The sequence below is a fragment of the Actinophytocola xinjiangensis genome, from assembly GCF_001921215.1.
Classification (GTDB): domain Bacteria; phylum Actinomycetota; class Actinomycetes; order Mycobacteriales; family Pseudonocardiaceae; genus Actinophytocola; species Actinophytocola xinjiangensis.
Genome location: NZ_MSIF01000009.1, coordinates 57,672 through 171,656 on the forward strand (window position 1 = coordinate 57,672; position 113,985 = coordinate 171,656).

The 113,985-nt window shown below is 71.4% G+C and carries 110 protein-coding genes and 2 riboswitches (1 of these 112 cut by a window edge); of the genes, 55 read left to right on the top strand and 55 right to left on the bottom strand.

Features of this window, described 5'->3' with window-relative positions:
* The 3 genes in view from BLA60_RS19185 to BLA60_RS19195 are tightly spaced (each overlapping or abutting the next) and all read right to left on the bottom strand, a layout consistent with a single transcriptional unit that may run on beyond the window.
* Positions 1 to 326, bottom strand: the 5' portion of a protein-coding gene (locus BLA60_RS19185; protein WP_075134301.1) for an urease subunit alpha. The gene continues 1,381 nt to the left of window position 1, outside the view; the window shows 326 of its 1,707 coding nt (coding positions 1–326); its start codon is at positions 324 to 326; the stop codon falls past the left edge of the window.
* Positions 323 to 607: an urease subunit beta gene (locus BLA60_RS19190; RefSeq protein WP_075134302.1), complete on the bottom strand. Its 285-nt coding sequence runs from the start codon at positions 605 to 607 to the stop codon at positions 323 to 325. Before BLA60_RS19190 ends, BLA60_RS19185 begins: the two co-directional genes overlap by 4 nt.
* Positions 604 to 921, bottom strand: a complete 318-nt coding sequence (locus tag BLA60_RS19195; RefSeq protein WP_075134303.1) for an urease subunit gamma — start codon at positions 919 to 921, stop codon at positions 604 to 606. The genes BLA60_RS19190 and BLA60_RS19195 overlap by 4 nt, the downstream gene beginning before the upstream one ends.
* A 189-nt stretch (positions 922 to 1,110) precedes the next feature.
* Here BLA60_RS19195 and BLA60_RS19200 point away from each other — a divergent pair, with 189 nt between their 5' ends.
* From BLA60_RS19200 to sepH, 9 genes are all read left to right on the top strand, one after another.
* A complete protein-coding gene (locus BLA60_RS19200) occupies positions 1,111 to 2,265 on the top strand; it encodes a citrate synthase 2 (RefSeq protein ID WP_075134304.1) in 1,155 nt (384 codons plus the stop codon).
* 123 nt (positions 2,266 to 2,388) lie between these two features.
* Positions 2,389 to 3,225: an ABC transporter ATP-binding protein gene (locus BLA60_RS19205; RefSeq protein ID WP_154814454.1), complete on the top strand. Its 837-nt coding sequence runs from the start codon at positions 2,389 to 2,391 to the stop codon at positions 3,223 to 3,225.
* The gene (locus BLA60_RS19210) at positions 3,222 to 4,046 is read left to right on the top strand and encodes an ABC transporter permease (RefSeq protein WP_075134305.1); all 825 of its coding nucleotides are present in this window, start codon (positions 3,222 to 3,224) and stop codon (positions 4,044 to 4,046) included. Before BLA60_RS19205 ends, BLA60_RS19210 begins: the two co-directional genes overlap by 4 nt.
* Complete coding sequence (locus BLA60_RS19215) at positions 4,043 to 5,254, top strand: sensor histidine kinase (protein WP_075134306.1); 1,212 nt, start codon at positions 4,043 to 4,045, stop codon at positions 5,252 to 5,254. Before BLA60_RS19210 ends, BLA60_RS19215 begins: the two co-directional genes overlap by 4 nt.
* Positions 5,251 to 5,877, top strand: a complete 627-nt coding sequence (locus BLA60_RS19220) for a response regulator (RefSeq protein WP_075134307.1) — start codon at positions 5,251 to 5,253, stop codon at positions 5,875 to 5,877. Before BLA60_RS19215 ends, BLA60_RS19220 begins: the two co-directional genes overlap by 4 nt.
* A 65-nt stretch (positions 5,878 to 5,942) precedes the next feature.
* Positions 5,943 to 7,313: a serine hydrolase domain-containing protein gene (locus tag BLA60_RS19225; RefSeq protein WP_075134308.1), complete on the top strand. Its 1,371-nt coding sequence runs from the start codon at positions 5,943 to 5,945 to the stop codon at positions 7,311 to 7,313.
* Between the two features lie 158 nt (positions 7,314 to 7,471).
* Complete coding sequence (gene serC / locus BLA60_RS19230; protein WP_075134309.1) at positions 7,472 to 8,614, top strand: phosphoserine transaminase; 1,143 nt, start codon at positions 7,472 to 7,474, stop codon at positions 8,612 to 8,614.
* A complete protein-coding gene (locus tag BLA60_RS19235; RefSeq protein ID WP_075134310.1) occupies positions 8,614 to 9,450 on the top strand; it encodes a phosphoribosylaminoimidazolesuccinocarboxamide synthase in 837 nt (278 codons plus the stop codon). The genes serC and BLA60_RS19235 overlap by 1 nt, the downstream gene beginning before the upstream one ends.
* Positions 9,451 to 9,574: 124 nt before the next feature.
* Entirely contained in the window at positions 9,575 to 11,767 is a 2,193-nt protein-coding gene (gene sepH / locus BLA60_RS45595; RefSeq protein ID WP_245812058.1) for a septation protein SepH, read from the top strand.
* Between the two features lie 301 nt (positions 11,768 to 12,068).
* Here the strand turns inward: sepH and BLA60_RS19245 are convergent, their stop codons facing one another.
* Positions 12,069 to 12,314 carry a hypothetical protein gene (locus BLA60_RS19245; protein ID WP_075134311.1) on the bottom strand — a complete coding sequence of 82 codons (246 nt, stop codon included), beginning with the start codon at positions 12,312 to 12,314 and terminating at the stop codon, positions 12,069 to 12,071.
* Positions 12,315 to 12,471: 157 nt separating this feature from the next.
* On the opposite strand from BLA60_RS19245, the gene BLA60_RS19250 reads away from it, so the two are divergent.
* Together BLA60_RS19250 and BLA60_RS19255 are read left to right on the top strand one after the other, a co-directional pair.
* Positions 12,472 to 14,259 carry an ABC transporter ATP-binding protein gene (locus BLA60_RS19250; RefSeq protein ID WP_075134312.1) on the top strand — a complete coding sequence of 596 codons (1,788 nt, stop codon included), beginning with the start codon at positions 12,472 to 12,474 and terminating at the stop codon, positions 14,257 to 14,259.
* A complete protein-coding gene (locus tag BLA60_RS19255) occupies positions 14,256 to 16,106 on the top strand; it encodes an ABC transporter ATP-binding protein (RefSeq protein WP_075134313.1) in 1,851 nt (616 codons plus the stop codon). Before BLA60_RS19250 ends, BLA60_RS19255 begins: the two co-directional genes overlap by 4 nt.
* Before the next feature lie 2 nt (positions 16,107 to 16,108).
* Here the strand turns inward: BLA60_RS19255 and BLA60_RS19260 are convergent, their stop codons facing one another.
* From BLA60_RS19260 to BLA60_RS19275, 4 genes are read right to left on the bottom strand one after another with little or no spacing between them, the layout of a single operon-like run.
* A complete protein-coding gene (locus BLA60_RS19260) occupies positions 16,109 to 17,290 on the bottom strand; it encodes an ABC transporter permease (protein ID WP_075134314.1) in 1,182 nt (393 codons plus the stop codon).
* A complete protein-coding gene (locus BLA60_RS19265; protein WP_075134315.1) occupies positions 17,291 to 17,953 on the bottom strand; it encodes an ABC transporter ATP-binding protein in 663 nt (220 codons plus the stop codon). It abuts the gene before it with no gap.
* Complete coding sequence (locus BLA60_RS19270) at positions 17,950 to 18,990, bottom strand: efflux RND transporter periplasmic adaptor subunit (protein ID WP_075134316.1); 1,041 nt, start codon at positions 18,988 to 18,990, stop codon at positions 17,950 to 17,952. Before BLA60_RS19270 ends, BLA60_RS19265 begins: the two co-directional genes overlap by 4 nt.
* The gene (locus BLA60_RS19275; protein ID WP_075134317.1) at positions 18,987 to 19,538 is read right to left on the bottom strand and encodes a hypothetical protein; all 552 of its coding nucleotides are present in this window, start codon (positions 19,536 to 19,538) and stop codon (positions 18,987 to 18,989) included. The genes BLA60_RS19270 and BLA60_RS19275 overlap by 4 nt, the downstream gene beginning before the upstream one ends.
* Before the next feature lie 130 nt (positions 19,539 to 19,668).
* Between BLA60_RS19275 and BLA60_RS19280 the strand changes: the two genes are divergently transcribed.
* Positions 19,669 to 20,319, top strand: coding sequence for a response regulator transcription factor (locus BLA60_RS19280; RefSeq protein ID WP_075134318.1), 651 nt, complete (start codon positions 19,669 to 19,671; stop codon positions 20,317 to 20,319).
* On the top strand, positions 20,316 to 21,404 hold the full coding sequence (locus BLA60_RS19285; protein ID WP_075134319.1) for a sensor histidine kinase: 1,089 nt from the start codon (positions 20,316 to 20,318) through the stop codon (positions 21,402 to 21,404). Before BLA60_RS19280 ends, BLA60_RS19285 begins: the two co-directional genes overlap by 4 nt.
* 3 nt (positions 21,405 to 21,407) lie before the next feature.
* Here BLA60_RS19285 and BLA60_RS19290 read toward each other — a convergent pair whose 3' ends face one another.
* Positions 21,408 to 21,989, bottom strand: coding sequence for a DUF2537 domain-containing protein (locus BLA60_RS19290; protein ID WP_075134320.1), 582 nt, complete (start codon positions 21,987 to 21,989; stop codon positions 21,408 to 21,410).
* A 22-nt stretch (positions 21,990 to 22,011) separates the two neighbouring features.
* Positions 22,012 to 22,806, bottom strand: a complete 795-nt coding sequence (locus BLA60_RS19295) for a TrmH family RNA methyltransferase (RefSeq protein WP_084735129.1) — start codon at positions 22,804 to 22,806, stop codon at positions 22,012 to 22,014.
* A gap of 129 nt (positions 22,807 to 22,935) precedes the next feature.
* On the opposite strand from BLA60_RS19295, the gene BLA60_RS19300 reads away from it, so the two are divergent.
* From BLA60_RS19300 to BLA60_RS19315, 4 genes are all read left to right on the top strand, one after another.
* Complete coding sequence (locus BLA60_RS19300; protein ID WP_075134321.1) at positions 22,936 to 24,432, top strand: glutamate-cysteine ligase family protein; 1,497 nt, start codon at positions 22,936 to 22,938, stop codon at positions 24,430 to 24,432.
* 53 nt (positions 24,433 to 24,485) lie between these two features.
* On the top strand, positions 24,486 to 25,361 hold the full coding sequence (locus BLA60_RS19305; protein ID WP_075134322.1) for a metallophosphoesterase: 876 nt from the start codon (positions 24,486 to 24,488) through the stop codon (positions 25,359 to 25,361).
* A gap of 58 nt (positions 25,362 to 25,419) precedes the next feature.
* A complete protein-coding gene (locus BLA60_RS19310; protein ID WP_075134323.1) occupies positions 25,420 to 27,069 on the top strand; it encodes an AMP-binding protein in 1,650 nt (549 codons plus the stop codon).
* Between the two features lie 164 nt (positions 27,070 to 27,233).
* Complete coding sequence (locus BLA60_RS19315) at positions 27,234 to 27,620, top strand: cold-shock protein (RefSeq protein ID WP_075134324.1); 387 nt, start codon at positions 27,234 to 27,236, stop codon at positions 27,618 to 27,620.
* Positions 27,621 to 27,624: 4 nt separating this feature from the next.
* On the opposite strand, the gene BLA60_RS19320 is transcribed toward BLA60_RS19315, so the two are convergent.
* From BLA60_RS19320 to BLA60_RS19330, 3 genes are read right to left on the bottom strand one after another with little or no spacing between them, the layout of a single operon-like run.
* A complete protein-coding gene (locus BLA60_RS19320; protein WP_075134325.1) occupies positions 27,625 to 28,110 on the bottom strand; it encodes a DUF2771 family protein in 486 nt (161 codons plus the stop codon).
* Positions 28,111 to 28,120: 10 nt separating this feature from the next.
* Positions 28,121 to 30,001, bottom strand: a complete 1,881-nt coding sequence (locus BLA60_RS19325) for an MFS transporter (protein ID WP_084735130.1) — start codon at positions 29,999 to 30,001, stop codon at positions 28,121 to 28,123.
* A gap of 52 nt (positions 30,002 to 30,053) precedes the next feature.
* Positions 30,054 to 30,836, bottom strand: a complete 783-nt coding sequence (locus tag BLA60_RS19330; RefSeq protein ID WP_075134536.1) for a glutaminyl-peptide cyclotransferase — start codon at positions 30,834 to 30,836, stop codon at positions 30,054 to 30,056.
* 39 nt (positions 30,837 to 30,875) lie between these two features.
* On the opposite strand from BLA60_RS19330, the gene BLA60_RS46435 reads away from it, so the two are divergent.
* From BLA60_RS46435 to BLA60_RS19345, 3 genes are read left to right on the top strand one after another with little or no spacing between them, the layout of a single operon-like run.
* Positions 30,876 to 33,089, top strand: a complete 2,214-nt coding sequence (locus BLA60_RS46435; protein WP_342744759.1) for a DUF3027 domain-containing protein — start codon at positions 30,876 to 30,878, stop codon at positions 33,087 to 33,089.
* A complete protein-coding gene (locus BLA60_RS19340) occupies positions 33,086 to 35,893 on the top strand; it encodes a sacsin N-terminal ATP-binding-like domain-containing protein (protein WP_075134537.1) in 2,808 nt (935 codons plus the stop codon). The genes BLA60_RS46435 and BLA60_RS19340 overlap by 4 nt, the downstream gene beginning before the upstream one ends.
* Positions 35,894 to 35,918: 25 nt before the next feature.
* Positions 35,919 to 36,410, top strand: a complete 492-nt coding sequence (locus tag BLA60_RS19345) for a permease-like cell division protein FtsX (protein ID WP_075134327.1) — start codon at positions 35,919 to 35,921, stop codon at positions 36,408 to 36,410.
* On the opposite strand, the gene BLA60_RS19350 is transcribed toward BLA60_RS19345, so the two are convergent.
* Positions 36,407 to 36,697 carry a DUF2530 domain-containing protein gene (locus BLA60_RS19350; RefSeq protein WP_425427071.1) on the bottom strand — a complete coding sequence of 97 codons (291 nt, stop codon included), beginning with the start codon at positions 36,695 to 36,697 and terminating at the stop codon, positions 36,407 to 36,409. The genes BLA60_RS19345 and BLA60_RS19350 overlap by 4 nt on opposite strands.
* Positions 36,698 to 36,717: 20 nt before the next feature.
* Here BLA60_RS19350 and BLA60_RS19355 point away from each other — a divergent pair, with 20 nt between their 5' ends.
* The 3 genes from BLA60_RS19355 to BLA60_RS19365 all read left to right on the top strand — a co-directional run bounded on the left by BLA60_RS19355 (position 36,718) and on the right by BLA60_RS19365 (position 40,044).
* Positions 36,718 to 38,184: an NCS2 family permease gene (locus BLA60_RS19355; RefSeq protein WP_075134328.1), complete on the top strand. Its 1,467-nt coding sequence runs from the start codon at positions 36,718 to 36,720 to the stop codon at positions 38,182 to 38,184.
* A gap of 31 nt (positions 38,185 to 38,215) precedes the next feature.
* Entirely contained in the window at positions 38,216 to 38,662 is a 447-nt protein-coding gene (locus BLA60_RS19360; protein WP_075134329.1) for a MarR family winged helix-turn-helix transcriptional regulator, read from the top strand.
* Positions 38,663 to 38,772: 110 nt separating this feature from the next.
* Positions 38,773 to 40,044: an MFS transporter gene (locus tag BLA60_RS19365; RefSeq protein ID WP_075134330.1), complete on the top strand. Its 1,272-nt coding sequence runs from the start codon at positions 38,773 to 38,775 to the stop codon at positions 40,042 to 40,044.
* 120 nt (positions 40,045 to 40,164) lie between these two features.
* Here BLA60_RS19365 and BLA60_RS19370 read toward each other — a convergent pair whose 3' ends face one another.
* A complete protein-coding gene (locus BLA60_RS19370) occupies positions 40,165 to 40,950 on the bottom strand; it encodes an HAD-IIA family hydrolase (RefSeq protein ID WP_075134331.1) in 786 nt (261 codons plus the stop codon).
* A 22-nt stretch (positions 40,951 to 40,972) separates the two neighbouring features.
* On the opposite strand from BLA60_RS19370, the gene BLA60_RS19375 reads away from it, so the two are divergent.
* The gene (locus BLA60_RS19375; RefSeq protein ID WP_075134332.1) at positions 40,973 to 41,245 is read left to right on the top strand and encodes a MoaD/ThiS family protein; all 273 of its coding nucleotides are present in this window, start codon (positions 40,973 to 40,975) and stop codon (positions 41,243 to 41,245) included.
* Positions 41,246 to 41,902: 657 nt separating this feature from the next.
* On the top strand, positions 41,903 to 42,601 hold the full coding sequence (locus BLA60_RS19380) for a LysM peptidoglycan-binding domain-containing protein (protein ID WP_075134333.1): 699 nt from the start codon (positions 41,903 to 41,905) through the stop codon (positions 42,599 to 42,601).
* A 91-nt stretch (positions 42,602 to 42,692) separates the two neighbouring features.
* On the opposite strand, the gene BLA60_RS19385 is transcribed toward BLA60_RS19380, so the two are convergent.
* From BLA60_RS19385 to BLA60_RS19400, 4 genes are read right to left on the bottom strand one after another with little or no spacing between them, the layout of a single operon-like run.
* Entirely contained in the window at positions 42,693 to 43,700 is a 1,008-nt protein-coding gene (locus BLA60_RS19385; protein WP_075134334.1) for a molybdenum cofactor biosynthesis protein MoaE, read from the bottom strand.
* Complete coding sequence (moaC, locus tag BLA60_RS19390; RefSeq protein ID WP_075134335.1) at positions 43,697 to 44,176, bottom strand: cyclic pyranopterin monophosphate synthase MoaC; 480 nt, start codon at positions 44,174 to 44,176, stop codon at positions 43,697 to 43,699. The genes BLA60_RS19385 and moaC overlap by 4 nt, the downstream gene beginning before the upstream one ends.
* A 13-nt stretch (positions 44,177 to 44,189) precedes the next feature.
* A complete protein-coding gene (locus BLA60_RS19395) occupies positions 44,190 to 45,578 on the bottom strand; it encodes an NAD-dependent malic enzyme (protein WP_075134336.1) in 1,389 nt (462 codons plus the stop codon).
* 2 nt (positions 45,579 to 45,580) lie between these two features.
* The gene (locus BLA60_RS19400) at positions 45,581 to 45,757 is read right to left on the bottom strand and encodes a hypothetical protein (RefSeq protein WP_211288786.1); all 177 of its coding nucleotides are present in this window, start codon (positions 45,755 to 45,757) and stop codon (positions 45,581 to 45,583) included.
* 86 nt (positions 45,758 to 45,843) lie between these two features.
* Between BLA60_RS19400 and BLA60_RS19405 the strand changes: the two genes are divergently transcribed.
* A complete protein-coding gene (locus BLA60_RS19405) occupies positions 45,844 to 48,153 on the top strand; it encodes a helicase-associated domain-containing protein (RefSeq protein WP_075134338.1) in 2,310 nt (769 codons plus the stop codon).
* 64 nt (positions 48,154 to 48,217) lie between these two features.
* Positions 48,218 to 48,493, top strand: coding sequence for a hypothetical protein (locus BLA60_RS19410; protein WP_075134339.1), 276 nt, complete (start codon positions 48,218 to 48,220; stop codon positions 48,491 to 48,493).
* A gap of 31 nt (positions 48,494 to 48,524) precedes the next feature.
* Here the strand turns inward: BLA60_RS19410 and BLA60_RS19415 are convergent, their stop codons facing one another.
* The 4 genes from BLA60_RS19415 to BLA60_RS19430 all read right to left on the bottom strand — a co-directional run bounded on the left by BLA60_RS19415 (position 48,525) and on the right by BLA60_RS19430 (position 53,277).
* Positions 48,525 to 49,136 carry a GTP-binding protein gene (locus BLA60_RS19415; protein ID WP_075134340.1) on the bottom strand — a complete coding sequence of 204 codons (612 nt, stop codon included), beginning with the start codon at positions 49,134 to 49,136 and terminating at the stop codon, positions 48,525 to 48,527.
* Positions 49,117 to 49,743: a DUF742 domain-containing protein gene (locus BLA60_RS19420; protein ID WP_075134341.1), complete on the bottom strand. Its 627-nt coding sequence runs from the start codon at positions 49,741 to 49,743 to the stop codon at positions 49,117 to 49,119. The genes BLA60_RS19415 and BLA60_RS19420 overlap by 20 nt, the downstream gene beginning before the upstream one ends.
* Positions 49,744 to 49,861: 118 nt before the next feature.
* Positions 49,862 to 50,287, bottom strand: coding sequence for a roadblock/LC7 domain-containing protein (locus tag BLA60_RS19425; RefSeq protein ID WP_075134342.1), 426 nt, complete (start codon positions 50,285 to 50,287; stop codon positions 49,862 to 49,864).
* Positions 50,284 to 53,277 carry a sensor histidine kinase gene (locus BLA60_RS19430; protein ID WP_245812061.1) on the bottom strand — a complete coding sequence of 998 codons (2,994 nt, stop codon included), beginning with the start codon at positions 53,275 to 53,277 and terminating at the stop codon, positions 50,284 to 50,286. Before BLA60_RS19430 ends, BLA60_RS19425 begins: the two co-directional genes overlap by 4 nt.
* A 644-nt stretch (positions 53,278 to 53,921) precedes the next feature.
* On the opposite strand from BLA60_RS19430, the gene BLA60_RS19435 reads away from it, so the two are divergent.
* The 5 genes from BLA60_RS19435 to BLA60_RS19455 all read left to right on the top strand — a co-directional run bounded on the left by BLA60_RS19435 (position 53,922) and on the right by BLA60_RS19455 (position 57,979).
* Positions 53,922 to 54,959, top strand: coding sequence for an ABC transporter substrate-binding protein (locus BLA60_RS19435; protein WP_075134344.1), 1,038 nt, complete (start codon positions 53,922 to 53,924; stop codon positions 54,957 to 54,959).
* A gap of 7 nt (positions 54,960 to 54,966) precedes the next feature.
* Complete coding sequence (locus BLA60_RS19440) at positions 54,967 to 55,740, top strand: ABC transporter permease (protein ID WP_075134345.1); 774 nt, start codon at positions 54,967 to 54,969, stop codon at positions 55,738 to 55,740.
* Positions 55,737 to 56,558, top strand: coding sequence for an ABC transporter permease (locus BLA60_RS19445; protein WP_075134346.1), 822 nt, complete (start codon positions 55,737 to 55,739; stop codon positions 56,556 to 56,558). The genes BLA60_RS19440 and BLA60_RS19445 overlap by 4 nt, the downstream gene beginning before the upstream one ends.
* Position 56,559: 1 nt before the next feature.
* A complete protein-coding gene (locus tag BLA60_RS19450) occupies positions 56,560 to 57,417 on the top strand; it encodes an ABC transporter ATP-binding protein (RefSeq protein ID WP_084735104.1) in 858 nt (285 codons plus the stop codon).
* A gap of 100 nt (positions 57,418 to 57,517) precedes the next feature.
* On the top strand, positions 57,518 to 57,979 hold the full coding sequence (locus BLA60_RS19455; RefSeq protein WP_075134347.1) for a hypothetical protein: 462 nt from the start codon (positions 57,518 to 57,520) through the stop codon (positions 57,977 to 57,979).
* Positions 57,980 to 58,057: 78 nt separating this feature from the next.
* Here the strand turns inward: BLA60_RS19455 and mdlC are convergent, their stop codons facing one another.
* Positions 58,058 to 59,638: a benzoylformate decarboxylase gene (mdlC, locus tag BLA60_RS19460; RefSeq protein WP_075134348.1), complete on the bottom strand. Its 1,581-nt coding sequence runs from the start codon at positions 59,636 to 59,638 to the stop codon at positions 58,058 to 58,060.
* A 66-nt stretch (positions 59,639 to 59,704) separates the two neighbouring features.
* Here mdlC and BLA60_RS19465 point away from each other — a divergent pair, with 66 nt between their 5' ends.
* Entirely contained in the window at positions 59,705 to 61,369 is a 1,665-nt protein-coding gene (locus tag BLA60_RS19465; RefSeq protein WP_075134349.1) for a DNA repair helicase XPB, read from the top strand.
* On the opposite strand, the gene BLA60_RS19470 is transcribed toward BLA60_RS19465, so the two are convergent.
* The 12 genes from BLA60_RS19470 to BLA60_RS19525 form a co-directional block, all read right to left on the bottom strand.
* The gene (locus BLA60_RS19470) at positions 61,359 to 62,675 is read right to left on the bottom strand and encodes an MFS transporter (protein ID WP_084735132.1); all 1,317 of its coding nucleotides are present in this window, start codon (positions 62,673 to 62,675) and stop codon (positions 61,359 to 61,361) included. The two genes, BLA60_RS19465 and BLA60_RS19470, sit on opposite strands and share 11 nt — an antisense overlap.
* Before the next feature lie 160 nt (positions 62,676 to 62,835).
* Positions 62,836 to 63,273: a PPOX class F420-dependent oxidoreductase gene (locus BLA60_RS19475; RefSeq protein WP_075134351.1), complete on the bottom strand. Its 438-nt coding sequence runs from the start codon at positions 63,271 to 63,273 to the stop codon at positions 62,836 to 62,838.
* A gap of 18 nt (positions 63,274 to 63,291) precedes the next feature.
* Complete coding sequence (locus BLA60_RS19480; protein ID WP_075134352.1) at positions 63,292 to 64,101, bottom strand: serine hydrolase domain-containing protein; 810 nt, start codon at positions 64,099 to 64,101, stop codon at positions 63,292 to 63,294.
* Between the two features lie 25 nt (positions 64,102 to 64,126).
* Entirely contained in the window at positions 64,127 to 65,275 is a 1,149-nt protein-coding gene (locus BLA60_RS19485) for a CapA family protein (protein WP_154814471.1), read from the bottom strand.
* Positions 65,276 to 65,322: 47 nt separating this feature from the next.
* Positions 65,323 to 66,051 carry an SRPBCC family protein gene (locus BLA60_RS19490; RefSeq protein ID WP_075134354.1) on the bottom strand — a complete coding sequence of 243 codons (729 nt, stop codon included), beginning with the start codon at positions 66,049 to 66,051 and terminating at the stop codon, positions 65,323 to 65,325.
* Between the two features lie 308 nt (positions 66,052 to 66,359).
* Entirely contained in the window at positions 66,360 to 66,734 is a 375-nt protein-coding gene (locus BLA60_RS19495) for a hypothetical protein (protein ID WP_075134355.1), read from the bottom strand.
* Between the two features lie 102 nt (positions 66,735 to 66,836).
* Positions 66,837 to 67,265 carry a hypothetical protein gene (locus BLA60_RS43395; RefSeq protein WP_154814455.1) on the bottom strand — a complete coding sequence of 143 codons (429 nt, stop codon included), beginning with the start codon at positions 67,263 to 67,265 and terminating at the stop codon, positions 66,837 to 66,839.
* A gap of 116 nt (positions 67,266 to 67,381) precedes the next feature.
* Positions 67,382 to 68,008, bottom strand: a complete 627-nt coding sequence (locus BLA60_RS19505) for a 2'-5' RNA ligase family protein (protein WP_211288787.1) — start codon at positions 68,006 to 68,008, stop codon at positions 67,382 to 67,384.
* 15 nt (positions 68,009 to 68,023) lie between these two features.
* Entirely contained in the window at positions 68,024 to 69,349 is a 1,326-nt protein-coding gene (locus BLA60_RS19510) for an NsdA family TPR-like regulatory protein (protein ID WP_075134358.1), read from the bottom strand.
* 444 nt (positions 69,350 to 69,793) lie between these two features.
* Positions 69,794 to 70,648 carry an FAD binding domain-containing protein gene (locus tag BLA60_RS19515; RefSeq protein WP_075134359.1) on the bottom strand — a complete coding sequence of 285 codons (855 nt, stop codon included), beginning with the start codon at positions 70,646 to 70,648 and terminating at the stop codon, positions 69,794 to 69,796.
* Complete coding sequence (locus BLA60_RS19520; protein WP_075134360.1) at positions 70,645 to 73,080, bottom strand: xanthine dehydrogenase family protein molybdopterin-binding subunit; 2,436 nt, start codon at positions 73,078 to 73,080, stop codon at positions 70,645 to 70,647. Before BLA60_RS19520 ends, BLA60_RS19515 begins: the two co-directional genes overlap by 4 nt.
* Positions 73,080 to 73,604 carry a (2Fe-2S)-binding protein gene (locus tag BLA60_RS19525; protein ID WP_075134361.1) on the bottom strand — a complete coding sequence of 175 codons (525 nt, stop codon included), beginning with the start codon at positions 73,602 to 73,604 and terminating at the stop codon, positions 73,080 to 73,082. The genes BLA60_RS19520 and BLA60_RS19525 overlap by 1 nt, the downstream gene beginning before the upstream one ends.
* A gap of 90 nt (positions 73,605 to 73,694) precedes the next feature.
* Between BLA60_RS19525 and BLA60_RS19530 the strand changes: the two genes are divergently transcribed.
* Both BLA60_RS19530 and rarD read left to right on the top strand, forming a co-directional pair.
* Positions 73,695 to 74,300 (top strand): dihydrofolate reductase family protein, encoded by a 606-nt coding sequence (locus BLA60_RS19530; RefSeq protein WP_245812063.1) that lies wholly within the window; start codon positions 73,695 to 73,697, stop codon positions 74,298 to 74,300.
* Positions 74,301 to 74,329: 29 nt separating this feature from the next.
* The gene (gene rarD, locus BLA60_RS19535; RefSeq protein WP_211288788.1) at positions 74,330 to 75,265 is read left to right on the top strand and encodes an EamA family transporter RarD; all 936 of its coding nucleotides are present in this window, start codon (positions 74,330 to 74,332) and stop codon (positions 75,263 to 75,265) included.
* Here rarD and BLA60_RS19540 read toward each other — a convergent pair.
* The 6 genes from BLA60_RS19540 to BLA60_RS19560 form a co-directional block, all read right to left on the bottom strand.
* Entirely contained in the window at positions 75,250 to 75,558 is a 309-nt protein-coding gene (locus BLA60_RS19540) for a hypothetical protein (protein WP_154814457.1), read from the bottom strand. The genes rarD and BLA60_RS19540 overlap by 16 nt on opposite strands.
* A 335-nt stretch (positions 75,559 to 75,893) precedes the next feature.
* Positions 75,894 to 77,012, bottom strand: a complete 1,119-nt coding sequence (locus BLA60_RS19545) for an XdhC family protein (RefSeq protein ID WP_075134364.1) — start codon at positions 77,010 to 77,012, stop codon at positions 75,894 to 75,896.
* Positions 77,005 to 78,120: a vWA domain-containing protein gene (locus BLA60_RS19550; RefSeq protein WP_075134365.1), complete on the bottom strand. Its 1,116-nt coding sequence runs from the start codon at positions 78,118 to 78,120 to the stop codon at positions 77,005 to 77,007. The genes BLA60_RS19545 and BLA60_RS19550 overlap by 8 nt, the downstream gene beginning before the upstream one ends.
* Positions 78,121 to 78,238: 118 nt before the next feature.
* A complete protein-coding gene (locus tag BLA60_RS43400; protein WP_154814458.1) occupies positions 78,239 to 78,415 on the bottom strand; it encodes a hypothetical protein in 177 nt (58 codons plus the stop codon).
* 90 nt (positions 78,416 to 78,505) lie between these two features.
* Positions 78,506 to 79,708, bottom strand: coding sequence for a hypothetical protein (locus BLA60_RS19555; protein ID WP_075134366.1), 1,203 nt, complete (start codon positions 79,706 to 79,708; stop codon positions 78,506 to 78,508).
* 233 nt (positions 79,709 to 79,941) lie between these two features.
* Positions 79,942 to 80,859, bottom strand: coding sequence for an AAA family ATPase (locus tag BLA60_RS19560; RefSeq protein ID WP_425427072.1), 918 nt, complete (start codon positions 80,857 to 80,859; stop codon positions 79,942 to 79,944).
* 103 nt (positions 80,860 to 80,962) lie between these two features.
* Here BLA60_RS19560 and BLA60_RS19565 point away from each other — a divergent pair, with 103 nt between their 5' ends.
* The 8 genes from BLA60_RS19565 (at position 80,963) to BLA60_RS19595 (ending at position 87,811) form a co-directional block, all read left to right on the top strand.
* The gene (locus BLA60_RS19565; RefSeq protein WP_075134367.1) at positions 80,963 to 81,169 is read left to right on the top strand and encodes a PspC domain-containing protein; all 207 of its coding nucleotides are present in this window, start codon (positions 80,963 to 80,965) and stop codon (positions 81,167 to 81,169) included.
* Positions 81,170 to 81,188: 19 nt separating this feature from the next.
* Positions 81,189 to 81,530, top strand: a complete 342-nt coding sequence (locus BLA60_RS19570) for a hypothetical protein (protein WP_075134368.1) — start codon at positions 81,189 to 81,191, stop codon at positions 81,528 to 81,530.
* A 202-nt stretch (positions 81,531 to 81,732) separates the two neighbouring features.
* On the top strand, positions 81,733 to 82,335 hold the full coding sequence (locus tag BLA60_RS19575; RefSeq protein ID WP_075134369.1) for an RNA polymerase sigma factor: 603 nt from the start codon (positions 81,733 to 81,735) through the stop codon (positions 82,333 to 82,335).
* Positions 82,332 to 82,793: a hypothetical protein gene (locus BLA60_RS19580; RefSeq protein WP_075134370.1), complete on the top strand. Its 462-nt coding sequence runs from the start codon at positions 82,332 to 82,334 to the stop codon at positions 82,791 to 82,793. The genes BLA60_RS19575 and BLA60_RS19580 overlap by 4 nt, the downstream gene beginning before the upstream one ends.
* Before the next feature lie 108 nt (positions 82,794 to 82,901).
* On the top strand, positions 82,902 to 83,054 hold the full coding sequence (locus tag BLA60_RS43405; protein WP_154814459.1) for a hypothetical protein: 153 nt from the start codon (positions 82,902 to 82,904) through the stop codon (positions 83,052 to 83,054).
* An 87-nt stretch (positions 83,055 to 83,141) separates the two neighbouring features.
* On the top strand, positions 83,142 to 85,820 hold the full coding sequence (locus tag BLA60_RS19585; protein ID WP_084735106.1) for a CHAT domain-containing protein: 2,679 nt from the start codon (positions 83,142 to 83,144) through the stop codon (positions 85,818 to 85,820).
* A gap of 4 nt (positions 85,821 to 85,824) precedes the next feature.
* Entirely contained in the window at positions 85,825 to 87,105 is a 1,281-nt protein-coding gene (locus BLA60_RS19590) for a DUF445 domain-containing protein (protein WP_075134371.1), read from the top strand.
* Between the two features lies 1 nt (position 87,106).
* Positions 87,107 to 87,811, top strand: coding sequence for an Abi-alpha family protein (locus tag BLA60_RS19595; RefSeq protein ID WP_084735107.1), 705 nt, complete (start codon positions 87,107 to 87,109; stop codon positions 87,809 to 87,811).
* 293 nt (positions 87,812 to 88,104) lie between these two features.
* Here the strand turns inward: BLA60_RS19595 and groL are convergent, their stop codons facing one another.
* The 3 genes from groL to BLA60_RS19610 all read right to left on the bottom strand — a co-directional run bounded on the left by groL (position 88,105) and on the right by BLA60_RS19610 (position 91,896).
* A complete protein-coding gene (gene groL / locus BLA60_RS19600; protein ID WP_075134372.1) occupies positions 88,105 to 89,730 on the bottom strand; it encodes a chaperonin GroEL in 1,626 nt (541 codons plus the stop codon).
* 171 nt (positions 89,731 to 89,901) lie between these two features.
* Positions 89,902 to 91,149 carry a serine/threonine-protein kinase gene (locus BLA60_RS19605; protein ID WP_075134373.1) on the bottom strand — a complete coding sequence of 416 codons (1,248 nt, stop codon included), beginning with the start codon at positions 91,147 to 91,149 and terminating at the stop codon, positions 89,902 to 89,904.
* Positions 91,150 to 91,251: 102 nt separating this feature from the next.
* Complete coding sequence (locus tag BLA60_RS19610) at positions 91,252 to 91,896, bottom strand: AIM24 family protein (protein ID WP_075134374.1); 645 nt, start codon at positions 91,894 to 91,896, stop codon at positions 91,252 to 91,254.
* A gap of 81 nt (positions 91,897 to 91,977) precedes the next feature.
* Between BLA60_RS19610 and moeA the strand changes: the two genes are divergently transcribed.
* The 4 genes from moeA to BLA60_RS19630 all read left to right on the top strand — a co-directional run bounded on the left by moeA (position 91,978) and on the right by BLA60_RS19630 (position 97,371).
* Positions 91,978 to 93,189 (top strand): molybdopterin molybdotransferase MoeA, encoded by a 1,212-nt coding sequence (gene moeA / locus BLA60_RS19615; protein ID WP_075134375.1) that lies wholly within the window; start codon positions 91,978 to 91,980, stop codon positions 93,187 to 93,189.
* 238 nt (positions 93,190 to 93,427) lie between these two features.
* The gene (locus BLA60_RS19620) at positions 93,428 to 94,141 is read left to right on the top strand and encodes a phosphatidylserine decarboxylase (protein WP_075134376.1); all 714 of its coding nucleotides are present in this window, start codon (positions 93,428 to 93,430) and stop codon (positions 94,139 to 94,141) included.
* Positions 94,142 to 94,198: 57 nt separating this feature from the next.
* Entirely contained in the window at positions 94,199 to 95,137 is a 939-nt protein-coding gene (pssA, locus tag BLA60_RS19625) for a CDP-diacylglycerol--serine O-phosphatidyltransferase (protein WP_425427075.1), read from the top strand.
* A gap of 11 nt (positions 95,138 to 95,148) precedes the next feature.
* On the top strand, positions 95,149 to 97,371 hold the full coding sequence (locus BLA60_RS19630; RefSeq protein WP_075134378.1) for an AAA family ATPase: 2,223 nt from the start codon (positions 95,149 to 95,151) through the stop codon (positions 97,369 to 97,371).
* Between the two features lie 39 nt (positions 97,372 to 97,410).
* Here the strand turns inward: BLA60_RS19630 and BLA60_RS19635 are convergent, their stop codons facing one another.
* Positions 97,411 to 98,040, bottom strand: a complete 630-nt coding sequence (locus tag BLA60_RS19635; RefSeq protein WP_075134379.1) for a LytR C-terminal domain-containing protein — start codon at positions 98,038 to 98,040, stop codon at positions 97,411 to 97,413.
* Positions 98,040 to 98,339, bottom strand: coding sequence for a DUF3263 domain-containing protein (locus BLA60_RS19640; protein WP_075134380.1), 300 nt, complete (start codon positions 98,337 to 98,339; stop codon positions 98,040 to 98,042). Before BLA60_RS19640 ends, BLA60_RS19635 begins: the two co-directional genes overlap by 1 nt.
* A gap of 139 nt (positions 98,340 to 98,478) precedes the next feature.
* Between BLA60_RS19640 and BLA60_RS19645 the strand changes: the two genes are divergently transcribed.
* The 6 genes from BLA60_RS19645 (at position 98,479) to BLA60_RS19670 (ending at position 104,461) form a co-directional block, all read left to right on the top strand.
* Positions 98,479 to 99,051 (top strand): peptide deformylase, encoded by a 573-nt coding sequence (locus BLA60_RS19645; protein ID WP_075134381.1) that lies wholly within the window; start codon positions 98,479 to 98,481, stop codon positions 99,049 to 99,051.
* A 78-nt stretch (positions 99,052 to 99,129) separates the two neighbouring features.
* Positions 99,130 to 100,047, top strand: a complete 918-nt coding sequence (locus BLA60_RS19650; protein WP_075134382.1) for a S1C family serine protease — start codon at positions 99,130 to 99,132, stop codon at positions 100,045 to 100,047.
* Between the two features lie 452 nt (positions 100,048 to 100,499).
* Positions 100,500 to 100,627: riboswitch (TPP riboswitch) on the top strand.
* On the top strand, positions 100,618 to 102,276 hold the full coding sequence (gene thiC, locus BLA60_RS19655) for a phosphomethylpyrimidine synthase ThiC (protein WP_075134383.1): 1,659 nt from the start codon (positions 100,618 to 100,620) through the stop codon (positions 102,274 to 102,276). Its footprint overlaps the riboswitch before it by 10 nt.
* Positions 102,273 to 103,115, top strand: a complete 843-nt coding sequence (thiD, locus tag BLA60_RS19660) for a bifunctional hydroxymethylpyrimidine kinase/phosphomethylpyrimidine kinase (RefSeq protein ID WP_075134384.1) — start codon at positions 102,273 to 102,275, stop codon at positions 103,113 to 103,115. The genes thiC and thiD overlap by 4 nt, the downstream gene beginning before the upstream one ends.
* A 91-nt stretch (positions 103,116 to 103,206) precedes the next feature.
* A complete protein-coding gene (locus BLA60_RS19665; RefSeq protein WP_075134543.1) occupies positions 103,207 to 104,034 on the top strand; it encodes an ion transporter in 828 nt (275 codons plus the stop codon).
* 49 nt (positions 104,035 to 104,083) lie between these two features.
* Positions 104,084 to 104,461, top strand: coding sequence for a hypothetical protein (locus tag BLA60_RS19670; protein WP_075134385.1), 378 nt, complete (start codon positions 104,084 to 104,086; stop codon positions 104,459 to 104,461).
* Positions 104,462 to 104,540: 79 nt separating this feature from the next.
* On the opposite strand, the gene thiG is transcribed toward BLA60_RS19670, so the two are convergent.
* The 3 genes from thiG to thiO form a co-directional block, all read right to left on the bottom strand.
* A complete protein-coding gene (thiG, locus tag BLA60_RS19675; protein WP_075134386.1) occupies positions 104,541 to 105,296 on the bottom strand; it encodes a thiazole synthase in 756 nt (251 codons plus the stop codon).
* A 1-nt stretch (position 105,297) separates the two neighbouring features.
* Complete coding sequence (gene thiS / locus BLA60_RS19680) at positions 105,298 to 105,498, bottom strand: sulfur carrier protein ThiS (RefSeq protein ID WP_075134387.1); 201 nt, start codon at positions 105,496 to 105,498, stop codon at positions 105,298 to 105,300.
* Between the two features lie 5 nt (positions 105,499 to 105,503).
* Entirely contained in the window at positions 105,504 to 106,559 is a 1,056-nt protein-coding gene (thiO, locus tag BLA60_RS19685) for a glycine oxidase ThiO (RefSeq protein ID WP_075134388.1), read from the bottom strand.
* Positions 106,550 to 106,659, bottom strand: a riboswitch (TPP riboswitch). Its footprint overlaps the gene before it by 10 nt.
* A gap of 31 nt (positions 106,660 to 106,690) precedes the next feature.
* Between thiO and thiE the strand changes: the two genes are divergently transcribed.
* Positions 106,691 to 107,356 carry a thiamine phosphate synthase gene (gene thiE / locus BLA60_RS19690; RefSeq protein ID WP_075134389.1) on the top strand — a complete coding sequence of 222 codons (666 nt, stop codon included), beginning with the start codon at positions 106,691 to 106,693 and terminating at the stop codon, positions 107,354 to 107,356.
* A gap of 100 nt (positions 107,357 to 107,456) precedes the next feature.
* Here thiE and BLA60_RS19695 read toward each other — a convergent pair whose 3' ends face one another.
* Positions 107,457 to 108,362 (bottom strand): S1 family peptidase, encoded by a 906-nt coding sequence (locus BLA60_RS19695; RefSeq protein ID WP_075134390.1) that lies wholly within the window; start codon positions 108,360 to 108,362, stop codon positions 107,457 to 107,459.
* A 133-nt stretch (positions 108,363 to 108,495) separates the two neighbouring features.
* Complete coding sequence (locus tag BLA60_RS46260; RefSeq protein ID WP_075134391.1) at positions 108,496 to 109,548, bottom strand: hypothetical protein; 1,053 nt, start codon at positions 109,546 to 109,548, stop codon at positions 108,496 to 108,498.
* Between the two features lie 133 nt (positions 109,549 to 109,681).
* On the opposite strand from BLA60_RS46260, the gene BLA60_RS19705 reads away from it, so the two are divergent.
* Positions 109,682 to 110,653 carry a threonine ammonia-lyase gene (locus BLA60_RS19705; protein WP_075134544.1) on the top strand — a complete coding sequence of 324 codons (972 nt, stop codon included), beginning with the start codon at positions 109,682 to 109,684 and terminating at the stop codon, positions 110,651 to 110,653.
* An 18-nt stretch (positions 110,654 to 110,671) separates the two neighbouring features.
* On the opposite strand, the gene BLA60_RS19710 is transcribed toward BLA60_RS19705, so the two are convergent.
* The 3 genes from BLA60_RS19710 to BLA60_RS19720 are packed head-to-tail and all read right to left on the bottom strand — an operon-like array spanning position 110,672 to position 113,816.
* On the bottom strand, positions 110,672 to 111,499 hold the full coding sequence (locus BLA60_RS19710) for a sigma-70 family RNA polymerase sigma factor (protein WP_075134545.1): 828 nt from the start codon (positions 111,497 to 111,499) through the stop codon (positions 110,672 to 110,674).
* Positions 111,500 to 111,552: 53 nt separating this feature from the next.
* A complete protein-coding gene (locus tag BLA60_RS19715; protein ID WP_075134392.1) occupies positions 111,553 to 113,064 on the bottom strand; it encodes an MFS transporter in 1,512 nt (503 codons plus the stop codon).
* Positions 113,061 to 113,816, bottom strand: a complete 756-nt coding sequence (locus tag BLA60_RS19720; protein ID WP_075134393.1) for a GntR family transcriptional regulator — start codon at positions 113,814 to 113,816, stop codon at positions 113,061 to 113,063. Before BLA60_RS19720 ends, BLA60_RS19715 begins: the two co-directional genes overlap by 4 nt.
* Between the last annotated feature and the right edge of the window lie 169 nt (positions 113,817 to 113,985).

Consider the following 113,985-nt stretch of genomic DNA (forward strand, 5'->3'; position numbering starts at 1 on the left):
CCGTCCATGGTGTCGGGGTTGCCAGCCTTGCCGATGCCCACGATCCGCCCGTCACGCACACCGACGTCGGCCTTCACCACGCCCCAGTGGTCGAGCACCACGACGCCGGTGATCACCAGGTCCGGCGCGCCCTCGGCGCGGGTGACGGTCGACTGGCCCATGGACTCGCGGATCACCTTGCCGCCACCGAAAACCACCTCGTCACCCGAACCCCGCCCCAGCGCCCGGTCCTCGGTGACCTCGATCAGCAGGTCGGTGTCGGCCAACCGGACACGGTCGCCGACCGTCGGCCCCAGCAGCGAGACGTACCGCGCGCGGTCGGTCATCGCAGCCCCGCCACCACGCCGCGCCCGGCCAGCGGCACGAGCGTCACCTCCCGCTCCACCCCCGGCTCGAACCGCACCGACGTACCGGCCGGCACGTCCAGCCGGTGCCCGGCCGCGGCCGCCCGGTCGAACGCCAGCCCCGGGTTGACGTCGGCGAAGTGGAAGTGCGAGCCGACCTGCACCGGCCGGTCGCCGGTGTTGCACACGACCAGCGCCACCCTGCGCCGTCCCGGGTTCAGCTCGACCGGGGTGTCGGCCAGCAGCAGCTCACCGGGGATCACGCGTCGCCCCGGGACACGATCGGGCTGTGCACGGTGACCAGCTTGGTGCCGTCGGGGAAGGTCGCCTCGACCTGGACGGAGTCGATCATCTCCGGAATGCCCGCCATGACCTGATCGCGACGCAGCACCGAACGACCGGAGGACATGAGGTCGGCGACCGACCGGCCGTCCCGCGCGCCCTCCACGATGTGATCGGTAATCAGCGCTACCGCCTCCGGATAGTTCAGCGCCACGCCGCGCCCGAGGCGACGCCGCGCGACCTCCGCAGCCATCGCCACCAGCAGCTTGTCCTGTTCCTGGGGTGTCAGGTGCATGGGAAGAGGTCTACCACCGGTAGGGGTGCGTTTCCGTTCCCGAAACACACGCTTAACGTCCGCCCCGGCCGAGGGGTTTCTGAATCGTTCTCCTGAATCGTGACCGAAACCACCGGCTGGAGCAATTGCCTAAGTGGGCCGAACAGGAGGAAGGTGACCTGGGTTCGGGACTGCTGAGAGGGCGAAACGATGCACGGCGCGGTGCGACAGATCGACCAGAACAACTCGTCGGCGGACGATCCCGACGACGGCTTCCGACCGGGTTTGGAGGGCGTGGTCGCCTTCCGCACGGAGATCGCCGAGCCCGACCGCGACGGCGGCGCGCTGCGCTACCGGGGCGTGGACATCGAGGACCTGGCCGGCAAGGTCACCTTCGGCGACGTGTGGGCGCTGCTCGTCGACGGCCGCTTCGGCCAGAGCCTGCCCCCCGCCGAACCGTTCCCGATCCCCGTCCACACCGGCGACGTCCGGGTCGACGTCCAGGCGGCGCTCGCGATGCTGGCCCCCATCTGGGGCTACCAGCCCCTGCTCGACATCGACGACGAGCAGACCAGGGAGCAGCTGGCCAGGGCCTCGGTCATGGCACTGTCCTATGTGGCCCAGTCGGCGCGCGGCATCGGCCGCCCGGCGGTGTCCCAACAACGCATCGACGAGTGCGACACGATCACCGAACGCTTCCTCACCCGCTGGCGCGGCGAACCCGACCCGGCGCACGTCCGGGCGATCGACGCCTACTGGGTGTCGGCGGCCGAGCACGGCCTCAACGCGTCCACCTTCACCGCGCGGGTCATCGCCTCCACCGGTGCCGACGTGGCGGCGTCGATGTCCGGTGCGATCGGCGCCATGTCCGGCCCGCTGCACGGCGGCGCCCCCGCCCGGGTCCTGCCGATGATCGCCGAGGTCGAGGACAAGGGCGACGCCCGCAAGGTCGTCGCCGGCATCCTCGACCGGGGCGAACGCCTGATGGGCTTCGGCCACCGCGTCTACCGGGCCGAGGACCCCCGCGCCCGGGTACTGCGCCGCACCTGCCAGGAACTGGGGGCGCAACGGTACGAGGTCGCCGTCGAACTGGAGCAGGCCGCGCTCGCCGAGCTGAGGGAACGCCGCCCGGACCGCGCGATCGAGACCAACGTCGAGTTCTGGGCGGCGGTGATCCTCGACTTCGCCGAGGTGCCACCACACATGATGCCGGCCATGTTCACGTGCGCGCGGACCGCCGGGTGGTGTGCGCACATCCTGGAGCAGAAGAGGACTGGACGGTTGGTTCGGCCGTCGGCCCGGTATGTGGGGCCCGGGCCCCGGCCGGCTTCCGAGGTCGAGGGTTGGGCCTCCGTCCGGTCCTGATTCGCGTGGCGAGGTCATCGCCGGGTTCACCCGGCGATGACCGCTTGTCCACCGATCGGTGGACAACCAGGTTCAACCGCCCGGAGGTCCCCCACCCCCCGCCCAGCAACCAAGCTCAACAGCATGACCGCCATACAGGTACAAGGACTCCGCAAGTCCTACAACACACTGGTAGCGGTGGACGGGATCGATCTCGACATCCACAGGGGACAGGTCTTCGCCATCCTTGGCCCGAACGGCGCCGGGAAAACCACCACTGTCGAGATCCTCGAAGGCCATCGCACCAGAACGTCCGGCAGCGTGTCGGTCCTCGGAACCGATCCGGCCAGGGCGACCAGAGCCTGGCGAGCCAGGATCGGCATCGTGCTGCAGACGGCCAACGACGCGGCCGAGTTGACCGTCGCCGAGACCGTGAGGCATTTCGCGACCTACTTCCCCGCCCCGGCCGACCCGCGCGCGGTGATCGAACAGGTGGGGCTCACCGAGAAGGCCGGCGCGCGGATCAAGCAGCTCTCCGGCGGCCAGCGACGTCGTCTCGACGTCGCGCTCGGCATCGTGGGGCGCCCGGAGCTGCTGTTCCTGGACGAGCCGACCACGGGGTTCGACCCGGAGGCCCGGCGCCACTTCTGGGACCTCATCCGCACGCTGGCCGCCGACGGGACGACGATCGTGCTCACCACCCACTACCTCGACGAGGCCGAGGCGTTGGCCGACGAGGTCGCCGTGATCGCCGGGGGGCGGATCGTCGCCAGGGGAACGCCCGCGACGCTCGGGGGGCGGTCGACGGCCAAGGCGACGGTCAGCTGGATCGACCATGACGGGCCGCGTTCGGTACTCACCGACACACCAACGGCTCTGGTCAACCAGCTCTCCGGCGGTGGGCGGGAACTCCCGGAGCTCACCGTGACCCGGCCGAGCCTGGAGGACACCTACCTGTCGCTCATCGGAGGTGCCCGATGACCACCACCCTCGACCGTGGCGCGCTGCCCGGCGTGCTGACCGTCGGTCTGGCGCGCGGCGCCGTCGAACTCAAGCAGTTCTTCCGGCACAAGGACCAGGTGATCTTCACCTTCTCCTTCCCGGCGCTCATCCTGATCCTGCTCGGCTCGGTGTTCAGCGACACCTACGAGGGCACCGGTGTGTCCTCCGGCCAGGTGTTCAGCGCGAGCATGGCCGGCGCCGGGATCATCGCCACGTCCTTCCTGAACCTGGGGATCGGCGTCGCCGAGGACCGCTCGGACGGCACGCTCAAGCGGCTGCGGGGCGCGCCCGTGCCGATGTCGGCCTACTTCATCGGCAAGATCGTTCTGGTGGTGGTGGCCAGCCTCGCCGAGCTGGTGCTGCTGCTGGCCGTGGGCATGGCCCTGTTCGACACCACCCTGCCGGCCGACGCCGGCCGCTGGTTCACGCTGGTCTGGGTGTTCCTGCTGGGCACGATCGCCTGTTCCCTGCTCGGCCTGACGATCAGCTCGTTCGCGAAGAACGCGCAGAGCGCCGGCGCGATCACGAACCTGCCCTACATCGGTCTGCTGTTCGTCTCCGGCGTCTACATCCCGCTGGTCGTGCTGCCCGGCTGGATGCTCGACATCGGCGCGCTGTTCCCGGTGAAGTGGGTGGCCCAGGGCTTCCGCGCCGCGCTGCTGCCCGACAGCATGGCCGCCCAGGAGCCGGCGGGCACCTGGGAGCTGGGAACCACCGCGTTGGTGCTCGGCGGGTGGTGCGTGGTCGGATTGGTGTTGTGCCTGGTGACGTTCCGACTGACCGCCCGCAAGGAGCGGTGAGTTCCGAACACGGGGCGTCGTCGAACACCGGCGGCGTCCCGGACGGGTGGTTCTGGCTGTGGGACCTCTACTTCTCCATCGGGTTCGTCGCGATGATCGCCTTCGCGTTGGGCACCGACGGGACCACCCCGACCGGCCGGGCCGTCATGGCCGGCGCGATGGCCACGATGGCCGTGTGGTTCTTCGCCTTCGGCCGGCGGGTCATCCTGGCCGACCAGGAGCAGGCGCGGCCGTGGCCGGGGCGGATCTTCGCGTTCGGGGTCGTCGCCCTGCTGGCGGTGGGGGTGCTGATCGAGCCGATCGCCTCGATCGCGCTGTTCGCCGTGTGCCCGTTGATCTTCATGAGCCTGCGGCTGCCGGAGGCCATCGCCGTGATCGTCGTGGCCAACCTGCTGCCCGCGATGCACGTGCTGATCACCGAGGGCCCCGGCCAGGTCCTGCCGGAGGTGGGGCCGAGCACGATGATCAGCCTGGTCCTGTCGGTGGTGCTGGGCACCTGGGTCTACCGGGTGGTGATCGAGAGTGAGGAACGAGCGGAGTTGATCAAGGAGTTGGAGGCCAGCCGGGAGGAGGTCGCCCGGCTCTCCCGCGAGGCCGGGGTCAGCGCCGAACGCACCCGCATCGCCGCCGAGATCCACGACACCCTCGCCCAGGGCTTCACCAGCCTGCTGACCCTGGTCCAGGCCGCCGAGTCGGAACTGGACCGCGACGACACCGCCGGCCAGGACAAGGTCCGCCGCCACCTGCGGCTGGCCGCGCGCACCGCCCGGGAGAACCTCGGCGAGGCCCGCGCGCTGGTCGCCGGCCTGATGCCCTCACCGCTGGGCACCGCCTCCCTGGAGGAGGCGATCCGCCGCCAGGTCGAACGGCTCACCGAGGAGACCGCCATCCGCACCGCCTTCCACGTCGACGGCGACCTCGCCGACCTGACCACCGGCCTGGAAGTGGTACTGCTGCGCGCGGTACAGGAGTCGCTGACCAACGTCCGCAAACACGCCAGCGCCTCCCAGGTCACCATCGACCTGCTGGTCGAGGCGTCGAACGCCACGCTGCTGGTCACCGACAACGGCCGAGGGTTCGACCCGTCGGCGGCCGCCGACGGGTTCGGCCTGCGCGGCATGCGCACCCGCGCCGAGCAGGTCGGCGGGTCGCTGCGCGTCGACAGCGGCCCGGACGGGACGACACTGACGGTGGAGGTGCCGCGATGATCAGGATCATGCTGGTCGACGACCACCCGGTGGTCCGCGAGGGCCTGCGCGGGATGCTGGAGTCCGAACCCGACCTGACCGTCGTCGGCGAGGCCGGCTCCGGGGAGGAGGCGGTCGCCCTGGCCAGGGCCGTCACCTCCGACGTCATCCTGATGGACCTGCGGATGCCCGGCCTGGACGGCGTCGGCGCGACCGCGCGGATCCTCGCCGAGTCCGACCGGGCCAGGGTGGTGGTGCTGACCACCTACGAGACCGACGCCGACATCCTGCGCGCGGTCGAGGCCGGCGCCGCCGGCTACCTGCTCAAGGACGCCTCCCGCGCGGAACTCGCCGGGGCGGTGCGGGCCGCCGCGCGCGGCGAGACGGTGCTCGCGCCGTCGGTGGCCGGGCGGCTGGTCCACCAGGTCCGCCGGCCAGCCCAACAGACCCTCTCGGCGCGGGAGGTGGAGGTACTGGCGCTGGTCGCGCGGGGGCTGACCAACGCCGACATCGGCCGTACGCTGCACATCAGCGAGGCCACGGTGAAGACCCACCTGCTGCGCACGTTCGGCAAGCTCGGCGTGTCCGACCGCACCGCCGCGGTGACCACGGCCATGGCCCAGGGCCTGCTGCGGAATCGTTAGCAGCGGTAATTGGTAATGGCCCGTGACCGATCCAGTCCCGGCCGCTTTCGGCCACAATGACGCCCATGCTGCACACCACCGAGTTCGCGTTGCTCCGCCGGGTGGCCGCTGAACAGGCAGAACGCCGGGCGCCATCGCTGGTCGCCGCGGTGATCCGCGGACAGGACCTGCTCTGGCACGGTGCCCGCGGCATCGTCGACGGGACCCAGGACGGGCCGGCGCCGACCATCGACACCCAGTACCGCATCGGCTCGATCACCAAGACGTTCGTCGCGGTGCTGGTGATGCGGCTGCGCGACGAGGGCCGGCTGGACCTCAACGACGTGCTCGACAAGCACCTCGGCGGCACGTCCTTCGGGCACCTGACCGTCGCCCAGCTGCTCTCCCACACCGGCGGCCTCACCTCGGAGTCCCCCGGCGAGTGGTGGGAGCGCGCCCCCGGTGACGGCTGGCCGGCGCTGGTGGAGAGCATGTCCGCCGAGCAGGGCCGCCACCGCGCCGGTGAGCGGTTCCACTACTCCAACGTCGGCTACGGCGTGCTCGGCCAGCTGGTCGCCGAGCTGCGCGGCACCGACTGGCTGACCGCGCTGCGCGAGGAGATCCTCGAGCCGCTGGGCATGACCCGCACCACCCCGCACCCGAGTGCCCCGCACGCGCTGGGCTTCGCCGTGCACCCGTTCGCCGACGTGCTGCTGCCCGAGCCGACGCCCGACGCAGGGGCGATGGCCCCCGCCGGTCAGCTGTGGTCGACGGTCACCGACCTGGCGCGCTGGGTGCGGTTCCTGGCCGGCGACACCGGCGGCGTCCTGTCGCCGGACACGGTCGCCGAGATGCGCGCGCCGGCGGCCGTCGAGGACGGCGCGGCCTGGACCACCGGCTACGGCCTGGGGCTCCAGGCCTTCCGGAACTCCGGCCGCCAGCTGTGCGGGCACGGCGGCTCGATGCCGGGCTTCCTGGCCAGCGTCGTGGTCGACCCGGCGACCACCACCGGCGCGCTGGCGCTGACCAACAGCACCGCCGGGGTCGGTGTCGCGGCGCTGACCACCGACCTGATCACGCTGGTGGACGACTACGAGCCGGCGCTGCCGGCGCCGTGGGTGCCGCAGCCGGCGGCCGACGCGGCGCTGCTGGCGATGACCGGCGAGTGGTTCTGGGGCCCGTGGCCCTACACGCTGCGGCTGCTGCCCGGCGGCTGGCTGGACCTGAGCCCGCAGTCGGGCACCGGCCGGTCCTCGCGGTTCCGTCCCGACGGGCCGGACACCTGGCGCGGCCTTGACCGCTACTACGCGGGCGAGACGCTGCGGGTGCACCGGGGTGTCGACGGGGCGGTCAGCCACCTGGACCTGGCGACGTTCGTGTTCACCCGCACGCCCTATGACGCGGCGGCCCCGGTCCCCGGCGGTCTCGACCTGGGCAGCTGGCCGACCAACCACTGACCTCCCCCGCCGTCAAGCTGGGAAGATCGACATGTGGACAAGTGGTCCGGCTGTGGACAACCCCATGGGGGGTCGAGGCGCACCGAGGCGGGATGAGGGAGACTGGGCCCCGGCAACGTCGCCGTAACCAACCCCGTACTGCCGAGAGGCGCAGTCACATGACCCAGTCACCGACCACGATCGACCCGACCTCGCTGGTGCTGCCCGCCGACCTCAAGCCGTCCGACGGCCGCTTCGGCTGTGGCCCGTCCAAGGTCCGCCCCGAGCAGCTGGCCCGACTGGTGTCCGACGGCTCCGCGCTGATGGGCACCTCGCACCGCCAGAAGCCGGTGAAATCCCTGGTCGGCCGGGTCCGCGCGGGCCTGCGCGACCTGTTCTCGCTGCCCGAGGGCTACGAGGTCGTGCTCGGCAACGGCGGCACCACCGCCTTCTGGGACGCGGCCGCCTTCGGCCTGGTCCGCGAGCGCGCCCAGCACTTCACCTACGGTGAGTTCTCCGCCAAGTTCGCGACCGTCACCAAGGGCGCCCCGTTCCTGGCCGACCCGGTGGTGGTCACCGCCGAGCCGGGCAGCGCGCCGGCCATCGAGTACGCGCCGGGCTGTGACCTGGTCGGTTGGGCGCACAACGAGACCTCCACCGGTGTCGCCGTCCCGGTGCGCCGCCCGGCCGGCTCGGACGCCGCGCTGGTCGCCATCGACGCCACCTCCGGTGCCGGCGGCCTGCCGGTCGACGCCAACGACTTCGACGTCTACTACTTCGCCCCGCAGAAGTCCTTCGCCTCCGACGGCGGGCTGTGGCTGGCGCTGATGAGCCCGGTCGCGCTGGAGCGGGTCGCCGAGATCGGCGCCAGCGGGCGCTGGGTGCCCGAGTTCCTGTCGCTGACCACCGCGCTGGACAACTCGCTCAAGGACCAGACCTACAACACCCCGGCCGTGGCGACGCTGTTCCTGCTGGCCGAGCAGATCGACTGGATGCTGTCCCACGGCGGTCTGGAGTGGACCACCGCCCGCACCAGGGACTCGTCCTCGCGGCTGTACGAGTGGGCCGAGAAGAGCGAGTTCGCCACCCCGTTCGTCGCCGACCCGGCCAACCGTTCCCAGGTCGTGGGCACGATCGACTTCGCCGAGGGCACCGACGCCTCGGCGATCGCCAAGGCGCTGCGCGCCAACGGCATCGTCGACGTCGAGCCGTACCGCAAGCTGGGCCGCAACCAGCTGCGGGTGGCGATGTTCCCGGCCATCGACCCCGACGACATCACCGCGCTGACCCGCTGCGTCGACTGGCTGGCGGAGCGCGTCTAGTGCAACACGTCTACAGCGGCAAGGTCCGCGAGATCTACGCCGACGGCGCGGACCTGCTGCTGGTGGCCTCGGATCGGGTGTCGGTGTACGACGTCGTACTGCCGACCCCGATCCCGGACAAGGGCGCGCTGTTGACGACGCTGTCGGTGTGGTGGTTCGACCGGCTCACCGACCTGGTGCCCAACCATCTGATCTCGGCCACGGACGTGCCGGCGGAGTTCGCCGGCCGGGCGATCCGCTGCCGTCGGCTGGCGATGGTGCCGTTCGAGTGCATCGTGCGCGGCTACCTCGCCGGCTCCGGCCTGGCCGAGTACCGGCGCACCGGCGCCGTGTCGGGGGTGGAGCTGCCCGACGGCCTGGTCGAGGGCAGCCGCCTCCCGGAGCCGATCTTCACGCCGACGACGAAGGTGTCCGACGGCGGCCACGACGAGCCGGCCACGTTCACCGACGTGATCGACGCCGTCGGCGTCGAGGTCGCCACCCAGTTGCGTGAACGTTCCCTGGAGATCTACGGGCGCGGCGTCGAGCGCGCGGCGGCGAAGGGCATCATCGTCGCCGACACGAAACTCGAGTTCGGCTTGACCGAGGAGGGCGTGGTCACCCTCGCCGACGAGGTCCTGACCCCCGACTCGTCCCGTTTCTGGCCGGCCGAGGAATGGCAGCCGGGGCGGCCCCAACATGCCTTCGACAAGCAGTTCGTCCGCGACTGGGCGGCCTCGACCGGCTGGAACAAACAGCCGCCGGCCCCGGAATTACCGGACGAGATCGTGATGTTGACCAGGGCCCGCTACATCGACGCCTACGAGAAGATCACGGATTCGGTCTGGCGCTCTTGACAGGAAGTCCGGCAAGATCGGATCCGGACCGATGGCACGGTACTCGGCGCGCCTAGCCCGTCAAGGCGACCCGCCGAACTAACGTGGCAACTGGCGAGGTGAAGTCTGTTCCAGGGAGGCCGCGATGCGTTCGCTGCGGGTCGTCGGGCTCGGAGAGGACGGCAAGATCGTCATCTGCGAGGACCCGGCGCGTGGCGAGCGCTTCCAGATTCCCGCGGATGAGCGGTTGCGTGCGGCAGCCCGAGGAGACATCACCCGACTCGGCCAGATCGCCATTGAGCTGGAGAGCCAGATGCGTCCTCGTGAGATCCAGTCCCGCATTCGTGCGGGAGAGTCCGTTGAGCAGGTCGCGGCAGCGGCCGGTGTACCCCCGAGCCGCGTGGAGCGGTTCGCCTACCCGGTACTGCTGGAGCGATCGCGTACGGCGGAGCTAGCCCAGCGCGCCCACCCGATCCGCGAGGACGGCCCGGACGTGCAGGAACTGGGCGAGGTGGTCGCGCAGGCCTTCACCGCACGAGGCCAGGACTACACCGCGGCCGTCTGGGACTCGTGGAAGGGCGAGGACGGCAAGTGGGTGATCCAGCTGACCTGGACCGCCGGCCGGTCGCAGAACCGTGCGCACTGGTCGTTCCACCCGGGTGCCCACGGCGGCACGGTGACGTCGCTGGACGATCACGCCGTTGACCTGCTGGACCCGAACCCGAACCGCCAGCTGCGCACCGTCCGCCCGGTGACCGAGCTGGCGGCCCAGGCCCTCCAGGTCGACCGCCCGCCGCTGGAGCCGGTCGAACGCCGCCAGGTGGTGGGCGGCGGTGAGCCGCCCCTGCGCGAGGTGGAGGACACCACCTCCCACGCCGAGGACCTCCCCGAGGACCCGCAAGCTGGTCTGACCGAGGCTCCGGAGCCGTTCAAGCCCAGCCCAACGCCCCGGCCGGCGCGCACCGCCCAGCCGACGGCCTCCCACTCCCTGGCGACCGAGCCCCCGGCGGCCCAGCCACCTGCCCAACCGGCACCGGCGACCCAGCCCCCGGCCGCGACCCAGCAGCCCTTCGCCGACCCCGTGGCTCCCCAGCCACCGGCCGCTGCCCAGCCGCCTGCTGCCCAGCCGCCGGCCGTCGCGCCGGTCGCTGCCCAGCCGCAGGCGGTCGAGTCAGCGGCGGCCATCGAGCCAACCGCCCAGCCGCCGGCCAACGCGCCGACCACAGGCCACCCGGCCCCCGACGGCTCACCCGCAGGTCAGCCCCAAGCTGACGGCACGACCGCAGGCCAACCAGCGGTCAACGGCACGACCGCAGACCAGCCCCAGGCCGACGGCACGACCACGGGCCAGCCTCAGGCCGACGGCTCGGCAGCGGGTCAGCCGGCGGTCAACGGCACGGCCACGGGCCAGCCCCAGGCCGACGGCACGACCGCAGGTCAGCCTCAGGCCGACGGCACGACCGCAGGTCAGCCTCAGGCCGACGGCTCGGCAGCGGGTCAGCCGGCGGTCAACGGCACGGCCACGGGCCAGCCCCAGGCCGACGGCACGACCGCAGGTCAGCCTCAGGCCGACGGCACGACCGCAGGTCAGCCTCAGGCCGACGGCTCGGCAGCGGGTCAGCCGGCGGTCAACGGCACGGCCACGGGCCAGCCCCAGGCCGACGGCACGACCACGGGCCAGCCTCAGGCCGACGGCTCGGCAGCAGGTCAGCCGGCGGTCAACGGTTCGGCTGCGGCGGAGTCGGCGGTCGAGGGGACAGCCGCCGACCAGCCCCAGACCAGCCAGCCGACCGCTCCCCAGCAGCCGGCCAGCGCTCCAGCGGCACCCCAGCAGCCGGCCACCGAGCCAACGTCGAACCAGGCACCGGCCGACCCACCCGCTGGCCAGCAGGCTGCCGGCCAGCCGGCCGCACAGCTGCCCACCACGGAATCGGCCACGCCCGAGCAGCCGGCCGCGGCCCAACAGCCATCCGGCGACGCCGCAGGCCAGCCGGCCGCGACCCCGCCGGCGCCAGCCGCCAGCCAGCCCCCGGCAACGGAATCCGCGCCAGCCGCGACCACCGAGCCGGCAGGCCAGCCCGCGGCGAGCACACCACCAGCAATCCCCGAACCGCCGGCCGACCAGCCCGCCGCCAGCACCAAGCCAGCGGCCCAGGAAGCCCCGGCCGAGGACGCCAAGAAGCCAGCGGCCACGACTCCCGATCCGGCCCCGGAGCCCGAGCCGGCCCCGGCCGCCGCCGAGCCCAAGCCAGCCCCCAAGCCCCGCAAGGGCAAGAAGGGCCGCCCCATCGTCCCGTCCTGGGAGGATGTCCTGTTGGGCACACGCTCCAACCGCTGACCGCAGTCACCCCACGGGGCTACCTCCCACCAGGAGGTAGCCCCGTTCTGCTGCCCGAGCCACCTTCCTCACCTGCCCAACCCACCTGGGAATCCCGCACGCGTCCTCGCCCAAGACACCCGCCAGCAGGAATCCCACACACCCTCACCTCACATCCCGCGCGCCGCCTCGCCTCACACCCGCCAACCGATCCCCCACACCCACCACGTCGTGTGCGAACGCGAATCCCTCAAGCCGACCGCATCCGCACCGGCCCAGGGGGACCCCTCACTCAACACTACAAGCTGGCACCGACAGAAAATCAGACGCGCGGGACGGTGGGGACGGTGTCGAGCAGGTGCGGGTCCCAGCCCTCCCGGTCGCACCAGTCCTCCGCGTCCTCGCGGGTCAACCAGCTGGTCCCCGGGGGTCGTTGTGCGCGCAACCGGGTCCAGCCGTCGGGGGCCAGCACGTACAGCTGTCCCTCCCGCAGGGCCAGCAGCCGTCCCTCGGGGAAGGCCATGGTCGACTCGGTTCGCAGGAAACGCACGGGCTCCGGTCGCGTCATGCGCCCATGATCCCGCGACCTTGACCTCCATCGCACTGGAGGTCGCACGCTGTGAGGCAGACACAGCGGGCAGACGCCACCACGGCGGACACCGGAAAAGCAGATGCCGGCCGAGGCACCCATCACCTACCGTCGATGGGCAACTCGTGGGGAGAACATGACCGAACCGAAGGACGAGCCTGCGCGCGGCCAGAACCTGGCCGCTCTCCGCAGGCTTTCCCCGTACCTCAAACCCGTTCGCTGGCGCATGATCGGCTCGGCCACCGCCGTGCTCGGTTCCATGGTCTGCGGGCTGCTGATTCCCCTGGTCCTCCAACGAATTCTCGACGGGCCGGTCGCCAGCGGCGACACCTCGGCCCTCACCTGGCCGATCATCCTGGCCGTCGTGCTCGGTGCGACCGAGGCGTTGCTGTTCTTCACCCGGCGGCGCCTGATCTCCGGTCCGAGCACCCGCGTCGAGGCCGAGCTGCGCGAGGACCTCTACCGCCACCTGCAGCGCCTGCCGATCAGTTTCCACGACCGCTGGCAGTCGGGGCAGTTGCTCTCGCGCGCGGTGTCGGACCTGTCGACGCTGCGCCGGTTCATCGCGTTCGCCGCCATCTTCCTGGTGGTGAACAGCCTGATCCTGGTGCTGGGGCTGGGGGTGCTGTTCGTCCTGGACCCGGTGCTCGGCGCGATCTCGACGGTGTGCGCGCTGCCGCTGATCCTCATCTCGACGCTCTACGAGTCCAAGTACTCGGTGTTGGCCCGCCGCGCGCAGGACCAGACCGGCGACCTGGCGACGACCGTCGAGGAGTCCGTGCTCGGCATCCGCGTGCTCAAGGCGTTCGGCCGGGGCCCGCACCTGGCGGCGACGTTCGCCAGGCAGGCCAGGGCGCTGCGGCACACCGAGCTGCGCAAGGTGCACGTGATGGGCCTGCTGTGGGCGGCGATCATCATCCTGCCGGAGCTGGCGATCGGCGGGCTGCTGCTCTACGGCACGTTCGGCATCACCAACGGCACGATGACGCTGGGCACCCTGGTCGCCGCGGTCGCGGTCGCCACCTATCTGCGGTGGCCGACCGACTCGATCGGCTGGCTGCTGGCCGAGTCGAACCAGGCGGCGACCGCCGCGATCCGCTACTGGGAGGTGCGTGACGCGCCGGTCACGATCACCGGGCCGACGCGGCCGCGTGAGCTGCCCGACGAGGTCACCGGGCACCTGCGGTTCGAGGACGTGCGCTTCGCCTACCCCGGCGCCGACACCGACGTCCTGCGCGGCGTCACCCTCGACGTCCGTCCGGGTGAGACGGTCGCGCTGGTCGGGGCGACCGGCTCGGGCAAGACGACGCTGACGGCGCTGGTCGGGCGGCTGGCCGACGTCACCGGCGGCCGGGTCACGATCGACGGCGTCGACGTTCGTGACGTCGACCTGACGCGGCTGCGCACGGTGGTGGCGACCGCGTTCGAGGAGCCGGTGCTGTTCTCGGCGAGCGTGCGGGAGAACATCGCGTTGGGCGGCACGGACGCGACCGAGCAGGACGTGCGGCAGGCGCTGCGCGTCGCGTCGGCCGACGAGTTCGTCGACACGTTGCCGTGGGGGTTGGACACGCGCATCGGTGAGCAGGGCCTGTCGCTGTCGGGTGGGCAGCGCCAGCGGTTGGCGTTGGCCCGTGCGGTCGTTGGCCGCCCGTCGGTGCTGGTGCTCGACGATCCGCTCTCGGCGCTGGACGTGCACACCGAGGCCGAGGTGGAGCACGCGCTGCGCAGCGTGCTGGCCGACGTCACGGCGTTGGTGGTGGCGCACCGGCCGAGCACCGTGCAGCTGGCCGACCGGGTCGCGCTGTTGGTCGACGGTCGGATCACGGCGGTGGGCACGCACTCGGACCTGTTGGCCGACAACGAGGAGTACCGCGCCCTTCTGTCCTCATTGGACGACGAACTGCGTGGCGAGGAGGTCGCGTGAGTACCACGGACACGACCGCCCCCGAGGAGCGGTGGCGCGGCGTCGCGGCCGAGGACGTCGACGACGTCGACGCGGCGGTGGGCGCGCGGCTGCACGAACGCTCCCGCGTGCTGCTGTCCTCGCTGGTGCGCCCTCGGCTCGGCGCGGGGTTGTTGGCGTTGGCGTTGGTGATCGCGGAGAACGTGCTGACCCTGGTCGGCCCGCTGGTCATCGCGATCGCCATCGACTCCGGTATCCCGAGTGCCGTCGACGGCGACACGACCGTGCTGGCCTGGTGCGTCGGCGGCTATCTGGCGTCGGGCCTCGGCTCGGCGGCGCTGCGGTTCGCGTTCCTCAAGGTGTCCGGCCGTTTCGGCCAGGACATCCTGCTTGACCTGCGGCAACGCATCTTCACCCACGCCCAGCGGCTGTCGATCTCGTTCCACGAGAAGTACACGTCCGGCAAGGTGATCTCCCGGCTGACCAGTGACGTCGACTCCCTGCACGATCTGCTGGAGGACGGCCTGGACGGTCTGCTGACCGCGTTGTTCTCGGTGGTGGGCATCGCCGTGATGCTGCTGGTCCTTGACCTGCCGATGGGTCTGATGATCCTGGCCGGTCTGATCCCGGTGCTGGCGGTGACCCGCTGGTTCTACCGGCGTTCCCGCCTGGCCTACCGCAACACGCGGGGCGCCATCGCCACCATCATCGTCCAGTTCGTCGAGACGATGAACGGAATGCGCGCGGTCCAGGCGTTCCGCCGCGAGCCGCGCAACGACACGATTCTGGCCACGCTCAACGACCGTTTCCGCGGGGCGAACAAAACCGCCCTGGACGTCATGGCCACCTACACGATGACGGTGCGTCTGGTCGGAAACCTGTCCCTGGCCCTGGTGCTGGGAATCGGCGCGGTCAGGGTCATCGGCGGCGACCTGGAACTGGGTGTGCTCACCGCGTTCACCCTGTATCTGCGCCGTTTCTACGACCCGCTGGACGAGCTGGCGATGTTCGCGAACTCGTACACGTCGGCGATCGCCGCCCTGGAGAAGATCTCCGGCCTCCTGGAGGAGAACCCGACGGTGGTCGACCCGGGTTCTCCCCAGGCGCTCCCCCCGGTCGAATCCGGCAGGGCGGTCACGTTCTCCCAGGTGGAGTTCCGCTACGCCGACGACAGCCCGGTGGTGCTGCCCACGTTCGACCTGACGATTCCCGCTGGCCAGACCGTGGCCCTGGTCGGCGCGACCGGTGCCGGAAAATCGACCATAGCCAAGCTGGTGGCCCGCTTCTACGACCCGTCGGCCGGCGAAGTGGCCCTGTCCGGCGTCGATCTGAGACAGGTCGCCGACGAGGAGCTGCGCCGCAACGTGGTGACCGTGACCCAGGAGAACTTCCTGTTCGCCGGCTCGGTCGCCGACAACATCGCCCTGGGCCGCCCCGGCGCCACCCGCCCCGAGATCGAGGCGGCCGCGGCAGCCGTGGGAGCCGACGAGTTCGTCCTGGGTCTGCCCGACGGCTTCGACACCGACGTCAGCAAACGCGGCGGTCGCCTGTCGGCTGGCCAACGGCAGTTGGTGGCGTTCGCCAGGGCTTTCCTGGCCGGCCCGTCGGTGCTTGTTCTCGACGAGGCGACCTCAAGCCTCGACGTGCCAACCGAACGAGCCGTCCAACGCGCCCTGGAATCGGTTCTGGCGCAACGCACGGCACTGATCATCGCCCACCGCCTGTCCACCGTCCTGATCGCCGACCGGGTCCTGGTGGTGGAAGGCGGCCGGATCGTCGAGGACGGTTCCCCCGCCGATCTGATCGCCCACCCGTCCGGTGGCCGCTTCGCCGCCCTGCACCAGACCTGGCTCGAGTCCCTCGCCTGAGATCACACGGCCAGGGCCTCGGTGGGCGACAACCGAGCCGCCCGGACAGCCGGATACAGGCCCGCCACCGCCCCCACGACCAAGGTCACCACGACGCCCCCGCCGCTGACCCACACCGGCACCACCACCGGCCACTCCTGGAAGCCCGCATAGCCTCCGGTGACCCCGATTCCCACGACGACGCCGCACACTCCGCCGATCAACGACAGCAGCAACGACTCCACCACGAACTGTCCCCGAACCTGCCCCCGGGTGGCCCCGAGCGAGCGCCGCAGCCCGATCTCGGCCCGCCGCTCCAGCACCGAGATCACCATGGTGTTCGCCACCCCGACCCCGCCGACCAGCAGCGCCACCGCGCCCAGGCCGAGCAGCAACCCGGTGAACGCCCGGTCCGTCGCCTGCCGGGCGGCCAACGCGTCCGACGGCCGTGACACCAACACCTCGCCGGGCGCCGACGGGTTCGCGGTCGCGGCCAACACCGCGCGGACGGGCTCGACGGCGTCGTCGGCGGTCCGGGTGTACACCGTTGTGGGGTGGCCGTCGAAGTCGAGGTGGGTCTGGGCGACGGGCCAGCCGACGAGGGTGGCCGAGTCGAGTTCGGGGGCCAGGGCGGCCGGGGCGAGGACGCCGACGACGGTGAACCACTGCCCAGCGGCCCACACGCGGGTGCCCGGGGACAGGCCGAGTTGTCTGGCGGTCGTCGCTCCCAGGACCGCCGCCGGGTAGCGGGCGGTGGCCGCGTTGAGCCACGTGCCGTCGGCCACCTGGACGCCGACGGCGGCCGGCAGGTCGAGGGTGGCGGCGCGCACGGTCAGCCCGCCGGACTCGACCGACGGCACGCGGTCGTTGCGGTACACCTTGGCGTCGGGGATCTCGCCGGCCGCCGCGACCTGACGTACCGGGCCGACGCGGGCGATCATGTCCACCGACTCCGGCGGCAGGCTCGCCGCCCCGCCACCGAGGCGGGTGCCCGGGGACACGGTGAGCAGGTTCGTGCCCAGTTCGGCCAACTGTCTGTCCAGTTCGGACCGTGAGGACGCGGACACGCCCACCACCGCGGTCATCGCCGCGATGCCGATGGCGATTCCCAGTGCGGAGAGCACCACCCGCAGCGGCCGGGCGCGCAGTCCCGCGCCGCCGACCCGCACGACATCACTCGGCCGTAGCCTCGCCGGTCGCGGCATTCAGACCACCTCCCCGTCACGCAGCGCGATCTGCCGGGGCAGGCCGGCGGCGATCTCCCGGTCGTGGGTGATCACCAGGACGGTCGTGCCGGCCGCGTACAGCTCCCACAGCAGCGCCATCACCCCGGCGCCGGAGGCCGAGTCGAGGTTGCCGGTGGGTTCGTCGGCCAGCAGCAGCGCCGGCTCCCCGGCCACCGCCCTGGCGATCGCGACCCGCTGCCGCTCCCCGCCGGAGAGCTGGTGCGGGCGGTGGTCGAGCCGTTCGGCCAGGCCGACCCGGACCAGCGCGGTCTCGGCCCGCGACCGCCGTTCGCGCCACGGCACCCCGGCGTAGAGCAGTCCGTCGGCCACGTTGTCCACAGCGGACAGTCCGGGTGCCAGGTGGAACTGCTGGAACACGAACCCGATCCGCCTGGCCCGCAGCGCCGAGAGCTGCCGGTCGGGCATCGACGCGACGTCGTGCCCGTCGACCCGCACCCGCCCCGACGACGGCCGGTCCAGCGTGCCGATCAGGTGCAGCAACGTCGACTTGCCCGACCCCGACGGCCCCACGATCCCCACCAGTTCCCCGTAGCCCACCGACAACGACACCTCCCGCAACGCCCGCACCCCCGGATAGCTCTTGGACACCCCCACCAGCTCCACGACCTGCCCGCCGGTCATGACACGGTCCCGACGGTCAGGCCCTCGGCGAGGCCCTGGCCGCTGATCTCGACCCGGCCGTCGGCGAACAGCCCGGTCTCGACCGGCACGAGACGGGTCGAGCGGGCATCGACGACCTCGACGCCGTAGCCGCCTTCGGACAGCGCCAGCAGGGCGCCGACCGGCACGGTCAGCACGTCGGGGCGTTCGGCGGCGGTGAACGCGACCCGCACGGCGCTGTCGCCGCCGAGGGCCTTCTGGTCCTTGACGCCGATCGTCACCGCCACGGTCGTGGTCGGTTCGGCCTCGCCCTGGGCGGGGGTGACGACCGTGCGGGCGGCGGTGACCGTGCCGTCGACGGTGCGGCCGTCGGGGAGGGTCACGGTGACCGGGGCGCCCACCGGCGCCAGTCGCTGCTCGGAGACGTCCAGGTCCACGGTGACCACCCGGGTGACACCGGTGTGGGTGAGAATCTCACTCCCGGCGACGTCGCCGGGGGCGGCCCGCACGGTGTCGACGCGGACCGGGCCGGGGGCGTAGTGCAGCCGCCCCGGTTCGACCCGGCCCGTGTCCGGCAGACCCACGTCCTGCTGCCAGTCGGCGACGGCGGCGGCCGTGGCCGAGGTGTACTCGTCGTCGACGGTGAAACCGGTGTAGCCCAGCGCTTCCAGGTTGCGTTCGAACTGGGTGACGTCCGCTCCCGACACACCGGCGGCCAGCGCCCGGTAGGCCGGCATCGGCCCGTACAGCAGCACCACCGGCTGGTCGTCGACCCGGTAGAGCGCCGCCCCGCGCCGGATCACCGAGCCGACCGCCGGCAGCGCGGTGACCGTGCCGGGCAGCGTCGACCGCACCGGTGTGCCGGCGCCGAAGTCCACCTCCCCGCCGGCGACGGTCCGCTCGACCAGCGTCTGCCGGGTGACCTCGGCGGTCGCCGCGGGCAGGTCCGGCGTGTCGGCGGCCGGCGCGGAACCCCAGTCGACCCCGGCGGCGGCCACCGCGCCGGCCCCGGTCACGACGACCGCCACGAGGACGAGCGCGACCCGGCGTGCGGTCACTTCGACCCCTCCTGGTGGGTGCTGCCGCCCCGGCCGCCGTCGGGCAGTTCCGTGCGGCACTTCTCCTCGGCGGCCTTGAACTCCTCGCTCATCGGGTCGAGGCCGGGGCCGCCCTCGATCTGGATTCCGCCGTCCGGGCCGGGGTCGGGGAACTTCGCGATCCCGTTGTCGCGCATGCACTTCGCGTACGCCCGGACCTTCGCCGCGACCTCGGGGTCGAGCGGCTTGGGCTCGCCGCCGTTGGGCATGAGGTGCTTGCACTCCCGGTCGGCGGCCTCGACGGCGGCGGGGTCGATGCCGTCGGGCAGGCCGAGCTGGGCCTCGCCGTTGTCGCCGAGTTCCGGGTCGGGGAAGTCGGGGACGCCGTTGTCGCGCATGCAGGCGGCGTACTCGAGGACGGCGTCGTGCTCGCCGCGCTGGTCCGGCGCCGGGGCGGTACTGCTGGCCGGGCCGCCGGCGCTGGCCACCTGGTCGCCGTCGGGTGCCGTGCCGCAGCCGGCGAGCGCCACCAGCAGCAGCGGGCCGACGACGAGGTCACGTATCCGCATCCGTGGTCTCCTCCCGTTGACCGGCCGGACGGGTCCCGGCCGTCGAGGGGAAGTAGATCCACCGGCGTGTCACCCGGCCGTCTCCACGAACGTTGACGCCCAGATGACACGCCGGCCGGACGATGGGGGCATGCGGATCCTGGTGGTGGAGGACGAGCCGCTGCTCGCGGGCGCGGTGGCGGAGGGCCTGCGCGGCGCGGCGCACGCCGTGGACGTGGTGCACGACGGCGGCGCGGCCCTGGAACGCGCCGGCGTCCACGACTACGACGTGGTGATCCTCGACCGTGACCTGCCGGTCGTGCACGGCGACGACGTGTGCCGCGCGCTCACCGGCTCCGCGCCCAGGGTGCTGATGCTCACCGCGGCGGCCGACGTCGACGACCGGGTCGCCGGCCTCACCCTGGGCGCCGACGACTACCTGCCCAAACCGTTCGCCTTCACGGAGTTGCTGGCCCGGGTGGCGGCGCTGGGCCGGCGCACCCGGCCCGCGGCGCCGCCGGTCCTGGAACGCGCCGGCATCCGCCTGGACCCCCACCGTCGCGAGGTCCACCGCGACGGGCGGTACGTTCCGTTGTCCCGCAAGGAGTTCGCGGTGCTGACCGAGTTGCTGACCGCCGAGGGCGCCGCGGTCTCGGCCGAGCGGCTGTTGGAGAAGGCGTGGGACGAGAACGCCGATCCGTTCACCCACACCGTCCGGATGATCATTCTGAAGTTGCGCCGCAAGCTCGGCGACCCGCCGATCGTCGTGACCGACCCCGGGGTTGGGTACCGCATCCCATGAGCCGCCTGACGATCCGCGCGCGGCTCACCCTGGTCCACGGCGGCCTGTTCTTCCTCGCCGGGGTGGTTCTGCTGGCCGCTACCTACGCCCTGGTCTCCCAGCGCCTCGGCGAGGGCCTGACGGTCTCCGACCAGACCGCCCCGCCCGGTGCGGAGATCCCGGGCGAGCGCATGGTCAACCACGAGGCGGGTCTGCGTCCCGACGACGCGCTGACCGCGTTGCTGACCCAGGGCGCGATCGCGCTGCTGGTGGTCGGCGCGGCGGCGACCGCGCTCGGCTGGCTGATCGCCGGGCGGATGCTCCAGCCGCTGGACCGGGTGACCGACACCGCGCGCCGGATCGCCGAATCGCCGGGTGACCTGGGGCAACGGATCGGCATGGTGGGGCCGTCGGACGAGCTCAAGCGGCTGGGTGACACGTTCGACCTGATGCTGGAGCGGCTCGACCAGTCCTTCGACGCGCAGCGGCGGTTCATCGCCAACGCGTCCCACGAACTGCGCACACCGCTGACGCTCAACCGGACGCTGTTGGAGGTCGCGGTCGGGCGTCGCGATGTCGGCGTGGAGACGCGGGTGCTCGGGGAGACCCTGCTGGAGATCAACGGCCGGCACGAGCGGCTGATCGACGGGCTGTTGCTGCTGGCCCGTTCCGAACGAACACTGGCTTCGGTGTCCTATGTGGATCTGGCGGACATCGTGGCGCACGTCGGGTCCTCGGTCGAGGTTTCCTGCGCCGAGGCTCCCGTGCTCGGCGACGCCGTGCTGTTGGAGCGGCTGGTGCAGAACCTGGTGGAGAACGGGGTTCGGCACAACGTCGATGGCGGGTGGGTCCGGGTTTCCACGTCGGTCGCCGAGGGTTTCTCGGTGCTGGAGGTGAGCAACAGCGGGGAGGTCGTCGCCGGCTACGACGTGGAGTCGTTGTTCGAGCCCTTCCGGCGGCTGGACCGGGCGGCGTCGGGCGGGGTGGGGCTGGGGTTGTCGATCGTGCGGGCGGTGGCCATCGCGCACGGCGGGTCGGTCGTCGCGCGGGCCAGGGACACCGGCGGGTTGACCGTCACCGTTCGGCTTCCCGCGCACACCCCGTGAGGTTCACCAGACGATGAACGGCAACGCAAGCCAGGAAAGGGCAATCCCGGCGCCGACCCCGTAGGACACCCACCGCCACACCAGTGCCCGCCGCACCAGCCACAGCGACGGCAGCAACCCCGCCGTGACCACGGCATTGGCCGCCACCCCCAGCAACACGTTCGTGTCGGCCAGGGTGGCCGCCAGGGTCACCACCGTGACGACCGTCAGCACCAGGCTCGTTCCCGCCACCGTCAGGCCGGTCAGCCACGGCGTCGGCTCCGCCGGTGCCGCGGGGCGCGCCCGCACCGCCGGCGGCTCGACCGTCCGCTCCTCGCCGGTCAGCGGGTCGAGGTAGCCCACCGGCACCCCCATCGACGCCGCCACCCGCCCCGCCAGTTGGAGCCCTCGGCGGGTGATCACCGCGCGGGCGGCCGGCTGGGTGTCCGGGTCGCCACGGCCGACGACACTGGCCACCCGCGCCCATTCGTGCAGGGCATCGGTCAACTCCCCGCCCAGCGGCAGGCGCCGAGGGTCGACCTCGCGCCGCGCGGTGCCGTCGTGGCCGACCAGCACCGCACGCTCGCCGTTCGCGCGCAGTTGCACGGCCCCCTCCCCTCGCCTCGCTCTACCCGAAACTACCGAGCGCGTAGAAGGCCACCGCGCCCGCGGTCGCCACGTTCAGGGAATCCACCCCGCCGGCCATCGGGATCCGCACGGCCGCGTCGGACCCGGCGATCGCCTCGGGGGTCAGGCCGGGGCCCTCTGAGCCGAGCAGGACGGCGACCTTCGGCTCGCCGGCGAAGTCCGACACCGGGCGGGCGTGCTCGGCCGGGGTCATCGCCAGGACGCGGAACCCGCTGTCGCGCAACCAGGTCAGGTCGGCGGGCCAGTCGGGCAGCTGCGCGAACGGGACGGCCAGTACGTGACCCATGGAGACCCGGACGCTGCGCCGGTAGAGCGGGTCGGCACAGCCGGGGCCGAGCAGCACGCCGTCGATCCCGAGGGCGGCGGCGTTGCGGAACAGTGATCCCAGGTTCTCGTGGTCGCCGACGCCCTCCAGGACCAGGACGCGCCGGGCGCGCGCGACGACGTCGGCGGCGGTCCAGGCCGTCGGCCGGTCGGCGACGGCCAGCACACCCCGGTTCAGGTGGAAGCCGACGACGGTGGACATGGCCTCGGCGGAGGTCGCGTACACCGGCGCGGAGTGGCCGGCCAGGTCACCGGCCAGTTCCTCGATCCGGCGGGGGACGCCGAGGACGGCTCGCAGCGGGTAGCGGGACGCGAGCAGTCGTCGGACGACCACGACGCCCTCGGCGATCACCAGGCCCCGGCCGCCGGGGCGGTCGGGGCGGCGGTCGGCCGTGGTCAGGTCGCGGAAGTCGTTCAGCCGGGGGTCTGCCGGCTCAGGAACCTCGATCACCCGTACATGGTCACCCAACGTCACGAACAGCACCTTATTGGCCCTAGCCTCAGCGTTCGTACATATGTCACGGTTGATACTCCCGCGTATACGCCGGACCCTGCCCCGTCCGGCCTGGGGAGGTTCCACATGGGACAGGACGTCTCCACCGACTCGTTCGCCCGCTCGGACCGCCAGCGGTACCGCCAGAAGGTACAACGGTGTCTCGACGCCCTGGCGAGGATGCTCGCCGAGGGCGGGTTCTCCACCTCACCCCCACAGATCGGTCTTGAGGTGGAGCTCAACCTGATCGACGACGCGCTGCGCCCGGCGATGGCCAACGACGTGGTCCTGGAGAAACTCGACGACCCGTCCTTCACCACCGAGCTGGGTCAGCACAACATCGAGCTGAACGTGCGCCCCCGCCCACTGGCCGGTGACCGGGCCACCGAGCTGGAGATGGAGTTGGCCGCCGCCCTGGCCTCGGCCAACGCCAAGGCCCAGGACGCCGGTGCCGCGCTGGTCATGATCGGCATGCTGCCGACGCTGCGCGAGGAGCACTTCAAGGCGAAGTGGCTGTCGACCAACGCCCGCTACGCCCAGCTCAACGAGACCATCTTCGCCGCGCGCGGCGAGGACATGGTGCTGCACATGGAGGGCTCGCCGATCCCCGGCCAGCGCGGCGAGCGGCTGCGCGGCAGCGCCGACTCGATCCTGCCGGAGGCGGCCTGCACCTCGGCCCAGCTGCACCTGCAGGTCCCGCCGGAGGAGTTCGCGACCCACTGGAACGCCGCGCAGTGCCTGGCCGGCGTGCAGGTCGCGATCGGCGCGAACTCGCCGTTCCTGCTGGGCAAGGCGCTGTGGCACGAGACCAGGATCCCGCTGTTTCAACAGGCGACAGATACCCGGCCGCAGGAACTGAAGAACCAGGGCGTGCGCCCACGGGTGTGGTTCGGTGAACGCTGGGTGACGTCGATCTTCGACCTGTTCGAGGAGAACGTCCGGTACTTCCCGGGCCTGCTCCCCCAGCTCGACGACGAGGACCCGATCGAGGCCCTCGACCTGGGCACCGCCCCCAAACTCGCCGAGCTGCGGATGCACAACGGCACGATCTGGCGCTGGAACCGCCCGGTCTACGACGTGGTCGGCGGCGTGCCGCACCTGCGGGTGGAGAACCGCGTACTGCCCGCCGGCCCCACGGTGATCGACCTGATCGCCAACGCCGCGTTCTTCTACGGCGCCCAACGCGCCCTGGCCGCCGCCGAACGTCCACTGTGGACGCAGATGTCGTTCCAGGCGGCCGAGGAGAACTTCTACGCCGGCGCCCGACACGCCTTCGACGCCCAGCTGTACTGGCCGGGCATCGGCTGGGTCCCGCCCGACGAACTGGTGCTGCGCCGGCTGCTGCCCCTGGCCCACGAGGGCCTGCGCGATTGCAAAGTCTCCGACGAGGCCCGCGAACGTTACCTGGGCGTGATCGAGCAGCGTTGCCTCGCCCAACGCACCGGCTCGACCTGGCAACGCGAGACCGTCGCCCGGCTGGAGGACCGGGGCATGGCCCGCGACGCCGCGCTGGTCGGCATGCTGCGCCGGTACATCGAACTCGGCGCGTCCAACCAACCGGTCCACACCTGGTCGGTTCTCTAGGAAATACCGACAGCACCGCGACGAAGATTTCCCACCTGGCATATTGTCGCGTTGTGCAGGAAGACGGGCGCTCCACCTTCGTGGTCGGCGACGTGCACGGGCACCTGGACGAGTTGCTCGCCGCGCTGGCCGACGCCGGGCTGGTGGACGAGGAGACCACCTGGTCAGGCGGCGGTACACACCTGTGGTTCCTCGGCGACTTCGTCGACCGGGGCCCGGACGGCATCGGCGTGATCGACCTGGTCATGCGCCTGTCCGAGGAGGCACGGGCCGCCGGCGGCCAGGTCCAGACCCTGCTCGGCAACCACGAGATCCTGCTGCTGGGCATGTACCACTTCGGCGACACCGAGGTCCCGTCGGACTTCGGCCCGCGCAGCTTCGCCCGCAGCTGGGAACTCAACGGCGGCCAGCCAAGCGACCAGGACGCCCTCACCGACGCCCACGTCGAATGGCTGACCTCCCGCCCGGCGATCGCCCTGGTCGAGAACCACCTGCTGATGCACTCGGACACCGTCGAGTACCTCGTCTGGGGCGGCGACATCGACGAGATCAACACCGGCATCCACGACGTCCTGCGCTCCGAGGACCTCGTCGAGTGGTGGGAGGTGTGGCGCCGGCTCACCACCCGACACGCCTTCCGCGGCCCGCACGGCGCCGAGACCGCCAGCCAACTACTCACCGTCCTGGGCGGCGAACGGGTCGTGCACGGCCACAGCGTCATCGCCGACCAGCTCGGCATCGCCCCCGCCCAGGTCGAGGGCCCCTACGAGTACGCGGACGGCTACGCCGTCGGCGTCGACGGCGGCGTCTTCGTCGGCGGCCCCTGCTTGGTCGTTCCCCTGCCCTGGAACCCCGGGCCCGCCGAACCGGACGACGCCGACGCCGACGACACCGCACCCGACGACACCGACACCGACACCCACGGGTGAGTGCCCGGCGGCCTCGACGGACTCGCCTCGCCGAGCGCGGATGAGGCAGCATTGGGGAATGACCAGCGTCCCCAGTTACGTGTCCGGTACGTCCGACCAACCGCTGCTCGACGACACCATCGGCGCCAACCTCGACCGTACGGTGGCGGCCCACGGCGAGCGGGACGCGCTGGTCGATCGGGCCAGTGGGCGACGGTGGACCTACCGGCAGTTCGCCGACGAGGTCAACGCCGTGGCGTTCGGCTTGGTGGACCTGGGGGTGGAGAAGGGGGACCGGGTCGGGATCTGGGCGCCGAACTGTGCGGAGTGGACGTTCACGCAGTACGCCACGGCCAAGATCGGGGCGATCCTGGTCAACATCAACCCGGCCTACCGGACCCACGAGCTGAAGTACGTGCTCAACCAGGCCGGCATCCGGACGCTGGTGGCGGCGCCGAGCTTCAGGACCTCCGACTACGCGGCGATGATCGACCAGGTCCGGCCGGACTGCCCGGCGCTGACCGACGTGCTGCTCATCGGCCGGGAGGAATGGAACGACCTGGTCGCCATCGGACGCGGCGGATCGGTCGCGCAACTGGAGGAGATCCAGGACGGCCTGTCGGCCGACGAACCGATCAACATCCAGTACACGTCGGGAACCACCGGATTTCCCAAGGGTGCGACGCTGTCCCACCGCAACATTCTCAACAACGGCTACTTCGTCGGCGAGCTGTGCTCCTACACCGCCGAGGACGTCATTTGCCTTCCGGTGCCCTTCTACCATTGTTTCGGCATGGTGATGGGAAATCTCGCGGCCACCTCACACGGCGCGTGCATGGTCATTCCGGCGCCCGCGTTCGACCCGGCGCTGACCCTCGAAGCGGTCGCCACCGAGCGGTGCACGTCGCTGTACGGGGTGCCGACGATGTTCATCGCGGAGCTGGCCGACCCGTCGTTCGACAGCCACGACCTGTCGTCGCTGCGGACCGGGATCATGGCCGGGTCGCCGTGCCCGGTCGAGGTGATGAAGCAGGTCATCGACCGGATGGGCATGGCGGAGGTGACGATCTGCTACGGCATGACCGAGACGTCACCGGTCTCCACCCAGACCCGCGCCGACGACACCCTCCAGCGGCGCGTCTCGACCGTGGGGCGGGTCCACCCGCACCTGGAGGTCAAGGTCGTCGACCCGGAGACCGGCGAGACCGTGCCGCGCGGCGAACCCGGCGAGTTCTGCACGCGCGGCTACTCGGTCATGCTGGGCTACTGGGAGGAGCCGGCGAAGACCGCCGAGGCCATCGACGCCGACCGGTGGATGCACACCGGTGATCTCGCGGTGATGGACGACGCCGGCTACCTGAACATCACCGGACGGATCAAGGACATGGTCATCCGGGGCGGCGAGAACGTGTATCCCCGGGAGATCGAGGAATTCCTCTACACCCACCCCGACGTGGTGGACGCACAGGTCGTCGGTGTTCCCGACGCACGGTACGGCGAGGAACTCATCGCCTGGGTGCGGCTGCGTGACGGCGCACCGGAACTGACCGCCGAGAAACTGCGCGAGTACTGCGAGGGAAAACTCGCCCGCTACAAGATTCCCCGGTACGTGCACGTCGTCGACGAGTTCCCGATGACCATCACCGGCAAGATCCGGAAGGTGGAGATGCGGGAACGGTCGGTCGAACTGCTCGGCCTCCAGGAGGTCGCCGCCACCCGGCACGCCTGAGCGACCACCCGGTCGCTGTGCGTGACACGGGTGGGCCGTCGGCTTCCGCTGGGCGCGACAACGGGCAAACCGGCTACCGCGTGGGTACCGGATTGGCATAGGCTGGACGAACGCGTCCTGGGTACGCCCCCGGGACGCGTTCGCATGTGTGGAGGTGAATCGTTGTGCCGACCGGGAAGGTCAAGTGGTACGACTCGGAGAAGGGCTTCGGGTTCGTTACCCAGGACGGCGGCGAGGACGTGTACGTCCGGTCGTCCGCCCTGCCGGCCGGGGTGCCGGGGCTGAAGGCCGGCCAACGAATCGAGTTCGGGGTCGCCGACGGACGCCGGGGGCCGCAGGCGCTGTCCGTGCGGCTGCTGGACCCGCCGCCGTCGGTCGCCGAGGCCCGGCGGCGCCCCGCCGAGGAACTGCACGGGCTGATCGAGGACATGATCAAGCTGCTGGAGGCCAAGGTCCAGCCCGACCTGCGCCGGGGCCGCTACCCCGACCGCAAGGCCACCAAGCGCGTCGCCGACGTGGTGCGCGCGGTCGCCCGGGAACTCGACCCGTAACCCCTCACGCCGCGGGCGGGGAGATCTGGGCCGACCAGACTCCCCGCGACACCGCCGCCGCCTCACCCTTGTCGTCACGGACCAGCTTGGCGCCGGCCTGCTTGACCTCGACGGTCTGCAACTGGTCGCCGTCGCCGGGAGGCAGGGCCTCGAACGTCGAGGACTTGTTGGGCGGGAAGGTCGCCACCGTCTCCGGCGGCATCTGCTCGCCGGCCGCCGTCCGGTACTGGATCACGACCGACCACGGCGTCTCGGCGACCTCCTGGGGCACCGACACCAGCACCGGCGTGCCCGGCGCGACCTCCAGCTTCACCTGCGCGGTGTTGTCCCGCTTGCAGTCCTTGACCTGCACGTCGCAGTACAGGAAGGGCTCGGCGGTCACCTTGCGGTCATCGGCCGAGAAGTCGACGCTCGGGTCCTCGGGCGGGGGCTCGGACGCCGAGCACCCGGCCGCCAACACCACCACCGCCAGCACAGCAACCACTCGCACGCAGGCGAGACTACGGGCGCTGGTCGGGCTCGCTCGGCGGCCCCTCCCGAAACGCGGTGGCCGTCGCCGAGCCCGGCGCGGTCCGGGGGCTTCTGGTCCTCGGCGGGACGATCGACCGCGCGCCGCCGAACCAGGGCAGCAGCGACGCGCCCTGCCGGGTCAGCATCGTCTGCACCAGGCCCACCACCAGCAGGACCGTGATCACCAGGAAGCCGATCCAGAACACCGGCGGCAGCAGCACCCCCAGCGCCCCGCCGAACACCCACGCCAGCTGCAGCACGGTCTCCGAGCGGCCGAACGCCGAGGCCCGCGACTCCTCCGGTAAATCGTCCTGGATCACGGCGTCGAGGCTGTTCTTGGCCAGCGCGCTGGCCGTCGCGCCGACCAGGCCGACGATCGCGGCGGTCGTCACGCCCTCCATCAGCAGCGCCAGCACCGTCGAACCGATACAGCCGCCGATGCACGCCAGCACCAGCTGCTCGGGGTGCCCCAGATGCATCCGCGCGCCGATGCCGTTGCCCACGAAGCTGCCCAGGCCGGCGCCGCCGGCGATCACGCCGAGCAGCAGCAGCTGCTTGAACGCGTCGCCCTCGGTCTGCTCGCGGACGGCGAACGCGGCGAACATCATCAGGAACCCGGTGAGCAGGCGGATCGTCGCGTTGCCCGACAGCGCGACCACGACCTGGCGGCCCATCGGCTGGCGTTTGGGCTTGTCCGGGTTGGCCGACAGCGACGCCGGGACCTCGCCCTCGGTGACCTCGACCCAGCCGGGGATCCGCATCGCCTGGACCGCGCCGACCACACAGATCGCGGCGGTGAACCACAGCGCGCCCGGCGAGTCGAAGATCTGGAGCACCAGCGTGGCGACCGCGCCGAACGCGGCACCGCCGGCCAGGCCGAACACCGTCAGCCGCGCGTTGGTCTTGGCCAGCGTGATGTCCGGCGGCACCACCCTCGGGGTGACCGCCGCCTTCAACACCGTGAACGACTTGGACAGCACCATCTTCCCCAGCGCCGCCGGGTACAGCAGCCAGGAGTCGAAGTTCGCCGCCATGATCACGCACATCAGCGCCTGACCGGCCGACGCCGCGCACATCGCCAGCCGGCGGCCGCGCTGGATACGGTCCAGCGCCGGGCCGATGACCGGGGCGAGCAGCGCGAACGGCGCGACCGTGATCAGCAGGTAGAGGGCGACCTTGCCCTTGCTGGAGTCGGTGCTGGCGGCCGAGAAGAACAGCGTGTTCGCCAGCGCGACGGCCATCGCCGCGTCGCTGGCGTAGTTGAGCATCGTCGCGTAGGTCAGCGACGTGAGGCCGGACTTGTCGGCGCCGTCGGCGTTGGCCGCGCGGCGGAACGCGTGCACCGCGCGGCTGCCCAGCTCGCGGCTGCGCAGGGCGGCGACCCGGGTGACCGTCAGCTTCTTCGGGTACTGCGGGGCGGCGGCCGGACGGTCGGGCTGGGAGTCCGGCTGCTGGTGGGGTTGCTGCTGGTGGGGAGGCGGCGGCTGGGGCGGTGGCGTCTGGGCGCGGGTCGGCGGGTACTCGCGGGCCTCGGCCGGGAAGTCCGTCGGGTAGCCGTCCGGGCCGTAGGTCTCCGGCGGCAGGTGGCGGCGCGGCGGCGGCACGTCACGCCAGTTGCGCGGCGGTGGCGGCGGTGGCGGTGGCCGACGGCGGCCGTGCCGCTGGTCCTCGTTCGGGTACGGGTTCGCCGTGGGGATCGCGCTGGTCAGCGGCTCCTCGCGGGGCTCGTCACGCGGCGGCTGACTCTTCGGCTGGTTCTGGGGCTGGATCGACGGTTGTCGCTGGTCGGTCCAGCTGCGACGGCGTTTCCGCCCGGAGCCGGAGCGGGCCTGGCCCTCCTCCGGGTCCTGGTCACCCGAACCGGAACGAATCACGTGTCCATCCTGCCGTACGTCGGTCTCGTCCGGAGCTGGTACCGGCGGCTCAGAGCGGCACGAACCGCACCCGGAACATCTTCGGCCAGTACTTCCCCGTCACCAGGAACTCGTCGGTGTCCGCGACGGCGGCGATGCCGTTGAGTACGTCGGCGTCGGCGAGCTCCGACTCGGACAGCAGTCCCTCCAGATCGACGGTAGCGGTGAGTAGTCCAGTTTCGGGGTCGATCCGCACGATCCGGTCGGTATGCCACACGTTCGCGTAGACCTGACCGTCGACACATTCCAGTTCGTTGAGCTGGGTGACCGGGTCGTCGCCGTCCCGGACCTCGACCCGACCGGTCTCGGCGAACGTCTCGGGGTCGCGGAAGGTGAGCTCGGCGGTGCCGTCGCTCATCACCAGCCGCTCGCCGTCGTGGCACAGACCCCAGCCCTCGCCCTCGTACCCGACGCGGTCACGTTCGGCCAGGGTCTCCCGGTCGCGGCGGAGCGCCACACCGTCGCGCCAGGTCAGCTGCCAGATGGTGTCGCCGACGACGGTGATGCCCTCGCCGAACAGGTCGTCGGGCAGCGGGACCTCGCGCAGCACCTCGCCGGTGGCCGGGTCGACCGCGCGCACGCTCGACTCGCCCTCCATGCCGGTGCCCTCGTAGAGGGTGTCGCCGGCGAGCTCCAGACCCTGGGTGAACGCGGTGGCGTCGTGCGGCAGCGTCTCCACGACCTCGGCGCGCAGCGACGGCCGCGGGTCCGGGGTCGCCCGGTCCACCGGCGTCGCCTCGGAACTACAGGAAGTGACGACCGCGATGGCGGTGACCGCGAACAGAGCCCTCATGGGAAACACCTTCACACCGGTACGGCACAATCGTCGACGATGATGCCGCAGTCCGACGACCTCACAGACCCCGCGCTGGTCGCGGCGGTCGATCTCGCGCGCGCCGCCGCCCAGGACGAGGCGGGCGACGAGGAGGTCGGCGCGCACGTCGGCAGCCAGGTCGAGAGCGCGGACGCCGTCACCCACCTGTTCGAGGCAGCCAAGCCCGGCTACCGCGGCTGGCGCTGGGCCGCGACGCTGGCGAACGCCGGCCCCGACACCGACGTCACGATCAGTGAGGTCGTGCTGTTGCCGGGCCCCGACGCGCTCGTCGCTCCCGACTGGGTCCCGTGGGACCAGCGGGTGCAGGCCGGCGACCTCGGCGTCGGCGACCTGCTCCCGACCGCCCCCGACGACCCGCGACTGGTCCCGTCCTACGTGGCCTCCGACGACCCGGCGGTCGAGGAGGTGGCGCTGGAGGTCGGCCTCGGCCGGCCGCGCGTCATGGCCCGCCCCGCGCGGGAGGACGCCGCGGCCCGCTGGCACCAGAGCGACTTCGGCCCCCGGTCGGACATGGCGCGCAGCGCCCCGGCGCGGTGCGGCACCTGCGGCTTCTACCTCCAGCTGGCGGGTTCGCTCGGAGCGGCCTTCGGCACCTGCGGCAACGAGTTCTCCCCGGCCGACGCCCACGTCGTCCACGCCGAGTACGGCTGCGGCGCCCACTCCGAGGCCGAGGTCGAACAGGTCTCCCCCGTCCTCGTGGCCAACCTCATCTACGACGACGCCCAGCTGGACGTGGAGCCGCTGGCTCCCGAGGCCCCGGCCGAGACCACCGCACCGGAGGTCGACCCGCCGGACTCCGGCGCGACGGATTCCGCGCTCACGGCCGAGGCCGGCCCGGCCGACACAGCGGCTACGGCCGAGGCGCTCCCCGGGAGCGAAGGCGACGTCGCCGAGGTGGAGTCACCGGCCGAGCCGGCCGGCGATGCCACCGCCCCTGCCGAGGGTCAGGTGCCAGCCGTCCCGGAGCAGTCCACCGACGCGGAGCCGACCGCTGACGCAGTGGCCGAGGCGCCGGTCGACACCGGCTTCTCCGCCGAGGCGCCCGACCAGGTCGAGCCGGCCAGTGATGCCGAGGCACAGCCCGCCCCCGACGCGACCGGTTCCCACACCGACTCCACCGCCGGCAAGGCGGTGCTGACCGCCGACACCGAGCCGGCCACCAGCACCGAGACAGCCGCTGGCGACCCGGCCGGCAGCGAGCCAGCTGTCGCGGGCGACTCCCCCGCCACCCACGAGGCGACCGGCGTCGAGGCGACCACCCACGAAGCGACCACCCACGAAGCGACCGGCGACGAAGCGACCGGCGAACCGGCCGACACCGTCGAGCCGAACGCCGACACCGAAGCGGCCGACAGCCCCGAGCCGCCCACCGACAACGGGACTCCCGCCAACAGCGAGGCGCACGGCGAACCGACCCCCGGCGAAGCCGGGACCCCGGCCGGCGCCGACACGACCGGCTCCGCCGAGCCGGACGCCGCCGCCGGGACGACCGCCCCCGAGACCTCCGGCGAAGCGGAAACACCTGCCAGCGCCGAAACAGCCGACGACGTGGTCCCGACCGCTGACAGTCCCGTCAGCGACACCGAGTCCGCCGCTGGGAACGACCCGGCAGGCAACGCCGCGCCGCACTCCGACACCGAGCCCGCCAGCACCGAGCCCGAGTCCGCCGCCATCGAGCCTGCTAGCAACGAGCCTGCTAACAACGACTCCGCCAGCTACGACTCCGCCAGCTACGAGCCCGCCAGCTACGAGCCCGCTAGCGGCGAGCCTGCTAGCACCGAGCCCGCCAGCGGCACCGAGTCCATCTCCGGCAACGAGCCCATCGCTGGCAACGAGCCAGCCAACGACAATGAGTCGGGCGCCGACATCGAGACGGTCCCTGACACCGAGCCGGCCGCCGCCACCGAATCCGCCGCTGAGGGCGAGACCGTCCCTGGCACCGAAACCGATGCTGGTGGCGAGACCGCCGCTGGCGAGCCCGCCAACACCGACACCGCCAACACCGAGACCGGCGCTGAAGGCGAGACCGCCCCTGGCACCGAAACCGATGCTGGTGGCGAGACCGCCGCTGGCGAGACCGCCAACACCGAGCCCGGTGCCACCGAGTCCGGTGAGACCGGGGCGGTCGGCGGTGGCGAGGCCGGGGCTGATGGTGGTGTCGGGTCGCCCGAGCGGGATGGCGTTGGGCCGTCGTGGCCCCCAGCAGGGTGAGCGACCCGTTCGACACCGCACGGCTTCGGGAGGCCGTGCTTGCCGCCTGGCGGACGTCGCCTACCCGGCTTCGGGAGGATGCCAATGCCGAGGAGGACCTCTACCTCGGCGGGTATCGGGACCGGCTGCTGGTCGAGCTGGCGCAGAACGCCGCCGACGCGGCGCAGGCCGCCGGAGTGGCGGGCCATCTGAGGGTCTCCCTCGTCGGCGACGAGCTTCGGGTGGCCAACACCGGTCGTCCGCTGGACGCGGCCGGGGTCGCGTCGCTCGCGTCCCTGCGGGCCTCGGCCAAGGAGCACGGGGTCGGGCAGTTCGGGCTGGGGTTCGCGGCCGTTCTGACCGTGTGTGACGAGCCCCGCGTGGTGTCGCGGACCGGGGGTGTGGCCTTCTCGGCCGCGCGGACCCGGGAGGAGTTGGGGACCACCGACCGGGTTCCGGTGCTGCGGCTGGTCTGGCCGACCGACGAGGACCCGGTGCCGGACGGGTTCGACACCGAGGTGCGGCTGCCACTCAAGGACGAGCCGCCGGAGTTCTCCGGGCAGGCCGTCGATCTGCTGCTCGCGCTCGACGGGCTCGACCGGATCGACATCGGTGGGCGCAGCTGGCGTCGCGACGGCGACGACCTGTACGGGCCGGACGGCGTCACCCACTGGACGATCGTGCGGGAGTCCGGTGAGCTGCCGCCGGAACTCACCGGCGGACTACCCACCGAACACCGTCCACAGTGGACCATCTGTTGGGCCTACGCGGACGGGCAGCCGGACCAGGTGCTGCACGCGCCGACACCGACCGACGAACGGCTTTCGTTGCCGGCCAGACTGATCGCCACCCTGCCGGTCGAGCCGTCGCGCCGGCGGATCATGCCGGGACCGGCCACCGACGCGGTGCTCGACGCCGCCGTGCGGCTCTACCCGAAACTGCTCGACAAGGTCGATCGGCCGACGGAACTGGTGCCGCTGCCCGGTTTCCCACTGTCCGAAGTGGACGACCGGCTTCGACAGGGGATCACGTCGGTCCTGCGCAACACGGCCTGGCTGCCCACCCCCAACGGTGACCCCGTCTCCCCCGGCAAGGCCGCGCTGCTGCCCACCGACAGCCCGGCGCTGGCCGAACTGCTCGCCGACGTCGTCCCGGGGCTGGTCACCGCCGAGTACGCCGCCCCCGAGCACGCCGCCGCGCTCGCCGCCCTGGACACCACCCGGCTGCACACCGCCGACATCGTCGCCGCCGTCACCGGGATCGACCGGCCACCGTCCTGGTGGTACCGGCTCTACGACGCCCTCTCGCCGATCGCCGAGGTGGACTCCGACGCCAGGGAGGCGCTCGGTGGGCTGCCCGTGCCGATGGCCGACGGCCGCACCATCCCCGGGCCGCGCGGCGCGCTGATCGTCGACGGCGACGTCGACCACTCCTTCGGCGACGCCGTGCACCCCGAGGCCGCCCACCCGCTGCTCGAACGACTCGGCGCCCGCCGGGGCGGCACCGCCGACCTGCTGGACTCGCTGCGCGAGGCCGTCGAACGCAGCGTCGACGACGCCGAGTCCGGAATGGACATCGACGACCTGCGGGACAGCGTCCTCACGCTCGTGGCCGCCGCCGGGGCCCGGCAGGGCGAGTACCCGTGGCTGTCGGCGCTGGCGCTGCGCGACGAGGCCGGCGACCACCGCCGCGCCGACGAGCTCGCCCTGCCCGACGCGCCGCTGCTCGACCTGCTCGACGACGACACCCCGGTCGGCGTCCTGCACCCGGACACCGTCACCACCTGGCCGCGCCACGTGCTCACCGCCGTCGGCGTGCTGGACACCTTCGCCGTGGTCGTCGACGAGGCCCCGTCCGCACCCGACCACGACCTGCCCGACGAGCGGGACTGGTGGGACTCGCTGGCCGAGCCGCCGCACCGGATGACCGCCGTCCGCGACCTCGACCTGGTCGCCGAGCACGCCTGGCCGGCGGCGCTGCGCCTGCTGGCCGGCGACCCGGACACCTGGCGAGCCATGCACGAACCCGGAGGCCACACCGGCTGGTGGCTGGCCAATCACGCCGTGCTGGACGACCACGCGCCCCACGAGTTGCGGCTGCCCGACGCCGGGGCGCTCGCCGGGCTCTACGACCCGGTGCCGCCGGTCGACGTCGACCCGTCGGTGCTGCGCGCGATCGGTGTGCGCGAGGAGCTCGACCTGACCGGCCCGGACGACGCCGAGGACCTGCTCGACCGGCTCGCCGACCAGAACCGCCAGGTCACCACCGGTACCGCGATGCGCGCGCACGCCGCGATCGCCGAGGCCGTCCAGGACGGGGTGCTCAGCGCCGAGGACGTGCGTCCGCCGGTCGCCGTGCGCCCGCTGACCGGCGGCGTGCTGCCGGCGTCCGAGGCGATGGTGCTCGACGCGCCGTGGGTGCTCGGCGTCGCGTCCGGCGAGCGGGTGGTCTCGGCCGGTCCGGACTTCGCGCTGGCCGAGCCGCTGGCCGACGTGCTCGACGTGCCGCTGGCCACCGAGGTCGTCGTCGGCGTGATCCGTGAGCAGGCGCAACCGGTGCTCTGGGCCGACCTGGGCGCGGTGGTCGACGCCTGCGACCTGGCCGGGCTGGAGGTGCCGGCCGGCGGGCCGTTGGTGCACGAGCGGCTGACCGTGCGGATCGGCCTGGCCGACCACGAGGTCGCCTGGTGGGTCGACCGCGACGTCGTGCACTGCACCGACTCCACCGAGGGCATGGCCCGCGCGCTGGCCTGGTCCACCGACCGCTGGGAGGAGCGGCACACGTTCGCCGCGCTCCTGGAGGATCCCGAAAGCCTCCTCGGCTGAGTCCGGACTCTGTCACCATCAGGGCGTGACCAAGCGTGTCGTGCTGCTCGTCGTGGGTGCGCTGCTGGTGGGCGCCGGTGCGCTCGTGGCGACCCTGCGGATCACCGGCGGGCAGGACCCGCCGCCGGCCGAGGCCAGGACGACCCCGACGACCTCCGCCACGGTCGGCGAGGACGACGTGATCTGCCTGATCATCGGCGGCGAGTTCCAGGTGCGGATCTACTTCGCCGACGACGACGCGGACGCGACGATGTCCCGGGCGGCCGAGCGGCTGCGGGCGGACCCGCGCGTCCAGGAGGTCGCCACCGAGACCCGGGCGCAGGCCTACGAGCGGTTCACGGAGCTGTTCTCCGAGCAGGACCCCGAGCTGGTCGCGTTGACCGGGCCGGAGGACATGTCGGCCACGGTCGACGTCGCGCCGGTCGAGGGGGTCACCACCGCCGAGCTCGCCCAGGCCCTGGAAACCGAGCTGACCGTGTACAGCAAGATCGAGGAACGGGCCTGCCGGACCCGCTAGTCGATCTTCTGGGCGCCGCGCGCGCCCCGGCGGGACGCGTTGCGCTGCCAGATCATGATCGGCACGCCGATCAGTCCGAGGACGAACCCGGCCAGTGCCGTCCACATCCAGATCGGCGGGAACACGCCGAAGCCGTAGTGGCCGACGGCCAGCACCACGAGCGCCAGCAGCCACAGCGCCGTCCCCCCGTAGACCACCGGCGCGAGGGCGAGCAACCGGGGCGGTAGTGGCTCGGGAGGTGACTTCTGCGTTGCGATTGGCGCGTTGGGTTTGGCATCACCGGGCACGTGCGCGAGGCTACCGCCCCATGAGCACCAGCACCGCCGCCCGCTCCCGGCTGGATCGGTTCTTCAAGATCAGCGAGCGCGGCTCGACCACGGCCACGGAGATCCGTGGCGGCCTGGTCACGTTCGTGACCATGGCCTACATCATCGTGCTGAACCCGTTGATCATCGGCAGCTTCTCGGCAGACCCGAACGACCCGTCGACCCACGACGACAAGTTCGGCGCGATCCTGCCGATGGGGCAGGTGGCGGCGGTCACCGCGCTGGTCGCGGGTGTCATGACGATCCTGTTCGGACTCGTCGCCAACTACCCGTTCGCCCTGGCCACAGGCCTGGGCATCAACGCGTTCGTCGCGGTCACCATCGCGCCGCAGATGAGCTGGCCGGCGGCGATGGGGCTGGTGCTGGTCAACGGGGTCGTGGTGCTGATCCTGGTGGTCACCGGCGTGCGGACGATGGTGTTCAACGCGGTACCGCCCTCGCTCAAGTCGGCGATCGCGGTCGGTATCGGGCTGTTCATCACGCTCATCGGCCTGGTCGACGCCGGGTTCGTCCGCCGGGTGCCGGACGTCGCGAACACGACAGTCCCGGTTGGACTGGGCATCAACGGCTCGATCGCGTCCTGGCCGACGCTGGTGTTCGTGCTCGGGTTGCTGCTGACCGGCATCCTGGTGGCCAAGCGGGTCAAGGGCGCGATCCTGATCGGCGTGCTCGGCTCGACGGTCATCGCGATCATCGTCGAGTCCATTGTGGATGCCGGGCCGTCGATGGGGACCAACCCGAAGGGCTGGAACCTCGGCTACCCGGCGGTGCCCGACGACGTGGTCGGCACGCCGGACCTGTCGCTGGTCGGCGCGTTCAACTTCGACGCCTGGGTGCAGGTGCCGGTGATCACCGCCGTGCTGCTGGTGTTCACCCTGGTACTGACCGACTTCTTCGACACCATCGGCACCATGACCGGCCTGGGCAAGGAGGGCAGGCTGCTGCGCCAGGACGGCACGCTGCCCGGGGTCGGCAAGGCGCTGTTCGTCGACGGTGTGGGCGCGGTGGCCGGCGGCGCGGCCTCGTCGAGCTCGAACACGGTCTACGTCGAGTCGGCGGCCGGTATCGCCGAGGGCGCGCGGACGGGCCTGGCGAACGTGGTCACCGGCCTGCTGTTCATCGCCGCGATGTTCTTCACCCCGCTGTACGAGGCGGTGCCGGTGGAGGCGGCCGCACCGGCGCTGGTGATCGTCGGCGTGCTGATGATGGCCCAGATCAAGGAGATCGACTTCGACGACTTCACGGTCGCGCTGCCGGCGTTCCTGACGATCGTGGTCATGCCGTTCACGTACTCGATCGCCAACGGCATCGGCGCCGGGTTCGTGAGTTACGTGGTGCTGCGGGCGGTGACCGGCCGGCTGCGGGGCATCCACCCGCTGCTGTGGATCGTGGCCGCGCTGTTTGTGGTGTACTTCGCGATCGGGCCGATTCGGGCAGCCTTCGCCTGACTTCACGCAGGTCGTGAGGTATGCTAACGATGTGTCGAAAAGTGAGCAGGACGTAGCCGAACGCTCGCTCGCCAGCCGCCTGCGGCTGGCGACGGTCCGGCTCAACCGCAGGCTTCGCGCCCAGCGGACTGACTCCTCGGTCACGCTCACCCAACTGTCAGCGTTGTCCTGCCTGTACAAGTGCGGTCCGCTCACGCCAGGTGAGCTGGCCGCCAAGGAGGTTGTCCAGCCCCCGTCCATGACCAGGGTGATCGCCGCTCTCGAGGAAGCCGGCTACGTCAGCCGCCGACCGCACCCCAGCGACGGCCGGCAGGCCATCGTCGAGATCACCGTGGAAGGGAGTGCGCTCATCCTGGCCGACATCTCCGCCCGTGAGGCCTGGCTGGACAAGCGACTGGCCGAACTGAGCCCCACGGAGCTGGACCTGCTGTCCGAGGCCGCGGAGATCATCGACCGGTTGGCGAGCCAACAGGATTAGTGACAGACACCAGAAAGACGAGTGACCCAACAGGCAGTTCTCCCAGGACGACCGGTTCGCCTCGAGCCGCGCTCGTCGACCCGTCGAAGACCGGACGGAACCATCGGGGCATGTTCGGATCCCTGCGCGTACGCAACTACCGGTTGTTCGCGTCCGGCCAGGTGATCTCCAACGTCGGTACCTGGATGCAGCGCATCGCCCAGGACTGGCTGGTTCTCGAACTCTCCGGCTACGACCCGGTGGCCCTCGGTGTGGCCGCCGCGCTCCAGTTCCTGCCGACGCTGCTGTTCACCCTGTGGGCCGGGGTGCTGGCCGACCGCCACGACAAGCGGATGATGCTGATCCTCGTCCAGTCCGGGATGGCGGCGTGTGCGCTGGCCCTGGGGCTGCTGGACGTGACCGGCCTGGTCGTGCTGTGGCACGTGTACCTGCTGTGCTTCGTGTTCGGCATGTTCACGGCGGTGGATCCACCCGTTCGGCAGGCGTTCGTCGGCGAGATGGTCGGCAAGGACAACATCACCAACGCCGTCGCGCTGAACTCGTCGATGTTCAACCTGGCCAGGGTCGTCGGGCCGGCCATCGCCGGTGTGATGATCATCTGGACCGGGACCGGCTGGGTGTTCCTGGTCAACGCGGTCACGACGCTGGCGGTGATCACCAACCTGGCCCGGATGAACCCCGCCGAGCTGGAACGCCAGCCCAAGCCGGCCAGCCGCCGTGGGCAGCTGCGGGAGGCGCTGCGCTACGTCCGCACCCGGCCCGACATCCTGACCGTGCTGGTCATGGTGTTCTTCGTCAGCACGTTCGCGTTCACGTTCTTCACCACGCTGGCGATCGCCGCCGCGAACGTCTTCCACCGGGAGGCCGACGGGTACGGGCTGCTGTCGACCCTGCTGGCCGTGGGGTCGCTGACCGGGTCGCTGCTGGCCGTGCGGCGCAGCACCCGCCGGGCGCCGGGGATGCGGTTGCTGATCGGCTCGGCGTTCGTGTTCGGGCTGCTGGAGGCGCTGACCGGGCTGATGCCCAGCTACCTGCTGTTCGGGCTGGCGCTCATTCCCACCGGGATCGCCATGATCACGTTCATGAACACGGCGAACAGTGTTGTTCAGCTGGCCACGACTCCGGAGATGCGGGGCCGGGTGATGGCGCTCTACATGCTGGTGTTCATCGGCGGGAATCCGGTGGGGGCGCCGATGACGGGGTGGCTGGCCGCCGAGTTCGGCGGGCGGTCGCCGTTCGTCATCGGTGGGGTGATCGCGGCGTTGGCGGCGGTGGCGTGTGGCGTGTACCTCGGGCGGCGGGGCGGGTTGATCACTCGGTTGCGCCGGTCTCGCGTGGTCGCGGGGAGCGAGGTGTCCCGTGAGGAACCCGCTCAGGTCTGAGCCCCTGGACGAACAGGGCAAGTTAGGCTAACCTAAGCGAAGTCGCTTCGTGGTGGGAGTGACAGTCAGTTCGGGAACACGCGAGACCCCGGTCCTGGTGGACCGGGGTCTCGCACTTTCTCAGCTGTCCCCGAACGGTGAGTCGGTGTGGCCGACCAGGTCGGCCACGGACTCCACGATGCGACTCGGACGGTAGGGGAACTTCTCCGCCGTGGAGGCCGAGGAGATGCCGGTCAGCACCAGGATCGTCCGCAGGCCGGCCTCCAGGCCCGCGCGGACGTCGGTGTCCATGCGGTCGCCGATCATCAGGGTGGACTCCGAGTGCGCCCCCAGCGCCCGCAGGGCGGAGCGCATCATCAGGGGGTTCGGCTTGCCAACGAAGTACGGCGCGTGGCCGGTGGCCCGCTCGATGAGCGCCGCCACCGAGCCCGTGGCCGGCAGGGAGCCCTCCCTCGACGGGCCGGTGGAGTCCGGGTTGGTGGCGATGAACCTGGCGCCCTGCTCGATCAGGCGGATGGCCGTCGTGATCGCCGTGAAGCTGTAGGTCCTGGTCTCCCCGAGGACGACGTAGTCCGGGTCGCGGTCGGTCAGGACGTAGCCGATCTCGTGCAGGGCCGTGGTCAGGCCCGACTCGCCGATGACGTACGCCGAGCCCTCCGGGCGCTGGGAGTCCAGGAACGTCGCCGTGGCCAGGGCCGAGGTCCAGATCGACCCCTCGGGGACCTCCAGGCCGCTGCGGCGCAGCCTGGCCCGCAGGTCGCGCGGGGTGTAGATCGAGTTGTTCGTCAGTACCAGGAACTTCGTTTCCTTCGCGCGCAGCTCCTCCAGCAGCTTGTCCGCGCCGGGCACGAGGTGCTCCTCGTGCACCAGGACACCGTCCATGTCCATGAGATAAGTCCAGGCCATGCGAGAACGCTAACCTGTCAGGGTGACTACTGCCCCACCCAGCGCTACGGTGCGTGTGCGCTACTTCGCCGGGGCCAGGGCAGCCTCCGGCGTGAACGAAGAGACCATCGAGGTACCCCAGGGCGCCACGGTGCGTGACCTCGTGGCCGAGCTGGCCGAGCGGCACGGCGACACGCTGACCCGCGTCCTGACCGCCTGCAGCTTCCTGCTCGACGGGGTCGCCGTGCGCGACCAGACCCTCACCCTGCCGGACGGTTCGGGGGTCGATGTGCTCCCGCCCTTCGCCGGGGGCTGAACGGCGCCGGCCCAGGTCGGGCCGTATTTCCCCGCATTGCCGGGCCATCAATTACCGGTTCGCGTTCGCGTTCGGTGAATCGACGCGTTATGGTCGGGCCGCAAACCACCTGAGCACCGGCGCGGTGTAGCCGGGTGGACCGCAAAGACGATCATTGCCACCGGTTCGTGATCAGCAGGGCTGGCCCCCTGGCGCGCGGAGATCGACTCGGAAGTTGAATCGAACGAATTGACACAAGCATTGCGGGACGTAGCCACCCGCTTTCACACTGCAGTGTCCTAAACGCTGTAGTAGTCGATACTGAACGTGAATATCGGCGGATCCGACGTGACCCGTGACTCACTTAGGGTGAATTATCTCGGAAAGTTAACGCCACTATAACGACCAGAAATGCGGCGCTGACCTGCGTAAACATCTCAATCGCACAGCTCGCGCAGGTGTTACTGTGACCCACGTCACGCTTAGTTCGCCTTACCAACCCGGGTTTTGTTTACGTACCGTCGCTTCCGGTTGGCCCCGAACCAGCCAGTAGGAAAACCCGAGTGCCCGAAACGCCAAACCCGTCCGGCGGGCACCTGGAAGATATCCCCCGACTGAAAGAGAACCTCCCGGACGCGGCACCGAGCACCACAGCAGGCGTTTGAGGGTGAGATTGAAATGGCGTACCAAGGCAAGCACCGCAAGCCGTCCGCCGCCAAGCGCAACATCGCTCGCGTCGTCGTCGCAGGCGCCGCCCTTGGTGTTCCGCTGGCATTTGCCGCAGGCCCCGCCCAGGCCGACACCGTCAACTGGGACGCGATCGCACAGTGCGAGAGCACCGGGAACTGGAGCATCGACACCGGCAACGGCTACTACGGTGGCCTGCAGTTCTCCCAGAGCACCTGGGAGGCCAACGGCGGCACCGGCAACCCGGCCAACGCTTCCAAGGCGGAGCAGATCCGGGTCGCGGAGAACGTTCTGCAGACGCAGGGCATCGGCGCGTGGCCGGTGTGTGGCGCCCAGGCGGGTGCCACCTCCGCCCCGAGCAACGACTACGCGGGTGCCCCGGAGCAGGAGCAGCAGGAGCAGGAGGCTCCCCAGCAGGAGGAGCAGTCCTACGAGGCCCCGGTCCAGCAGGAGCAGGCTCCGGTCGAGCAGGCCCCGGTGGAGCACCACCGCTCTGCCCCGGCCCCGCAGGCGGCGCACTCCTCGAACAACCCGAACGGTGACTACACGGTCAAGGCCGGCGACACGCTGTACAAGATCGCTGCCGCGCAGGGTGTTCAGGGTGGCTGGGAAAGCATCTACGAGCTGAACAAGCAGTTCATCGGCAACCCTGACCTGATCCTCATCGGTCAGACGATCGCCACCAAGTGAGCTGTCGCTAGAGCGTGAGCACGCCGTGATCGGCGCTGCGTGACGGAAGGGCTCCACTGCTATCCCCCGGCGGTGGAGCCCTTCCACACGTTCAAGGACAGTTGACCCATTCGTCCGTACCGTCGGTGAACCGCTGGTGCTTCCAGATCGGCAACCGGGCCTTCACCTCGTCCACCAACTCGGCGCACGCGGCGAACGCCTCCGCCCGGTGCTCGGCGGCGACCGCGCAGGCCAGCGCCACATCGCCGATGGCCAGCGCACCGATCCGGTGGCTGACCGCGACCGACCGCACCCCGGCGTGCCGGCCAGCGACCGCCGCCGCCACCTCCTCGATCACCGGCCCGGCACTCGGGTGACCCTCGTAGTCCAGGTCACGCACACCCCGGCCGCCGTCGTGGTCACGCACCACCCCGGCGAAGGTCACCACGGCCCCCGCCGCCGGATCGTCCACCAACGCCGCGTGCTCCTCGACCGACAGCGGCTCGTCGACCACCACGGCCCGCAGGACCCTGGCCGGCACGACCGCCGGAGCGGCCGGCAACGCCTCGGGCATCTCACCCGGTATCGGCGCCGGTTCGACAGCCGGTCCAGCGCCCGGCTTCACGGCCGGCACCACCCCGGCGCGGGGGTGGTCGCCGCCGTGGAGCTGGTCGACGGCGTGGTCGAGCACCCCGGCCAACACCCCGAGACCGTCGCGAACCCCGCCGGTCGAGCCCGGCAGGTTCACCACCAGCGTCCGGCCGGCCACCCCGGCCAGGCCACGGGAGAGCACCGCCGTCGGCACGGCCGGCAGGCCGGCCGCCCGGATCGCGTCCGCCAGGCCCGGCACCTCGTGCTCGATGACCTGGGCGGTCATCTCCGGGGTCCGGTCGGTCGGCGTCAGGCCAGTGCCACCGGTGGTGAGCACCACGTCCACCCCGGCGGCCACCGCCGCCCGCAGTGCGGCCAGCACCGGCTCGCCGTCCGGCACGACCTCGGGCGCGCCGACCTGGTAGCCGCGCCGGGACAGCCAGTCCACGATCAGCGGGCCGGTGCGGTCGGAGTACACGCCGGCGGCCGCGCGGTTGGACGCGGTCACCACGCGAGCCGTGCGGGTCATCGGCCCTCCGGTCGGGTCCAGGTGCCGGTCTTGCCGCCGTCCTTGCGTTCGACACGCACGGCGTCCAGCACGGCCGCCGGGTCGACGGCCTTGATCATGTCGTGCAGGGTGAGGCCGGCGACCGCCACCGCGGTCAGCGCCTCCATCTCCACGCCGGTCCGGTCGGTGGTGCGCACCGTGGCGGTGATGTCGACCCCGTCGTCGCCGACGGTCAGCTCGACCGCCACGCCGGACAGGGCGATCGGGTGGCACAGCGGTACCAGGTCCGGGGTGCGTTTGGCGCCCATGATGCCGGCGATCCGCGCGGCGGCCAGCGCGTCGCCCTTCTTCAGGCCGTTGGACCGCAGCAGGCCCACGACCTCGGCCGTGGTCCGCACGGTCCCGGTGGCCACCGCGACCCGCGCGGACGCCTCCTTGCCGCTCACGTCCACCATGCGCGCGGCCCCCGAGGGGTCCACGTGTGTCAGTTCACCCACGAGCCAATGCTAGTTACCTGGCCGGCGCCGCCGCCCTGGCCACCGCCTCGGCGACCGCCGGGGCCACCGCCGAGTCGAACACGCTGGGCACGATGAACGACGCGTTGAGCCGGTCGCCGTCGACCACGTCGGCCACCGCGTCGGCCGCCGCCAGCAGCATCTCGTCGGTGATGCCGTTGGCCTGGGCGTCGAGCAGCCCGCGGAACACGCCGGGGAAGGCCAGCACGTTGTTGATCTGGTTCGGGTAGTCGCTGCGCCCGGTGGCCACGATCGCCGCGTGCCGCTGGGCCTCCAGCGGGTCGATCTCCGGGTCGGGGTTGGCCAGGGCGAAGACCACCGCGTCGCCGGCCATCGTGGCGACCGCGTCGGCGCCGAACAGGTTGGGCGCCGACACCCCGATGAACACGTCCGCCCCGACCAGCGCGTCGGTCAGCGAGCCGGTGCGGCGGTCGGCGTTCGTGTGCTCGGCGATCCAGGCCAGGTTGGGGTCCATGCCCTCCCGGTCGGGGTGCACGATGCCGTTGATGTCGACCTGGAGCACGTCGCCGGGCTTCTTGTGCAGCAGCAGCCGGGTGATCGCCGAGCCGGCGGCGCCCGCGCCGCAGACCACGATCTTGCAGTCCGACAGCTCCTTGCCGACGACCCGCAGGGCGTTGCGCAGCGCGGCGACCACGACGATCGCCGTGCCGTGCTGGTCGTCGTGGAAGACCGGGATGTCGAGCAGGTCACGCAGCCGGGCCTCGATCTCGAAGCAGCGCGGCGCGGCGATGTCCTCCAGGTTGATGCCGCCGTAGACCGGGGCGATCAGCTGGACGGCGCGGATGATCTCGTCGGTGTCCTGGGTGTCCAGGCACACCGGCCAGGCGTCGACCCCGGCGAACTTCTTGAACAGCGCCGCCTTGCCCTCCATCACCGGCAGCGCGGCCGCCGGCCCCAGGTTGCCCAGGCCCAGCACGGCCGAGCCGTCGGTGACCACGGCGACGGTGTTGCGCTTGATGGTCAGCCGGCGCGCGTCGTAGGGGTTCTCGGCGATGGCCTGGCAGATCCGGGCGACACCGGGGGTGTACGCGCGGGACAGGTCGTCGCGGTTCTTGATGGCCACCTTGGAGGAGATCTCGATCTTGCCGCCGAGGTGGATCAGGAACGTGCGGTCCGAGACCTTGCGCACCGCGACCCCTGGCAGCTGCTCCAGCGCGGTGGTGATGTCGCGGGCGTGCTCGTCGGAGTGGGTGTTGGCGGTGAGGTCGACGACGATGCGGTCGGCGTGCGACTCGACGACGTCGAAGGCGGTGATCACGCCGCCCGCCCGGCCGACGGCCGCCGCCAGGTCGCCGGCGGCACTGGCCGACGGCGGCGCCTCGACACGGATGGTGATGGAGTAGCCCGGCCCGGGAACTGGCATGACTACTTGTTGATCTCGGTGACCGGGTGCTCGTAGCCGAGGTCCTCGGCGGTGAGCGGGAAGCTGAGGTCGCCGTAGGGGGACAGCGCGCCCTGCCGGTCGGCGGCCAGTTCGGTCACCGGGTGTTCGACCTCCGGCCAGGTCGGATCGATACGGTGCGAACGCTTGGCCTTCGCCACGGGGCCCTCCATCAACTACACGGCATGACGGGCCTTGAGGCTACCGGACCCATGCTCCGGTCCGAGCGCGCGTATACCGTGGTCACGTGCCCGCCGTCCCGCTCACCGAGTGGCTGCGCGGTCAGGACGACCAGTTGCTGGCCGACCTGCTGCGCGCGCGCCCCGACCTGGCCACGCCGCCGCCCGCCGACCTGGCGGTTCTGGCGGCGCGGGCCGGTAGCCGCGCGTCGGTGAGCCGGGCGGCCGAGGGCCTGGACACGTTCACCCTGGCCGTGCTGGACGCGCTGGTCGTGGCCGACGCCGACCGGGAGCCGGTCACCCGGGCCGAGGTCGAGGCCCTGGTCGGGCCGGGCGCGCCGGCGAGCCGGGTGCGAGCGGCGCTCGATCAGCTCAGCCGGCTGGCGCTGGCCTGGGGGCCGCCCGAGGAGCTGTCGGTGGTGCCGGCGGCGCGAGAGGCCGGCGGGCTGTACCCGGCGGGGCTGGGGCAGCCGTCGGCGGCGTTGGTGGACGTCGACGTGGCGGAGGTGGTGGCCGGGCTCGCGGAGGCCGACCGGCGGTTGCTGACGGCGTTGGCGCACGGGTCCTCGCCGGTGGGGCGGACCAGGGACGCGGCGGTGGTGGTCCCGCTGGAGCGCGCGCAGACGCCCGTGCAGCGGCTGCTGGCGATGGGGTTGCTGCTGCGCCGGGACGCGGAGAACGTCGAGCTGCCGCGCCAGGTCGGGCTCGCGCTGCGCGGCGACAGTCCTTTAGGGACGGTCCGGCTGGACGAACCGGTGCCGCGCGAGGTCTCACACTCCAATGTGGACGCGACAGGCGCCGGCGAGGTGCTGGAAATCCTGCGCCGCACGGAAAAGCTCATCGAGCTGTGGTCCGAGGAACCGGCGACCGTACTCAAGGCCGGCGGTCTTGGCGTACGCGACGTGCGCCGCCTGGCCCGCGAACTGGACACCGACGACCGGGGCGCGTCGTTCGTCGTCGAACTGGCCTTCGGCGCCGGCATGATCGCCGACAGCGCCACCGCCACCAACCCGGAGTGGATGCCCACCACCGTCGTCGACCCGTGGCTGGTGGCCTCCCCCGCCAACCGCTGGGCCACGCTGGCCGCCGCCTGGCTCGACCTGCCCCGGCTGCCGGGCCTGGCCGGCCTGCGCGACGCCAAGGACAAGGTCCTCGCCCCGCTGTCCGACGACCTGCGCCGCGCGCCCGCCCCCGCCGAACGCCGCCGGGTGCTCGCCGCCCTCGCCGAACTGCCGCCCGGCGCCGGCATCGCCGACCCGGACGAACTGGCCGAGGTCCTCGCCTGGCGGGCGCCCCGGCGCGGCGGCCGGCTGCGCGACGAGATCGTCCGCTGGACGCTGCACGAGGCCACCGCCTTGGGCGTGGTCGCCCTCGGCGCCATCACCACCGCCGGCCGGACCCTGCTGGCCGACGGCCCGGCGCAGGCCGCCAAGGCCATGGCCGAGTCGATGCCCGAGCCGGTCGACCACGTCCTGGTGCAGGCCGACCTGACCGTCGTGGCCCCCGGGCCGCTGGAGCCGACCCTGGCCGTGGACATGGCGCAGGTCGCCGACGTCGAGTCGGCCGGCAGCGCCACCGTCTACCGGGTCACCGAGCAGTCGGTCCGACGCGCCCTGGACGCCGGGCGCTCGGCCCAGGACCTGCACGAACTGTTCACCACGAAGTCCCGCACCCCGGTCCCGCAGGGGCTGACCTACCTCATCGACGACGTCGCCCGCCGCCACGGCCGGCTGCGCGGCGGCCCCGCCGCCTGCTTCCTGCGCTGCGACGACCCGGTGCTGCTGGCCGAGGTCGCCGCCCACCCGCTGGCCGCCCGGCTGGAGCTGCGGCGGATCGCGCCGACGGTCGTGGTCAGCCCGCTGCCGCTGGCCGACGTGCTCGACGAACTGCGCGGCGCCGGCTTCGCCCCGGCCGCCGAGGGCGCCGACGGCCAGGTCATCGACCTGCGCCAGACCGGCCACCGGCTGCCGGCCACCCAGTCCGCGCGGGCGCGCCGCGCCGGGCTGCCCAACCCGCCCAGCATCGAACGGCTGCGCGACATCGTGGCCCAGGTCCGCGCCAGCGACACCGCCGCCGCGACCCGCCGGGGCCGCACCGTCTCGCTGACCTCCGGCGGCGGCGTCGCCGACACGTCCGCGACGCTCGCGCTGCTGCGCGAGGCCATCGAGCGCAACGGCCACGTGCTGATCGACTTCGTGGACGCGCGCGGCGTGGCCAGCCAGCGGGTGGTGACGCCCTTCCGGGTCGGCGGCGGCGTGCTGGAGGGCCGGGACGTGGTCGACCAGGTCGGCAACCAGGCCGGCGACCAGGCCAGCGAGACCGTGCGCCAGTACCCGCTGCACCGCATCACGTCCGCGTCGCTGATCGCCACGAACTGAGAACCGCTCGCGCCCTCGACGACGGCACGAGCGGTTCTCGAGACTCCGGGCGCACATTCAGCGCATGAGCGGTGACGATCGGCGCACGAGCCACCAGCGACTCCGGCTGCTGCGCGCCGACTTCCTCGATCGCGCCGACGTCATCGACGGCGGGGTGCGCAAGCTCCTCGCCGACCTCGACCTCGACAGCTTCGGCGAGGACCGCGAACGCATGCTCGACGCGCTGATGGGCATCAGCCGGGCCGCCGACGCGCTGCGGGCGCTGGCCAGGGGCGATCTCACCGAGGCCGACGAGGCCACCAGCTCCATGGCCTACTACGCACGACGCGCCCTGGGGTGACCCCAGGGCGCGTCGCGTCAGGTACGGGAGATCAGCCCGCGCGGGCCGACATCCGCTGGTGCATCGCGTGCTCCACCAGCGTGATCAGTGTTTCCTTGGTGGACTCCCGGTCGCGGGCGTCGCAGGTGACCACCGGGACCGTCTGGTCGATCGTGAGCGCGTCACGCACGTCGTCGACCCGGTGGTGCAGGACCCGGTCGAAGCAGTTGATCGCCACCACGTAGGGCAGCTGGCGGTCCTCGAAGAAGTCGATGGAGGCGAACGCGTCCGCCAGCCGGCGGGTGTCGACCAGCACCACCGCGCCAATCGCGCCGCGCACCAGGTCGTCCCACATGAACCAGAACCGGTGCTGGCCGGGCGTGCCGAACAGGTAGAGGATCAGGTCGCTGTCCAGCGACACACGGCCGAAGTCCATCGCCACCGTGGTGGTGACCTTGTTCGGCGTGTTGGACAGGTCGTCGACGTCGACACTGGCCTCGGTCATGACGGCCTCGGTGGTCAGCGGAACGATTTCCGACACCGAACCGACAAGAGTCGTCTTACCGACCCCGAACCCGCCGGCGACGACGATCTTGGCCGAAGTCGTCGGCTGCGGTGCCGCCGCGCCACGCGGGCTGTGGGGACTAGAGCCTGCGGAGACCACTGAGCACCCTTTCCATGAATTCGATCGACGGCCGGTCGCCGACGACCATGCCGCTCTGGTGGATCAGGACCAGGCCCATCCCGGCCATGTCCCCGATCAACACCTTCGCGACGCCGAGTGGCAGTCGCAGATGTGCCGCCACCTCCGCGACCGACCTGGTGTCCAGACACAGCCCGCAGATCGACCGGTGCTCCGGGAGCACCGCCGCGTCCGGGGCCTTCCCCCGTTCGCTGGTGGATACCAGCGCCTCGATCGCAAGATCATAGTCGGACCGGGTTCGGCCGCCTGTCTTGGTGTACGGGCGAACCAGCGAGCCACTGTCGCGGCCGCCGCCCATGTCACCGAGCAGGTCCGGGCTGCTGTTGAACACCCCGCTGTTGAAGACCCCACTGTTGAAGACACCGCTGTTGTAGCCGCTGTCCTCGTTGGGACCGACGGTGGGGATCTCCTTGCTGTCCCACGCGGACTGCGCCGGAATCCCCGAGTCGCCGTACAGCGTGGCACCCGGACCACCGAAGAGCCTGGCCCGGAACCCGTCGACGTCGAACCTGTTGGGCGCGTCACCGACGTCGTGCTCGGGGAGGTCCTCCCAGCCTTTTTCCGGCATCTCTACCTGCCTCCGCTCTGACTCTCCGGCGCGCGGCATTCGTCGCTGTAGGTGTCCCCGAGACGGTCGCATGGGGCCCAGCCTCCGCTGTATCTCCGCGCCCTCGCGGTTAGCACGATTACCTGCGCTGTGCGCCCTGTAGCTGCGCACGCAATTCCGGAGTCATCTGCTGGCCGACCCGCTCGACCAGCAGCGTCATCTCGTAGGCCACGAGCCCGATGTCGCAGTTGGGCGCGGCGAGCACCGCCAGACAGGACCCGTCGGAGATCGACATCAGGAACAGGTACCCGCGGTCCATCTCGACCACGGTCTGGTTGACCCCACCGGCCTCGAAGCACCGCGCGGCGCCCTGGGTGAGGCTGACCAGGCCGGAGGACACCGCCGACAACTGCTCGGCGCGGTCCCTCGGCAGGCCCTGGGAGCCGGCGAGGAGCAATCCGTCGGCGGACACGACGACGGCATGCGCCACGCCGGGTACCTGACGGACGAAATCAGTGATCAGCCACCCGAAACTTCCGGGCTGGTTTGCGGACGCGGTCGTCACTCCTGCTCCTCGTCTGTACGGCTGGCGTCGGGACCTGACTGGTCACCAGCGTATGCCTCGATGAGGGCGTGGCGGCCACGCCGTACGCCCTGCTGGAAGCTCGACATGCGACCACGAACGGCGTCCGCGGTGCGTGGTGGCAACGGCGGCGCGCCCGCCGTTGTCGTCTCCTCAGCCGATTCCTGCCCTCGCGGTGCCGCCGAACCGGGCACCAGGTGCGCCTTGGGAACTCGTTTGGGCAGCCCAGCGGTGGTCTTGGGCTCCTCCTCGGCGGGCGCGGCGAGCAGCGCCTGGGCGGCCAGCCAGCCGTCGTCACCGGGCGAGGTCCACGCGGCCGGCTCCGGCTGGGCGTCCGGCAGCGTCTGTTCGCCAGGAGCGGAACCGTTGGTGCCGTTGCCGTTCGTGGCACTGCCGTTGGTCGCGCCGTTGCCGTTGGCGGCCACCTGCTCGGCCGGGTCGGCCGGCTGACGCTGGTGCGAGCCGGTGTCGGCCGACTCGAACCACTGCGACAGCACGGCCTCGTAGATCGGCAGCCGCTCGGTCGGCGCGTCGATCGCCGCGTCGGCCTCGGCCGGGCGCCCGGCGCCCAGCGGCGGGTAGCCACCGGCCTGCGGCTCGGCCGGACCGGGGTCGGGCAGCGGGGCGCCGAACAGCGTCTGGGTGTGCTCGATGTCCTCGTGCTGACCGTTGGCCTCGGCCGGCACCCCGTTGGGGGCCTGGCCGTTGTTGGGGTCGTAGCCGGTCGGCGAGTACTCGGGGTACCCGGAGACCTCCTGCGGTGTGCGGTCCCGCGTCTCGTCGGACGAGCCGTCCGGCCGCAGCCGGGGCATGCCGCCGGTGAACGCGCCGGCGATGCCGCTGTTGCGCACCGGGGCCGGCGTGTCCGGGACGCTGGGCACGTTCGGCATGCTGGCGCCGATGCCGGTCGGCGAGTCGAACGCGGCGGCCTGCAGCGAGGAGGTCGTCGACGTCGCCGACATCGACCTCGGCGCGGCGCCGACCGGCTGCACCAGATCGGACGGGACGTTGATCCGGGCGATCAGGCCGCCCTCGATGTCCTCGTTGTCCCGCAGCCGCACGATGATGTTGTGCCGCTTGGCCAGCCGGGCGACCACGTACAGACCCATGCGCCGGGTCACCGCGACGTCCAGGTCCGGCGGGTCGGCCAGGCGGGCGTTGGCCGCGTTGATCTCGTCCTCGGACATCCCGACACCCTGGTCGGTGATCTGGATGGCCAGTTCCTTCTTGCGGGTCATCGCCATCCGGACGATGACCTTCTTCTCCGGCTCGGAGAAGAAGGTGGCGTTGTCCAGCAGTTCGGCGATGACGTGCACGAGGTCGGAGACCGCGCGGCCCTGCACGGCGACCTCGGGGGCCGAGGCCACCTCGATCCTGGCGTAGTGCTCGACCTCGGACACCGCCGCGCCGACGACCTCGGAGGCCGGGACCGGACGGTTGAGCTGGCGGGACAGGCCGGTGCCGGAGAGCACCAGCAGGCTTTCCGAGTTGCGCCGCATCCGGGTGGCGAGGTGGTCGAGCTCGAACAGGCTGGCCAGCTGGTCGGGGTCCTGCTCGTCCTGCTCCAGCCGGTCGATCAGCGAGAGCTGGCGTTCGACCAGCGTCTGGGACCGGCGGGACAGGTTGACGAAGATGGAGTTGATGTTGTCGCGCAGCAGGGCCTGCTCGGTCGCCATCAGGACCGCCTGCTCCTGGACCGCGTCGAACGAGCGGGCGAGCTGGCCGGTCTCCTCCCTGGTGAACACGGCGACCGGCTCGACGGCGTGCTTGGCCGCCTCGGCCGGGTCCGGGTCGGCGAGGATTCGCTGCACCGACGCGGGCAGCCTGCGGTTGGCGACCTCGAGGGCCTCGCGGCGCAGCACCCGCAGCGGGGTCAGCAGCGAGCGGGTCACGATCGCCATCAGACCGACCGCGAGCAGCAGGGCGACCAGCACCAGCGCGGCGTCGCGCCAGGCCGACTCGGTGGCGTCGTCGGCGAGCACGGTGGCGTCGCCACGCAGCTGCTTGAGCAGCTCGATCTCGACGGCGCGCATGTGTTCGGCGGTGACGGTGCCGTAGTCGGTCAGCTCGGCGGGGTTGATGCCCAGCGGCTCCGGGTTTTCGGGCGTCCCGCGCTCGGCGGCGGCGAGGGCCGAGGCCATGATCCGCTCGCGGCGGTCGACCTCCACGCCGGCGACGGTGTCGTTGTAGAGCTGCTCCTGGGTGGTCGAGGCGTTGGCCCGGAAGTCGGCGTCGGCGCCGCGCGCGGCGGCCTGGGCGTCGCGCAGTCGGGAGAGCGTGTCGGCCGGGAAGCCGTCGCGGGCCGCCGCGATCTGCAGGATCGCGTTCTCCTTGGCGATGTTCTCCTTGCCCTCGGAGAGGGCCTGGATGATCGTGCCGTCGCGCAGCAGTTCCCGGTCGGTGACCGCGGTGTTGATCTCGCGGCCGAGGCGCACGACCGTGTCCAGCACGTCGGAGTAGCGGGTGAACGCGTTGACGTCCTGGTACAGCTCGGACTGGGCGATCGAGCGCAGGGCGGGCAGCGCGGAAAGGCGTTGCAGGCCGATGTTGTAGCGCTGCTTGGCCTCTTCCTCGTCGGTGTCCAGGTCGACCGCGGCGTCCTGGGCGCGGCGGACGGCGTCGTCGACGAGGCGGATCTGGTCGTCGAGGGCGGCGCGCGCGGTGTTGCGGTCGGCCAGCCAGGCAACCATGAGGTTGCGTTCCTTCTGGAGCTCGTGCACCACGTCGGTCACGCTGCGGGCCAGGTCAACCTGGTCGACGGTCTGCTGGAACTCCGAGGCCCGGTCCAGGTCGCCGGCGGCACGCAGGCCGGCCAGGGTGAGCGCGGTCAGGGTCGGGACGACGATGACGGCGATGACCTTGGTTCGCAGACGCCAGTTGCGCATGCGCAGGCGGGATCCGCCGGTGAGCGCGCCGCGTTGCGCCGGGGGCCGGCCGGAAGACGGGTTCCGGTCTCGTTTCTGCTCGGGCACGGCGGCACCATAGACCGTGCGGTTCCCAGCGCGTGGTGGGACGTCAGAAGTGTGGTCGGGCACTCCCAGCACTCTCCCTGGTTGTCAAGCCGGTAGCCCGCCAGCTCGAACGGACAAGTACCCCAGCGAGGACCCCAACCCGTCTCACGCCCCCAGCGGTGGCGCACCCCTGCTGCTCCGCCTCCCGGCTCCCACTACCGGGAAGCACGCGCAAGACCATCTGGGCGCGCTCCTTACACCGCTTCGACGAACCTCTACCTCGCTGTGGCCACAGAAGGTAGCGGAGTCTACTCCGTGATGTAAGCCCTCCGGACGGATGGTCACACATCAGGGTCTGAAAAGTCACACGGAGGCAACGATTTATCTCGATCGGTTTAGCCCCGGCCGTGCTCGATCGAGTGACAAAGGTCTCGTCTGGGTAGTCGTCAGGTCGCAGGTAGTCACTGTAGTGGGCAACTAACCACCACGTGTTCTTGGGTGGGAACGCGCGTTACCACTCGTTTCACAGACGGTCATCACCTGGACAGGATCTTGCGGACACTGATTGTGACCCGGGGATGAAGGTCTCTAGAGTGGCCCCCTGGTGTACGGGGCACCACCGTTTATCAGCTTTCACCACCTCACCCCATGAGGAGAGGCTCCAAATGCCCAATGGCAGTACCGGGCGCGGTCTCCGCTCCCGTCTTCCCCTGGTCGCAACGGCGTTAACGCTGGTCACGACGCTGTCTGGCTGTGGTCTGCTCGGTGGATCGGATGACGAGACCGAGCCGCAGTCGGGCGGTGACGGCAAGCTGGAAAAGACCAATCTCACGGTCTCGATCATGACGCCGACCGACCTCGCACCGTTCCATCTCGCCATGCAGGAAGGGTTCTTCGAGGACGAAGGACTCACGATCAAGTACGTGGAAGCCCCGAGTGGTGGCGAATCCGTCGCCAAGCTCGCTTCCGGCGACGCCGACATCTCCTACTCCAGCTACACCCCGTTCTTCCTCGCCGAGAGCCAGGGTGCGCTCAACGGCAAGGGAGGTGTCAAGCTGATCGCGGACGCCTCCTCGGCCGGCCCCGACAGCTGCGTCGTCGTCGCGCTGCCCAACTCCAAGGTCAAGAGCATCAAGGACATGGCGGGCGCCAAGGTCGCGGTCACCGCGCGCAAGACGATCTCCGACCTGCTCGTGATGTCCACGCTCAAGACCAACGGCGTCGACTGGAAGTCCGTCAAGTTCGAGTCGATCCCCTTCCCGAAGACCGCCGACGCGCTCACCGGCGGCCAGGTCGACGCGGCCTTCGCCACCGAGCCGTTCATCCAGGACACCCACAAGCGCGCGGGCGCGGTCACCCTGTTCGACACCGCCGTTGGCCCGACAGCCAACATCCCGACCGCGGGCTGGGCGTCCTCCGGTGAGTTCGTCGAGGCGAACCCGAACACCATCGCCGCCTTCCAGCGCGCCATGCAGCGCGGCACCGACCTCGCACTGTCCGACCGCAGCCTGGTCGAGCCGCTGCTGGTCAAGTTCTCCAAGGTCGACGAGGAGACCGCCAAGCTGGCGACCCTGCTGACGTTCCAGTCCAAGTTGGACCCCGCGCGGCTCCAGCGTGTGCCGGACCTGATGAAGGAGTTCGAGGTCATCAACACCGACCTGGACGTGAACGACATGATCGTGCCGACCGCCCCACTCACCTGAGGTATTCGTGCGACCGTTCGTACGGGGTCTGATCGGGCTGGGCGTCCTCCTCCTGGTGTGGGACGGGGTCGTCCGGCTCGGTCTGGTCGCCGCGGACAACCTGCCCCCGCCGGCCGAGGTCGGCGCGCGACTGGTTGATCTGCTCGGCCAGGAAGAGTTTCTCCGCGACGTGGTCGCGACCGTGCTGGCCTGGCTCATCGCCGTGGCCGTCGCGGTCGCGATCGCGGTGCCCGCGGGCCTGATCCTGGGGACCATTCCCTCGGTGCGCACGGCCACGCGGATGCTGATCGAGTTCCTCCGGCCCATCCCGCCGGTGGCGCTCATCCCCCTGACCATGATCGTGGTCGGCTCCGGACCGGACGCGAAGATCTTCCTGGCGGTCTACGCCTCGATCTGGCCGATCCTGTTCAACATCATCTACGCGTTGGACGACATCGACCCGCTGCTGCTGGACACCGCGCGCTCGTTCGGCCACCGCCGGGCCAGGGTGCTGGCCACGGTGGCACTGCCGCACGTGGCGCCCTTCGCGTTCACCGGCCTGCGGCTGTCCGCGGCCATCGCGCTGATCGTCACCGTGTCCACCGAGTACCTGGCGGCCAGTGAACTGGGCGTCGGCGCGTTCATCATCACCGTGTCCAACTCGCCGAACTCGATGGACGACGTCCTGGCCGGCGCGCTGGTGATCGGTGTGCTCGGGTACCTGGTCAACGAGGTCCTGGAACGGGCCGGGCGCCGGATGTTCCGCTGGAGCGACACCACCCGAGCGGAGGCGCTGACGTGAGCCGCCTGTCCGGATTCACGAACCGCTGGCTGGTGTTCCTCACCGCGCTGGTGCTCTGGCAGTTGGCGACGGCGGCGTCGGACAACGTCTTCTTCCCCACGCCCTGGCAGATCATCCACCACGGGTGGTCGCTGTGGTTCACCACCGCCGACGGGGGTTTCGGCCTCTCCGACTCGATCTTCGAGGACGTCCTGCCGAGCACCGCCCGCGCGGTCGGCGGTTGGGCCATCGCGGCCGCGATCGGTATCACGCTCGGCGCGGCGCTGGGCCGTTCCCGCACCGGGATGCAGTACGTGGAGCCGCTGTTCGCGTTCTTCCGCGCGCTGCCCTCGCCGGCGCTGCTGCCGGTGTTCATCGGCCTGATCGGCATCGGCAGCGACATGAAGTTGTCACTGATCGCGTTCAGCTGTATCTGGCCGGTACTGATGAACACCGTCGACGGCGTACGCTCGGTGGACTCGGTGAAGACCGACACCGCCCGCTCGTTCGGCACCCCACGCACCCAGTGGGTGGCGATGGTCGTGCTGCCGGCGGCGCTGCCGAAGATCTTCGCCGGCCTACGGCTGAGCCTGTCGATCGCGGTGATCCTGATGGTGGTGTCCGAACTCGTCGGCGAAAGCTCCGGCATCGGGGCGAACCTCGTGGACGCCAAGGCGGCGTTCGACTTCCTCAGCATGTGGGCCTGGATCGTGCTGATCGGCATCATCGGTTACGTGCTCAACCTCGCGCTGCTCGCCGTCGAGCGCCGCGCCCTTCGCTGGCAGCCGACCCGCGCCGCCGTGGCGAGTGCCAAGCAGACCACCAAAGCAGGAGGATGACATGCCGACCATGTTGGAGGTGCGCGGCCTGGCACACCGCTACGGCTCGTACGCGGCGGTGGAGAACCTGTCGTTCACCGTCGCCGAGGACGAGCTGGCGTGCATCGTCGGCCCGTCGGGTTGCGGCAAGTCCACGCTGCTGCGCTGCGTCGCCGGCCTGATCAAGCCGACGGCCGGCGGCGTCACCCTGCACGGCGACCCGGTCGACGGTGTCCCCGCCGACCTGGCGGTGGTCTTCCAGGACTACAGCCGGTCGCTGTTCCCGTGGCTGAGCGTGCGCGGGAACGTGGAGTTCCCGCTGCGCACGCGGGTGAGCAACCGGACCGAGCGGCGCAAGCGGGCCGAGGAGGCGCTGGCCTGGGTCGGCCTGGAAGCGGCCGGGTCGAAGTACCCGTGGCAGCTCTCCGGCGGCATGCAGCAGCGGGTGTCGATCGCGCGGGCACTGGCCTGCAAGCCGGCGCTGCTGCTGATGGACGAGCCGTTCGCCTCGGTCGACGCGCAGACCAGGGCGGACCTGGAGGACCTGCTGCTGCGGGTGCGGCGCGAGCACGGCAGCACCGTGCTGCTGGTGACCCACGACATCGACGAGAGCGTGTACCTGGGCGACCGGGTGCTGGTGCTGTCCAAGTCGCCGGCGAGCATCGTGGCCGACCTGACGGTCACCCTGCCGGCCCAGCGTGACCAGATCGCCACCCGGGGCTCGGCCAGGTTCGTCGAGCTGCGGACCGAGATCGCCCGGCTGCTGCACGACCGCCCGGGGGCACCGCCGCCGCCGAACGCGGCCAACTCGGACGCGCTGGCCGCGGAGCGCTTCCTGGCGGCCGAGCGCGAGGAAGCGCGCCAGCAGTCGTCGCACTGAATTTCACCCATGTGGGTGGTCTTTGTCGCTGGATAGTTTTTCGTTGGTGACGTCGGGCAGCCCCCTCCTTTGTGCTCGTCCATAGGGGAGGGAGCCCGACGTGAGCATGTTCGACCAGGCCAAGGAGCAGGCGGGGAAACTCGTCGACGAGGCGAAGGAACGGCTCAACCAAGCGAAGGACCAACACACCGGTTCGGGTGACAACGATCGCGCCGAGCAACAACAGGACTCCGCTGCGCAGTCCGGCGACTCGGGTGACCGGTCCGACCAGTCCGGTGAGTCCATGCAGGACTCCGGTGGCCAGTCGGATCAGTCCATGCGGGACTCCGGTGGCGGCATGCCGGCGCAGAGTTCCGGTGGCGGAATGGAATCCGGCGGTGCCGACTCCGGTTCGGACACCGGTTCCGACTCGGACGCCGTGCCGAGTCAACGCAGCGGACAGGACGCCGCCAACTCGGCCGCCGACTCGGCGGACAGCTCGCAGGCCGGCTCGGAGACTGGCGACGACCTGCACGAGGACGCCGAGCGGATGACCGAAGCCGAACACCGCATGCGGAGCTGACCGGGCGGCAACGCCGCTCGCCGGCACGACCGGCGGGTGGCGTCGCGGCGTCGGTCCAGCGCCGTCGGCCCAGCGCCGTCAGTACAGGACCGTCGGGTTCGGGTCGACCTTGACCTGTACCAGCGTCGGCCCGTCAGCGGCCAGTGCCGTGGTGAGCGCGTCGGCCAGGTCACCGGGCCGGGTGACCTGCCGCGCCTCCAGGCCCATCCCGCTGGCCAGCGCGACGAAGTCGATCCCGCCGAGTTCCACGCCGGGCATCTTCCCGTTCTCCGGGCCGGCGAGGATGTCCACGGCCGCGTACAACGCGTTGTCCAGGATCACGAACGTCACCGGCAGCTGCTCGCGCGCGGCGGTCCACAGCGCCTGGATCGAGTACATGCTCGACCCGTCGCCCAACACCGCCACCACCTTGCGCTCCGGCGCGCCGATCGCCGCGCCGACCGCCGCCGGCAGGCCGTAACCCAACGCGCCGCCGCCGGTGCTCAGCAGCCCGGTGCGCTCCGCCCGCACCGGCAGGTACTCGCGGCGCACCAGCAGGTGGCTGGGGATCTCCTCGACCAGCAGCACGTCCTGCGGCACCAGACCGGCGAGCGTGGCGAACACGTACTCGACGGCGATCGGGTCGGTCGGCTCCGGCGCCGGACGCCGCGTGCGCCCGGCCGGGACCGGGCGGTCCGGCTCGCCGGCGACCTCGACCAGCGCCCGCACCGCGGCCAGCACACCGGAGCGGACACCGACCCCCTCACGGGCACGCGCCAGCACCTGCTCGTCATCGCTGACCAGGTACAACGGCGGCAGCGGCACGTCCGAGCCACCCCGGAACACGTGGTACAGGAACGCCGGGGCGCCGAGCACCACCACCAGGTCGTGGTCCCGTAACGCCTCGGCCGTGCCGCGCTCCTCCGGCGGCAGGAACCCGGCGAACTGGGCGTGGTCCTCCGGGAAGGAACTGCGCCACGACATGGGGCTGGCCCACACCACCGACCGGGTCCGCTCGGCCAGCGCCACCACGTCGGCCACCGCGCCGTCCGCGTCCACCCCTGGCCCGACGACCAGCGCCGGGCGGCGCGCCCCGTGCAGGGCGGCGGCGAGCGCGGCGATCGCGTCCGGGTCGGGGCCGAAGCCGGTGACCGGGGGCCGGCGGGGCAGCGGGTCGCACGGGGCGTCCCAGTCGTCGGCCGGCACCGAGACGAACACCGGGCCGTACGGGCGCTGGGTGGCGACGCGGTGGGCGTGCGCGATCGCGCCCGGCACGTCCTGCGGCCGGGCCGGCTCGACCGCCCACTTCACGTACGGGCGGGGGAAGGTCGTGGCGTCCATCGCGCCGAGGAACGGCTCGGTCGCCATCAGTGAGCGCACCTGCTGGCCGGCGAGCACGACCATCGGCGTGTGGTTGCGGTAGGCGGTGAACACGTGCCCCAGGCCGTGCCCGACCCCGCCGGCCGAGTGCAGGTTGACCAGCACGGCCCGGTCGGCGGCGTGCGCGTAGCCGTCGGCCATCGCCACCACCAGCGACTCCTGGAGGCCGAGCACGTAGCGGAAGTCGTTGGGGAAATCACGCAGGAAACCGATCTCGGTGGTCCCCGGATTGCCGAAGATCGTCGTCAGGCCCAGGTCCCGCAGCAGGTCGCGGGTCACGTCCCGCACGGTGCTCGTCACCCGATCAAGCTACCTGTCGCCCGCTGAACGTATCGTCGTACGGGCAGCCCGTGGGAAGGAACACCAGTGACCGACGGCCCACTGATCGTGCAGTCCGACAAGACCGTCCTGCTCGAGGTCGACCACCCGAGCGCGGACGACGCGCGGATCGCCATCGCGCCGTTCGCCGAGTTGGAGCGCGCGCCCGAGCACGTGCACACCTACCGGATCACGCCGCTGGCGCTGTGGAACGCGCGCGCCGCCGGCCACGACGCCGAGCAGGTCGTTGACGCGCTGACCCGCTTCGCCCGCTACCCGGTCCCGCAGCCGCTGCTGATCGACATCGTCGACACCATGGGCCGGTTCGGTCGCCTCCAGTTGCAGAACCACCCCGCGCACGGCCTCACGATGTCCACAACGGACCGTGCGGTGCTGGAGGAAGTGCTGCGGCACAAGAAGATCGCCCCGATGCTCGGTGCGCGCATCGACGACGACACGGTCGTCGTGCACCCCAGCGAACGCGGCCGGCTCAAGCAGATCCTGCTCAAGGTCGGCTGGCCGGCCGAGGACCACGCCGGCTACGTCGACGGCGAGGCCCACCCGATCGCCCTGGAGGAGAACGACTGGGAGCTGCGTGACTACCAGCGCCGCGCGGCCGACTCGTTCTGGGCCGGCGGCTCCGGTGTCGTCGTGCTGCCCTGCGGGGCGGGCAAGACGCTGGTCGGCGCGGCGGCCATGGCCCGCGCGCAGGCCACCACGCTGATCCTGGTGACCAACACGGTCGCCGGCCGGCAGTGGAAGCGGGAGCTGATCGCCAGGACGTCGCTGACCGAGGAGGAGATCGGCGAGTACTCCGGTGAGCGCAAGGAGATCCGGCCGGTCACCATCGCCACGTACCAGGTGATGACCCGCAAGTCCAAGGGCGAGTACCGCCACCTCGACCTGTTCGACTCCCGCGACTGGGGCCTGGTCGTCTACGACGAGGTGCACCTGCTGCCGGCGCCGGTGTTCCGGATGACCGCCGATCTGCAGTCGCGCCGCCGGCTGGGCCTGACCGCGACCCTGGTCCGCGAGGACGGCCGCGAGGGCGACGTGTTCTCGCTGATCGGCCCGAAGCGCTACGACGTGCCGTGGCGCGACATCGAGGCCCAGGGCTGGATCGCCCCGGCCGAGTGCGTCGAGGTCCGGGTGACGCTCACCGACAGCGAGCGTCTCCAGTACGCCACGGCCGAGCCGGAGGAGCGCTACCGCCTGTGCTCGACGGTGGAGACCAAGACACCGGTGGTGCGCAGCATCCTGGCCCGCCACCCCGACGAGCCGACGCTGGTCATCGGCGCCTACCTGGACCAGCTGGAGGAACTCGGCGAGGCCCTGGACGCGCCGGTCATCCAGGGCTCCACCCGCAACGCCGAACGCGAGCGGCTGTTCGACGAGTTCCGCCGCGGTGAGCTGCGGGTACTGGTGGTGTCGAAGGTCGCGAACTTCTCCATCGACCTGCCGGAGGCGACGGTCGCCGTGCAGGTGTCGGGCACGTTCGGCTCCCGCCAGGAGGAGGCCCAGCGCCTCGGCCGCCTGCTGCGACCCAAGGAGGACGGCCGCCAGGCCCACTTCTACTCGGTCGTCTCCCGCGACACCCTGGACACCGACTACGCCGCCCACCGCCAGCGTTTCCTGGCCGAACAGGGCTACGCCTACACCATCCGCGACGCCGACGACTTCCTCGGCCCGGCCCTGCCGGAGATCACCGGCTGACCCCGGCGCGGGCGGTCAGCAGCCGGGCGGTGACCGCCCCCACCAGGGCGATCACCGCGAACCCGGCGAACAGCCACCGCGCCGAGGCCACCAGGTCGGGCTGCCCCAGGGCGACCAGCAGCCCGGCCACGGCCGAGCCGACGGCCGTGGCCATCGTCAGGACGGTGGCCACCGAGGCCGCGGCCCGCTGGGACTCGTCGCCGGCCAGGGTCATGGCGTAGACGGTCAGGTGCGGCATGGCCAGGCCGATCCCGGCGCCGGCCACCACCAGCGTGACCAGCCACCCGACGGCCAGCGCCACCGGCGCGTCCCCGGCCGTCAGCAGCGCCAGCGCCGCCAGCCCGCCGGCGAGCACGACCGGCCCGGCCACCACCACCGCCGGCCCGCGCGCCCCGGCGCTCCACACCTGCACGCCCGCCCAGCCCAGCGACAGCGCCGCCCCGTAGAAGCCGGCGACCAGCGGCGACAGACCGGCCAGCCGCTGGCCGAACAGCGGCAGGAACGTCTCCACGGCCACCGCCGCCGCCAGCACCGCGATCGTCAGGAACACCCACCGCAGCGCCGAGTCACGCCGGTGGACCGCCGCCGGCAGCACCCTGGCCGGCCCGCGCCGGTCCACCACCACGAACCCGGCCAGCGCCACCACCGCCACGACACCCAGGGCCACGGCCAGCGCCGGGGAGTCGACCAGCCCGGCCGCGCCCAGCGCCGACGCGGCCGCCACCACCGACACCAGCGACCACCACGGCACCCGCCCCGCCGTGGCCTGCGGGGTCGGCACCCGCCGCAGCGTGCGCCGCGCACCGGCGCCCAGGAGCACCGCGCCGGCCGCCAGGGCACCGAAGGCCCACCGCCACGCGCCGGCCTGGGCCAGCGCCCCGCCGGTCGCCGGGCCGAGGACGTTGCCCAGGCCGAACATCGCGGAGATCACCGCGCTGCCCCGCGACCACAGCGGCGGCGGCAACGTCGCGTGGATCATGGCGAAGCCCAGGCCGGTGAGCAGCCCGGCGCCCAGGCCCTGCAAGACGCGCCCGCCGAGCATGACCGGCATCGCCGGCGCCAGCGCGCAGACCACCGAACCGGCCGCGAACAGCCCGAACCCGGCGGTGTACGCGGTGCGCGCCCCCACCGCCCGCAGCACCGACGCGGTCAGCAGGGCGGCCGCGACCTGGCCGACCAGGAAGACGGTCATGGTCCAGGCGTAGAGGTCCTGGCCCCCGATCTGGCCGACGGCGGTCGGCAGCACACTGGCCGCCAGGTAGATGCTGACCGCGCCGGCCAGCACACCGCCGGCCAGAACGGTCATCACCTCGCCGTAGGACCGTAAATCCCGCCAGGTTCCCACGCTCTCGCCAGTCAACGCTGGCCTCCTCGGGTGTCGACGACGTGCTGTCGTCACCCACCCTCACGGCCCGCGTGGCCCCGGTGAGGAAGTCGACACGCGGTGATCCGCGCCACAGTTTCGCTCAGTCGGTGAGCCCGGCCTGGGCGACGACCCTGGTGATCCGGCCGCGGACCAGCAGCTCACCGGGCACGGCGTTGCGCCGGCCGAACTCCTCGCCGCGTTCGGCGCCCATGTAGCGGGTGCCGATGCGGATCGCCCATTCCAGCAGCTCGCCCGGCTCCTCGGACAGCGTCGCCTCGGCCTGGAAGGTCACGAATGAGAACGGCGGCGTCTCGTCGTCGACGCACAGCGCGAAGCGCGGGTCGCGGCGCAGCGCGCGGCCCTTGACCGTGGTCGCGGAGGTGTTGAACACCAGGTCGTCGCCGTCGGCGGTCTGGTCGATGACGAACCAGACGGGGGCGACGTGCGGTGAGCCGTCGGCCCGGACCGTGGCGATCTTCCCTGTGCGTGTGCCGTGTCCGGCGAAGTCGAGCCACTCGTCCCGCGACATGAGGTGCATGCACCTCATCGTGCCCGGTCAGAGCTCGGCGAGCACCTCGTCGGTGAACCGGGGCCACGCCTCGACCGCCCACGGACCGAAGTCGCGGTCAGTGAGCACCACGCAGGCCGCTCTCACGTCCGGGTCCACCCACAGGAAGGTGCCGGACTGCCCGAAGTGACCGAACGTCCTCGGCGAGCTGTTCTTCCCGGTCCAGTGCGGGCTCTTGTGGTCCCGCAGCTCGAACCCGAGGCCCCAGTCGTTGTCCTGCTGGTAGCCGAAGCCGGGCAGCACCCCGGCCCGCCCGGGGAAGGCCACCGTGGTCGCCTCCGCCAGCGTCTGCGCCGAGATCAGCGTCGGCGACTGTAACTCGGCGGCGAAGCGCACCAGGTCGTCGCAGGTGGACAGGCCCCCGGCGCCCGCGGTGCCGGCCAGCCGCGAGGAGGTCATGCCCAGCGGCTCGAACACGGCCTCGGTCAGGTACTCGGCGAACGGGATCCCGGACGCGTCGTGCACCGTGTCGGCGAGGACCTCGAACCCGGTGTTGGAGTACAGCCGCCGCTCCCCCGGCGGCGCCACGACCTTGTGCTGGTCGAACGCCAGACCGGAGGTGTGGGCAATCAGGTGCCGCACGGTCGAGCCGTCGGGCCCGGCCGGCTGGTCCCACTCGACCGCGCCTTCCTCGACCGCGACCAGCGTCGCGTAGGCGGTCAACGGTTTGGTCACCGACGCCAGCCGGAACTCCCTGGCCATCGGGCCGTGCGCGGCCAGCACGGTGCCGTCGGCACCGACCACCGCCGCGGCCACGTTGTCGACCGGCCAGTCGGCCACCGAACGCACACTGTCCATGGGCCTGACGTTACCCAGGCGGGTCTCAGAGCCCGGGGCGGGTCAGCCCGTCCTCGACCGCGCCGAGCGAGGCGACCACCTCGTCGGTGCGGGCCAACGCCTCCGCCAGCCGGTCGGCCGGCACCTCGGTGTCCTCGCCGGTCAGGTCGACCAGGCGGATCGGCGGGCCGAGGTTCACCAGCGTCGGCACGTACTCGGCCAGGTCGACCGTCCACCCGTCCGGCCCCTTGGCGAACCGGAAGCGGGCGGTGACACCTTCCTCGGTGGTGCCCCGGGGCTCGGCGTGCTTGGCGACCTGGTTGCCCAGCCCGTAGGCCACCCACTTGCCGTTGATCTTCTCGAACGGCTGAACGACGTGCGCGTGGTGCCCGACGATCAGGTCGACCGCCGGGTCGGCGAGCACCTCCCCGGCGATGCGCCGCTGCTCGTCGGTCGGTTCGTGCTGGTCCTCGACGCCCCAGTGCAGGCTGGCGACCACCACGTCGGCGCCGGCCTCCTTGGTGGCGCGCGCGGCGTCGAGCACCGCGTCCACGTCGAGGTCGTTGGCCATCCACGGTTCGGGTTCGGAGGTGCCGGAGTTGAGCCCGAAGGTGAACGACACCTGCCCGACCTTCGCCGCCCCCACGTCGGTCACCAGGGTCTCGGCGGCCTCGGCCGCCGTACGCGCCGCCCCCGTCTGGGCGATCCCGGCGGCGGTGAGCGTCTCGATGGTGGACGTGACGCCCTCCGGCCCCTGGTCGAGGGTGTGGTTGGAGGCGGTGGAACAGGTGTCGTACCCGGTGTCCGCGAGGGCCGTCGCCACCTCCGGCGGGGCGGAGAACAGCGGGTAGCCCTCGAACGGGCCGTCCGGCCCGGCCAGCGGCACCTCAAGGTGACAGATGGCCAGGTCGGCCGCCTCGATGACGTCACGTACGCCGGAGAACAGCGGCCCGAAGTCCCGCCCGCCCTGCCCGTCGGCGACCGCCTGCTCGGTCAACGCCGGATGGATCAGCACGTCCCCCGAGGCGACCACGGTGAACACGTCGCCCGCCGGCTCGGCGCCGGCCGCGGACACCTGGGATGTCAACGGCGTGACATGGTCGGGCGGACCACCGGCCGGATCGCCACCACAGCCCGCGACGAGCAGGGCGACTCCGCCAACAACCAGCATCGACCGGCGCATCCGCGACATCATTCCGGGGGCGGGGGCGGTGTTCAAGGGGCCGGAAGGTCCCTTTTCCCTCACCGCCGACGACGCCGCCGGGCGAGGACGAGGACCACCGCGAGGGCGGCGACGGCGAGCGGAACGACCCGCTTGAGCACCGAAGGACCGGCGTAGGACAACAGGTCGATGGGATCACTCTCGGGTTCCACCACGGCCGCCAACTTCGGCTTCCTGACCTTGTCCTTGTCGCCCTTGTCCTTGTCCTTGTCCTTGTCGGCCTTGTCCTTGTCGCCTTCGTCCTTCACCGCCGGGGGAACGGCCGCCAACTTCGGCTGGTCACCCGCCGGCGCGGCCGGCTCCTCCTCAGGCGCCAGCTTCGCCGCCAGACACGTGGCGAACGAGTCGAGGATCTTGCCCCCCACCTCGGAGATCAACCCCCGCCCGAACTGCGCCGGCTTCCCGGTGATCGACAGATCGGTGTCCACGGTGCCCGCCGTGGAGTCCCCCTCGGCCCGCAACGTCAGGGTCACCGTGGCCGACGCCGTCCCGTTCCCCCGAACGTCCTTGCCAGCAGCCTTGATCACCACCCGGCGAGCCGCCTCGTCCTTCTCCAGGAACTCACCCTTCCCCTTGTACTGCAAGGAGATCGGCCCCACCTTGACCTTCACCGTCCCGGCGAAGGTGTCCCCGTCCACCTCACTGAGACTGGCCCCCGGCATACACGGCGCGACCCGCTCCGGGTCCAGCACCGCCGCCCAGACCGTGTCCAGATCGGCGGCCACGGTGAACGAGTGCTCAAGTTTCACAGGCTCCTCCTGACCTGCCGGAACAACCCCTCTACGGTACGAAGCCTACGCGTAGTCCGCCCGTCGGTCAGGTCTCCAACTCGCCGGCCGAACAGTCACACCCGGACTCCCACACCAGCTCCAACGGCGTGACCACGCTGAACCGCCGCCGTGCCCCCTCCGCCGACTCGTGCACCCCGAACAGACACTGTCCCCCGGCTCACGACGGAACGTGACCACTTCCCGCCCGGCCGGCAGATCGATCTCCATCCCGTAGGCGAACACCTTGCCACGGTCCTCCACACTGACCAGGGCGAACGAGGTAGCGGTCATGACGTCACTCCGGCCACGGTGTTCACCGTGAAGGGCCAGTCGTTCGCGATCTCGTCCCCCAGCCACCGGTACAGGACGTCATCGTCGACCTCCTCCGACACACCCGGCTCGACAGGGACGTCGAGACAGCCGCCCCAGGCGACCGGCCCGGCCAGCACCGCGACGGACAGCCCGGCGCACTCCGGCGCGTGACCAGTCGTCGAGATGTGTACCGCCGTGCCGTCGGGCGTGCGCCACACCCAGGTACGCCCACCGACGAGAGTCCGCCGCCACTCGACGATTCCCGCCACCAGTACGACTCGGTCCGCCGCACCCAACCGCACCAGAACCGAGTCCTCCCCCGAATTCGACGCCAGACTGATCGACTCCATCTCCGCACGGACCGGATAGCCGACAAACAGCTCCTGGACCGATTGCAGTACTTTCAGATAACGATGAGATCCATCCATCAATTTCTCCTGTCTGAAACGGAACTAACGACCCGGCCACCTACGCAGACGAACTGGAACGCGATCGCCAGAAACACCCGTCCCTTTCGGCGCCGACACGAGCGGCGGCAGCCCTCCCGGTTCATCGGGCGCCGGAAGTGTCAACAGCGCACGAAGAATCCACACCATTCCAACCCCAGGCAGGACCATTCCGGCGGCGGGTAGCCCTACCGCACCATCGCTGCGGCCGTACCACCAATAGACACGTGCAGGAGAGAAAACATCACCGGTCGACTCGACCGGCGTTCGGTACGCATGTGTTCCCTCTTCGGCGGCGAGCACCACGACATCAGCACACCGGCCCCAGCCGAACACTCCGGCGAGCACCTCCGGACCATCCTGATCAGATCGGAACTGATGCCAGAGGTAGCCGCGCTTACCCGCTTCCTCAAGAAGGAGATCCAACTCAGTCACCTGCGCCACCGCGTTTCAGCCCTGAACGATATCCACCTCCCGAAGTGTTGTTGATCCACCAGGGACCCGGAAGGGAACATGAGAGGGAAGAAGGGGGAAGATGACGGAAGATCCGCCTAGCCACGGAGTGGGACTGAGGCTACATCTGTCCACTCGTAGGCCTTGTTGTCGCGGTTCAGGTTGATCAACGACACCGTTGAGATGGTGACGTCCGCCGTACGCGCCTCGTGCGCCGCGAGCGCCTCGGCGACCGGGGCCACCGGTCCGGCGGAGTTCGCGTAACCAAGGGTGACGTGGGGGTGGAACCCGTCCTCCGGCTCGGGAACGCGCTCCGGGCCCCACACGTCACCGATCGCCCGCCGCACCGCGCGGCGCAGTTCGGCCAGCGGCGCGAGCGGACGCACCGGCAACTGAACGGTTTCGGGATCAACGTGAGCCGGGCCGATGGTCACGGTGAAGGGCGCAAGACGCGCACAACCCGCCAGAGCCGCCGACACCATGCGGTCCACGTCGGACCGAGTGACGTCGTCAGTGAAGCCAATTCCCTGGAGCGTGAGATGGAGCCAGCGCATCGGCACCGGATCGAGACCAGGCAGGGCGGCGAGCACCGGCGCATAGCCGGTCACCAGGTCTCCGGCGCTGGACTGGTCATCGAACGTGACATGCCAGGTGTAGAACGACCGCCCGATCCTCCAACCCGGCCGCCACCACCAGTGGTCCCGCATTGGTTCCCGCTTGGTCACGGTCCACCCTTCCGGTCAGGCCATGAGTTCGTTCACCACGGAGTCGCGCCGAAAGTCGCCGACCGCATCACGTATCCGGTCAGCAACCAGGCCGCTGGCATGGTCCGAACCGCTGAGCATCGCCCCGACCTCGGCCACCCGCTGCAACAACGGTCTGACCCGATGCTGGGTTCCGGTCTCCAGAACCGGAGTGAGCGCATTCTCGCAGTTCACCAGATCACCCAGCACGAGATGTGCCTTGACCTGCTGGAGCCGGGTCATGCGTTCGCTGCCCAAGTTGCGTTGATCGGCAGGAGTCTCCTCAAAAGTAGCCACCGCGCGGTTGGCGTAGTCCAAAGCGTCGTCCGCCGCGCCCAGTTCCAGGTGGGTGTCCGACCACAGTGACCCGGCACGATTCACCGTGCAAGTGAACGGGCCCGCCAGTTCGTCCTCGGCGCGCTCCGCGCTGTCGGCGCTGTCACGCGCGCGACGCAGGGCGGCCGTGGCCCCGTCCGAGTCGCCGAGTCTGGCGAGATCGAGCGCGAGTGCGCTCGCCAGAAACAGCTCCGCCGTGCCCAACTCGGGGTAGCGGAGTCCGTCAGCCGCATAGTCCGCCGCGGCACGGTAGGCGCCTTGCCAGAACGCGGCGGTGTGTTGGGTGGCCCGCACCCACGCACGCAAACCGTTGTGATCGGCACGTTGGGCGCACAGCCAGCCGGCACGCGCGTGCCGTTCGGCTGCCTCAGGGTGGCCGAGATCAACGGACATCCAGGCGAGCACCGTCAACGACCAACCGGCTGCCGCGTACAGCTCACGGGTGTGTCGCGGGTCCTGGTGGTCGGACAACAGCGCGAAGGCGCGATCCCGGAGGGCCCGAGTCCGGACGAACAATGGTGTTGTCGGCGCTTTGAGATAACTGTGCGCGATCAGGCGAACATCCGAGTGCATCTGCTCCACAGTCAACTCGCCGACGTTCGTCGACTCCGCCCACGACAGGAACTGGGTGGATTCGTCAGCAGCCGACATGATCATCTCCTCGCCCGGAAGGTGCGCGCTTGTGGACGTTTCTGAGCGGGGTCGTGCTGCGACGCGTACGGGCCCAAGCCCCAATTGAACGGCGCTTGCGCCCAGCACCGCACACAGCGCGGCCACATAGCGCTCTCTCGGACGACGCACGGCGCCACGTTCGAGTTTGCCGACGTGGTTACCGTCAAACGCCACTTCCCTACCTCGGTCATCGTGCGCGGCGAGCCACAGCACGACCGATTCAGCCAGTTCATCGCGTGACATACACGCGCCAGCAACCTGGCGTGACGGGGTGCGTTCACGGGCAGCGCGGAGGAGGCGATTCGGCTCCGACATGGGATTCCTACGGGCTCGACGGTATGGCCTTCTCCGCTCATCCTGCCATCCTCCAGCCGCCGATCCAATCGTTGGGTGGTCAACCGACGACTGTACGTATTCAGATGGTCTTGCCAAGGCACCTGACCGTCCGCGAGCCAGAAACAGGTGAGCAGAGTTATCGGCCAAGCGCTACCGCGAGGCGGAACCGGTCGCCGCGTTGCCCGGCATTCGCGACGCGCGTGCTGTTCCCGACATGATCACTCTCTGAAGGGACAACATGTGCCGCGTATTGGTATCACCGGGCATTCCCACCTGACTGGGCCGACCGTGCCGCTGATCTCGGACGGCATCCGAAGGCGATGCCGCCCGCCAGCGCGAGCTGCCCGTGATCATCGTGTGGCCGGCCGGGTCGGCTCGCGAGTGGATCGGAGGTCCCCGCCGGGCGGGGACCTCCGATCCTGGTCAGGTGCTCAGGGCAGCGGTGACCGCGCGCGAGGTGAGGACTCTCGCGAGGTGTTGGCGGTATTCGACGTCGGCGTTGCCGTCGGTGGTGGGGGCGGTGCCTTCGGCGGCGTGTTGGGCCGCTTCGGTGATGGCCTCCGGGGTGGCGGGCTGGCCGATGAGGGCCTGTTCGACGGCGGTGGCCCGGACGGGCGTGGCCGCCATGTTGGTCAGGCCAACGCGGGCCTGCGCGATGGTGTCGTTCTCGACGCGCACCGCCGCCGCGACCGCGACGATCGACCAGGCCTGGGCCACCCGGTTGAACTTCTCGTAGTGGGCGCTCCAGCCGGTGTACTTCGGCAGCCGGATCTCGCAGAGGATCTCGCCGGGGCGCAGCGAGGTTTCGAAGAAGTCGGTGAAGAACTCCGTGGCCGGGACGGCCCTTCGTCCGTCCATTCCGGACACGACCAGCTCCGCGTCGAGGGCCAGCGCCGGGGCCAGCAGGTCACCGGCGGGGTCGGCGTGGGCCAGCGAGCCGCCGAGGGTGCCCCGGTGGCGGACCTGGGGGTCGGCGACGGTGTCGGTGGCGCACGCCAGCAACAGCGCGTGCTCCCGGACCAGCGGGTCGCGTTGGACCTCGTAGTGGGTGGTCATGGCGCCGATCACCAGGGTGTCGCCGTCCTCGCGGACGCCGCGCAGTTCGGGGATCCGGCCCAGGTCGATCAGTTTGGACGGGGCCGCCAGGCGCATCCGCAGCACGGGCAGCAGGCTCTGGCCGCCGGCGATCACCTTGGCGTCCTCACCCGCCTCGGACAAGGCGCGGACGGCGTCGTCCACCGTGGTCGGGGCGACGTAGTCGAAGGCCGCGGGGATCACTGGGTACCTCCCATGGAACCGAGGCCGCCGCCGGCCTCGCCGCCGAGTCCGCCGGCGTCGGTCTGTCCGGTGTGGATCGCCCGCCACACGCGCAGCGGGGTACAGGGCATCTGGACGTCGGACACGCCAAGATGGCGGACCGCGTCGACGACCGCGTTGACCACGGCCGGGGTGGAGGCGATCGTGCCGGCCTCGCCGACTCCCTTGACACCCAACGGGTTGGACGTCGCCGGGGTCTCGGTGCGGTCGGTGGTGAAGTTCGGCAGGTCGGCGGCCGATGGCACCAGGTAGTCGGCCAGCGTGCCGGTCGTCAACGTGCCCGACTCGTCGTGCACGGCCTCCTCGAACAGCGCCTGCGCGATGCCCTGGGCCAGCCCGCCGTGCACCTGGCCCTCCACGATCAGCGGGTTCACCACCCGCCCGACGTCGTCGACCGCCACGTACTCGCGGATACGCACCCTGCCCGTCTCGGTGTCCACCTCCACCGCGCACAGGTGGGTGCCGTGCGGGAAGGAGAAGTTCTCCGGGTCGAACGTGGCCTCCGAGTCCAGGTTCGGCTCCACACCCTCGGGCAGGTCGTGCGCGGCGAACACCGCCAGCGCCACGTCCTGGATGGACACCGACGTCGCGTCGGCGCCCGCACCCCGCACCCGGAACGCCCCGGCGGCGAACTCCACGTCGGACTCGGCGGCCTCCAGCATGTGCGCGGCGACCTTCGCGGCCTTGGCCTTCACCTTGTCGGCCGCCTGGACCACGGCGATCGCGCCGACGGTCAGTGACCGCGAACCGTAGGTGTCCATGCCCTTGTGCGAGGACTGGGTGTCGCCGTGCAGCACCTCGACGTCCTCGAACGGCACACCCAGCTGGTCGGCGACGATCTGGCTCCACGCCGTCTCGTGGCCCTGGCCGTGCGGCGAGGACCCGGTGACCACCTCGACCTTGCCGGTGGGCAGCATGCGGATCGCCGCGTGCTCCCAGCCGCCGGCCGAGTAGGCCAACGCGCCCAGCACCCGCGACGGCGCCAGCCCACACATCTCGGTGAACGTCGACGTGCCGATGCCCAGCTGCACCGTGTCGCCGCGCTCGCGACGCTGCGCCTGCTCGGCGCGCAGCGCGTCGTAGGCGAACAGCTCCTTGGCGCGCGCGGTGGCCGCCTCGTAGTTGCCGGAGTCGTAGGTCAGGCCGGCGACCGTGGTGAACGGGAACTCCTCGTGCCGGATCCAGTTGCGTTCCCGCACCGCCACCGGGTCCAGGTCCAGTTCGGCGGCCAGCTCGTCCATCAGCCGCTCGATCGCGAACGTCGCCTCCGGCCGGCCGGCGCCCCGGTAGGCGTCGGTGGGGGTCTTGTTGGTGAACACGTTCGTGCACACGAACCGGTAGGCCGGGAACTTGTAGATCGAGTTGAACATGAACGCGCCCAGGATCGGCACGCCCGGCCCGACCAGCCGCAGGTAGGCGCCCATGTCGGCGAGCAGCTCGACCTTCAGGCCGGTGACCGTGCCGTCGCGGCGGGCCGACAGCGTCAGCTTCTGGAGCTGGTCGCGGCCGTGGTGGGCGGCCAGGATGCTCTCGCTGCGCGACTCGGTGTACTTGACCGGCTTGCCGAGCCGGCGGGCCACCAGGAAGGTCAGCACCTCCTCCGGCGTGACCTGGAGTTTCCCGCCGAAGCCGCCGCCGACGTCCGGGGCGATCACCCGGACCTTGTGCTCGGGCACCGACAGCGTCATCGCCAGCATGATCCGCAGGATGTGCGGGATCTGGGTGGCCGACCACAGGGTGAACTGCTCGCCGGTCGGGTCGACCATGACCGAGCGGGGCTCCATGAACGCGGGGATCAGCCGCTGCTGACGGTAGGTGCGTTCGATCAGCACCTCGGCGCCGGCGATGGCCTCCTCGACCTCCGAGCCGGTGCCGGCCTCGGCCGAGTCGAACACCCAGGTCGCGCTCTTGTTGGTGCCCAGGTCGGCGTGGACGAGGTCGGCGCCGTCGGCGACCGCGGCCTCCATGTCCAGCACGACCGGCAGGTCCTCGTAGTCGATGTCGATGGCCTCGATCGCGTCGGCGGCCTCGTAGGCGCTGCGGGCGACCACCACGGCCACCGCCTCACCGGCGAAGTTGACCTGGTCGACGGCGATCGACGGCGCGTTCGGCGAGAGCATGTCCTCGGTGATCGGCCACGCGCACGGCAGGCTGCCCTGCTCGTCGGCGAGGTCGGCGCCGGTGAACACGGCGATCACGCCGGGCAGTTGGCGGGCCGAGGACACGTCGACCCTGGTGATCCTGGCGTGGGCCAGGGGGCTGCGCATGATCGCCATGTGCAGCAGGCCCGGCAGCGTGAGGTTGTCGGTCCAGCGGGTGCGCCCGGCGATCAGCCGCGCGTCCTCCTTGCGCAGGCGGGCCCTGCCGACCTCCGGCTCGATGGTGGCGGTCATCAGTTGCCGCCCCCCGCCACCTGCTGGGACTCGCCGACCCGCTCGGCCTCGGGGCCGGCGCCGCCGCTCATCTTGGCGGCCGCGTCGCGCACCGCGCGGACGATGTTCTGGTAGCCGGTGCAGCGGCAGAGGTTGCCCTCCAGGCCCTCGCGCACGGCCGTCTCGTCCGGGTCGGGGTCGTCGGCGAGCAGGTCGATCGACTGCATGATCATGCCCGGGGTGCAGAAGCCGCACTGCAGGGCGTGGTTGTCGTGGAAGGCCTGCTGGACCGGGTGGAGCTGCCCGTCGCGGGCGAGACCCTCGATCGTGGTGACCTCGGAGCCGTCGGCCTGCACGGCGAGCACCGAACAGGACTTCACGCTGTGACCGTCGAGGTGGACGGTGCACGCCCCGCAGTTGCTCGTGTCGCACCCGACCACGGTGCCGACCTTGCCCAGTCGTTCTCGGAGGTAGTGGACGAGCAGCTGTCGTGGTTCAACGTCATCGCTGTACTTCGTTCCGTCAACGGTCACGGTGATGCGCATCGAGCCTCCAAGTACGACACTTTCGTGAGCCAGCTCACCCGTGTGAGCCTGCCCCCGGGGGCCAGCGAGGACAAGTCCTGAGGTGGAAAAGTGGACGTGGGTGCCAAACCGGGGAGGACGACGCTCGTGCGCAAGCTCACCTACCTGATCGCGATGTCGATCGACGGGTACATCGCCGGTCCCGGCGACGAGATCGACGTGTACCCGACGCCCGAGGCCTACCTCGGGCATCTGGCCAGCGAGTACCCCGAAACGCTTCCCTCACACGGCCGGGCGGGGCTGGGGGTCGCGGACGCGCCGAACCGGCTGTTCGACACCGTCGTGATGGGCCGGGCGACCTACCAGCCGGCGCTGGACCTGGGGGTGACCAGCCCGTACGCGCACCTGCGCCAGTACGTGGTGTCCGGCGGCCTCACGTCGCCCGACCCGGCGGTGACCGTCGCCGCCGACCCGCTGGCGCTGGTCCGCTCCCTCAAGGCCGAGCCGGAGGGCCTCGGGATCTACCTGGCGGGAGGCGCGACGGTGGCCGGCGCCGTGTACCCGGAGATCGACGAGGTGATCCTGAAGCTGTACCCGATCATGCTCGGCCGGGGCGTGCCGATGATCTCCGGCGAGTTCGACGTGACGGCGTTCGAACGCACGGACGTGACGACGTTCGACAGCGGCCATGTGATCCTGCGCTACAACCGCACGTAGGGGTCGTTAGGCACGCGTACGATCGTGCGGTGGTCCAGTCCCTCGCCGATCCGCTGACCGATCGGTTCCCGGAGTACCGGCGGGGAGTCGTTCTCGGCGCGGTCGCCTACGGCGTGTGGGGATTGTTCCCGCTGTACTGGACACTGCTGGGGGCGGCCGGCGCGCTGGAGGCACTGGCCCACCGCATGGCCTGGTCACTGCCGGTGATGATCATCGTCCTGTGGTGGATCGGCCGGCGGCGCGGAACGGGTTTCGCACCGGTCATCGCCGTGGTGCGCAACCGGCGAAAACTCGGCCTGCTGGCCCTGGCGGCCCTGCTCATCGCGTTCAACTGGGGCGGCTACATCTGGGGCGTCAACAACGGGCGGGTCGTCGAGACCGCGCTCGGCTACTTCACCGGCCCGCTGGTGTCGGTACTGATCGGCGTCCTGCTGCTGGGCGAGCGGCTGCGGGTGGCGCAGTGGGTCGCCGTCGGCCTGGGCACCGTGGCCGTCGTCGTGCTGGCGGTCGGGTACGGGCAGGTGCCGTGGGTGGCGCTGGTGCTGGCGTTCAGCTTCTCGGCCTACGGGCTGGTGAAGAAACTGGCGGACGTGCCGGCCGTGGAGTCCGTCGGCCTGGAGGCGGCGGTCGCGTTCGTCCCCGCGTTCGCGTTCATCTGCGTACTGCAGATCTCGGGCACCGGGACGTTCGGCACGCTCGGCCTGGGGCACTCACTGCTGCTGATCGGCGGCGGGGTGGTCTCCTGCATCCCCCTGTTGGCCTTCGGCGGCGCGGCGGTGCGGATCCCGCTGTCGATGATCGGACTGTTGCAGTACCTGGCGCCGGTCCTCCAGTTCGCGTTCGGCGTCCTGGTCTTCCACGAGGCGATGCCGGCGGAACGCTGGATCGGCTTCGCCATCGTCTGGCTCGGCCTGATCATCCTGACCATCGACGGCACCCGCCAGGCGACTCAGGCCCGTTCGTGACCGAGGCCGGCACGGTGCCGGCGGGCGTGAGCCTCGTCGGCGTCATGCACCTCGCTGTAGATCTCCGCGAGTTCTTCGTAGCCGCACTCCAGAATCTGCTCGCGCACGGTCGCGGCGCCCACCGCCATGAGCGCGCGGAGCACAGCCTCCGCCGAGGCGGCAGGAGGTAGCGGGACACCCAGCGCGTCCGCGGCATCCCGGAGCAACGCGCCCTCCGGCCGGTCGGAGTCGCCGAACGTCCGGATCGTCTGCTCGTCCTGCTCGGTCAGAGTCAGTGTGATGCGCCCGGCCATGGCCAGGTTGTACCACCCGCGCCCATGGCACGCGCCCCAAGCCCCAGCCATGTCCCGACGCTCCACGACCGAACCAGCAACGAACTCCACAAACTCCGCCAACCCCATCCCCCACCCTCCACGGGGCACCCCTCAAGGCCATTCTAGTCGGCGGAGGGGTTGGGGAGGCTCTCGGCGGCGGGGCCTGTGGACAACTCGGAGTGTGTCTGGAGCCTGGTCGCGGGCGGCGTCGCACGGCGGCGAAGGTCTGCCGCCGGGAGCGACCAGACTCGCCAGGGGATGCCTTCGGCGGCACCCGCCGGGCCGCCCGCACCCCCGCCTGAGGTCGCCCGGAGCTACGGCTCGCGGTGGATGCGGCCGGTTATGTCGGTCAGCCGGTCGCCCGCGCCGCCCCAGCGCAGCGAGATGATCTCCGCCGCGATGGACACGGCCGTCTCCTCCGGGGTCCGGGCGCCCAGGTCGAGGCCGATCGGGGACGCGAGCCGGGTCAGCTCCTCCTCCGTCAGGCCGGCCTCCCGCAGCCGGGCCATCCGGTCGTCGTGGGTGCGGCGCGAGCCCATGGCGCCGACGTAGCCGACGTCGGTGCGCAGGGCGACCTCCAGGACCGGCACGTCGAACTTCGGGTCGTGGGTCAGGACGGCGACGACGGTCCTGCCGTCCACCCGGCCGGCTTCGACCTCGGCCGCCAGGTAGCGGTGGGGCCAGTCGACGACCACCTCGTCGGCCGAGGGGAAGCGGCTTCTGGTGGCGAACACCGGTCGGGCGTCGCAGACCGTCACCCGGTAGCCGAGGAAGGAGCCGAGGCGGGCCATCGCCGCGGCGAAGTCGATGGCGCCGAAGACGAGCATCCGGGGCGGCGGTTCGAAGGAGCTGACGAACACCGACATGCCCTCACCGCGCCGCTCGCCCTGCTCGCCGTAGTGCAGGGTGCCGGTGCGGCCCGTGGCCAGCATGCCTCGGGCGTCGTCGGCGACGGCGTCGTTGATGCGGTCGGTGCCGAGGTCACCGAGGGTGCGGGAGGGCCACACCACCAGTCGCCGGCCCAGTCGATCCGCCGACGGGTGGGCGACGACGGTCGCCAGCGCGACCGGTTCCTCGTTCTGGATCGACTTCGCCAGGTCGCCGAACTCCGGGAAGTCCTGCGCCGAGATCCGTTCGGTGTAGATGTCGATGATGCCGCCGCAGGTCAGGCCCACCGCGAACGCGTCGTCGTCGCTCACGCCGTAGCGCGACAGCACCGGGGCGCCGGTTCCGATGACCTCCTGGCCCTGCTCGTACACCGCGCCCTCGACACAACCGCCGGACACGCTGCCCGACGCCGTGCCGTCCTGCGCGACCACCATCGCCGCGCCCGGGGCCCTCGGGGCCGACGAGAACGTCGCCACCACGGTCCCCAGCGCCACCGGCTCTCCCGCCGAGTACCTGCGGACCAGTTCGTCCAGTACGTCACGCACGGCGCACCTCCCTCAACAACTCCTCCAGCGTCGCCAGACTATGTCCGGCCAACAACCGGTCGACGTGCGGCAACGCCACCGCGATGCCCGACTGCACCGGCGCGTACCCCGCGCGCCCGGCGTGCGGGTTCACCCACAGCACCGCGTGCGCCAGCCTGGCCAGCCGCGCCATCTGCTCGCCGAGCAGCGACGGGTCACCCCGCTCCCAGCCGTCGGAGAACAGCACGACCACCGCCCGCCGGGCCGTCCCGCGCTGGCCCCACCGGTCGAGGAACGCGCGCAGCGTCTCCCCCAGCCGGGTGCCGCCGGCGTAGTCGGGCACGGCGCGGGCCGCGGCCGTCAGGGCCTCGACGGGGTCGCGGTGGCGCAGCTGACGGGTGAGCCTGGTCAGGCGGGTGCCGACGGTGAACACCTCGGTGCTGGCCGGCGCCGCCCTGGTCACCGCGTGCGCGAACCGCAGCAGCGCGTCGGCGTAGGGGGTCATCGACCCGGACACGTCGACCAGCAGGACCACGCGCCGTGGTCTGCTGCCCCGGTCGCGGTGGGCCAGTCGGACGGGTTCGCCGCCGGCCGAGCGCATCGCGCGCAGCACCTTCGGCACGTCCAGGCGGCCCGTGTGGCTCGGGCGGGTGCGCCGGGAACGCCGCAGCGGCGGGTCCAGGCGCAGCGTGGCGAACAGCAGGCGCAGGTGCTCGCGTTCGGCGGCGGTCAGCGACGAGATGTCCCGGTGGCGCAGCACCTCCCGCGACGAGGCGGCCACCCGCAGTTCGTCGGTCTCGGGCCGGTCGGTGCCCTCGTCGCCGGCGGTGACCTCGGTGAGCGCGGCCATCGTCGCCGGTTTCGGCAGGCGGTCGGGGGCGGGGCGGGCGCGGCGGGGCGGCGCGGCGGAGAACCAGGCGGCGAACGCGTCGTCGTAGCGGGGCAGGTCGTCCGGTTCGGCGCACAGGGTGAGCCGGCCGGCCCAGTACAGCTGGCTCGGCTCGGTCAGGTCGACCTCGCGGACGGCGCCGAGGTAGGCCTGCACCCGGTGCGCGTCGCACGGCAGGCCGGCCGCCCGCAGCGCGGCCGCGAACCCGACCAGCCCGGTGACCGGGTCCGACGCCTCCATGCCCCCATTGTCACCCCTGAACGGGATGAGCCGGCCGGGATGGCTTCCCGGCCGGCTCCCCTCACCCCCAGTGGGTCAACGCTCACATCTCGTGCGACTCCATGTCCCGCCCCTTCACTCACTCCGGCTGGCCGGGCGGCGCATCCGCCGCCTGGGTCGTCGGCGCCCGGGACGGCTGGGGTTGGGACTCCTGGGTGCTCATGCCCAGCGCCAGTGCGAAACCGATGACCACACCGAGCACCAGACAGAACGCCGCGAACTTGATCGCGAGCGAAACCGGACAGAAGGCCTGCATATCTCCCCACCCCCTTTCTTCTCCCGTTCACCCCGACACTCACGAGGTTCACATGAAGAAGCGCGGCGTTATGCGTCAAACGACGCATAACTAGGGAACAACTGGCGGGGAGACTCTCTTGTCCTCCGTCCGGGAATCGTCGTCGCCGGGACGCGGTCCGGGAAAACCGCCCGGCAGGTCCGCGTCGGCGGCCGGCGGTTCGACCGGAAAGGAACCCGGCAGCGAGCCGTCCACGGCGGCCGGCAGCCACGCGGCGGCCGTCGCCTCCACCGGGTCGGCCAGCTCGCACAGTTCCCGCAGCGCCTGCGGGACGTCGGTGGAGCCCCACACCTCGTCCCCGCCCCAGCGCGGCACACCCAGCGCCCGCACGCTCTGCGCGAGCAGCGCCCGGTCCCGCTCCACCGCGGGGTGTTCCACCAGGCACGACTGTCCCGGCACGTCCTGGGCCAGGCCCCGGCCGAGGCGTTGCGCGATGCCCTCGGCCAGGTGCGGGTCGAACGGCCCGGCGGTGGCCACGGTGATTCGCAGGCGGAACACGGTGCCCTGGTAGCGCTCGGCGGCGTCGCGGTAGAGGCGTTCGGCGACGGTGGCGAACGGGTCGCCCTCGACCCGGCCGGGCATGACGTAACGGCTGGCGGCGGTGCGGGAGCGACCTGGGCGGCCGAGCATCCCGTACTGGTTGGCGATCAGCGACAGGTACTGGCCGAAGCTGGGGGCGACGCCGGTGGGCACCAGCCCGACCGAGAGCATCGCCGGGCGGCCGGCGGCGGCGAGCAGACCGAGCACGTCCGGCCAGGTCCCGGGCAGGGCGCGCAGTGGCGGTACGGCCACGAAAACGCGTACCGGGACGTCCGGGCGTTGCGGGCGGGAGGTCAGGCAGGGCTTGCGGATCTCGGCGATGCCGCGCGGGCGGAACGGGTCGAAGGCGTGCTCGATGGCGGCGCGGCCGGCGAGCGGACGGGCGGTGACGTGCGGCGGGACGTCGGCCAGCCGGGCCAGTGCCTCGGCGGCGTCCTGCTCGATCCGTTTGCCGGTGCGGCGGGCGAGCCGGCCGAGCAGGGTCAGCGACAGCGGGCGGCCGGGTTCGGCCAGCCAGCGCAGTTCGAACGACGGACCGACCACAGTGGACAGTCGGTCGAGGTACTCCACGTCGGCCCGGTGCGCCCACCGGTACCACTCGTCGACCGGACGGCCGCCGCGTAACGCCGACAGATCGACCGCCGACGTGACGCGCACCGCGAACCGGGCTGACCATCCGGTGAAACCGTGGTCCACCAACACGTTCTCGTTCATGCCCGCCTTTGACTCGTCCCCCCGGGTCACCGACACAGCCGAATTCATCTGAGCTTACGCCAGATCATCTCCGACCGGAGGAGGTCTCGTTGGCACAATTCGGAAAAAAATCCGCCGGAACCCAATGGAGGCCGCCGCGGTGGGGGCACCGCGACAGGCCCGACTCACCGCGGCGGCATCTCGGCGCGCCAGGAACAACTATGCTCGTCCGGTACGCACCACGCGACCGAATTTCAGCCCGCGAGAATCCGGTCGAGTCCGGCGGCCACCACGCGTTGGGCGTCCTCGCGGTACTTCAGGACCGCGCCCAGGGTCATCGCCGCCGACTCCGCGTCCAACTCCGAACGGCCCAGCACCCCGAGGGCCTGCGCCCAGTCGATCGACTCCGCGACCCCTGGCGGTTTGAGCAGTTCGACCTCGCGCAGCCGGCGCACCGCCCCGGCGACCTGCCCGGCGAGTTCGGCCGACAGGCCGGGCAGCCGCCGGCGCAGGATCGCGACCTCCCTGGCCAGCGCCGGGTGCTCCAGCCAGTGGTAGAGGCAGCGGCGTTTGAGCGCGTCGTGCACCTCGCGGGTGCGGTTGGAGGTCAGCACGACCAGCGGCGGGACCGTGGCCCGCACCTCCCCCAACTCCGGCACGGTCACCGCGTTCTCGCCGAGCACCTCCAGCAGGAACGCCTCGAACTCGTCGTCGGCGCGGTCGACCTCGTCGACCAGCAGCACGCACGGCGACTCCTCCAGGGCGCGCAGCAGCGGCCTGGCCAGCAGGAAACGCCGCGAGTACAGCGACCGCTCCGCGGTGTCGGCGTCGAGCGTGTCCGACGCGGCCTCCAGCGCGCGCAGGTGCAGCAGCTGGCGGGGGAAGTCCCAGTCGTAGAGCGCCTGGGTGAAGTCGATGCCCTCGTGGCACTGCAGGCGGATCAGCGGCACGTCCAGCGCGGCGGCCAGCGCCACGGCCAGCGACGTCTTGCCGGTGCCGGGTTCGCCCTCGCAGAACAGCGGCCGGCCAAGGCGCAGGGCGAGGAAGGCCGCGGTGGCGATGCCCTCGTCGGGCAGGTATCCGACCCGGTCGAGCGCGCCGGCGAGGTCGGCCGGCGATCCGACCGGCGCCCACGCCAGGTTCCGCTCAGGGTCTCCCAGTGGCTCCGGCACGACCCCGAGACTAGTGCCCCTGGACCGGCCCCGACCCAGGATCCGGGTCTGACCAGGGTCTTTCCCCGATGGCGGCGGACCGTCGATGGCGCAGGCTTGAGTCATGTACGAGACCGAGACCAAGCCGAAGATCAAGCTCCGTCGCAGCCGCAACGACCGCATGGTCGCCGGCGTGTGCGGTGGCCTGGCGACGACGTTCGGCGTCGACGCCGCCATCGTGCGTATCGCTCTGGTCGCCGCCACCCTCCTCGGGTTCGGCACCGGCGCCGTCCTCTACGTGATCTGCTGCGTACTGATGCCCCAGGAGTGAACCCCGTACGCTGCCGACCGTGAACGTGGGGCCGGACGAGCGCACCGTCACCCGGGTGGGTACCGCCCGGGCGTTGGTGCTGCTGGGCGCCGCGATCTCGGGCGGCGTGGCGCTGCTGGCGTGCCTGGCGGCGCTGCTGCTCGGGCCGGCGATGCACGGCCGGCCGAGGGTGGCCGCGTCACTGGCGACCGGCGGCGTCGTCTTCCTGGTCGTGGTGGTGGTGTTCGCGATCCTGGCGAGTGTGCTCGCGGCGCGGGGTCGGACCGTGGGGGCGGTCGTCGGACGTGGTTGCGGATTGTTACTGACGGGTATGGTGGTGGGACTGGCCGCGGTGCTGTTGCTGATCTCACGATCGGGGTAATACTCGCTGGTAACCACCCGAATGGCCGGTATCTGGACCTCGGCATCGGGCTCTTGAAGAGTAAGACGATCTATCGTTCAGCGGTCACTCGAAGGAGTGGCCCAGAACAGTCCGGAACACGGGAGCAGACGACGACGCCGGGGGTTGGCACGATGGACCTGGAGCCATCAGGACATCAACCCACGAAGCGGGGTGGGAAGCGGTGACCGAACTGCAGACCGCGAGCATGGCCAAGCCGTGGGAGGGCCTTGACGGGCGCGACCGGCACGCCGCTTGCATGATCGCCGCGCAGGCCGGCGACCGTTCCGCCTTCTACGTCCTCGTCGCCGAACTCTCGCCGTTGGTCTGGCACGTGGCGCGCGGCAACGGGCTGGACCGGACGAGCGCGGAGGACGTGGTGCAGACGGTGTGGCTGGCGTTGCTACGCCACATCGACCGGCTGTCCGAGCCACGGGCACTGGCCGGCTGGCTGATCACCACGACCCGACGGGAGGCCGTGCGCGTCCTGCAACGGGCATCGGGGCAGGTGGAGCTGTCCGGCGAGATCGCCGAACGGTTGCAGACCACCGACCCGTCGCCGGAGCACGAGGTGCTGCGTGACGAGCGGGACCAGCAACTGTGGGCCGCCTTCCACAAGCTGACGCAACGCTGCCAGGAGCTGCTGCGTCTGACAGTTCTCGCCGGCCGGGCGGAGTACCGCGCGGTCGCCGAGGCACTGCACATGCCGCACGGCAGTATCGGACCGACCAGAGGGCGCTGCATCAACAACCTGCGCGCCCTGTACAACGGGGACAGTGGATCATGAGAACGCACCAGTCTGACGACGAGCTGATGTCCGAGGTGGCTCGGCTGGTCAACGAGCTCGATCCGCCCCCACCGGGGCTGATCGAACGAGCCCAGTTCGCGGTGGCCATCGACGACATCGACGACATCGAGTTCGAGGTGGCCCGCTGGGAGGAACACCGGCCGCTGGCCGGTGTGCGCGGGGGCCTCCCGGGAACGATCACGTTCTTCGTCGGTGACCTGACCGTGATGGTCAACGTCACCCGGACCGGGGAACGGCAGCGGATCGACGGCTGGCTGGTGCCGGCCGGGGCGCACGGGGTCGAGATCAGGGTGGCCGATCACGGCTCGACCACCACGACCGCCGACGAGGGCGGGCGGTTCGTCCTCACCGAGGTGCCGAGGGGAACCACCCAGCTGCTCGTACGTATGAACGCCGAACAGTCACGCACAGTCGTGACACCAACTGTCGACTTGTAGCCCAATCGGCCCTATTCCCCCATTCGGCAGATATTCTCTGTATCTCGCTGTGTGTGAGCGCCTCTTGTCTTGGTGAGCACTCAGCAAACTGCTGAAAGGGGAGTAAGCATGAGTAGCCCAACGCCGAAGCCGCCGGTCGACCCCCGCCCGCCGTGCACCCAGTGTGGGTCGACCGCCCACACCACCGGGTACCACGACTCGAGCGAGCCGGCCGGCTACCACGACTCGGCGGTGCCCACCGAGGCCACGAGCGACAGGTAGACGAAATTTAGCCGGACCCGGGGCACGCTCTCGCGGCCCAAGTGTGCTGCCATTAGTAGCGTGCCCCGGTCTCGTTCTCCTCAGTCCATGATCGCGACAGCGAACCTGCGTGGGACCGATGATGAGAACGTCGCCGAACGCATCGCCCTGGCCGCGGATCTGCTGCGCCGGGGTGTCGACAGCAACAACCTCGGCGGCTCCGCCGAGGGCACCAAGCTGCTGCGCGACGCCCTGCTGGCACTTCCGGTCGGCTCCGGCGAGCAGGAGGCCGTCGTCCTGCGCATCCGGGTCCTGCAGGGCCTGGCCTACGCCGAGGCGGAGACCGGGTCCGTCGCCGACGGCCTGGTCCACCTGGCCACGGCCAGCGACCTGGTCAGCGCCGTGGCCGAGGCCCCGCGCCGGGCGGCGCTGCGTGGCCTCGTCGACCACCAGCACGCGCTGATCCTGCTGCGGGCCGGGGACACCACCGCCGCGCTGGAGGTCTACGCCGGCGCCATTCCCGCGCTGGAACGTCTCGACGGCACCGACGCCGGCGACCCCGAGCTGCTGGCCAAGGCCTACCTCAACCGGGGCCTGGCGCACATCGAGCTCGGCAAGCCCGGCCAGGCCGAGCAGGACATGCAGCGGTGCATGGAGCTGGCCTCCGAGCACGGCATCTACCGGCTCACCGCCAAGGCCCAGGGCAACCTCGGGGAGATCGCCCTGCTGGCCGGCGACATCCCCGGCGCGCTCGCGCACTTCGAGGCCGTGGAGCGGATGTTCACTGACTTCGCCCCCCGGCTCGTCCCCCGCACCAAGATCGACCAGGCGAAGTGCCTGCTCATCGCCGGTCTGGCCGACGAGGCGGCGCGTCATCTGGACGAGGCGCTGCCGGCGTTGCGCGAGCAGCGGCTGGGCCAGGACCTCGGTGAGGCGGAGGTCGCGCGGGCCGGTGCCGCGCTGATGCTCGGCGACTTCGCCCTCGCCAAGCGCCTGACCGGTTCGGCGCACCGGCGGTTCGTCCGCCGGGGCAACTCGGCGTGGGCCGAGCTGGCGGCGCTGGCCAGGATGCGGGCCGAGACGGCCAGCGCGCTGACCGGCGGAACGGGGGCCGCGTCGCCGGACAAGGCGGCCGCGCTCGCCCGGCGCCTGCACGGGATCGGGCTCACCGACGAGGCCGCGATGGCCATGATGCTGGCCGTGCGACTGGCCCTGCGACGACGAAGTGTCGACACTGCCGAGGCGTTGCTCGACCAGGTGCCCCCACTGCGCAAGATCGCCCCGATCGACCACAAGATGCTGCTGCGGCTGTGCCGCGCCGAGGTCGCGCTCGCCCGGGGCCAGACCCGCAAGGTGCTCGCCCAGGCCCGCGCCGGCCTGACCGAGCTGGGCGCCGCCCGCGACCGGATGGGCGGCCTCGACCTGGTGTGCGGCACCGCCGTGCACGGCCAGGAGCTGGGCCGGGTCGCGGTCAACCTGGTCCTGGAGTCGGCCAGGACCGAGGCCGACGCCCGCCGGCTGCTCAGCTGGCACGAGCGCACCCGGGCGCAGGTGTACCGCTACGAGCCGCTGCCGGCGATCGACGACCCCGAGCTGGCCAGCCGGGTGACCGAGCTGCGCGCGGTGACCAGGGCCGTGCAGCAGGCGAAGCTGGAGCGTCGCCCGACCGCGCATCTGGAGCGCCGGGTCACCGGGCTGCAGCGGGAGGTCAGCCGCCTTGGCTGGCACACCAGTCACTGGGGCAAGCCGCGTCCGGTGTCCGCGCCGGAGGAGATCATCGAGCGGCTGGGCGACCGCGCGCTGATCAGCTTCGCCGGCCCCGGCGAGGACCTGGCGGCGATCGTGGTCAGCGGCGGGCACACCCGGCTGTTCCGTCTCGGCCGCCGCGAGCAGGCGTTGGAGGTCGCCCGCCAGCTGCACGCCGACCTGGACGCGCTGGCCCCCGACGACCTGATCGAGCCGCTGGTCAACGCGGTGTCCCAGTCGGCGCTGCACCGGATCGCGACGCTCAACGAGTACCTGTTCGGCGACAACGGGATCCCGATGGACCTGCTCGACGGCCGGGAGCTGGTGGTGGTGCCCTTCGGCGGGCTGTACTCGGTGCCGTGGGAGTCGCTGCCGGCGCTGCGCGGGCGGGCGGTGTCGGTGGCGCCGTCGGCGACCGCGTGGGTCGGCGCCGCCGAGCTGCCGCCGACCGACGGCCGGGTGGTGCTGGTCAGCGGGCCGGACCTGCCGGAGTCGGTGTCGGAGCTGGAGCACCTGCGGTCGGTGTACCCGGACGCGATCGTGCTCGACGGGGAGCGGGCCACCACCGAGGCGGTGCTCAAGGCGATGGACGGCGCGAAGCTGGTGCACATCGCCGCGCACGGCACGCACGAGCCGTCGAACGCGATGTTCTCCCGGTTGGAGCTGGTCGACGGTGGCCTGCTGGCGCACGAGGTCGCCCGCCTGCCGACGCCGCCGGAGCACATCGTGCTGGCCGCCTGCGAGCTGGCCCTGTCCCACATCCGCCCTGGCGACGAGCCGCTGGGTTTCGGCGGGGCGATGCTGGCCAGCGGTTCACGCACGGTGGTCGCCGCCGTGAACCGGGTCGGGCACCGGTCGGCGGCGCTCACGATGACCGACTACCACCGCCGCCTGGTCAGCTCCAGCGCCCAGGACCTGGCCGAGGCGATGACCGACTACCACCGCCGGATCGCCTCCGGCACCCGCCCGGCCAGAGCCCTGGCCGAGGCGACCGCCACCGACCCGCTGCGCCGCCCGTTCATCCTGCTCGGCGCGGGGTAGGCCGATGCTCGATGATCCGCGCCTGCTGTCCCACCTGATCTCGATCCCGCTGTTCACCGGGGTGATCGGCTACATCACCAACTGGACCGGCGTACTGATGATGTTCGCGCCGATGCGCTTCCACGGGGTGCGCTTACCCGGCCTGCGGTTGCTGTACCCGTACTTACCCAGGCGGGTGCAGGTGATCCCGGCGATCACACCCGAGGGCCGGTTCGGCTGGCAGGGCATCATCCCGTCGCGGGTGGCGAAGATGGCCAGCATCTCGGTGGACAAGGCGCTGCTGAAGGTCGGCAGCATCGGGGACTTCTACCGTGAGTTCGAGCCGGACCGGATCGCCGAGCACCTGGCGACCACCGCGCGCGGGGAGATCCGCGAGGTGATCGAGCGGGTCATGGAACGCGAGCACCCGCGACTGTGGCAGGACCTGCCGCCGGTGGTGCGGGCGGCGGTGTTCGCGAGGATCGAGCAACGGCTGCCGGTGATCATCCGTGGCCTGACCGACGAGCTGGGTGAGTACATCGAGCAGCTGATCGACGCGAAGCTGCTGGTGATCCGGTACTTCGAGGCGCATCCGGAGCTGCTCAACGACATGCTGCGCGAGGTGGGCCGCAAGGAACTGCGGTTCATGCAGAACTTCGGCTTCTACTTCGGCTTCCCGATGGGCATCGGTCTGGTGTTCCTGGTGGAGGCGTTCCCGCACTGGTGGGTGCTGCCGCTGGGTGGGGCGGTGATCGGCTGGGTGGTCAACTGGATCGGCCTCAAGCTGATCTTCGAGCCGGTGTTCCCCAGGAAGGTGGGCCCGTTCACCCTGCACGGGTTGTTCCTGCGGCGTCAGCCCGAGGTGAGCGACGTCCTGGCCGAGATCATCGCCAACGACGTCATCACGATGGAGAACGTCGGCGACGAGTTGCTGCACGGCCCCCGCTCGGACCGGACGCGCCAACTGTTGGAAACGTCCCTGCGCCCCGCCATCGACAGTGCTGTCGGGTTCGCCCGCTCGGCCGTCCGGGTCGGTCTGGGGAGCAGACGCTACGACCGCATCCGCGACGCGGTGGCCGCCGAGGCGGTCACGTTCGCGTCCGCGTTGGGCGACAAGGAGTTCGGCCGCCAACAGTCCCGCCGAATCAGGTCGTTCGTGGCGGGCCAGATGCGCCAACTCCCCTACGACGAGTTCAACGAGCTACTGCGCTCAGCGATCAAACAGGACGAGTGGTTGTTGTTCGTCCACGGCGGCGTACTGGGAATCGGCGCCGGCCTGGTACACCTGGCGATCTTCGGAGTGTGACATGACGGGCAATGACGCGTTACGAGGCGCGGCCGGATTGTTCCGCATCGCCGCCGACACCGGTTTCAGCGCCGCCAGATGGGCACTGACCACGACAGTCCACACAGGATCCAAGGTCGTCCGGGGCGTCGCCGCCGGCGAGTCCCCGACCCGAATCGCAGCCGAACTGTCCGCCGATCTCCGCACTGCGGCAAGGGAAACCCTGGGCCTGCCCACCTCACCCCCGGCCAAGGAGGACCTCCGCTCCCGTGGCGCGGAACTGCTACGCCAGTCAGCGGACGTACATTTCGTTGAAGGAACACACCCGGCCTACGAAAGAATCCTGGACGAACTCACCCCCGACGAAGCCAGAATTCTGCGGTTGCTGGTCACCGAAGGCCCCCAACCCGTGGTCGACGTACGAACGAACCGACCACTCGGAATAGGCTCGGAACTGATCGAGGCCGGCCTGTCGATGATCGGCCGACAGGCCGGCGTGCGCCGAATGGAACGAACCAACGCCTACCTGAACAACCTCTTCCGCCTGGGCCTGCTGTGGTTCTCCCCCGAAGAGGTCGCGCCCGACAGATACCAGGTCGTGGAAGTCCAACCCGAGGTACAGGCGGCGATGAGCCGAGCGGGCAGAGCCCCCCGAACAGTGAGAAGGAGCATCCACCTCACAGCCTTCGGCGAGGACTTCTGCTCAGCCTGCCTACCCCTGCCCTGACACAGGACCCGGCGCGGCACTCTGTCAGGGCCTGACGAGCAGGGCCGCGATCGGACGATGACGGCCGCCACCCGAACGCTGACAGCGACCTCTCCCTGTTTTGCCTGGTCAGGGCCGTGGGGATCCCCCCGTTTTCCAGCCTACCGCGCACCACCGACACTTCCCGGCCACGACCAGCGCGCCTGTGGATGGCTGGAACGGCTGGGGATGGTTGTTGGACGACCCATAACACCCACACCAAAAAAACCCGGCCCCTCCACAAGGGAGGGGCCGGGCAGAAAAAGCGGGATGGATCAGAAGTCCATGCCACCGGTCGGGTCGCCACCGCCGGGCGCGGCCGGAGTCTTCTCCGGCTTGTCGGCGACAACGGCCTCCGTCGTCAGGAACAGCGCCGCGATCGACGCCGCGTTCTGCAGAGCGGAGCGGGTGACCTTCGTCGGGTCCGGCACGCCGGCGGCGAGCAGGTCCTCGTAGACACCGGTCGCGGCGTTGAGGCCGTGACCCTGCGGCAGGCCCTTGACCTTCTCCACCACGACGCCACCCTCGTGGCCGGCGTTGACGGCGATCTGCTTGAGCGGGGCCTCGACCGCGACCTTCACGATGTTGGCACCGGTCGCCTCGTCGCCCTCGAGGTTCAGGCTCGCGAACGCCAGCTCGGCGGCCTGGAGCAGCGCGACGCCGCCACCGGCGACGATGCCCTCCTCGACGGCGGCCTTGGCGTTGCGCACCGCGTCCTCGATGCGGTGCTTGCGCTCCTTGAGCTCGACCTCGGTGGCGGCACCGGCCTTGATGACCGCGACACCGCCGGCCAGCTTGGCCAGGCGCTCCTGCAGCTTCTCGCGGTCGTAGTCCGAGTCGCTCTTGTCGATCTCGGCCCGGATCTGGTTGACCCGGCCCTGGATCTGCTCGGCGTCACCGGCGCCCTCGACGATGGTGGTCTCGTCCTTGGTCACGACGACCTTGCGAGCCCGGCCCAGCAGCGAGATGTCGGCGTTCTCCAGCTTGAGGCCCACGTCCTCGCTGATGACCTGGCCACCGGTGAGGATCGCGATGTCCTGCAGGATCGCCTTGCGGCGGTCGCCGAAGCCGGGAGCCTTGACGGCGACCGACTTGAACGTGCCACGGATCTTGTTGACCACCAGGGTCGCGAGGGCCTCGCCCTCGACGTCCTCGGCGATGATCAGCAGCGGCTTGGAGGCCTGCATGACCTTCTCGAGAACCGGCAGCATGTCCTTGACGGCGGAGATCTTGGAGCCGAACAGGAGGATGTAGGGGTCCTCCAGGACGGCCTCCTGGCGCTCCGGGTCGGTCACGAAGTAACCGGCCAGGTAGCCCTTGTCGAAGCGCATGCCCTCGGTGAGCTCCAGCTCCATGCCGAGCGCGTTGCTCTCCTCGACGGTGACCACGCCCTCCTTGCCGACCTTGTCCAGCGCCTCGGCGATGAGCTCGCCGATCGTGGTGTCAGCGGCGGAGATGGACGCGGTGGCCGCGATCTGCTCCTTGGTCTCGACCTCCTTGGAGGCCTTGTGCAGCTGCTCGGTCACCGCCTCGACGGCCTGCTCGATGCCGCGCTTGAGCGACAGCGGGTCGGCGCCGGCGGCGACGTTGCGCAGGCCCTCGCGCACCAGCGCCTGGGCCAGGACGGTCGCGGTGGTGGTGCCGTCACCCGCGACGTCGTCGGTCTTCTTGGCGACCTCCTTGACGAGCTCGGCCCCGATCTTCTCCCAGGGGTCCTCGAGCTCGATCTCCTTGGCGATGGAGACACCATCGTTGGTGATGGTGGGCGCGCCCCACTTCTTCTCGAGCACGACGTTGCGGCCACGGGGGCCGAGCGTCACCTTGACGGCGTCAGCGAGGGTGTTCAGCCCGCGCTCGAGACCGCGGCGCGCGTCCTCGTCGAACGCGATCAACTTGGCCATTGCGGTGTAAGTCCTCCGTGTTGGACGTTCACGATGCGTGGCCAGGCTCGGTGCCCGCGACGGACGACCGGTAACACCGGCCTCACCGTCCCGACCTACATTGGCACTCGGAACTGACGAGTGCCAGAACCGTGTTTAGCACTCGGGGCACGAGAGTGCAAGAATCGCAGGTCAGCCGCCACCCGAACCGGGGTCGTCACCGACCTTGATCGACGGCACCGTACGCTCGGTCGTCGTTTCCCCGCCGCCACCACCGCCGCCGCCCCCACCGCCGTTGCTGTTGGAGAACAGCACGATCGCCAGCACGATCAGCCCGATCGCGACCAGTCCGACGATCACCGGCACCAGCCAGCGCGACGAGCCGCCGGAGTCCGACGAGGTGAACGCGGTGCTCGGTCCGGCGGGCACCGGCGGGCGCAGCCGCACGGGGTCGGCCGAGGACGAGTGTGTGCCGGCGGGCACCGGCCGCGCCGGGTAGCCGCCGGGCGGGGTCTGCTGTTGGGGTGGCCTCGGCGGGTAGCTGGGCCGGTTCGGGCCGGGCACCATCGGGCCGACCGGGACCGCCGGTGGGCGGCGGGCCTGCTGACCGGCGCCGGCCAGCGCCTGGCGTGCGGCGGCCATCAGTTCACGACAGTTCGTGTACCGCGACTTGGGGCTCTTGGCCATCCCGCGCCGGATGACCTCGTCGATCGCCGGCGGTAACGCCACGTGCTCGGTGAGGGCCGGCACGTCCCGGTTGAGGTGGCCCTGGATGACCTCGGGCACCGGCCCCTGGAACGGTGGGCGCCCGGACAGGCAGGCGAACAGCACGCAGGCCAGCGAGTAGGCGTCGGTGCGCGCGTCGACCGGTTCGCCGCGCAGGTGTTCTGGCGCGGCGTAGGTCGGGGAGCCGAGGAAGTCGCCGCCGCGGGTGCGGTGGCCGGTCGCGCCCCGGCGGGTCAGCCCGAAGTCGGCGACGTAGATGTGTTCCGCGGTCGACTCGCGGCTGGTGACCAGCACGTTCGCCGGCTTGACGTCCAGGTGGACCAGGCCGCGTTCGTGCAGGTTGTCCAGGGCCTCGGCGACCTGGCCGAGCAGCGCCAGCGCGCGTTCGGGCGCCAGCGGGCCGTCCTTGATCAGCGACGCCAGGTCCGAGCCGTCGACCAGCCGCATGGCGATGTAGAGCAGGCCGTCGACCTCGCCGAAGTCGTAGAGCGGCACCACGTTGGCGTGGTCGATGGCCGAGGTGTTGCGGGCCTCGTCGACGAACCGCTCACGGAACTCCGGGTCCTCGGTGAGGTGTTCGGCGATGACCTTGAGCGCGACCTTGCGCCCGAGCCGGATGTCGGTGGCGCGGTACATCACGGACATGCCGCCCTTGCCGAGCACACCGTCGATCCGGTAGTGCCCCAGGCGACGCCCGGTGAGGTCCTCCGCCACTACTCATCCATTCGTCCGTTTGTCACGCGAAGCCTAACGTTCGCCGTGTCGGCCGCGCGTGCGGTTGGAGACAACGCGTGCGAACGCGATTCGCGCTGGTCCTCAGCGCGCGCCGCCGCCGGAGGTCAGCCAGGCCGCCATGGTGATCGGGTTGCGGGTCTGGATGAGCAACTGACCCGGGCCGGCGAAGTCGAGCAGCAGTCCCTCGCCGGTGCGCAGCGACTGCGGCAGTGACGGGCTGACCGCGCGCAGCCGAGCCTGGGTGGTCTCGCCGTAGGCGAGCAGGTAGGTCGGCTCGACGGTGATCAGCTCGCCGGCCTCCAGGGTCACCACGTCCAGTGCCCCGCACGCGGCGAGCACCAGCGCGCCGTCGCCGGCGACGTGTTCGAGGAAGCCGGTGTCCGAGCCGAACAGCCCACGGAAGCCGGGCCACTGCGGCTCGACCCGCACGGTCGCGGCGGCGGCCAGCCAGCTGCCGCGCTGGACGCACCAGCCGCTCAGGCCGTCCAGTTGCAGGGTGTAGAGGTCGCCGGGCAGTGCCGGCGCGACGTCGACCCAGCCGCCTTCTGGCGGGGCGGTGAACACCGCGCGGCGCACCTTGCCGCGCGACCCGCCCCTGGCCGGGGTGATCAGCACGTTGTAGCTGGTGGCGAGCATGGCGGCGTAGTCGGCCTGGACGGCCTCGCCCGGCGCGAGCAGCAGTCGGGCGACCCCGGACGCGGGGGTGTGCCGGGTGCGAACCTGCACAGCACACCTCCGTGATCGTCTCCCCGTCGCCCCGAAGTGTGGCACGGGACGGCTGTCGTACGCGGTGGGTGAGGGGGCAGGATGCGAAAGGTGTCACACACCCCGCTCTCCGTGGACGACTACCGCGCGCGGATCACCGCGCTGGTCGCGCGCACGCCGGTCGTCGCGACGCCGCTGGCCGACTGTGTCGGGCTGGTGCTCGCCGAGGACCTGGTCTCGCCGGTGCCGCTGCCGCCGTTCGACAACTCGGCCATGGACGGCTACGCGGTGCGGGCGGCCGACGTCGCCGCCGCCGGCGAGGACGGGGCGGTGGCCCTGCCGGTCGCGGCCGACATCCCGGCCGGGCGCACCGACGTCGTGCCGCTGGAGGCGGGTACCGCGCACCGGATCATGACCGGGGCGCCGATCCCGCCGGGGGCGGACGCGGTGGTGAAGGTGGAGGACACCGACGGCGGCCAGGAGCGGGTGGTGGTGCGTGCGTCGGTCGCGCCGGGCACGCACGTGCGCCGGCTTGGGGAGGACGTGGCCGCCGGCGCGACCGTGCTCGGGGCGGGGACGGTGCTCGGTCCGCCGCAGCTGGGGCTGGCCTCGGCGGTCGGCCGGGCCGACCTGCCGGTGCACCGGCGGGTGCGGGTGCTCGTCCTGGCCACCGGGACCGAGCTGGTGGAGCCGGGGAAACCGTTGCTGCACGGGCAGATCTACGAGTCCAACAGTGCGCTGCTGGCCGCCGCGGTGCGCGAGATCGGCGGTGAGCCGACGGTGCTGCGGTTCGTGCCGGACGACGTGGCGGTCTTCCGCGAGACGGTCGCCGCGCACGCCGCCGGGGCCGATCTGCTGGTGACCTCCGGCGGGGTCAGTGCGGGCGCGTACGAGGTGGTCAAGGACGCGTTGGCGGGGCAGGGCGTGGAGTTCCTGCGGGTGGCGATGCAGCCGGGCGGGCCGCAGGGGTGCGGGCGGTTCGACGGGTTGCCGGTGGTGACGTTGCCGGGCAACCCGGTGTCCACGGCGTTGTCGTTCGAGCTGTTCCTGCGTCCGGCGCTGCTGGCGGCGATGGGCCACCGGCGGGTGGAGCGGCCGAGGGCGACCGCGCGCACGACCGTCGAGCTGCGGTCGCCGGCCGGCAAGCGGCAGTACCGGCGGGGCCGGCACAGCGGCGGGTCGGTCACCCCGGTCGGCGGTCCTGGCTCGCACCTGCTGGCCTCGTTCGCCGCGTCGGACTGCCTGATCGCGGTGCCGGAGGACGTGACGGTCGTGCCGGCCGGTGAGCAGGTCGAGCTGGTGGTCCTCCGCTGAGCGACACGTTCCGTAATCGATTACGCACGGATCGCGGTTGCTTACCGGATGTGCGCGGTCATACACTGCCCGTGCGTTACCCGTAGGTCGACCGGCCGGTTGCGTGCATGTCGTCGGGGGATGCACGGCCGGCCGGGGCCCGGCGAGGTCATCACCGTCACCGTCCGCACTGGGCGTAGCGTTGTGGCGTATCCGAACCGCCCATACCGCGCACCGTGTCGAGGGATGTCACCAGCTGATGACCGAACCCACCGAGCACCCCGAATCCGGCACGCTCGCCCATCTCGTCGCGCTGACCAGGAGCGTCGTGCCGCCGATGCACCCCGCCGGCCGCCCGTTCGTGGCCGGCGCGGCCAGCGTGTCGCTGGCGCTGCGCAAGGTCTCCCGCCGGCTCGGCCTGCTCGGCTTCGTGCTGACCGGGGCGATCGCCTGGTTCTTCCGTGAGCCCAAGCGGGTCACGCCGACGCGTCCCGGCCTGGCCGTCGCGGCGGCCGACGGCACCGTGTCCCACGTGGTGCTGGCCAGCCCGCCGCCGGAGTTGGGGCTCGGCGAGCGGGAGATGCTGCGGGTCAGCGTGTTCCTGTCCGTGTTCGACGTCCACGTGCAGCGGCTGCCGGTCTCCGGTGTGGTCGAGCGGGTGGAGTACCGGCCGGGCAAGTTCCTGTCGGCCGACCTGGACAAGGCCAGCGAGGACAACGAGCGCAACTCCGTCCTGATGTCCACTGTGGACGGTCAGGATGTCGTGGTCGTGCAGATCGCCGGGCTGATCGCGCGGCGGATCGTCTGCCAGATCGACGGCGGCGAGAAGGTCCGCGCCGGCCAGACCTACGGCCTGATCCGCTTCGGCTCGCGGGTCGACCTCTACCTGCCGCCCGAGTCCCGGGTGCTCGTCGAACCCGGCCAGCGGACCATCGGCGGCGAGACCGTCATCGCCGAACTACCGGAGAGCTGAGTGGTCGCTCGCTCCCCCGGCGTTCGGCTGCTGCCCAACGCCATCACGGTGCTCGCCATGTGCGCGGGCCTGTCGGCCGTCCAGTTCACCCTCTCCGGCAACCTGGCGGCGGCCATCGCCGCGATCGCCGTCGCCGCCGTGCTCGACAGCCTCGACGGCCGCATCGCCCGCCTGCTCGACGCCACCAGCAAGATGGGCGCCGAACTGGACTCGCTGGCCGACGCGATCTCCTTCGGCGTCGCACCCGCCCTCGTGCTCTACATCTGGAAGTTCGACGGCAACCGGGTCGGCTGGGTCGTCGCGCTGGTGTTCGCGGTGTGCATCATCCTGCGGCTCGCGCGGTTCAACACGCTGCTCGACGACACCGAGCAACCGCCCTACGCCAAGGAGTTCTTCGTCGGCGTGCCGGCACCGGCCGGCGGGCTGCTGGCGCTGCTGCCGCTGATCCTGACCATCCAGGTCGGCCACGACGGCTGGTGGTCGGCCGAACCGGTCGTCGGGGTGTGGACCGTGGCCATCGGCGCGTTGCTGATCAGCCGGATCCCCACGCTGTCGGTCAAGACGTTCAAGGTGCCGGCGCGGATGGTCGCACCGCTGCTGGTGCTGGTCGGGCTGCTGGCGGCGGCGGTGATCACTTACCCGATGATCGCGCTGGCCGCGTTCCTGGTGATCTACCTGCTGCACGTGCCCTACGCGGTGCGCCGCAACCACTGGCTGGCCAACCACCCCGAGGCCTGGGACGTGCCGCCGCGCGAACGCCGGGCCATCCGGCGCGCCCACGGCCGCCGCCTCGGCCTGCGCCCACCGATCCGCAAGGTCGCCGGCGCCGCCAGGCGCGCGGTGTGGCCCCGGCGCGGCGGCGACGACCAGCGCGGCGGCTCGCGGCCGATGCCGGCCGACCCGACCAGGCTGCGTCGCGCGGTCGCCAGGGGACGCGGCTGGCGGCGTACCGGCCTGCGCCGCAACCAGCCCCGACAGCCCGGGAGCGACCAGTAGTCTCTGGCCTCATGCCACAGATCACCCTCACGGCCAGGCTGACGCCCTCGGCGCTCGACACCCGGCGGGGCGTGGTCCGCCTGCACCCGGAGGTGCTCGACGCGCTGGGCCTCGAACAGTGGGACGGCGTGCGGCTGACCGGTTCGCGGGTCAGCGCCGCCCTGGCGGCGACCGGCGACGGCCCGCCCGGCGTGGTGCTGCTGGACGACGTGACGATGTCCAACCTCGGCGTCACCGAGGGCGCGGAGGTCGTCGTCGCCCCGGCGGAGGTCCTGCCGGCCAGGTCGGTGGTGGTCGCCGGCTCGCGGCTGGCGTCGGTGTCGCTGCCGCCGGAGACCGTGCGCCTGGCGCTGATCGGCAAGATCCTCACCGTCGGTGACGCGGTGTCGCTGCTGCCGCAGGACCTGGCGCCCGCGCCCGGCTCGGACCTGTCGGCCGTGCGCGGCAAACTGTCCCGGGCGATCGGCACGACCTGGACCAACGAGCTGCTGACGGTGACCTCGTCCGACCCGCAGGGCCCGGTCGCCGTCCACCCGTCCACGGTCGTCGGCTGGCGCGACGGGGCCCGCACCGGCGAGCAGGTCGCCCAGCTCGCCAGCGGCGGCGAGGTCGTCACCGAACCGGCCCCCGCCGCCGTGACCACGGCCCCTGAGCCGGTGGCGGCGCCACCCCCGCCGCCGGTGACCGACCTGGTCGGCGCCCGCGAGGTGGCCGACCGCCTCGCGGAGTGGTTCGAGCTGGCGTTCCGCCGCCCGGAACTGCTCACCCGCCTCGGCGCGGCCGCGCAGCTCGGCGCGCTGCTCACGGGTCCGGAGGGCGTCGGCAAGTCGACGGTCGTCCGCTCGGTGGCCGCCGCCGCCGGCGCTGAGGTCATCGAGCTGGCCGCGCCGACCCTGGCCGCCCTGGAACCCAACGCCGGCACGACCCGGCTGAGCGCGGCCATCGGCTCGGCCAGCGCCGACCAGCCGACGGTCCTGCTGATCACCGACCTGGACGCGCTGCTCCCCGCCAGCAACCCGCCGCCGGTCGCCACGGTCGTCGTGGACACCCTGCGCTCGGCGATCCGCACCCCCGGCCTGGTGATCGTGGCGACCTCCGCGCACCCCGAGGCGGTCGACCCGCGCGTGCGGGGTGTCGAGCTGCTGGACCGGTCGCTGAGCATCCCGTTGCCCGACGCCAGGACCCGCACCGAGCTGCTGCGGGTGCTGCTGCGGGACGTGCCCGTGGAGTCCACGGTGGACTTCGGCGAGGTGGCCGAGCGGACACCGGGGTTCGTGGCCGCCGACCTGGTGGCGCTGCGCCGGGAGGCGGCGGTGCGGGCCGCGCTGCGGGACAAGGACGCCCAGACGCCGACGATCACGTCGGCGGACCTGGTGGGCGCGTTGGAGACCGTGCGCCCGACGTCGATGTCCACCTCGGACACCCTGCGCACCGGCGGCCTGACGTTGGACGGCGTCGGCGACATGGCGGAGGTCAAGCAGGCACTCACCGAGGCCGTGCTGTGGCCGCTGCGGTATCCCGACTCGTTCGCGCGGCTGGGTGTCGCCCCGCCCCGGGGGATGCTGCTCTACGGGCCGCCGGGGTGCGGGAAGACGTTCCTGGTCAGGGCGCTGGCGGGGACGGGGAAGCTGAACGTGTTGTCCGTCAAGGGCGCTGAGCTGATGGACAAGTGGGTGGGCGAGTCGGAGCGCGCGGTGCGTGAGCTGTTCCGCCGGGCCGCCGAGGCCGCGCCCGCCCTGGTCTTCCTGGACGAGGTGGACGCGTTGGCGCCCCGGCGCGGTCAGTCCGCCGACTCGGGGGTGGCCGACCGGGTGGTGGCGGCGCTGCTGACCGAGTTGGACGGGGTGGAGCCCCGGCGGGACGTGGTCGTCCTGGGCGCGACGAACCGGCCGGAGTTGATCGATCCGGCATTGTTGCGGCCCGGGCGCCTGGAGCGGTTGGTCTATGTTCCGCCGCCGGATGTCGACGCCCGGGTGGCCATTCTGCGGACGGCCGGAAAGAACACGCCGTTCGCCGACGACGTGGATCTCCCGGCCCTGGCGGCGGAGTTGGACGGGTATTCGGCGGCGGACTGCGCGGCGTTGGTTCGGGAGGCGGCGTTGACCGCCATGCGGGAGTCGCTGGAGGCCGAGGTGGTGAGCGCCGGGCATCTGGCGACCGCGCGGGACGCGGTTCGGGCCTCGCTGGATCCGGGCCAGTTGGCCGATCTGCAGGCCTACGCCGACTCCCGGTGAGTGTTTCGGGGTTGGCCGTCGACCACGGTCAGCCCCGAACTACTGGTCGTTCTTCTCCGTCGGCGGACGCTCGCCGCCGGGCCCCTGGTAGTCCCCGGTCACGATCACGACCAGCCCGGGTCCGAAATCCGAAATTCCCTCGAACCGGGGCTCGACCCGCATTCCGAACTCGTCGGCCAACAATTCGGCGGCGCTCTGCTCAGGCGTTCCGGCCCGGTAGTAGACGGTGGTCGTGGGAATGACCCCGCCGGAATAGTTTCCCACCTGGGCGACGGTCCAGCCGGATTCCCGAAGCTCGTCGGCCGCCCGGCCCGCCAGGCCGCCGACGGTGCTGTTGTTGAACACCCGGACCTGCTGGGTCTTCCCCGGCTCCCCGTTCCCGTCCCCGCCGGGCGGAACAGACCCGGTGGTCCCCGGCGGAGCACTGGGCGACGACGACGTCGCCGGAGCGGACGACCCGGTCGTCGTCCCGGACGTCTCGGTCGTCTCGGGTGCCTGTGTGGACGACGCGGTCGTGGACGGCGTGCCGGTCGCGTCGTCGGCCTGCCCGTTGCCGTCGCCGCCGAAGACCGACACCAGGCCGATCACCAGGGACACGGCGGCCACGCCGAGCAGGGCGAGCCCGGCGACCCGCAACGGCCGGGCGGGCGAGGGATCCGGTGCGGTCATCAGGAAGCCCGCCTCGCGGCCCGGGCACGTTCCCGCGTGCCGCGCAGTCGTCGCAGACGGTTGACCAGGTGGGGCTCGAGCTGCATTGCCTCGTGCTTGTCGAGTAGGCGGTTGATCAACTGGTAGTAGCGCGTGGGCGTCAGGTCGAAGCGTTCGCGGATCGCCTGTTCCTTGGCGCCCGCGCTCTTCCACCACTGGCGCTCGAAGTCGAGCAGATCGCGTTCGCGGGGTGTCAGGTCCTCCTCCGGCACGCGCACCGGCGGCACGGAGGTGGGCTCCGGCAACTGTGCGGCGTCCATCCGGCTCCTCGCCACGAGGTCTTCCACTGGACGAATCACACGCCTGTGATTCGCCGGCGTCATTACATCACGCTACCCACCCCGCCGGCCTGCCGTGTGCGCGAAACGCTGACACCGGACATTTGACTAGGGTCAGGCCATGGCAGTCCGCCCGATCCGCATCGCCGGTGACCCCGTGTTGCACCACCCGGTCCGCCGGGTCGAGAACTTCGACGACGACCTTCGCGCGCTGGTCGAGGACATGTTCGAGACCATGGCCGCCGCGCACGGGGTGGGTCTGGCCGCGAACCAGATCGGTGTGGATCTGCGGTTGTTCGTCTACGACTGCCCCGACGACGACGGGGTCCAGCACCGGGGTCTGGTCGTCAATCCCGTGCTGGAAACCTCGGGGCTGCCCGAAACCATGCCCGACCCGGACGACGACTTCGAGGGGTGCCTCTCGGTGCCGGGAGAGGCCTTTCCCACCGGGCGCGCCGACTGGGCCAAGGTCACCGGGCAGGACGTCGACGGCTCGCCGGTCGAGGTCGAGGGCACCGGCTACTTCGCCCGCTGCCTGCAACACGAGACCGATCACCTCGACGGGCTGCTCTACCTCAACCGGCTGGTCGGGCGGCACGCCAGGGAGGCCAAGCGGGTGCTCAAACGTCACGGTTGGGGCAAGCCGGGGCTGTCCTGGGACCCCGCTGCCGAAACGGAACCGGAACTTCACTGACGGCGAACACGGAACAACCGCCTCCCCCCGCACACTTGTAGAAGGTGCAACGGTGTAATCAAGGGGCGGTGATGCGCGGTGACGGACAGCGAGGCACTGGACGCCTACTCCCGCACGGTCAGCGCGGTGGCACGCACCCTCACCCCCCACGTCGCCAGCGTCGACCTGCACCGGGGCAGCGGCTCGGCGGTCACCTTCACCGGTGACGGCCACCTGCTGACCAACGCGCACGTCGTCGGCGCCCACAAGCACGGCACCGCCACCTTCTCCGACGGCACCGAGTCCGACTTCGAGGTCATCGGCGCCGACCCGCTGTCCGACCTCGCGGTCATCCGCGCGTCCGGCACGCCCGACCCGGCCGAACTCGGTGACTCCGACGGCCTGGTTGTCGGCCAGCTGGTCGTCGCGGTCGGCAGTCCGATGGGGCTGTCCGGGTCGGTGACGGCCGGGGTGGTCAGCGGGCTGGGCCGCTCGCTGCCGGTCCGCCAGGGCCAGGCGGCCCGGGTCATCGAGGACGTCATCCAGACCGACGCCGCGCTCAACCCCGGCAACTCCGGCGGCGCGCTGGCCGACTCGACCGGCCGGGTGGTCGGCATCAACACCGCCGTCGCCGGCTACGGCCTCGGCCTCGCCATCCCGATCAACACCACGACCAGGCGAATCATCGACACGCTGATGGTCGAGGGCCGCGTGCGCCGGGCCTACCTCGGTCTGGTCGGCATCCCCGCGCCGCTGCCCGACGAGGTCGCCGAGCGCACCGGGCAGCGTGCCGGCCTGCGGGTCATCGAGGTCGTCGGCGGCGGGCCGGCCGCCCAGGCCGGGCTGCGCAAGGGCGACCTGATCCTGACCGTCGACCGCGACCAGGTGCAGAACGCCCAGGGTATCCAGCGCAAGCTGTTCGCCGAGGTCATCGGCACCAACCTGGCCGTCACCGTGCTGCGCAACGGGGCCATGGTCGACGTGTTCGCCCAGCCGGTGGAACTGACCGTCCGTTAGCACACCCCCGGCCCGACGCAGGACTGTCAACAGCCGCCTGTGGACAACCACCCGTTCCACCCCCAACCTGTGGACAACTGTTCGCGCCCGCTCCGGCCCCCAGCGCAGAATCACCCCATGACCTGGACAGATCTCACCGCGTTCCTCCTCCACGACAGCCGACCCCACATCCAACCCACCACGACCCGCTCCGCCCCCCACCACCCGTGCCCAACCGGCCGCCGAAACCCCGGACCCCACTCGCGTCCGCCACCGCCAACACACCACCCAGGCCGACCGGCCCCGCACGCCTCACACCACGTGACGGCCGACCCCACGCAACCCAACCAGCGCCCACCGAACCCACCCGTCCGACCACCGACATCCCGGGAGAAACGCCCGTCATGGCAACGACATCCGTACTCGCCCCTTGGCAGTGCCGGGGAACGCTGGTTATGGTCGAGGCAGACAACTCAACACCTCGCGGGAGCTCGCGCCACAGCGGGCTGAGAGGGCAGATGGCGTCCATCGTGACCCGGCTCTGCCGACCGCCTGAACCTGACCGGGTAATGCCGGCGTAGGGAGGCTTTCATGACAGCGCTTGACGACCTTTCCGTTCGTCCGAGTGTCACCACCGGCCCGATCACCGGGTCCCACAAGGTCTATCGCGACGTCGACGGGCTGGCTGTGCCCTTCCGGCGGGTGGACCTGTCCAACGGGGAGCATCTCGACCTGTACGACACCTCCGGCCCGTACACCGACACCAACGCGACCATCGACGTCCACAGTGGACTGAACCGGTTGCGGGCGGACTGGATCGCCCGCCGGGAACCGGTGAACGGCGCGGTCACCCAACTCGCCTACGCCAAGGCGGGCATCGTCACCGACGAGATGCGTTTCGTCGCCGCCAGGGAAGGTCTCGACGCGGAGTTCGTGCGCCACGAGGTGGCGATCGGCCGGGCGGTGATCCCGGTCAACCGCAACCATCCCGAGGTCGAACCGGCGATCATCGGCAAGAAGTTCCTGGTCAAGGTGAACGCCAACATCGGCAACTCGGCGGTCAGCTCGTCCATCGAGGACGAGGTCGACAAGCTGGTGTGGGCGACCCGCTGGGGCGCGGACACCGTGATGGACCTGTCCACCGGCAAACGCATCCACGAGACACGCGAGTGGATCGTGCGCAACTCCCCCGTGCCGATCGGTACCGTCCCGATCTACCAGGCCCTGGAGAAGGTCAACGGCGACCCGGCCGACCTGACCTGGGAGATCTACCGCGACACCGTCATCGAACAGTGCGAGCAGGGCGTCGACTACATGACCGTGCACGCCGGCGTGCTGCTGCGGTACGTGCCGCTGACCGCGAGGCGGATCACCGGCATCGTCTCCCGGGGCGGCTCGATCATGGCCGCCTGGTGCCTGGCCCACCACCGGGAATCCTTCCTGTACACCAACTTCGTCGAACTGTGCGAGATCCTGCGCGCCTACGACGTGACCTTCTCCCTCGGCGACGGGTTGCGCCCGGGCAGCATCGCCGACGCCAACGACGAGGCCCAGTTCGCCGAGCTGCGCACCCTCGGCGAGCTCACCCACATCGCCCGCGAGCACGACGTGCAGGTGATGATCGAGGGCCCCGGTCACGTGCCGATGCACAAGATCGCCGAGAACGTCCGGCTGGAGGAGGAACTCTGCGGCGAGGCACCGTTCTACACGCTCGGTCCACTCGCGACGGACATCGCGCCGGCCTACGACCACATCACCTCCGCGATCGGCGCGGCGCAGATCGGCTGGGCGGGCACCGCCATGCTCTGCTACGTCACGCCCAAGGAACACCTCGGCCTGCCCAACCGCGACGACGTCAAGACCGGCGTGATCACCTACAAGATCGCCGCGCACTCCGCCGACCTCGCCAAGGGCCATCCGCACGCCCAGGAGTGGGACGACGCGCTGTCGCGAGCCCGGTTCGAGTTCCGCTGGACCGACCAGTTCAACCTCTCCCTCGACCCGGACACCGCCCGCTCCTACCACGACGAGACCCTGCCGGCCGAGCCGGCGAAGACCGCGCACTTCTGCTCGATGTGCGGGCCGAAGTTCTGCTCGATGCGCATCACCCAGGACGTCCGCGCCTACGCCGAGAAACACGGACTGTCCACGGTGGCCGCGATCGAGGCCGGCCTGGAGGAGATGTCCGAACGGTTCCACGAGCACGGCGACCGCGTCTACCTGCCCATCACCGAGAGGGCGACCGAGTGACCGAGACCCCGCCCCGGGTGCTGACCATCGCCGGTTCGGACTCCGGCGGTGGCGCCGGGATCCAGGCCGACCTGCGCGCCTTCTTCGCCTGCGGGGTGCACGGGATGACCGCGATCACCGCGGTCACCGTGCAGAACTCGCTGGGCGTGCGCGGGGTGTCGGTGCTGCCGGCCGACGTCGTCGCCGCGCAGATCGAGGCCGTCGCCGAGGACATCGGTGTGCTGGCCGCCAAGACCGGCATGCTGGCCACCGCCGAGGTCATCGCCGCCGTGGCCAAGGCCTGTGACAACGTCCACATCGGACGTGACGGCCGGATCCCGTTCGTCGTCGACCCGGTCTCGGCGTCCATGCACGGCGACCAGCTGCTGCGCGACGACGCGCTGGACGCGCTGCGCACCGAGCTGTTCCCCCGGGCCACCCTGATCACGCCGAACCTCGACGAGGTCCGGCTGCTCACCGGGATCGAGGTGCGCGACCACGACGACGCCCGGGAGGCGGCCCGCGCCCTGCACGCCTTCGGCCCGAAGTGGGTACTGGTCAAGGGCGGTCACCTGCACGACGACCCGCAGTGCCTCGACCTCCTTTACGACGGCGAGTCCTTCCACGAGTACACCGCCGACCGGATCGACACCAGACACACCCACGGCGGCGGCGACACCATGGCCTCGTCGATCACCTCGGCGCTGGCCAGGGGCCTGGACATGCCCTCGGCCGTCCGGTTCGGCAAGGCGTTCGTGACCAGGTCGGTCCGCAACGCCTACCCGCTGGGCGCGGGAGTCGGCCCGGTGTCACCGATGTGGCGGCTGGCGCCGCTGCCGGAGGTGATCGAGGAGATCTGACTCCCACCTTGACCAGAATCTTCCGGGAACGCACCCGGTGGCGTCTACGCTTCTCGACGCCACCACGTGAATTCCTCCCGGGAGGGTGCCGGTGTCGAAGACCCGTGACCGGGCGCGCGCACTCGTCGACCACAAACGCTTCCAACGGTTCATCATCTGGGTGATCGTGGTCAACGCGATCACCCTCGGCCTGGAGACCTCGCCGACGGTCATGGACCACATCGGCGTCCTGCTGCACACGGCCGACCGGGTCATGCTGGCGATCTTCGTGGTCGAGCTGGCCTGCCGGCTCTACGCCTACGGCTGGCGGTTCTTCACCGACCCGTGGAACGTCTTCGACTTCCTGATCGTCGGCGTCTCACTGCTGCCGGCGACCGGGCCGCTGTCGGTGCTGCGCGCCCTGCGGATCCTGCGTGTGCTGCGCCTGATCTCCGCCGTGCCGGCGATGCGCCGCGTGGTGTCCGGGCTGCTGGCGGCGGTCCCCGGCATGGCCTCGATCGGCGCCCTGCTCGGGCTGATCATCTACGTCGCCGCCGTGCTGGCGACCAAGCTGTTCGGCGGCATCGCCCCCGAGTACTTCGGTGACCTCGGCACCACCCTGTTCACCCTGTTCCAGACGATGACCGGTGAGGCGTGGCCGGACGTCGCCCGCCAGGTGATGGCCGAGGCGCCGCTGGCGTGGATCTTCTTCGTCATCTACATCCTGATCTCCAGCTTCGCCGTGCTGAACCTGTTCATCGCCGTGATCGTCAACGGCATGGAGCAGGAGGTCAACAACGAGCTGATGGAGGCCGAGAACCGCCACGCCGCCGAGGAGGCCGCGTCGGACAAGCTGATCCTCGACGAGCTGCGCGCCTTACGCACCGAGATCGCCCAGCTACGCGCCGAACGCCCGGCGCCGGAACAACCCCCGGCGTGACGGACAAGTACCGTTCCCCCCGAACGAACAGCGGCGGAAGGACCCAGCGGTGAAGGTCGGCTACAACCCCACCTGGGCGGTGGTGTCCCTGGTCCTCGGCGCGATGCTGGCGGCCCTGGCGATCATCGGCCTGTCCAACGGCGAGTTCAACCCGCTGGTCTTCCTGGGCCCGCTGCTGATCCTCGCCGGCATCCTCCAGCTGGTCAGAACCTACTTCGAGTTCGACCCGGCCACCGGCGTCATCGTCGTCCGCGCGCTCGCCGGCCCCGCCACCCGCCGCTTCGGCGGCGCCGAGACCGGCCGCCTCACCATCGCCGACGGCCGCATCGTGTTCACCCGGCCCGACGGCCGAACCCGCAAGGTCCCCGTCTCCCCCACCCTCGCCAAGCGCGACGACTGGAACGCGGTCCTGGCCCGCCTCAGCTGACCACTCTCACACCCCCCTGGGTCCCCGGCGCTCGCCGAGCCCAGGCCGGCCAGGTCGGGCAGATCCTCGCCGGGCACGGCTAACGCGGTGGGCTGGAGGCCTGCGCCCAGAACCGTTGCGGCACACGACCGGCGGCCCTGGCCAACCGGCCACCGGCGACGGCGTGGCGCATCGCGGCGGCCATCTTCTCCGGGTCGGCCGCCCGGGTCACCGAGGTCGCCAGCAGCACCGCCGAGCACCCCAGTTCCATCGCCAGCGCGGCATCCGACGCCGTCCCGATCCCCGCGTCGAGAATCACCGGCACCCCGGCGCGCGCCACGATCAGCTCGATGTTGTGCGGGTTGCGAATCCCCAGCCCGGTGCCGATCGGCGACCCGAGCGGCATCACCGCCGCACAGCCAGCCTCCTCAAGGCGCAGCGCCAGAACGGGATCGTCGTTGGTGTACGGCAGGACCGTGAAACCGTCGTCGACCAGGGTGTGGGCGGCGTCGAGGAGTTCCACCGGGTCCGGGAGCAGCGTGCGGTCGTCGGCCACCACCTCCAGCTTGACCCAGTCGGTGCCCAGTGCCTCGCGGGCCATCCGCGCCGTGAGCACCGCCGCGGCGGCGGTACGGCAGCCGGCGGTGTTGGGCAGGATGTCGATCTTCAGGCGGCGCAACAGGTCCAGCACGCCGGTCCCGCCCTCGACGTCCACCCGGCGGATCGACACGGTCGTCAGCTCGGTGCCGGACGCCACCAGCGCGCGTTCCAGCACCGCGAGGTTCGACGCGCCGCCGGTCCCGGTGATCAACCGCGACGAGTACTCCCGGCCGGCGATGACCAGTGGGTCGTCCATGTCACCCTCCCTGGACCGCGGTCAGGATCTCGACGCCGGCGGCGTCGGTCAGCACCGTGCGGGCGTGCCAGGCCCTGGTCACGACCTCGCCGTCGACCGCCACGGCGATCCCGGACGCCGGCAGGCCCAACTCGGCCAGCAGGTCGGCGACCGTGGCGCCGTCGGCCACCTCGCGACTCTCACCGTTGACCGTCACGTTCACGTCTCTCACCTCGTCGTCGGCTGGGGGGCGGGGGTCGCGGTGGCCAGCGCGTACACGGTGTCGGCGGTGACCGGGGCGAGCAGCAGGCCGTTGCGGTGGTGGCCGGCGGCCACCAGGACGCCGGGTTCCAGCTCGCCGACCAGCGGGAGGTTGTCCCGGCTGCCGGCGCGCAACCCGGCGGCGCACTCGAGCAGGGCGTACTCGGCCAGGCCCGGCAGCACCCGTTCGGCGTCGGCCAGCAGGTCCCGGACGCCGCCGACGGTGACCTCGGTGTCGAAGCCGGCCTCGTACTGGGTCGCGCCGAGCACGATCTCGCCGTTGGCGCGTGGCACCAGGTACACCGGGCGGGACTCGACGAGCGCGCGCACGGTGTGTCGCACCGGCGGTTCGCCCGAGCGGGGCCGCAGCCGCAGGATCTCGCCCTTGACCGGGCGGATCAGGCCGGCGAGGGCGGGATGCAGCGCGCCCGACCACGCGCCGGCGGTGATCACCGCCGTGTCACAGCCGATCTCGGTGCCGTCGGCGAGGCGCACGGCGCCGGGTCTGACCTCGTCGGCCGGTCGCGGGTCGACGGTGACGCCCCGTGTCCCGCACGCGGAGCGCAGGCGGCGTAACAGTTCCCGGTTGTCCACGGCCAGATCACCGGGCACCGACAGTCCACTTCGGATTTTCGGACTGAGCGCCGGTTCCAGCGCGCGCAGCTCGCGGGAGGTCAGCCGGCGTACGGCGCGGCCACGGGCGGCCAGGAACTCGGCCTGGGTGTCCTGCTGCCCGGCGTCGGCGGAGTCGAACGCGACCGCCACCGTCCCACCGGTACCCAGCTCGACCCCCAGGTCGGCGGCGAACTCCGGCCAGCGGTCCAGGGCCGCCATGCCCAGGTCGAGCAGGCGTTCCTCGCCCGGCCACGCCTCGGTGACGGGGGCGAGCATCCCGCCGGCCACCCAGGACGCGGCGGCCTCGGGCGCCGGGTCGAGCAGGGTCACCCGCTGCCGGGCGGCCAGCCGCCAGGCCACCGACAGACCGATGACACCGCCACCGACAACGACAGTCGTTTCAGGCACAACACGCTCCCTGCGCCGGCATGATCCGGATCAGGTTCGACGGTCGGGATCGGCGGATCCCCTCTCAGCCCGGTACCTCCGGACTCCCGTGCGGACCACCACCACCGTAGCGCACGAGATAGCGTGCGGGGATGCCTGGACTTGACGGAGATCAGATCCGAGGGCGGCTCGCGGACGCCCGGCTCTACCTGTGCACCGGGCTGCGCCCGGACCTCGCCGAGTTCGCCGACGCGGCCCTGGCCGGTGGCGTGGACGTGATCCAGCTGCGCGACAAGCGGGCCGGTGTCGCGCTGGAGGCGGCCGAGGAACTGGCCGCGCTGGCGACGCTGGCGCGGGTGTGCGCACGCCACGGCGCCCTGCTGTCGGTGAACGACCGCGCCGACATCGCCCTGGCTGCGGGCGCCGACATCCTGCACCTTGGCCAGGACGATCTTCCGGTCGCCACCGCCCGACGGATCCTCGGCGACGAGGTCGTCATCGGCCGCTCGACCCACGATCTCGCCCAGGCGCGGGCGGCCGCCGCCGAGCCGGGCGTCGACTACTTCTGCACCGGCCCGTGCTGGCCGACCCCCACCAAACCCGGCCGCGACGCCCCCGGCCTCCCCCTGGTCGAGGCGACCGTGGCCGACGCCCCGGCCCGCCCCTGGTTCGCCATCGGCGGCATCGACGAGACCCGTCTCCCCGAGGTCCTCGCCGCCGGCGCCACCCGAGTGGTGGTCGTCCGGGCCATCACCGAGTCCGACGACCCGCGTGCCGCCGCCGCCCGACTGTCCACAGCCCTGCGCGACGGCCGCTGACCCGACGACACGGGCACGAACACGAGCCGCGTCCGGACAGCTGAGTGCGGCGGACGAGCCGGCAGGGTTCGGCCCGTCCGCCGCGTGGTTCCGTCGCGGGTCAGCCTGTGTAGAGCGTCAGGCCGTACACGCTGAGTACTTCCGGTACGGGCTGGAAGTACGTGGTGCCGCCGGAGCTGCAGTTGCCGGACCCGCCGGAGGTGAGGCCGACCGCACGCACGGTGGAGCCGCTCGGGGCGGTCACCAGCGAACCGCCCGAGTCACCCGGTTCGGCGCACACGTTCGTGCGGATCACCTGGTAGACGCAGCCCTGTGAGTAACACACGGTCGTGCTCGGGTTGGTGACCGAGCCGCAGTGCCAGCCGGTCGTGGAACCGGAGCGGCAGACGGCCATGCCGTTGGTCGCGGTCGCCGCGCCGGTGACGGTGACGTCACTGCCCGACGAGTAGCGGTCGACCAGCGCCGTGGAGGCCGCCGACGAGGACGACACCCGGATGATGCCGTAGTCGTTGGTCGGGAACGACGAGCCGGCGGCGGTGCCGATCGTGCCGCCGCTGCCCGACCAGGTGCCGCCGATGGCGGTGCAGTGACCGGCGGTGATGACGTACCGGGTGCTGCCGCTGCGGGCGTTGAAGCCGGCCGAGCACCGGGAACCGGCGGAGGTCCTGATCGCCTGCCCGCCGATGATGTTCCAGTACGGCTTCGGGGCCTCGGCGACCTTGTTGATGGTGATGTCGCTGGCGCCGAGGTCCTCGGCCCAGTTCGCGACACCCTTGTCACTGCCGTGCACGTCCACGACCAGCGACTTCGACTTCTCGTCCACGTACCAGCCGACCACTGTGCTCGGCCGGGTGTCCGAGGCCCGGTCCAGGCTGGACTGGGCCGCGGACAGTTCGGCCACCGTGGGCGCTGCGGGCGCCGCGGTGGCCGGGGCGGTCATGGTGAGGGCAACGCCGGCCGCCATCAGGGCGATGCCCACCACGCTCGCGGTTTTGGTGCGTTTCATCAATGTTCTCCTTGTCGTGGGTAGCAGGGAACCCGAGAACGTTGATGAACCTATTTATCGAAACGTTGTCCGGATAGCGTCCGATCGGGGACAACATTTGCCATAAAGCGACCGGGCGATTACCGGCAGTGAGTCACGGTGCGGACGGCGGCGCGGAGTCCGGGACGCTGGGCGTCTCGCCGGTGGTCGGCGGGTCCGACGGTGGTGGGGTGGACTCCGGCGGCTGCTCCACCGACGTCCCACCGGCCGGTGGCGGCTGCCGCTCGGTGGTCTCGGCGCCGCTCGGGGCGCCGGACTCCGGCGCGCCCTCCGGGGACGGCGGGGTGGTGGTGGCCGGCGGCGGGGTCTGGTCACGCTGCTCGGCCTGGCGGGGTGTGACGATCGTGCCGAGGGTCGTCCCGTCCCCTCCGGACAGTGGCTCGCCGCGCAGCATCTCGACGCCGGTGATCACTCCCATCCCGACGACGAACGCCACCAGGCTCCCGGCGGCGGCCATCACCCAGGTGCGCTTCCGGGAGCGTTTCGGCTGGTGGGAGGGTGTCTGTTGAGGATCGTTGGGCTGCTGGCCGAGCAGCCGGGTCCGATCGGGATCGCCGGGCGGCCGGGTCCCGCGTGGACCTTGACCGAGGTTGGCGGCGGGTGAGGGGCCAAGCAGGTGGGTGGCGTCCGGATCGGCGGCGGGTGGCCGGCGGAGCAGCCTGGTTCGGTCGGGATCGTCGACGGGGAGTTGACCGGAGACCGGAGTCAGGTCGAGATCGTCGGTGGGTAGCTGACCGGACACGCTGGTCCGGCCGGAGTCACCGTCCGGGACGGACGCGGCGCGGGTCGGCGGGCGGCGGGGGCCGTGGGTGGGGTGACCGGGGGCGGGCGCGGGGGCGGGAGGCCGGGGCCAGCCGGGGCGGCCGGCGGGGCTGGTCGCCGGGGGTGTGTGGTCGGTGACGGTCACCGTGGTGTGGCCGGCTCGGGTGACGGCCTTGGTGCGGACCTGGCGCACGCCCTCCTTCGTCCGTTCGATGGAGCGCAGGTACAGCACGCCACCGACCGTGGTGACGATGCTGGCCAGGCCGGCTCCGATCACGGTTCCGGCCACGCCCATGGTCGAGCCGAGCACGGCCGCCGTGACCGCGGCCAGTGCGCTGGCGGCGACCTGGGTCGGCCGGATTCGCTCGGTTCTCTCGTCGCTCATGATCCTTTTCCCGCTACCGCAACGGTTTTCCTCTCGTACCCAACGTGGGCGACGGGTACGCCAACTCCCGGGGTTCGCCGATGGTGAGGAATCGCACAGTGAGTCCACAATGGACAGTGCATACTCGGTGACCGTGAAGCTGACAACCGTCGAGGACGTCCGGGCCGCCGCCGAGCGGATCCGGGACACGGCCGTGCGCACCCCCCTGCTGCCCTGCGACTGGGCCGACACCGACCGTCCACTGTGGCTCAAGCCGGAGAACCTGCAACCGATCGGCGCGTTCAAGATCCGGGGCGCGGCCAACGCCATCGCCCGGATCCCCGAGGCCGACCGGGCCAACGGGGTCGTCGCCTACTCCAGCGGCAACCACGCGCAGGCGGTCGCCTACGTGGCGAAGCGGTTCGGGCTCCCGGCCGTGATCGTCGTGCCGGAGAACACACCGGCCACCAAGATCGACGCCACCCGGGGGCACGGCGCCGAGGTCGTCGTCGTGCCGATCACCGACCGGGAGATCGTGGCCGAGCGGCTGGTGGCGCAGCGGGGAGCGACGCTCGTGCCGCCGTTCGACCACCTCGACGTCATCGCGGGCCAGGGCACGATCGGGCTGGAGATCGTCGAGGACCTCGCCGACGTCGACGTCGTGCTGGTGCCGGTCAGCGGGGGCGGGCTGGCCTCCGGGGTCGCGACGGCGGTCAAGGGGTTACGGCCCGACGCCGCGGTCATCGGGGTGGAGCCCGCGCTCGCCGGCGACGCCGCCGAGAGCCTCGCCGCCGGTCACCGCGTGGAGTGGAGCGCCCACGACCGAGCCCGCACCATCGCCGACGGGCTGCGCGCCGCCCCCTCCGACCTCACCTTCGCCCACCTGCTGGCCCGCCTCGACGGCATCGTCACCGTCACCGAGGACCAGATCCGGGACGCCGTCGCCACGCTCGCCACCCGCGCGCGCCTGGTCGCCGAGCCAAGCGGCGCGGTCACCACCGCCGCCTACCTTCACCGCGCCGCCGACCTGCCGCGCGGACGCACCGTCGCGGTCGTCTCCGGCGGCAACCTGGACCGGGACCTGCTGGCGAGCCTGCTCGTCACACCCGACACCCGAACGAGCTGAGGGAGAACACCGGGTTCGTCAGCCGAGCAGGCGGCGGACCCGGTCGGGGTCGGTGACCACGTCGATCCGCGCGATCCGCCCGCCGGTCACGGTGAACGCCATCACCGTCGACGGCTCCCCGTCGCGGCTGATCACCGCGCCGACGACACCGCCGACCAGGGCCGGGCTCAGGGTGCCACCGCGTGGCACCGACGCGCCGCGCGCCACCTGCTCGGCGCCGCGCACGATCGTGCCGCCCACGTCCAGCACCACGTCGGGGTCGAGCACCCGCAGCAGCGCGTCGAAGTCGCCGTCGCGGGCGGCGGCGAAGAACGCGAACACCGCCCGACGCTGCTGGGACAGGTCCGGGTCGGGCGCGGGGATCTCGGCGTCGCGCACCCGCCGCCGGGCGCGGCTGGCGAGCTGTCTGGCCGCCACCGGGGTCCGGCCGACGATGCCGGCGATCTCGTCGAAGGGCAGCTCGAACATGTCGTGCAGCACGAAGGCCAGCCGCTCGGCTGGCGAGAGCTGGTCGAGCACCACGAGCATCGCCAGGCCGACCGCGTCGGACAGCAGCGCCTGCTGTTCGGGGTCGAGGTCGCCGTCGGGCACCACGACCGGGTCCGGCGGGTGCGGCTGCTCCGCGCGCCGGCGCCGCGTGCGCAGCGTGTGCAGGCACTCGCGGGCCACCACCGTGGTCAGCCAGCCGCCCAGGTTCTCGATCTCCTCGGCGTCGACACCGCCCAGGCGCAGCCACGCGTCCTGCACGGCGTCGTCGGCCTCGGCCAGTGACCCGAGCATCCGGTAGGCCACCGCCCGCAGTCGCGGCCGGTGCTCCTCGAAGCGTCGCGCCAGGTCGTCCACCATCGTCCACACCACCTCCACGACACTGAGCCCGCCCGCGCCGGGAGTGTGACGGCTCAGGACCGCACGGCGTCCGGCACGACGTGGGTCGGCGGGCCGACGATGTCGCAGTGCAGGCAGTCCCCCGGCGCCGGGGCCTGTGGCCGCTCGGGGGCCGGGCCGCCGAGCACGTCGTTGCGCACGCCGAAGGCCAGCAGCCCGCCCAGGACCGCCAGTGCCGCGCACAGCCACATCGCCAGCTGCCAGCTCGACGTGAGCGCCGCCGGGTCGGCGTAGGACTCGCCGCGCAGGCCGATCGCCGCCGGCAGCACGGCCACCGCCAGCAGCCCGCCGGTGCGCGCGATCGCGTTGTTCACCCCGGACGCGACGCCCGCGTGCCGGTCGGGGGCGGCGGCGAGCACGGTGGCGGTCACCGGCGCCACCACGATCACCAGGCCCAGCCCGAACACCAGCATCGAGGGCAGCACGACCAGCCAGTACGACGCGCCGGCCACGACCATCGTCAGCAGGATCATGCCGGCGGCCAGCACCATCGGGCCGACCACCAGGAACCACTTCGGCCCGTACCGCTGGGCGAGCTTGCCGGAGCGGGCCGAGAACAGCAGCATCATCACCGACATCGGCAGCCCGGCCAGGCCAGCGGCGGTCGGCGAGTAGTCCAGCGAGGTCTGCAGCTGGATGACGAACAGCATCATCACCCCGCCCAGCGCCGCGTAGACCACGAACGTCAGCGCGTTGGCCACCACGAACGTCCGGTCGGTGAACAGGTCCGGCGGCACCAGCGGGGACCGCGAGCGCCGCTGGACCAGCACGAACGACACCATCCCGACGACGCCGACGACCAGCGACACGAACACCAGCGGGTCACCGAAGCCCCGCGCCGGGCCCTCGACCAGCGCCGCGGTGACCCCGGCGAGGCCCAGGGCGGCGAGCACCGAGCCGGTGACGTCGGGCCGCCCGCCGAGGTCGCGGTCGCACGACTCCGGCACGAACCGCGTGGTGAACCACACACAGGCCAGCGCGATCGGCACGTTCACCAGGAACGCCAGCCGCCACGACCATGCCTGCACCAGCAGCCCGCCGACCAGCGGCCCGACCGCGCCGGCGATGCCGCCCAGGCCCGACCAGGCGCCGATCGCCCGTGCCCGGTCGTCGCGGACGAACGCGGACTGGATGATCGCCAGCGAGCCGGGGGTGAGCAGCGCGCCGCCGATGCCCTGCAGGATGCGCGAGGCGACCAGCATCTCGGTGTTCAGCGCGACCCCGCACAGCACCGAGGACACGCCGAACCAGACCACGCCGACGAGGAAGACCCGTCGCCGGCCGTAGCGGTCGCCCAGCGAGCCGGCGACCAGGATCAGCGCGGCCAGCGACAGCAGGTAGCCGTCGAGGATCCACTGGAGTCCCGACACCGAGGCGCCGAACTCCTCGCCGATGCGCGGCAGCGCGATGTTGACGACGGTGCCGTCGAGGAAGGCCATGCCCGAGCCGAGGATGGTGGCGGTCAGCACCCCGCGTGCCGCGGGGCTGCCCCAGCTGACCTCACCCTCGACCGAGGCAGCGGTCATGAGGGCCGGTTCAGTTCCGCGACGAACTTGTAGCGGTCGCCCCGGTAGACCGAGCGGACCCACTCCACCGGGCGTTCGGTGGTGTCGTAGACGTGCCGGGACAGCAGCAGCATCGGCATGCCGACGTCGGCGCCGAGCATCTCGGCCTCGTGCGGGCCGGCGAGCGCGGTCTCGATGGTCTCCTCGGCGTGGCCCATCTCGACGTCGTAGCGCTCCTTGAGGACCTGGTAGAGCGATCCGCCGGCGGCGACGTAGCGGCGCAGGCCGCGGAACCTGCCCAGGGGCAGGTGCGTGGTCTCGATCGCCATCGGCTCGTCGTCGGCCAGGCGCAGCCGTTGCATGCGCAGGATCTTCGCGCCGGAACGCACGCCCAGCAAGCCGGGCAGCTCGCCCTCGGCCGGGATTTCGGCCATGTCCAGCAGCCGTGAGGACGGCTCGCGGCCCTGGGCGCGCATGTCCTCTGTGTACGACGACAGCTGAAGTCGTTGCGCCACCTTGGGTTCCGCGGCGAACGTCCCCTTGCCCTGCACCCGGAGCAGCCGGCCCTCGACCGTGAGGTCGGCGAGTGCCTGACGGACGGTGGTGCGGGAGACGTCGAACTCCGCCGCGAGTGACCGTTCTGTCGGGATGGGTGACCCCGGGGGCAGGGAGCTGAGCAGCTCGAGCAGGTGGCGCTTGAGGCCCCAGTACTTGGGCTCACGCAACGCACGAGCGGCGGTGTCGGGCTCCTGGGCGGCCGACGTTTCCAGCATGGCTCCTCCATACGACAGTTCCCGGCTACAAGGATGCCCGTCCGCGCCCCGCCAGCGCAGGCACACCCGCCGGATTTGGGAAATCCGTTACTCCCCTCGCGCCGACCACCCTACAACGCTATGGTGATTGGTCTAGACCTACCGGGTGTCAGGAGGGTGAATGTCACGT

Excerpts from the sequence above, each read along its gene's own strand:
- BLA60_RS19195 (WP_075134303.1), bottom strand. The coding sequence starts at position 921 with ATGCACCTGACACCCCAGGAACAGGACAAGCTGCTGGTGGCGATGGCT.
- BLA60_RS19200 (WP_075134304.1), top strand. The coding sequence starts at position 1,111 with ATGCACGGCGCGGTGCGACAGATCGACCAGAACAACTCGTCGGCGGAC.
- BLA60_RS19205 (WP_154814454.1), top strand. The coding sequence starts at position 2,389 with ATGACCGCCATACAGGTACAAGGACTCCGCAAGTCCTACAACACACTG.
- BLA60_RS19210 (WP_075134305.1), top strand. The coding sequence starts at position 3,222 with ATGACCACCACCCTCGACCGTGGCGCGCTGCCCGGCGTGCTGACCGTC.
- BLA60_RS19220 (WP_075134307.1), top strand. The coding sequence starts at position 5,251 with ATGATCAGGATCATGCTGGTCGACGACCACCCGGTGGTCCGCGAGGGC.
- BLA60_RS19225 (WP_075134308.1), top strand. The coding sequence starts at position 5,943 with ATGCTGCACACCACCGAGTTCGCGTTGCTCCGCCGGGTGGCCGCTGAA.
- serC (WP_075134309.1), top strand. The coding sequence starts at position 7,472 with ATGACCCAGTCACCGACCACGATCGACCCGACCTCGCTGGTGCTGCCC.
- sepH (WP_245812058.1), top strand. The coding sequence starts at position 9,575 with ATGCGTTCGCTGCGGGTCGTCGGGCTCGGAGAGGACGGCAAGATCGTC.
- BLA60_RS19245 (WP_075134311.1), bottom strand. The coding sequence starts at position 12,314 with ATGACGCGACCGGAGCCCGTGCGTTTCCTGCGAACCGAGTCGACCATG.
- BLA60_RS19250 (WP_075134312.1), top strand. The coding sequence starts at position 12,472 with ATGACCGAACCGAAGGACGAGCCTGCGCGCGGCCAGAACCTGGCCGCT.
- BLA60_RS19260 (WP_075134314.1), bottom strand. The coding sequence starts at position 17,290 with ATGCCGCGACCGGCGAGGCTACGGCCGAGTGATGTCGTGCGGGTCGGC.
- BLA60_RS19265 (WP_075134315.1), bottom strand. The coding sequence starts at position 17,953 with ATGACCGGCGGGCAGGTCGTGGAGCTGGTGGGGGTGTCCAAGAGCTAT.
- BLA60_RS19275 (WP_075134317.1), bottom strand. The coding sequence starts at position 19,538 with ATGCGGATACGTGACCTCGTCGTCGGCCCGCTGCTGCTGGTGGCGCTC.
- BLA60_RS19280 (WP_075134318.1), top strand. The coding sequence starts at position 19,669 with ATGCGGATCCTGGTGGTGGAGGACGAGCCGCTGCTCGCGGGCGCGGTG.
- BLA60_RS19285 (WP_075134319.1), top strand. The coding sequence starts at position 20,316 with ATGAGCCGCCTGACGATCCGCGCGCGGCTCACCCTGGTCCACGGCGGC.
- BLA60_RS19300 (WP_075134321.1), top strand. The coding sequence starts at position 22,936 with ATGGGACAGGACGTCTCCACCGACTCGTTCGCCCGCTCGGACCGCCAG.
- BLA60_RS19310 (WP_075134323.1), top strand. The coding sequence starts at position 25,420 with ATGACCAGCGTCCCCAGTTACGTGTCCGGTACGTCCGACCAACCGCTG.
- BLA60_RS19330 (WP_075134536.1), bottom strand. The coding sequence starts at position 30,836 with ATGAGGGCTCTGTTCGCGGTCACCGCCATCGCGGTCGTCACTTCCTGT.
- BLA60_RS46435 (WP_342744759.1), top strand. The coding sequence starts at position 30,876 with ATGATGCCGCAGTCCGACGACCTCACAGACCCCGCGCTGGTCGCGGCG.
- BLA60_RS19355 (WP_075134328.1), top strand. The coding sequence starts at position 36,718 with ATGAGCACCAGCACCGCCGCCCGCTCCCGGCTGGATCGGTTCTTCAAG.
- BLA60_RS19365 (WP_075134330.1), top strand. The coding sequence starts at position 38,773 with ATGTTCGGATCCCTGCGCGTACGCAACTACCGGTTGTTCGCGTCCGGC.
- BLA60_RS19370 (WP_075134331.1), bottom strand. The coding sequence starts at position 40,950 with ATGGCCTGGACTTATCTCATGGACATGGACGGTGTCCTGGTGCACGAG.
- BLA60_RS19380 (WP_075134333.1), top strand. The coding sequence starts at position 41,903 with ATGGCGTACCAAGGCAAGCACCGCAAGCCGTCCGCCGCCAAGCGCAAC.
- BLA60_RS19385 (WP_075134334.1), bottom strand. The coding sequence starts at position 43,700 with ATGACCCGCACGGCTCGCGTGGTGACCGCGTCCAACCGCGCGGCCGCC.
- BLA60_RS19395 (WP_075134336.1), bottom strand. The coding sequence starts at position 45,578 with ATGCCAGTTCCCGGGCCGGGCTACTCCATCACCATCCGTGTCGAGGCG.
- BLA60_RS19410 (WP_075134339.1), top strand. The coding sequence starts at position 48,218 with ATGAGCGGTGACGATCGGCGCACGAGCCACCAGCGACTCCGGCTGCTG.
- BLA60_RS19420 (WP_075134341.1), bottom strand. The coding sequence starts at position 49,743 with ATGCCGGAAAAAGGCTGGGAGGACCTCCCCGAGCACGACGTCGGTGAC.
- BLA60_RS19435 (WP_075134344.1), top strand. The coding sequence starts at position 53,922 with ATGCCCAATGGCAGTACCGGGCGCGGTCTCCGCTCCCGTCTTCCCCTG.
- BLA60_RS19450 (WP_084735104.1), top strand. The coding sequence starts at position 56,560 with ATGCCGACCATGTTGGAGGTGCGCGGCCTGGCACACCGCTACGGCTCG.
- BLA60_RS19470 (WP_084735132.1), bottom strand. The coding sequence starts at position 62,675 with ATGACCGTTCTGGCCGGCGGTGTGCTGGCCGGCGCGGTCAGCATCTAC.
- BLA60_RS19475 (WP_075134351.1), bottom strand. The coding sequence starts at position 63,273 with ATGCACCTCATGTCGCGGGACGAGTGGCTCGACTTCGCCGGACACGGC.
- BLA60_RS19480 (WP_075134352.1), bottom strand. The coding sequence starts at position 64,101 with ATGGACAGTGTGCGTTCGGTGGCCGACTGGCCGGTCGACAACGTGGCC.
- BLA60_RS19485 (WP_154814471.1), bottom strand. The coding sequence starts at position 65,275 with ATGATGTCGCGGATGCGCCGGTCGATGCTGGTTGTTGGCGGAGTCGCC.
- BLA60_RS19495 (WP_075134355.1), bottom strand. The coding sequence starts at position 66,734 with ATGGAGTCGATCAGTCTGGCGTCGAATTCGGGGGAGGACTCGGTTCTG.
- BLA60_RS19510 (WP_075134358.1), bottom strand. The coding sequence starts at position 69,349 with ATGTCGGAGCCGAATCGCCTCCTCCGCGCTGCCCGTGAACGCACCCCG.
- BLA60_RS19520 (WP_075134360.1), bottom strand. The coding sequence starts at position 73,080 with ATGACCGCCACCATCGAGCCGGAGGTCGGCAGGGCCCGCCTGCGCAAG.
- BLA60_RS19525 (WP_075134361.1), bottom strand. The coding sequence starts at position 73,604 with ATGCGCATCACCGTGACCGTTGACGGAACGAAGTACAGCGATGACGTT.
- BLA60_RS19540 (WP_154814457.1), bottom strand. The coding sequence starts at position 75,558 with ATGGCCGGGCGCATCACACTGACTCTGACCGAGCAGGACGAGCAGACG.
- BLA60_RS19550 (WP_075134365.1), bottom strand. The coding sequence starts at position 78,120 with ATGGAGGCGTCGGACCCGGTCACCGGGCTGGTCGGGTTCGCGGCCGCG.
- BLA60_RS43400 (WP_154814458.1), bottom strand. The coding sequence starts at position 78,415 with ATGCAGGCCTTCTGTCCGGTTTCGCTCGCGATCAAGTTCGCGGCGTTC.
- BLA60_RS19555 (WP_075134366.1), bottom strand. The coding sequence starts at position 79,708 with ATGAACGAGAACGTGTTGGTGGACCACGGTTTCACCGGATGGTCAGCC.
- BLA60_RS19565 (WP_075134367.1), top strand. The coding sequence starts at position 80,963 with ATGTACGAGACCGAGACCAAGCCGAAGATCAAGCTCCGTCGCAGCCGC.
- BLA60_RS19580 (WP_075134370.1), top strand. The coding sequence starts at position 82,332 with ATGAGAACGCACCAGTCTGACGACGAGCTGATGTCCGAGGTGGCTCGG.
- BLA60_RS43405 (WP_154814459.1), top strand. The coding sequence starts at position 82,902 with ATGAGTAGCCCAACGCCGAAGCCGCCGGTCGACCCCCGCCCGCCGTGC.
- BLA60_RS19585 (WP_084735106.1), top strand. The coding sequence starts at position 83,142 with ATGATCGCGACAGCGAACCTGCGTGGGACCGATGATGAGAACGTCGCC.
- BLA60_RS19590 (WP_075134371.1), top strand. The coding sequence starts at position 85,825 with ATGCTCGATGATCCGCGCCTGCTGTCCCACCTGATCTCGATCCCGCTG.
- BLA60_RS19595 (WP_084735107.1), top strand. The coding sequence starts at position 87,107 with ATGACGGGCAATGACGCGTTACGAGGCGCGGCCGGATTGTTCCGCATC.
- groL (WP_075134372.1), bottom strand. The coding sequence starts at position 89,730 with ATGGCCAAGTTGATCGCGTTCGACGAGGACGCGCGCCGCGGTCTCGAG.
- moeA (WP_075134375.1), top strand. The coding sequence starts at position 91,978 with ATGCGAAAGGTGTCACACACCCCGCTCTCCGTGGACGACTACCGCGCG.
- BLA60_RS19620 (WP_075134376.1), top strand. The coding sequence starts at position 93,428 with ATGACCGAACCCACCGAGCACCCCGAATCCGGCACGCTCGCCCATCTC.
- pssA (WP_425427075.1), top strand. The coding sequence starts at position 94,199 with ATGTGCGCGGGCCTGTCGGCCGTCCAGTTCACCCTCTCCGGCAACCTG.
- BLA60_RS19630 (WP_075134378.1), top strand. The coding sequence starts at position 95,149 with ATGCCACAGATCACCCTCACGGCCAGGCTGACGCCCTCGGCGCTCGAC.
- BLA60_RS19635 (WP_075134379.1), bottom strand. The coding sequence starts at position 98,040 with ATGACCGCACCGGATCCCTCGCCCGCCCGGCCGTTGCGGGTCGCCGGG.
- BLA60_RS19640 (WP_075134380.1), bottom strand. The coding sequence starts at position 98,339 with ATGGACGCCGCACAGTTGCCGGAGCCCACCTCCGTGCCGCCGGTGCGC.
- BLA60_RS19645 (WP_075134381.1), top strand. The coding sequence starts at position 98,479 with ATGGCAGTCCGCCCGATCCGCATCGCCGGTGACCCCGTGTTGCACCAC.
- thiC (WP_075134383.1), top strand. The coding sequence starts at position 100,618 with ATGACAGCGCTTGACGACCTTTCCGTTCGTCCGAGTGTCACCACCGGC.
- thiG (WP_075134386.1), bottom strand. The coding sequence starts at position 105,296 with ATGGACGACCCACTGGTCATCGCCGGCCGGGAGTACTCGTCGCGGTTG.
- thiE (WP_075134389.1), top strand. The coding sequence starts at position 106,691 with ATGCCTGGACTTGACGGAGATCAGATCCGAGGGCGGCTCGCGGACGCC.
- BLA60_RS19695 (WP_075134390.1), bottom strand. The coding sequence starts at position 108,362 with ATGAAACGCACCAAAACCGCGAGCGTGGTGGGCATCGCCCTGATGGCG.
- BLA60_RS46260 (WP_075134391.1), bottom strand. The coding sequence starts at position 109,548 with ATGAGCGACGAGAGAACCGAGCGAATCCGGCCGACCCAGGTCGCCGCC.
- BLA60_RS19710 (WP_075134545.1), bottom strand. The coding sequence starts at position 111,499 with ATGGTGGACGACCTGGCGCGACGCTTCGAGGAGCACCGGCCGCGACTG.
- BLA60_RS19715 (WP_075134392.1), bottom strand. The coding sequence starts at position 113,064 with ATGACCGCTGCCTCGGTCGAGGGTGAGGTCAGCTGGGGCAGCCCCGCG.
- BLA60_RS19720 (WP_075134393.1), bottom strand. The coding sequence starts at position 113,816 with ATGCTGGAAACGTCGGCCGCCCAGGAGCCCGACACCGCCGCTCGTGCG.